Origin of the sequence: Neptuniibacter caesariensis, from assembly GCF_000153345.1 — a bacterium.
GTDB lineage: Bacteria > Pseudomonadota > Gammaproteobacteria > Pseudomonadales > Balneatricaceae > Neptuniibacter > Neptuniibacter caesariensis.
In genome coordinates this window covers 596,287-711,629 of the sequence record NZ_CH724127.1, presented here as the reverse complement: position 1 = coordinate 711,629, position 115,343 = coordinate 596,287, and the positions used below count along the sequence as shown (strand labels likewise).

Genomic DNA, 115,343 nt, shown 5'->3' with positions numbered 1-115,343 from the left:
CCTGATCTTTTACCAATTCTGCAATCTTATTTACCAGTACACTACCGACAATTACGCCCTCAGCAACTTTGGATACCGACGTTGCAGATTCTGCATCTTTGATACCAAAACCAACGCCAAGTGGCAGGTCAGTGTACTTTCGCACCACTTCAAGTTTGTTAGCAACCGACTGAACATCCAGCGATGCTGAGCCAGTTACACCTTTTACCGATACATAATACAGGTAACCACTGCCATTTTCGCACACATATTTAACGCGTGACTCTTCAGTAGTTGGCGCCAACAGATAGATGGTATCGATATCATGCTCACGCATGATCTGATTAAACTCCTGAGACTCTTCCGGTGGAAGATCCACAGTCAGCACACCATCAACACCCGCCTTCTGAGCTTCTTGAGCGAAACGCTCATAACCTAGAATCTCAATCGGATTTAGATAGCCCATCAATACGATCGGTGTAACATCATCTTTCTGACGAAATTCAGCGACCATTTCCAGCACATCAGTCAGACGCGTGTTATGCATAAGCGCACGCTCACAAGCCAACTGGATAACCGGACCATCGGCCATTGGATCTGAGAATGGTACTCCCAGTTCAATAACGTCTGCACCGGCCTCTACCATGGCGTGTAACAGACCAACTGTTACACCTGGTGCCGGGTCACCTGCTGTTACATAGGGAATAAGCGCTTTACGCCCTTCCGTTTTAAGCTTTGTAAAGCTTGAAGAAATTCGACTCATTTTCCTTATCTCCGCACAAATCAGATATTGATGCCATCGATCTGTGCGACCGTATGAATATCTTTATCACCACGACCAGACAAGTTCACAACAATTGTCTGATCTTTATCCATCTCTTTTGCCAACTTCATCGCATAAGCCACTGCATGGCTCGATTCAATTGCAGGCATGATACCTTCAACACGGGTCAGCGCACGGAATGCATCCATCGCTTCCTCATCGGTTGCGTCAACGTAAGTTGCACGCCCTGTATCCTTGAGGTACGCATGCTCAGGACCAACACCAGGGTAATCAAGACCCGCAGATACAGAATGCGTACCCAGAATCTGACCACCTTCGTCGGACATCAGGTAAGTACGATTACCGTGAAGTACCCCAGGGCTACCGGCAGAAAGGGGCGCCGCGTGCTGACCTGTTTCGACGCCATAGCCGCCCGCTTCAACGCCATACATTTTCACATCAGCATCTTCAATAAACGGATGGAAAAGGCCGATCGCATTAGAGCCACCACCTACACAGGCGACCAACGCATCAGGTAAACGACCCGTTTGATCTAAACATTGCTGACGCGCTTCGCGGCCAATAACGCACTGGAAGTCACGCACCAGCTTTGGATACGGGTGTGGACCTGCCGCTGTACCGATAATGTAGAAGGTGTTATCAACGTTAGTTACCCAATCACGCATCGCTTCATTCATCGCATCTTTTAGCGTACGTGTACCTGACTCAACAGAGATAACCTCAGCGCCAAGCAGCTTCATACGATAAACATTCAATGCCTGACGCTGAACGTCTTCTGCACCCATGTATACCTGGCATTCCAGACCCAGACGAGCCGCAACAGTCGCCGAAGCTACACCATGCTGCCCTGCACCCGTTTCAGCAATTACACGGGGCTTACCTGTGTATTTTGCCAACAATGCCTGACCAATAGTGTTATTAACTTTATGGGCACCCGTGTGGTTCAGATCTTCACGCTTCAGAAAGATCTTCGCGCCACCGACTTTTTCAGTCAGATGCTTGGCGAAGTATAAGGGTGAAGGACGTCCAACATAGTGCGCCAGATCGCGGTCAAATTCTTCCTGGAACGCTGGATCTCGCCACAATTTCTCATAAGTTTCTTCTAACTGCTTCAGTGCAGCCATCAGAGTTTCAGATACGAAACGACCACCGTAAGGGCCAAAGTGGCCATTACTATCGGGCAACTGAGAAAGTGCTTTAAGATCTATGTTAGTTGGCACGGGTTACCTCATTTACAAACATATTAATTTTATTGGCATCTTTAATGCCTTTGCTTTGTTCAACACCACCACTGACATCGACAGCATAAGGGGTTACTGCAGCAACAGCCTGTGCCACGTTGCCGCTGTCGAGCCCTCCAGCCAAGATGATAGGTGCGGGATGTTGCTCAGGGATACGATCCCAATCAAAAATCTCACCGGTCCCCCCAGGCATACCTGGGCGATAGGCATCCAGTAAGATTGCCTGAGCTGAAGAGAAACTTGCCACTTCGGCGTTAAGATCCAACTCAGGTTTCATTCTTAGTGCTTTGATGTAAGGCCGGCTAAAACTGTTGCAGAACGCCTCATCTTCATCACCGTGGAATTGCAACAAATCGATACGTGCATCACGGATAACCAGATCAACGAATTCACGTTCGGCATTTACAAAAAGCGCAGTAGTGGTAACAAATGCAGGTAACTGAGCAATAATCTCAGCTGCCTGTTTAACCTCAACGGATCGTGGACTTGGCGCATAAAAAACGAAGCCAAGCGCATCTGCACCCGCCTCAATTGCTGTCAACGCATCCTCAAGACGGGTAATGCCACATATTTTTACGCGAGTTCTTGCCACAGAATTACATCACTTGAACAAAATCAGACTGCAGATTCTAGCAGATTCCAGACAGCTTCGTCAGTTAACTAAGCAAGGAAATAGGGGCCAATTTGTGATTTTGGCAGGTCAAATTCCTCAGGGTACTTGGCATCCACAAAATATAAGCCGAACGGCGGCGCTGTCACCCCTCCCTGACGTCGATCACGGGCATCCAAAACCTCTTTTGCCCAGATAGGTTCAGCTTCGCCACAGCCTATCGTCATCAGCACCCCTGCAAAGTTACGAATCATATGATGAAGAAAAGCATTTGCTCGAACATCCAGTATGACTAAACGCCCTTCTCGATAGACATTGAACTCTTTCACGGTTCTGACCGGGCTGTGTGCCTGACACCCTACCGCCCTATAGGAGGTAAAATCATGCTCGCCTACAAGATGCTTGACCGCTTCCTGCATACGCGCTACATCCATCTCCTTGTAGGTCCAAGTAATGCCTTTGGGCAAAATTGCCGGTTTCACTGGATTAGAATAGATAAGGTAACGATAGCGCCTTTCCAGGGCTGAGAATCGCGCATGAAAACTTTCAGGTACCTGTTTAGCCCACTGGATGGCAATATCATCCGGCAGATTGGTGTTAGTACCCATCACCCAGGCACGCTCGTCGCGCCTTACGGGGCTATCGAAATGGATAATCTGATAGGTTGCATTAACTCTCGCGTCAGTTCGGCCAGCGCAAATCACTGATACCGGTGCATTCGCAATTTTTGAAAGCGCTTTTTCTACTGTCGCCTGTATGCTGGGCACATCACCTTCGCGCTGGATCTGCCAACCACGATATTCTGCACCCGAATATTCAACACACAGAGCATAACGATAAGGGGCGATCGAAATCGCCCCTGTCTCAGAGCCTTGCGGCTCGATACTACTTTTTTCTGTCATTCTATTTTTCGTTTATGGACTTAATCAGCGCTTGCGCCTCTTGTTTCTGCTCATCGCTGCCTTCGGAAGCAATCTCTTCCAGGATATCTTTCGCACCTTCAAAGTCTTCCATGTCCATGTATGCACGAGCTAAATCCAGCTTAGTTTCGACCTCATCCGCTCCCTCAAGCAGATTCAAACCTGCCAGTTCATCAAAATCTTCATCCACTGACATGTCCTCGTCATCCACTACACTTTCTTCAAGATCTAAATCACCATCTGAACCGTTCAGTAATGCATCAAGTTCAGAATCAAGATCAGCTTCCAAATCCTCTGATGCTGAATCATCACCTTCAAGCTCGACCTCATCACTACCCGAAGTAGCTGCTACAGCGGCTGCCGCTGCTGCACCACCGGCCGCAGTTGCCGCAAGATCCATATCCAGATCATCCAGCATTGAGTCAAGATCATCAGTAGCACTATCCGATTCAGACTCAGCTTTTTCTGCGATTTCAGCTTCAAGTTCTTCGGCCATCTCCTGATCGGTTTGCTCATCAACCTGCGCCAGAAGATCATCAAGCGTACTATCAGATTCCAGCTCATCCAGATTAATTTCATCATCAGGCTCTAACTGACCAGTCAAAACTTCCTCATCGGGGTCAGGGTTTGCAGCAAGCATGGCCTCAAGGTCGGCATCAGTATCTTCGCCACTTTCGGCATCTCCCGAAAGATCAGACATATCCAGATCTTCGGCCAGCAACGCTTCTAGCTCATCTTCAGCACTTTCCGATACATCGGCCGAAGACCCAGGAGATTCAACCTCATCGATTTCAACATCTTCGAGTACTGAATCCAGATCACCCAAACCATCATCTTCACCCGCTTCAGCTGCAAGCGCCTGTATATCATCGTCTGAAACAGAGTCGAGTAACTCATCAAGCCCCGTTTCATCGAGCTGTTCTTCTGCCGTTTCTTCAAGCTCACTCAGATCGGCTAAATCTTCTACCTGATCAGTCGCATCAGACTCTTCAGGGATCTCGAGATCAGGCATTTCATCAACTACGAAATCAAGCTCCTCTTCTACATCATCAGATGCAGCCTCTTCCAGCTCAACGTCTTGCGTTTCTTCGACCAGCTCCTCTTCCGGTGCATCTACACTGAATTCAAGATCGGTATCATCTTCTTCCGCAGCCTCAACTTCCTCTGTAGTATCAGGAGCTTCAGGCTCAGGCTCAGCCACATCAAATTCAAGATCTGAATCATCCAAACCAAGGTCGATCTCATCTTCAGAATCATCAGCCTCAGAAAGAATATCATCGAGCGCATCATCAGCATCTTCGCCGAGAATATCGTCTAACTCATCGGGTTCTTCAGCCGCAGCTTCCTCAGTTTCAACCTCGCCCAGAATATCGTCTAAGGCATCAGTTTCCTCGGTGATCTCTTCTACAACGTCATCAGTTGCTGCCTCTTCAGTCTCTGAAGTCTCTTCAAGCAACGCATCGAGGCTGTCATCTACATCAGAATCTACAGGCTCATCGTCAAGATCATCATCCAGGCCTAAATCGAATTCATCGTCATCAAGCAGCTCTTCTGCATCTGACGCTTCATCTACAGTATCAAGGATATCGCTGGCCGTTGAATCTTCTTCAAGATCCAGGTCCATATCCATATCCAGATCCAGATCATCCAAATCTTCCAGATCACTGTCATCAGTCAGATCCAGCTCTGTGTCTTCAGAAAGGTCCAGATCAGAGTCATCTAATAGGTCTTCATCATCACCTATTTCAAGATCATCGGCATCTTCCAATGACTCCAGGTCATCTGCTGCTTCAGCATCAGCTGCTTCATCTGTTTCTGCAGACTCCTCAGCTTCAGCTTCAACTTCAGGCTCACTGGTATCCAGATCATCTGGAACCTGCACTAGCCCTTCATCTGCACCTTCATCCTCATCTTTTTTACCGCGACGCAGGAAGAAGAACAAACCACCGAGCAGCGCAATGAGCGCTGCACCAATTCCACCCAGAATGGTTGGCGACTGCAGAATAGAATCTATTAAACTTTTTTCTGGTGGAGGCGGAGGTGGTGGAGGCGGTGCAGCTTTAGCCTGCTCTGCCTGCTGCTGGAGCGCTGAAAGCTCTTTATCTTTAAGCTCCAGCATCTCGCGCAATTTTTCCAGTTCGTACTGGATAGAATCAAGGCGCTGATTCAGCTCTTCATTTTCACGAGAAATCTTATCAACATTTTCTAATGACTGACTCAGGCGATCTTCTAATTCCTGATTACGCTCAATCAGCGCAGCTTTTTCATCATCAGCTTCTGCACCCTCTTCAGATTTCATCTCTTCAGAAGCAGGCTTTTCAGCTTCTGCATCTTCAGATTCCGCATCAGACTGATCGGTTGCCATACCGTCTTCAGGCTCAATGCTATCTTTAGGGGTAACAATCTTCAGTTCTGCAGCTTTTTCATCCTCTGGAGCGGGCGCTGGCTCTTCAGGCACAACCTCAGTTACGGCCTTCTTTTTGGAAGCCTCCAAAGGTTCTTTTTTTTCAGTCCCTTGAGATTTCCATTCTGACGTCTGACGAACAACCTCCAGGGCTGCATCGTTCGCATTCATGCGATTAATCTCTTCCATTGTTGGAAGATCTAAAATCACACCTGCTTTAAGTTTGTTGATGTTGTTATCAACAAATGCATGCGGGTTCTTTTTCTGCAAAGCGATCATCATCTTCTTAGCAGAAACAGACGTGCTCGGCCTGTGCTTTACAGCAATAGACCAAAGCGTGTCTTTAGTATCTACGTATACCTGGTTCGAACCACCTGCCAGTGTTCGCGGTTGCGATTTAACCGATTTGGAACTGACTTGAGACGAACTAGACGCGGGATAAGTAGCTGGCTGAACAGTTTTCTGTACGGGGGTTGGGTCAAATACAGGCGGATCAAGTAGAAGCGTATATTCCCGAACCAAGCGTCCGTTAGGCCAGTTTACTTCAACGAGGAAGTTAAGGAATGGCTCTCTTACAGGGCGATCCGAGCGCAACAGAATGGTACCTGTACCATCTGGGTTGACCTTAACCTGGAAGCTAACATCGGTTAGAAAACGGGATTTATCCAACCCGGCGAGCGCGAACTCGTCGATATCAGCCATTCTTGGCTGGATTTGTAGCGGGCCGAGCTTCCTGACCTGAAGCAGATTAATCTCTGCATTAAGCGGCTCATTCAGCGCAGACTTAACTTTGATTTCACCCAGACCAAGCGCATTAGCGTTGGTGGCACTTATAATCCCTGCTACGGCAAGGCTGACGGCGAGTTTTCGCAACATCATCAGTTTCCCTTGTTCCCATACATCCCTAAATCACCAAGGACCTAAGGATTTCGAATCCGAAATCTTCTCACAGTATTGTTTATAAACTGCTTACGGGTCAAGGGAATACAAACAACTGTTTGCATTTCCCCTTACAAAACCGCCTTAAATATACTGCTGGGTCAATAATTCTGCTATTTGAACACTGTTAAGCGCGGCACCCTTGCGAACATTATCGGCTGCAACCCATAAATTTATAGCATTTTCACAGGAAATATCTTCCCGGATTCGACTAACGAATACCTCATCATTCTTTGCAGCTTCAGTCACAGGCGTTGCATAACCTCCCTCTTCAGAGCTATCTACCACTTCGACACCTGCAGAATGACCAAGCAACTCCCTAACCTCTTCCGCACTGATCGGATCCCAACATTCTATATGAACCGCTTCGCTATGGCCGAAGAAAACAGGCACCCTTACACAGGTCGGATTAACCATAATCGATTCATCTCCGAGAATTTTTTGTGTTTCCCAGACCATTTTCATCTCTTCGCGGCTATACCCGTTTTCCTGTAGCTCATCAATCAGCGGCAGAACATTGAAGGCGATCTGCTTAGGGTACACATTTGTTTCCGGTGTTTGCGCATTAAGTAGCTTTGCAGTCTGGCCTGCCAACTCTTCGACACCACTTTTACCAGATCCCGATACAGCCTGATAGGTCGCAACATTGATGCGTTTCACAGAGGCATGCCTGTGAATAGGCGCAACGGCAAGCAGCATCTGAATGGTTGAACAATTTGGATTAGCAATAATGCCACGATTTGGGTACTCAGCCACTGCCTCTGGATTCACCTCAGGCACAACCAGCGGAACATCGTACTCATACCGGAATGCGGATGTATTATCGATAACAATACAACCCTGATCCGCTGCGATCTGAGCGTACTCTTCAGATACCGCACCACCCGCAGTAAAGAATGCGATCTGCGCTTGCGAAAAATCAAAATCATCTATTGCAACAACCCGGTGGGACTTATCATTATATTGCAGGGTTTTACCCGCACTGTTCTCACTTGCCACCAAGAACAACTCAGCAACAGGAAACTCTCGCTGCTCAAGAATTTCCAGAATTGCTTCACCCACCATACCCGTTGCACCAACAACGGCGACATTGTAACCCTGACTCATTTCTCTTCTTCCAAAAACAAACCAGCCCGATCATTGTCGGGCTGGTTAAAAAACATCAATTCAAAAAGACGATTAATCTTCCAGCAATATTCTCAGCATACGACGAAGTGGTTCAGCCGCACCCCACAACAACTGATCACCTACGCTAAATGCATTCAGGTACTCATCACCCAGATTCATTTTACGCAGACGACCTACCGGTACACTCAAAGTGCCAGTGACTTTAGCAGGGGTTAATTCCTGAGCTGTAATATCTCGCTCATTAGGGATCACTTTAACCCAGTCATTTGCTTCTGCAAGCATGGACTCGACTTCATCCATAGGTACATTCTGCTTCAGCTTGATAGTGAACGCCTGGCTATGACAACGCATAGCACCGATACGTACACAAGTACCATCAATTGGAATTGGGCTATCACCCAGGCCCAGAATCTTGTTAGTTTCAGCGTATGCTTTCCACTCTTCACGGCTCTGGCCATTATCCAGCTTGGTATCGATCCAAGGGATCAAAGAACCCGCTAGTGGCACACCAAAGTTATCAACAGGCATTGCATCACTGCGGATCGTTTCAGCTACCTGACGATCAATATCAAGAATAGCAGAAGCCGGATTAGCAAGATCTGCCGCAACGGATTCTTTAATGATACCCATCTGTGAGATCAACTCGCGCATATGACGAGCACCACCACCAGAAGCTGCCTGATAAGTCATGGACGTCATCCACTCAACCAGGTCGTTTTTGAACAGGCCACCTAAGCCCATCAGCATCAGCGAAACTGTGCAGTTACCACCCACATAGGTTTTAACACCGTTAGCCAGGCCATCTTTGATTACATTCATGTTTACCGGATCCAGCACGATAATTGCGCTGTCATCCATACGCAGGGATGATGCTGCATCGATCCAGTAACCTTCCCAACCCGCACCACGCAGATCAGCATAAACCTGTTTCGTGTAGTCACCACCCTGACAGGAAATAATCGCATCCATCTGTTTCAATTCTTCAATGGATGTCGCATCTTTCAGCGCAGGAATCGTTTTACCAATATCCGGACCTGCCTGACCTACCTGGGATGTCGTGAAGAAGACCGGTTCTTCGATATGATCGAAATCACGTTCTTCCATCATGCGTTGCATAAGCACGGAACCTACCATTCCACGCCAGCCAACAAAACCTACACGTTTCATTAAATTCACCAAATGATCAAATATAAACAACAAAGCCGGTACCGCCATCGATACCAGCTTTCGTAACCTCTGAGTGACTCAGAGAGGGCATAATTATGCCTGAAATCTGTCGGGGAGACTATGGCAATCTACGTTACTAGATCGCCTTATCAGCAAATTACTGCAGCGCAGCAACTACCGCATCACCCATTTCAGATGTAGATACCTGCTGCATACCTTCAGACATAATGTCAGCAGTACGCAGATTCTGATCTAGCACTTTGCTCACTGCCGCTTCAATACGGTCAGCCGTTTCGCCAGCACCCAGAGAGTAACGCAGCATCATCGCCGCAGACAGAATAGTCGCCAGCGGGTTAGCCAGGCCCTGACCTGCGATATCAGGCGCAGAACCATGACAAGGCTCGTACATACCTTTACCGCTCTCATCCAGAGAAGCAGAAGGCAGCATACCGATGGAGCCGGTCAGCATGGCAGCAGCATCCGATAGAATGTCGCCAAACATGTTGCCCGTTACCATAACGTCAAACTGCTTAGGTGCACGCACCAACTGCATCGCTGCATTGTCGACGTACATATGACTTAGCTCTACTTCTGGGTATTCCTTGGCTAGGTCTTCCATAATTTCACGCCACAGAACTGTTACTTCCAGTACATTAGCCTTGTCTACAGAACACAAACGCTTATCGCGCGCCATAGCCGCCTCAAACGCAACACGACCGATACGACGGATCTCATTCTCATCGTAAACATAAGTGTTGTAACCTTCGCGGATACCACCCTCTTTCTCACGGACACCACGTGGCTGACCGAAGTAAATACCCCCCGTCAGTTCACGTACAATCAGAATATCCAGGCCAGATACCACTTCAGGCTTCAAGGTAGACGCGTGTGCCAGCTGCGGGTAAAGAATAGCTGGGCGCAGGTTACCGAAAAGCTCCAGTTGGGAACGAATACCCAGCAGACCTTTTTCAGGACGGATCTGGAAATCAGGATTGGTATCCCACTTAGGACCACCCACAGCACCCAGCAGAATCGCATCAGAAGCTTTAGCCGCCTCAAGCGTTGCATCTGGCAGAGGTACGCCTTCAGCATCAATCGCAGCACCACCCAGCAGCGCTTCAGTCAGTTCCAGACCCAGGTTATCCTGCTCATTTACTAGTTCCAGAACACGACGTGCCTCTGTAACAATTTCTGGACCGATGCCATCACCCGGCAGAATCAATACGTTTTTAGACATTTTTTATAACCTTTCCACTTACCTCGAAACGAGGCTTTATATTCTTTTCTAATTGCCGACGCTATTATTTAATAGCGTCGAACAACCATGGCGCACTCTGACGACGCTTCTCTTCGTAAGCCTTAATATCATCTGCATGCTGCAATGTAAGGCCAATATCATCTAAACCATTTAACAAGCAGTGCTTACGGAAATCATCAATCTCAAAAGCCATCTCTTCACCAGAAGGCGTTTTAACAACCTGATTTTCCAGATCAACGGTTAGCTCGTAACCCTCAGTTGTGGCTACTTCATTAAACAACTGATCAACTTGCTCTTCGCTCAAAATGATCGGCAACAAACCATTTTTGAAGCAGTTGTTATAGAAAATTTCGGCAAAGCTTGGCGCAATCACAGAGCGGATACCAAAATCATCCAAAGCCCAAGGCGCGTGCTCACGGCTTGAACCGCAACCGAAGTTTTCACGCGCAAGTAGAACGCTTGTGCCTTTATAACGCGGCAAGTTCAAAACGAACTCTTCGTTCAACGGGCGGCCAGCGCAATCCTGATCCGGCTGACCTTCATCCAGATAACGCAGTTCATCAAACAGGTTTTTACCAAAACCTGAACGTTTGATAGATTTCAAAAACTGCTTTGGAATAATCATATCGGTATCAACATTGGCACGATCCAATGGAGCTGCGATACCTGTGTGCAAAGTAAACTTGTTCATGTCGCTCTCCTGATACCTTACTTAATCAACTCACGTACATCGATGAAGTGACCTGTCACTGCTGCAGCTGCTGCCATAGCAGGACTAACCAGATGAGTACGTCCACCGAAGCCCTGACGGCCTTCGAAGTTACGGTTAGAAGTAGATGCACAGTGTTCACCATTACCCAATTTATCCGGGTTCATTGCCAAACACATTGAACAACCAGGCTCACGCCACTCCAGACCTGCTGCAGTAAAGACCTTATCCAAACCTTCTTTCTCTGCCTGCTCTTTTACCAAGCCAGAACCCGGTACAACCAAAGCCTGAATGATGTTGCCAGCCACTTTACGACCCTCAACTACTTTTGCAGCGTCACGCAGGTCTTCAATACGAGAGTTTGTGCAAGAGCCGATGAATACACGATCAAGCTTGATATCAGTAATATTCTGATCAGCATTCAAACCCATGTATTCAAGGGCACGATTGATACCATCAATCTTAACCTGATCCGTTTCGTTAGCTGGGTTAGGCACCTGCGCAGAAACACCAACCACCATCTCTGGAGATGTTCCCCAGGTAACCTGTGGCTCAATATCAGCGCCGTTGATTTCAACGACTTCATCAAACTCAGCATCATTGTCAGAAACAAGATCTTTCCACGCCGCGACAGCCATATCCCACTGCTCGCCTTTCGGGGCAAACGGTCGACCTTCAACATAATCCAGCGTGATCTGGTCAACAGAAACCAAACCAACACGCGCGCCCGCTTCAATCGCCATGTTACAGACGGTCATACGACCTTCCATAGACATGTTACGGAAGACATCACCGCCAAACTCAATCGCATAACCTGTACCACCCGCGGTACCGATCACGCCAATCACGTGCAACACAACATCTTTTGGTGTCACACCGATGCCTAGCTCACCATCAACACGAACCAGCATGTTCTTCATTTTTTTAGTGATCAGACACTGAGTTGCCAATACATGCTCAACTTCTGATGTACCTACACCATGAGCCAGCGCCCCTAAAGCACCTAGTGTTGCTGTGTGGGAATCACCACAAACAGCGGTGACGCCTGGAAGGATCGCACCTTGCTCTGGCGCCATAACGTGCACGATACCCTGACGCTGGTCGTTCATTTTAAATTCTAAGATGCCAAACTCATCACAGTTACTGTCCAGAGTTTTCACCTGAATTTTAGAAACAGGGTCAACAATCTCGTCAACACCACCAGAACGCTCAGTAGTGGGCACGTTATGATCAGGTGTCGCGATATTCGCATCGATACGCCATGGCTGACGACCCGCCATACGCAGACCCTCAAACGCTTGCGGGGAAGTTACTTCATGCAGAACCTGACGGTCGATATAAATTAAAGAACTGCCGTCATCATTGGTACGAACCAAATGCGATTCGAACAATTTATCGTATAACGTTTTACCAGCCATGGGCCCTCACCTCTTGTTTTTCTGATCAGCCTGGCATGCTCAACTTCGCCGGCTAATTAACTTATGCAGCTATCCTAGTGCAGCCCAAACTAGAACACAAATTCATAATTTTTATAGTTTGAATTCCAAACAGGAATAGATTAACTTTCCTATAAAACTACAGCTCCTAAAGCAGGCCGTACCTTATGGATACACACTCTTTACAAGCTTTCCTTGCTGTCGCCGAAACAGGCTCATTCTCCAAGGCCGCTGAAAACTTATTCCTGACACAATCAGCTGTCAGCAAACGGGTGGCACAGTTAGAAGATCAGATTAATAGCCGCCTTTTTGACCGCATAGGCCGAACGGTTTCCATGACAGAGGCTGGCAATGCTCTGCTACCAAGAGCACGGGATATCCTGCTCAGGCTTGACGATGCAAAGCGAGTTATAGGCAATCTAACAGCGGGCGAGATTCGCGGATCACTATCCCTCGCGGCCAGTCATCACATCAGTTTGCACCGCCTCCCCCCGCTGCTTAAGCAATTCAGTGAAGAATGCCCTAAAGTTGAATTGGATCTTCAGTTTGCAGAGTCCGAGGTCGCCTACGAAGGCGTACTGAAAGGCGATTTGGAGCTTGCTTTAATCACCCTTTCCCCTGAACCTGATCCTTCCATTCATTCTGAGATAGTCTGGGATGATCTTCTTCACTATGTAGTGGCCGAAGACCACCCGCTGGCAGAATTTAATGAAATTGATCTTAAACAGTTAACTGACTTCAACGCTATATTGCCCGGCAGCAATACATTTACCCGTTCCTTAGTAGAGCTACTTTTCCAACAACATCAGCTTGAACTTAATGTAACCATGTCGACAAATTACCTTGATACGATTCGCATGATGGTAAGCATCGGTCTCGGCTGGAGCCTCCTGCCTGAAAGCCTGGTCGACAAAGGACTGAAAGTGCTTAATGTTGTTGATTCAGAGCCGGTTCATCGTAATCTCGGCATTATTTTCCACCGCGACCGTACACTATCCAATGCCGCTACCCATCTGGTAGAGATGTTAAGAAGTGAGCGTTAAGCAGATGTAAGCACCCGCAACATGTAATAAGATGACCCTATAGAGAGAAGCGGAGATTCTGGCTAATGGAAAACAATAACGTATCGATGGAAGAACTACTGGATGCACAAAAGGCATACTGGCAGAAACTGATTTCCGGTACGGAAGCCCCCACCCCTGGTGACTGGGCTGACTTTTTAGCCAAAAACCAGAAAGAGGCCAGCCAGGAAGCCCCCAAGCAGTTTTCTCAGCTTTTAGATATTCTGGGCGCGCAATCCACTAACTTCACAGCTTATGGTGAAGAGCTACTTAAACAGTTTCGTTCTGGCAGCGAGCAACACCTCAATCAAGCGGTTGAGCAGTTCTCTCAATATATGCAATCGCAAACAGCGGATGCTTTGATGCAACAGTGGCAGCTACCTGAACAATTCGCCGCTTTGTTTAAGACCCACAGTTTCCGCGATGACCTGATGTTTGAAAATCCGTTTATCAGCGGAATGAAAAGCCTTCTTGAAACACCGGTTATTGGTGGTAACCGAGAGAATCAGGAACAAATTCGCGAAACGATCAAATTAACCATCGAGTATCAGGAAGCGCTAAAGGAATATATCGTCCACTACAACTCAATCAATCAGCATGCGACTTCACAGATGCTACAAACATTGAGCCAAGGTGAGGCAAAGGCAGGTAGCTTGCAGCAGCTCCATGATATCTGGGTAGATGCTTATGAATCAGCTTACTCAAAAACCGTTTTTACCGATGCTTATCAACGCTCCCATGGCCGCATCAGCAATGCTCTGATGCAATTACGGAAGTTTGCTCAGGATGTCAGGGACGTTCATTTTCAATCAGTCGGCCTGGCAACTCGTAAGGGACTGGATACAGCACTTAAACGTCAGCACCAGCTACGTAAAGAGATGCGGGTTCAGAAACGTGAAGTGCAATCCATCAGTGAGCAAATGAACCAGCTCCAGTCGGAAAACGCCGCCCATCTGATTATGGAAATGAAAAAAGAGATCGACGGCCTGCGCAAAGAAATTTCCGCGCTCAAGAAAGCTGCTAAAGAGGATTAAGCGATGAAGGCATTTGATCTGGATCCAGCCAAAGTAGCCCACGAACTGTTCGAGTTTAATCGCAAGCTGCTAAAGAGCTACAACACCCTGGCCCAGCTAAAAGAGGTAGATGTGGATTCCACCCCGTATGAGGTGATCTACACCGAAGATAAACTTCGCCTGCGCTTTTATCAGGCCCAAGGCGACAAACGCTGCAATACCCCTCTTCTTATCTGTTACGCGCTAGTCAACCGTCCATACATGATCGATCTGGAAAGTCAGCGTTCCATGCTACAGCGGTTATTAGAAGCTGGGCTCGATGTATACCTAATTGATTGGGGTTATCCAGATCCCGCAGATCGCTATCTGGATCTGGATGACTATATCAATGAATACGTTAATAACTGTGTTGAAAGTGTTCTCGCACATGCGGGTGTTGAAAAGACTAACCTCCTGGGGATCTGCCAGGGCGGCACATTCAGCTTGTGTTACACATCACTCAATCCGGAAAAGATCAAAAACCTGATCACTATGGTTACACCGGTTGATTTTCAAACCGAAGATAACCTGCTTTATCATTTGGCAAAATATGTTGATGCCGATCTTGCCGTTGAAACCTACGGCAATATTCCAGGCAGTATGCTAAACGATTCCTACAACTCTCTCATGCCGATGCGACTGGGAGTGCAGAAAAACTTGGGGATGCCAAACCAGCTGGAAAACCGGGAGAGCGCTCTCAGCTTTTTGCGAATGGAGAAGTGGATCTATGACAGCCCGGACCAGGCTGGGGAAGCCTTTCGAGAGTTTATCACTCAGTTTTTCCAGCAAAACAAGCTGATTCATGGCGAAGCAATGATCGGTGATAAACAGGTCGATCTGGGCAAAATCACTCAACCTGTACTTAATATCTTCGGTAGCTTCGACCACCTGGTTCCACCTAAAGCATCTACCGCTTTGGCTGACCACGTTAACTCGGCTGATTATCAAGAGATGGAAGTCAAAGCCGGTCATATTGGTGTATTTGTATCAGGGAAATCGCAAACCCAGGTTGCTCCAGCTATCGTCAACTGGTTAGCAGAAAGAGACTAAACAGGCCGCTGTAGTCACTTGCCACCCAATATCTCTCGACTAAGATCAGTTATGAGTGTTTTTCAGGCTGATTTGTCGCATTTTTTGCTTCCTACCAGCGAAATTGTCGACTAAAATCGCGCGTCTATTTTTTGTCGTACCGATTCGGAGAGTACCGCCTTGCCAAGTAACGGGAAAATCAAGCTTCAGGGCTTTAATAACCTGACTAAAAGCCTGAGCTTCTGTATTTATGATGTCTGCTATGCAAAAACGCCTGAGCAGAAGGCAGAGTACATTGAATATATTGATGAACAATACAGCGCAGAACGTCTAACGGACATTCTCAGCGAATGCTGTGACATCATCGGTGCGAACATCCTCAACGTAGCCCGCCAGGACTATGATCCGCAAGGGGCCAGTGTCACCATCCTTGTGGCTGAAGAGCCAATCAAAGATGCTGATAACGTCGACACCACTGAGAAACCTGGCCCTATGCCAGATTCAGTAGTCGCACACCTGGATAAAAGCCATATCTGTGTTCATACCTATCCGGAAGCTCATCCAGATAATGGAATCTGTACTTTCCGTGCTGATATCGAAGTGTCTACTTGCGGTATTATTTCTCCGCTGAAAGCACTCAACTATCTGATCCATAGCCTGGAATCCGATATTGTTACCGTTGACTATCGAGTGCGCGGTTTTACTCGCGATATTCATGGTGTTAAGCACTACATTGATCACGATATCAATTCGATCCAAAACTTTTTCACTGATGACATCCACGACCAGTATCAAATGCTGGATGTAAATGTTTATCAGGAAAACATCTTCCATACGAAAATGATGCTAAAAGATGTAGATCTGAACACCTACTTGTTTGGCACAACCAAAGAGGAGCTTCTCGAAGAAGAAGTGCGGGAGATTACCGAACGCCTCTACAAAGAGATGAGCGAAATTTTCTATGGGCGAAATATGCCAGACATGAAATAATAAAGGCCGCTACAGCGGCCTTTTTATTACTTAGTTTTGTCTTCGGGCGTAGCTGTAGGCTCTGCCCCTGGAGGTTGCTCCCCCTCTCCGGGTTTGAACATCCCCCACATCTGCATATTCTGATCGGCAATGCGGTTCATCATCGTCAGCGGATTTGCTGCACCCATCATGGTCTGCATCTGATCCCGAATACGGTCCTGGTGCTCCAGAAACGATGCAATGCTTTGCTCAAGATACTGACTCATCATGCCCTGCATGCTATCACCGTAGAAACGGATCAATTGCTGCAGTACCTGATTAGTTAATAAGGTTCCGTGACCTTGCGCTTCCTGCTCGCTGATAATTTGTAACAGAATATTTCGGGTCAAATCATTACCCGTCTTTGAATCTTCTACCTTAAAGGCCTCACCATTCAGCACCAGCTGCTTCACATCATCCAGCGTCACATAGCAGCTTCTTGAAGTGTCGTACAAACGGCGATTTGTATATTTTCTTAGAATACGCAATTCACTATCTCTCTCGTAACATTCCCTTGGATATACCTGATCACTTCACCTTGATCAGTCTTTTTTATTATCTGAACTGCCGTATCCGGAAGTCATCATGCCAAGCATCAATTTTTGCAGCGCTTCCATAGAACCCAAGCCGCTGGTCAAATAAGGCTTAAACAGAGTAAGGGGATCATATCCTTCAACCCCAGCTTCCATCTGTTCCGTAATCTTATCCATCATATCTTGCTGAAATTTCTGCACATCTGGCAATCCCAGAACTTTGCGCAGCTCTTCCGGAGACATATCAATATCGATTTTGAACTTCACACCCTGACTCCTCTATCAGGCAGAACTATATACTAATCCTATATCAAAAATTCGGCGGTGCAAAATACTCAAATCAATTGTTTTGCTGCACTTTTTCCGGATAGATCCAGATCAAAGCTAGCAAAATCGCAACAAAGCTTGCTGCAGCAGATAATCCGAAGGTCACCAGAACACCAAAATCGTCCCATAACAAACCACTGACAAATGCACCAAGCGCACCGCCTAAACCGAAACCAAAGCTGGAAAAGAGAGCCTGCCCCTGACCATGAGTTTGCTCGGTAAAGTAATGATTTACCAGGGCAATACCCACCGCATGCAGCGCACCAAATGTTGCAGCATGGAGGGTTTGTGCAAGCAGCATTAGCGGGAGATTTTCCGGAACCAGGCCAATTAACAACCAACGCAAAACACAGAGCATCAGACTCACAATCATAATCGCCCTGATACCCCAGCGCTGCAGCATCCAGTGCATGTAGATAAAAACGATTACTTCAGCAATAACACCAATAGCCCACAACAAACCCACTTCAGCGCGGCTATAACCTACATCCACCATAAGGACACTGTAAAAGGTGTAGTAGGCGCCATGGCCAAACTGAATAAGGAGGCAGATGGAAAAAAAAGCGATGACCTGGGGACGTAGTAGTAACTCGATAAACCCTTTACCACGAATAACATTCTCGATCTGACCTGTGCTCTTTGCCACGCGTGGAATCAACAGTGTGTTTAACCAGATTAACAACATCATGGCTAACATGATCCAGGGAAGCCAGGTGATAGAAAGATAATCCAGAAGAGCACCAATACCGACAACCGCGATAATAAATCCGACAGATCCCCACAATCGGATTCTGCTGTAGCGGTTTTTCGCATCCCCTAACTGACGAAGTGTTATAACCTCAAACTGCGGTAAAACGGCGTTCCAAAAAAAACTAAATCCAAGCATCACCAGGCCAATACCCACAGCAGTATCCTGCCAAAAGATACCGATGAACATTATCCAGGTCATCAATGCGCCAAAACGCACAATTTGGACTCGCTTTCCACTTCGATCCGCCAGCCACCCCCATAAATTCGGCGCGACAATTCGGGACATCTGCAGCAATGCCATTAAGCTACCAATGGTTTGCGCATCGAAATTAAAAGATTTTAGATAGAGAGACCAATAAGGTACCAACGCACCCAGCAGCGCAAAATAGAAGAAGTAGAAACCAGAAAGCCGGATATAACTATCCAATACGTTTTACCTTATCAATCCAAAACAATCAGATTATCAATCAAAAAAGCCGGTTCACTCAACGTGCACCGGCTTTATCTAATACATCGATGTCTATTCAGGCTTTATCTAATGCGTCGAGCAGATATTGGGGCAAGCCAAAACAGCCCAGATGAGTTTGCGGGTTATAGTAACGAGTTGTGATACCACTGTCCGCAAAACGCTTTTGCAACTCGGAGAGATCAAGCTGCCGAAGCGATTCGTTATCTGAACCCCAGGCTAAAGTCATTACACCACCAATGTAGGTTGGAACCGCAACCGCATAAAAGCTCTGATCTTTAAAATATGGGCTCAGGCGACGACGGGTTGTGATGACTTCATCCTGCTGAAGGAATGGCACACCGTTCTGTGCGACAAATACGCCACCTTCATTAAGAAGGCTTTTACAACCTTCATAGAAACGACTGGAGAAAAGGACTTCGCCTGGTCCAACCGGATCAGTGCAATCTGAAATAATCACATCGAACTTTTCATCCGTAGAGTTTACGTACTCAACTCCATCTGCAATAACAATGTTTGCACGCGGATCATCAAATGCACCCGCCGAATGATTAGGCAGATACTCTTTACACATGTCGATTACAGCCTGGTCAATCTCGACCTGTGTAACATGTTCAACACTTTTATGGCGGCAAACTTCTCGCAAAATACCACCATCACCCCCACCAATAATCAGCACTCGCTTTGCCTTTCCATGCGCAAGGATAGGCACATGCGTTAACATTTCATGATATACAAACTCATCACGTTCGGTTGTCTGGATGATGCCATCTAGTGCCATCACAGTCCCGTAGACCGGATTACGAAAAATAATGAGATGCCAAGAATCAGTCTGTTGTTCAAACAAGACCTCTTCTACATCGAAAGCCTGCCCGTAACCTTTATGTAAAGTTTCTTTATAGTTTGTAGTCATGAAATTAACACCCATTTAAAGCGGTAATGCTCCAAATGTCATTGAAATAGTAAGAATGGGTTGAGTTCGCTGAAAGCTTCAACTGGAGCGCATTTATACCCCTAAAGAACGCAAAAACAAAGCTATATTTACTCATGTAAAACAACTACACACGAGTAACATTTTCATTCAATAATACTGACATATTCGCTCACCTCAATAAGTTAGAGAGCAGTTTTAGTGCGCACCTCACCATTTTGGAGCAATGTATCAAAATATTAGTTTTTGATTGAATAGGCTGTAGGCCTTATAACTAAAGGCTTACAGCCATGATTATACCAAAGTCTAATTTCGCCAGCAGGTTGGTATATATTCTGCTAGGTTTGCTAGTAAGCAAGTTTTATTAAATCTGTTCGCTATATTTAAGAACAATAACAACTAAAGCAATTACGGCATTATCGCCATCCTTACAAACGGAGAAACGTAATGAAACGACTTACCTCAGTGATCGCAACAGGTCTGGCACTTGGCCTTTCTTTCGGTGCTCAAGCAGGCACCCTTGAGGATGTACAGAAAAGAGGCAGTGTCTCTTGTGGTGTGAGTACTGGCCTGGCAGGTTTTTCTCAGAAAGATGAGAACGGCACCTGGAGCGGACTGGACGTAGATGTTTGTCGCTCGGTAGCCGCCGCTGTTCTGGGCGATGCGAGCAAAGTGCAATATAAACCGCTTACAGCAAAAGAACGTTTCACCGCCCTACAGTCAGGTGAAATCGACATTCTGTCTCGTAACACGACCTGGACACATACCCGTGATACGTCTCTGGGTCTGAACTTCGCAGGTGTTAACTATTACGACGGTCAGGGCTTCATGGTCTCTAAAGATCTGGGCGTAAGCAGCGCACTGGATCTGGACGGCGCAGCCGTATGTATCCAGGCAGGTACAACCACTGAGCTGAACCTGGCGGATTACTTCCGTGCTAATGGCATCACTTATAACGCAATCACGTTTGATACGTCTGACCAGACTCGTGCCGGCTTCGAAAGCGGTCGTTGTGACGTACTGACGTCTGACCAGTCTCAGCTGTACGCACTGCGTATCGGTCTGAAAGATCCATCTTCTGCGATGGTACTGCCTGAAGTTATCTCTAAAGAGCCTCTGGGTCCTGTAGTACGTCAGGGCGATGATCAGTGGTTTAACATTGTTAAGTGGTCTGTTTACGCGATGGTTGAAGCTGAGTTCATGGGCATCAACAGCGCCAATGCTGATCAGGCTAAATCACAGGGTAACCCAGGCCAGCAGCGTCTGATGGGTGTTGATACTGATTCCGGTGAGAAAATGGGCATCAGCAACGACTGGGCTTACAACATCGTTAAGCAGGTGGGTAACTACGGCGAAAGCTTTGAACGTAACGTGGGTCAGGGTTCTCCTCTGAAGATTTCCCGCGGTCTTAACGCCCAGTGGAACAAGGGCGGCATCATGTACTCTTCTCCAGTACGTTAAGAAGGACAAAACAGAGGGACATTTTATGTCCCTCTGCTATTTTTACTTATAACCTTCTGAAGATAAGTGCTTAATTATGTCTGAAAAGCCGCAGGTGAAATCCTCACCCTCTTTCTTCAATAACCCTAGAAATCGCTCGATTATCTATCAGCTGCTCCTGTTGTTTGGGCTTGGCTACTTCTTCTATAGCATCATCAGCAATACGCTGGCGAATATGGAAGCTCGAGGCATTCAAAGTGGTTATGACTTCCTGTTTAACACGGCAGGTTTTGACATCCTGATGTCACTCATTCCCTACGATGCGACCAATACTTATGGCCGTACCTTTATCGTAGGCTTACTCAATACCGTGTTGGTTTCAATTATCGGCATCATTCTGTCGACCATGGTCGGATTTATCATGGGGGTTGCACACTTCTCCCATAACCTGCTGATCCGTAAACTGGCAACCGCTTACGTTGAAACCTTCCGTAACATTCCTTTATTGCTGCAGATTTTCTTCTGGTACTTTGCAGTCTTGGCTGCGTTGCCAAGTGCACGCCAGAGTATGAGTCTGGGTGAGGTCATTTTCCTTAACGTGCGTGGCCTGTACTTCCCGGGGCTAACCCCTGAAGGCGGCGCATCCGTTGTTTATGCTGCGATTGCTGCGGCGATCATTGGCATCTTTGTGCTGAAACGCTGGGCGAAGAAACGCCAGGACGATACCGGGCAACAGTTCCCTGTACTCTGGGTAAGCCTGGGTATGCTATTTGGTCTTCCCCTGCTGGCATTGATTGTGATGGGTTTCCCTTTTGCCTGGGACATTCCTTACCTGAAAGGCTTTAACTTCCGTGGCGGTATCACCGTGATACCTGAGCTGATGGCACTGGCCTTAGCCCTGACCGTTTACACCGGTGCGTTTATTGCGGAAGCCGTGCGAGCGGGTATTCAGGCCGTTCCTCATGGTCAGACAGAAGCCGCGCGTAGCATTGGCCTGAAAGAGGGCAAGATCATGAAACTGATCATTGTGCCTCAGGCGATGCGTGTCATCGTGCCTCTGCTGAACAGCGAGTATCAGAGCCTTGTTAAAAACTCGACGCTGGCCACAGCGATCGGTTACCCCGACCTGTTTACTGTGTTCGTGGGCACCACCCTGAACCAGACCGGTCAGGCGATCGAAATCGTCTTCATGACCATGGCCGTATACTTCGTGGTTAACATGACGATCTCATTCCTGATGAACCGACTCAACAGCAGTGTTGCGTTGACGGAACGATAAGGGGAGCTGACTGATATGAAAGAATTTAAACCATTACCCGATCAGCCGGCGCCAAACGATACTGTTGGACCGATTCACTGGGTTAAAGACAACTTCTTCTCCTCTGCCGCAAACACGATTGCGACGTTGCTGATTCTGGCGTTGCTGGCAACGGTTATTCCGCCTCTGGTGGACTGGCTGCTGATCTCTGCGAACTGGTCTGGCACCACTCAGGATGCCTGCACCAAAGACGGCGCGTGCTGGGTGTTCGTGATTGCCTGGTCGAAACAGTTCTTCTATGGGAGTTACCCGACCGAAGAGCTATGGCGTATCAACCTGTGCGTCCTGATGCTGATTGGTGTGATCGCGTCTTCACAACTGCTCAACAAGGACTGGCGTAATAAGTTCTCTATTCCGGCGTTTCTTCTGCTGCCATTCGTCTGCATTCTGATTCTGGATGGAAGCTGGATCGGTCTGGAGTATGTCTCTACAGACTACTGGGGCGGTTTTGCGTTAAACGTACTACTGGCAGCCGCCAGTATCATCGTTGCGTTCCCGCTGAGCTTTGTCTGGGCTCTGGGACGTCGTTCAGAGATGCCGTTTATTAAAAGCGTCAGTATTCTTCTGATCGAGTTTTTCCGTGGCGTACCGGTACTGGCCCTGTTCTTTATGGGTTCGGTGATGCTGCCACTGTTCTTCCCGGAAGGTACCAACGTCGACAAGCTGGTGCGTGTGTGGATCGTACTGACGCTGTTTATGGCGGGCTACATGGCGGAAGTGTTCCGTGGTGGTTTCCAGGCGGTTCCGACCGGACAGTATGAAGCGGCGGACTCACTGGGTCTGAGCTATTGGCAGAAAACGCTTTTGATTATCCTGCCACAGGTGATCAAAGTATCGATGCCCAACATTCTGGCGACCTTTGTCATGCTGTTTAAGAACACCACGTTCTTGCTCATCATCGGTATTTTCGAAGTGCTGAGCACCACTCAGACAGCCCTGACAAACTCGAACTGGCTGGGCGGCCACTCCACTGAAGGCTACCTGTTTGTAGCTATCGTTTTCTGGATCTGCTGTTACAGCATGTCACGCATCAGTGCGTCGATTGAGCGCAAACTCGATACCAGCCATAAGAATTAAGAGGAACTCCTTGTGAGCGTAGAACAAGAAAAAACTAACGAAAATAACGATGACATCATCGTTATCAAGGATCTCAACAAGTGGTATGGCGAGTTCCATGTACTGAAAGACATTAACCTGCGGGTTAAAAAAGGCGAAAAGATCGTTATCTGTGGGCCTTCGGGCTCCGGTAAATCCACCATGACGCGTTGCATCAACCGCCTTGAGGAGTTCCAGCGCGGCTCCCTGACGGTGAATGGTGTGGAGATGATCGAAGACGTTAAGAATATCGAAGCGATCCGCCGTGAGGTGGGTATGGTATTCCAGCACTTCAACCTGTTCCCGCATCTGACAATTCTGGAGAATCTGACGCTGGGCCCGATCTGGGTGCAGAAGAAGCCGAAGAAAGAAGCTGAAGCGACGGCGATGAAGTACCTGGAGCGCGTTAAGATCCCTGATCAGGCGAACAAGTTCCCGGGACAGTTATCTGGTGGTCAGCAGCAGCGTGTGGCGATCGCTCGCTCCCTGTGTATGAACCCGGAGATAATGCTGTTTGACGAACCGACATCAGCCCTTGACCCGGAAATGATCAAGGAAGTACTGGATGTAATGATCGAACTGGCCAATGAAGGTATGACGATGCTATGCGTAACCCATGAGATGGGTTTTGCGAAGAAAGTAGCCGATCGGGTTATCTTCATGGATGCGGGTGAGATTGTTGAACAGAACACGCCTGAGGAGATCTTTAATAATCCTCAGACGGATCGACTACAGCTGTTCCTCAGCCAGATCCTGGATCACTAATCTTTCACTGACTTTCCAGCGAAAGCAAAGCCGCTTACTCTCAGGAGTGAGCGGCTTTTTTTATTAAGCTGGATCTATATCTACCCCAGCTTCATCTAGCTCAACAACGTCTTGCTCTTTCAGCGCCTCTTCTAGCCACTCCTGTAATGCAGGCAAGCCGAAAACCGTTTCCATATATTGCGCAGAATTTTCAGAAACATTGATCCCATAAGTTCCGAAGCGCAGCACAACCGACGCATAAAAAACATCCGCAATAGAGAACTTTCCAAATAACCATGGCCCCTCTCCAGCGAAGCTTTCCCGTAGATCAGCCCAGAGCGCATCTATTTTTTGTACGTCCTTTACTGCTTCATCACTCAGCGAAACTTTTCTTTTAGCCCTGCAATTCATTGGCATTTCGTTACGTAGGGCCATAAATCCAGAGTGCATTTCGGCAACGACAGCACGGGCTCTAGCGCGATCAGCAGCTGAAGCAGGCCAGCCTTTACCGTTTAGGTAAGTTTCATTGACGTATTCACAAATCGCCAGAGAATCCCAGACAGTGACATCACCGTCGATCAACGTGGGGACTTTCAATGCCGGGGTTTTGCCTTTCAAAGTTTCATAGAACTCTTCACTGAAGAGCTTTAAGAGCACTTCATCAAACTCGATGTCAAACGCCTTAAGAACCAACCAGCCACGCAAAGACCAGGATGAATAGTTTTTATTACCAATATAGAGTTCCATTTCTCTCCTCCTTTCATTGGAATCTATTCTTGCAACTTGCTTTCCCCGTGACTAACGAATAGTTTTGATAGCTTCTATTCGATCTGCTGATGGATACCTTATGGATATTGATGCTCTAAGAAGTTTTATTGCCTTCGTTGATACCGGAAGTTTTACTCGTGCGGCAAAACAAACCTTCAGAACTCAGAGCGCCATCAGCATGCAGATGAAAAAGCTGGAGGAAGAAACCGGACACACCCTGTTTGTAAAAGAGGGGAGAAATCTATCACTCTCTGAGCAAGGGCAACAACTGGTCAGCTATGCTCGCCGGATTATCGCATTGCACGACGAGGCGATTGGTAATTTCAGTCAAAGCCATAACCATCCGCCGCTCGTAATTGGTTGTCCAGATGATTATGCGGAATCTATTCTGCCCTTACTCAGTAACCTGATAAGGGAAGCCCTTCCTGAACAAAATCTACGCATATGCTGTGATAGTAGTAGCAAGCTACGACTTATGCTTGACGCAGGTGACGTTCACGCCGCTATTTTAACTCGCGCTCCAGAAGCCGAAGAGGGTTATCTCCTCAAACATGACACAGGAGTCTGGGTTCATGGGGGCTTTCCGGAACTCGCACACCTTAAACCCGTTCCACTGGTTTTATATGAACCTGACTGCAAATTTCACAGCACAGCCATAGACGGCATGGAGAAACAGGGATTGAATTATCGATTAGCCTGCAGCTCTTCAAGTGCTACGGCAATTAAGAGCTTAGTTAAACAGGGACTGGGAATAAGCGCTATGGCAACTTCAAGCGTAACAGAAGGGCTTGAGGTTATTGATGATGTCGAGCTCCCTGCTCTGCCTTCAGTCGACATTGTTTTAGCTACTGCTCCGGTACCCCATCCGATGTTTGGCAGCGCGCTTGCGGCCAGCCTTAGTAAACAGTTCTTCGACACGCAAAATAATTGAAATTAAAGCGCCTTTGCGTATCTATCCCGAAGAATAGCAACACGCTCAACATAAGCCTTAGTTTCAGCATAGGGCGGCACGCCGTTATAACGCCTTACCGCACCAGGGCCTGCGTTGTAGGCTGCCGTCGCCAGTGTGAGGTCCCCGGAATAGCTATCTAACAGTGCAGCCAGATATTTTGTGCCCCCATGGATATTCTGCGTCGCATTGAAACTATCCGAGACACCCAGATCTTTCGCCGTTGCCGGCATCAATTGCATCAAGCCTTGCGCTCCCGCCCGTGACACTGCTTTTTCACGAAAGGCCGACTCAGCATGGATAACGGCCCTAACAAGTGCCTCATCCACTCCAAACTGGTTGGCAGCTACTTTTACTACGTCCCTGTACGCTTTAAGGTTCAATGGAGTTGTCTGCCAGTTAACGGGAGAGGAAACACCACAAGCAAAGCAGTCAAATCGTAAAACCTCAAAAGCAAAATCAACTGGCCTCTGGTCAGTAAACGATAATACGCCTTGGTTATTACGATACCTGTAGACGCTTTGCGTGGAGGATTTGGAAGTATTGGTATAATGAACAGCCCGCTGCTTATCATTGAGATTGGTATATTCAACACGCCCATCCGGGTGCACGATCTTTCTGATCTCACCCGATGCCACCAGCGTTGAAGCCCCCAGACACATACAAAGCGCTGTAATGGATGATAGATGGCGTATCAAACTTAGCAATTTCCTTTTACCCATACTCGCAGTTTAGCAAGAAATTCAGCGATTCAAATCTCTTTTGGGGGCAAAATCAGCGATGAAAACAAGAGCCCGGTCACAAGCGCAATTGCTACAAAACTCATACTGAACGCAGTATCGATACCCTCTACTATGTTTTTCTCCACCAGCAACGATAAGCTCTGAAAACCGACACTCCCAGGTACCAGAAGGATAATTCCTGGCAATAACATCACCGCCTTGGTGATACCAGATAACCGCTCAAATAGATTCGATACTAAACCCGTAACAAACGCGCCGATAAATGCTCCCATCACCTGACCAAACAACTGGGATCCATACCAGGTCGCGGCAAAGGCGATCAACCCTCCCAGAACAGCCCAATGCATATCTTGTGGGCGACACTGAAACAAGAAACACAAACCGACCCCTGCTATAGCGATAGCTGGCCACAAAGCCCAATTGGGTAAATACCATTCCAGGCTAACCTCCTGAAAAGGAAACAACCCCATACCGATGGCATTACCTATAGCTACACCAAAGCCAATTTGGAGGAAAATCGTCCCTGCATAAACCAAACGAGCAGTACCGGCCACCATATTCTGTCTTGCTAACTCAGCAACGGCTGTTGTTAGAGGTAAGCCTGGAACCAGCACTATCACGCCCGCTACAGTTGCAATATAAGGCGAGGTTAGCCAACCCAAACTTGCAACAAAGTTAGCTAGAAGCGCTGAGATAATCGCTGATAGTGTCGGGAACAGATACTTTAGGGAATCCGTTTTAAGAAATTTAACCGCGATAAGCCCCGTTATCATTCCAATGATTAAAGCCACGACAATTTCGGGTACCGCACCACCTAGGAGATGGGCGATTCCTGCAGAAAGCAAACCAAACCCTGCCATCTGCCCTTTAAGACCAAATCTTACCCCTGAGTTAGAGATTGACTTAAGCTGATAAGCACCATCAGCTACGCTCATCTCATCTGACATTACACCGCGCACAACTTCATGCACTTGGATACGACGCTCCAGATTCACCTCCCCCTGCTCTACCCTAAACACATAGGTCTTGGGTTCCGGCTCATCGGGATGCGAGAAACTCATAATCAGATTGGTTGGCTGAGCAAGACATTGCACACCGAACCCCAGCTTCTGTCCGACATGCTTCATCGTGTTTTCCAACTCGTATGCCGTCATACCGTATGTATGCAAGGCTTTGGCAAGGCGAAGCATGAAACCCACCGGCAGCGTTCTGGGCGGGAAATTAGGTTGCTTGTCCAGCGACAAGTGATCAATCAGATCAAAAGACATCAGTTTATTTCCAGGGTATAAAAAGCAAAAAAGGATAAATTATCGCTAATTTATCCTTTCAGAAGTTTAGTTGGCGATATCAGGTTCAGGTAATCACCGGGACCTCAGATTTAACATCTGCATTCTGACCCCGATCCCTTAAGAAGTGATCCATCAGGACAATCGCCATCATGGCTTCAGCAATAGGTGTCGCTCTGATACCCACACATGGATCATGGCGACCTTTAGTCACCACCTCGATCTCCTCACCACGGCTATTGATACTTCGACCTGGAAGACGCAGGCTCGATGTAGGTTTTAGCGCCATATGTGCTACCAGATCTTGTCCCGTAGAAATACCACCTAGCACACCGCCGGCATGATTAGATAAGAATCCCTCTGGGGTCATTTCATCACGGTGCTCAGTACCCTTCTGTTCTACTGATGCAAAACCATCACCGATCTCTACACCCTTTACGGCATTGATACTCATTAGAGCATGAGCGAGATCAGCATCCAAACGATCAAAGATGGGTTCACCTAAACCGACGGGCATGCCAGAAGCGACAACGCTAATTTTAGCACCAATAGAATTGCCCTCTTTACGAAGCGCATCCATGTATTCCTCCATTTGAGGAACCGATGCAGCATCTGGAGAGAAGAAAGGGTTATTCGGCACTTCATTCCAGTCAAAGTTAGCTTCATCTATTTTGATTGGACCTAATTGTGAAAGGTAACCTTTAACTTCGATGCCTTTAGCTGCAAGGAACTTTTTAGCAATAGCGCCGGCAGCAACACGCATAGCGGTCTCACGAGCAGAAGAACGCCCACCGCCACGGTAGTCACGGAAACCATACTTATGCGTATACACATAATCTGCATGTGCTGGTCGAAAGGTCTCTTCAATATTCGAGTAATCTTTAGAGCGCTGATCCGTATTCTTGATCAAAAGGCCGATCGGAGTCCCTGTTGTTTTACCTTCAAACACACCAGAAAGGATCTCAACCTCATCAGCTTCTCTTCGCTGGGTTGTATGACGAGACGTACCAGGCTTGCGACGGTCCAGATCAATCTGCAGATCTTCCTCTGTCAGTTCGATGCCTGGAGGGCAACCATCAACTATGCAGCCAAGCGCTTTACCATGGCTCTCACCAAAGGTGGTGACCGTGAAAAGTTTACCGTACGTATTTCCTGACATCTCAGTCTTCCATCTAACACAATCTAAAATAGTGGCCGGGGATTATACCAGACTCTCCCGGTATTGGAGCAGTTCGTTAGCAGTAATCGCAAATACCCCATTACCCCCTCGTTGAAACTCTATCCAGACGATGGGTAGTTCCGGAAATTGCTCCATCATATGCACTTCGCTATTTCCTACCTCAACCACCAGCAAACCGTCATCGGTGAGATAATCATTAGCTTCAGCAAGAATACGACGCGTTATATCCAGCCCATCAGGCCCAGAACCCAGAGCTAGCTCAGGTTCATGGTCATACTCCTCAGGCATTGAAGCTAAATCATCAGCATCAACATACGGAGGATTGCTAACAATCAGATCATACTTTTTGCCCTTAAGATTGCAGAACAGATCGCTCTCAATTGCATGGACCCGCTCCGCCATCTCGTGCTTTTCAATATTCATATGTGCAACGTCGATGGCATCCTTGGAAATATCTGCCAGATCCACTTCAGCCTCAGCAAAAGCATACGCACAAGCAATACCGATACAACCACTACCCGTACAAAGATCGAGAACACGCTCAACAGGGCCTTCACGCAACCAGGGAACGAACTCTGCTTCAATTAATTCAGCAATTGGGGAACGAGGAATGAGTACCCGTTCGTCAACATAGAAAGGCAGCTGACAGAACCATGACTCCCCCGTAATATAAGGCAGTGGCTTGCGCTCGACTGCGCGTTGCTGAATGTAGCTCAATACCTTTGTTTTCTCATCCAGGGTCAATCGACCGTCTAAAACGGCGGGATTAACGTCCCAGGAAAGGTCTACAGCTGCGAGAACCAACTGAGCAGCTTCATCCCAGGCGTTATCTGTTCCATGACCAAAATAGACTTTATTTTTCCCAAACTGGCTCATCGCATACCTAATATAATCGCGAAGGCTATGCAATTGATCTGTAACCCTTTTTTCGTTTGAGTTATGTTCACTCATTCAGTCAGAACCGTTTTTTTGTTAAATTAAAGACGCCATCTTAATAAAACTTGTTCGGTAACACCATGAAAGACCCAAACGATACAGAAAACGAATTCTCATTCGCAGACGCGATGCAAGGCGTTACCCGACATAAACATGACAAAGCCGATCTATCTGTTGAAAAAACAACTCGAAAAAAGAAAGATCATAATTCAAGTTACCGCCGTCATGCAGCGACGCTAGCCGATGATAAAGTCATTGATGGCCTATCTGATGAAGCGGTAGAGCTGGTTGAATCCAGTGAAGAGTTACTGTTTGCCAACCCAGGGGTTCAACTTCGCGTTTTGAAGCGACTGAAACAGGGCCACATCCCCTGGGAAGGCGGGATAGACCTGCATGGCTATACCGTCGACCAGGCCCGCGACCAGTTGAGCAAGTTTATTTATGATTCCCGTAAAGCCGGAGCCCGATCAGTCATTGTTATCCACGGTAAAGCGTATTCTTCTGAAGGCCAGGAACCATTAATTAAATCTTATGTTAATGAATGGCTTAAACGCCTGGATGGGGTTCTGGCATTTTGTTCAGCCCAACCTAAGGATGGCGGAACCGGGGCTCTCTACGTACTCCTGAAAAAAAGTACTAATTAATAGGCTCTCCCTGCTCGAGGGCTTCTAGCTTATCACGTGTTGCCAGGCGGCCGTATTCAATGGTTTCAGCAGCGCGATGGAAGTCATAGAAGCTACAAAGGTCTTTGGGGATACGCACAATCAGATCTGGTGGATAACCAGCAATCTTATATTCGGCCAGGCTCGCCTGCATAACCTCAACCGAATTCAGCAAGATATCCATCCGCCCACCAATTGAATCACTTTTCTGCTCCACATTTGTACCCGAGGGCTTACGGTCGACTTCAGGCATATGCCATTCATCACTCATACCACTACGCTTCAGATACTTATTCGTTGGCAGCTTCAAATGACTATGTGATGAATCTCCGGTATTCAGGTCAATCGCAATAATAAGATCCGCCTGAGCCGCTACAGCCGGGATAATGGGTAAAGGGTTAAGAACACCACCATCAACCAGCACCCTTCCCTCTTTAATCACCGGCGTAAACAAGCCAGGTACAGCGACAGAAGCGCGAATCGCTTCGAGTAGAGAGCCTTTCTGGAACCAAACTTCTTTTTGGTGAGCAATATCGGCTGAAACCGCTGTAAAATCGATTGGCAGGCTCTCGATGTCAGGTGTACCCAGGATTTCAGCAAGTTTTACAAATACCTTGTCACCGCGGATAGCGCCTTTAGACAAGGTAAAATCCAGAAGTCTGACGACCCCCATCCAGTTCAGTGAAGAAACCCATTCTTTGTATGCATCCAGCTTACCTGCGGCATAAAGTCCTCCGACCAAAGCACCCATCGAGCTACCTGATACAGAAACAATCTCATAGCCACGTCGCTGAATCTCTTCAATTGCACCTATATGTGCATACCCTCTCGCGCCACCACTTCCTAACACTAGAGATACTGTTGCCATAAGATTGCTGCCTCCCTACATATCTTCAGTCACCACAGAGATACCTGAAATGCTTTCATTGCCAGCAGCGGAAAAACCACCAAGCGAATGAATCAAAACCCTCTCCTCTGACACGCCAGAAGCTATTAAACGTTTTCTAAACGCCTCTGCGGCTTCTATGGACCTATCAAGCTGCTCTTGCCTTCCACCTTCTTGGTTATCATGGGAAATAATCCAAATACGCTTAGAGACATTTTCTTTGAGGAAATCACTTATCTGAGAAAGCTCAGCTTCCTGCTCTAGCAATTCTGTTTGAACCCCGCTTATCAAAGCTTCGGATAAATCCATCAGTGCGGATTCAAGCAGGTCAAGGCGAAGATAAACACGCTTATTCCCCCTACGCACTGAATACAATGAGATGTATGTGTTTCGAAGCTTAGAAGCAGAAAATTGCTGGGTCTTATCAACCCCATAAAGGCGAGAATACTTAAGAATATTATTCGCCCATTGGTTACTGCTTCCACACTCCCTGCCTACACAGTGAAATAATCGCTCCGCACTAAGCGCTTGTAGTTGACGAGTGAAGCTTTCGAATGCCTCATCAGGCGTATGATTATCAGGAATTCTGTAAGTAATTCGAGTTAAATCACCATTAATTAGTTGCTGCTTTTCAGGTGCTAAAACGCCGTTTATCTTCTCCAAACCACCAAGAACTAAGCGGTAGTCATGATCTTTAATCTCCTCATATTGAACAATAAACGAACGGGGAAATCGCTCCAGTAGATTTGAATCAGCAGAACCCCGAATATCACTCGCAGCATAAAGCTGACCGGATAACGTCCATAGAACAATCAACAACCTTAACATCAGCTTTCCCTATTCAGTAACTCATACCCAAGCATTCAATCTTCCGGTAAGTATTTTGGCAACTTCAGGTACCAGATGGAGATGATGGTCTCCTTCGATCTCAACTAACTCAATTTTCTCAAGATCATCAATCCAACGATCTATTATTGTATCGGCTGCACCTTTTGTCGCTTTTATAACTATAGCTTCTGCTTTTACGGATTTTAGGAAAGAAGAGATCTGTTCAGGGCTAAAACGAACTAACGAGGGCATCAAAAGCTTTGGATCGTTACTCCAGATGTATCCTTTTGCTGTTCGTGTTAACCCCCTTTCCAAAAGAGCTTCGGCGGCTTCACGGGAAACGGGCCAACGGCCATTCATACGTGCATTAACAGCCGCTTCCCATGTCTTGTAAGGCCGGAGGCTTTTATCCGACATTCTGTTTCTTTTGACAATCGCGTCTGATAGCAGTTCCGGTAGTTTATCAACCTCATAAGCCAATGGTCCCAGACCTTCAATCAACATGAGACGATTAACTCTCTCGGGAAAAGTAGCCGCAAACAACATTGCGATGCTTGCCCCCATTGAGTGCCCAACTAAATCAACTTTATCTAACTCAAGCGCATCCAATACACCATGAATATCAGCGACATTATCCCAAATATGATACGGCATAGGCTTAGGCCTGTGCTCTGAACGGCCATGCCCAATCAAATCTAACGCTATCAGCTTTATCCCTTTTAGGTACTTGGCCATCTCAAAAAAAGTAGCCGCATTATCCAGCCAACCATGGAGTGCCAGCATAGGCTTACCATTCGGCTCGCCATATTCAACCGCTACCATCTGATATCCCGCAGCATTTAACACTATTTCGTGGCTCATCTTTACTCTTCTCGAAAACAATTAATCAGTTACACAAAAGCTTTAGAAATAAGATAACATACTGATGCATGGGCTATTTACTATTTTGTTAGGACAACTTCAATGAGCTTTGCTTTACAGTTGAAACAGGACAGTTCTTATAAAAAACCTCAAAAACTGTTTTTTGCTCTATTTGGAATTTTGTTTCTAATAGCCCCCTTCTATTACCAACCTAATTTAGGCGGCGAAGGGCTGTTTATACCGCACAATAGCACTATCTGGATTGTTGCAACCTGGATCATCGCAGCCGCCAGTTTCATGATCTACCGTACCAATGAAATCGTCCTTCCTAGATATTGGTTTGGGCTGGCTTTAATGCCCATTGGTGCTTGGATTACCGGCTTTGTTGCCGTGAATAATAATCCTACTGAATGGTTGGTCAGATTATCTGCTATCACGGGAGGCTATCTATTCTTTCTTAGCCTTTTCCAATTTCGCCTAACCAAGCAGCAAATTGTTAACGCACTGATTATTGTGGTGTTAATGGGATTTATAGCTGCTTTCTTTGGACTTGCCCAAGCCTTAGGCTGGTCAAAACACTTCAGTTTTATCCCATTCAGCCCTAGCCAAACCCCTGTCGGGATCTTTCAGCAGATTAATATCCAAACATCATTTATGGTTACGATGTTGGTTTTAATTCTCTATATTGCAAGTTCTTTCACTCAGTCGAAAATTAGCCCTGCTGTCACGCTGTTACTGATCATCACTGCCTTTTTTGCGAGCTACACCGTGTCCCTAAGTGGTTCACGAGTAGGTCTTCTTGGTATTGCCCTTTCACTCCCACTTATGCTGATAAGCCGCTGGAAAGAGCTATGCACGAAGAAAAGCATTCTCATAGGCCTTTTGCTAACAATGTGTATCGGCGGTTTTTTAGGCAAAGAAGGGGTTATCTCCACCTCAAATAAGATTGAGCGCAGCATTACAAACATAGGAGGAATGGAAGGCGATATTAGGTGGAAGATCTATATTCAATCATGGGAAATATTCAAAGAATCCCCTTTAATTGGACATGGTTTAGGCAGTTTTCAGAAAGTTTTTCAGGAAAGAAGAGCAGATATACAAACCCAAGGAATTACATCTTTTGGAGATGCCCCACGCTTTTCGCACCCACATAATGAGTTCATATTCTGGTTAGTAGAGGGTGGCGCGCTCTCTGTCATTGGTATCTTATGCGCCGTAGCAGCTACTCTAACTCTATTTTATAAATTAGGATGGCGTAAAGGGCTCTCGCTGACGGCATTACTAATTCCAATCACCCTTCACACACAGGTCGAATTACCCTTCTACATTTCCAACACGCCTTGGTTACTTTTCCTGTTCCTTTTATTTTTATGTCATAACTACGATAAAAAAATATTTTCAACTGAAGTCATTTCAACGGCAGCAAGAACAACCATCTCACTATCATTTTTTTTCATTAGCTTAGTTAGCTCTTTTGCGCTTGTTAATGCTCAAAGCGCTAATGCAGGAATAGTAAAATACCTTCAATTGAATCAGAGTTATCCTCAAAATCTCTTACCAGCCCTTAATAATGCCTACTTCCGCGAATATGCCACATACCTTGCATTACGAAGGCAGCTTTTTTTAGGGATTAAGGGAAAGAAGTTAGAGCCCGCTAAAACCTATATACAATGGGCAGAAAACAGCCTAAAAACAGTTCCTGCCCCTCAGACTTATCGAGATTTAGTTATCGCCTATCATTATTTAGGCGATGAAAATAATGCCAGAAGGACATTACAACATGCTCTTTCAATCTATTCTGAGGATATGGGGTTATTGGAACTAAGTGAAAAGATAAACAAAGAGTCAGCACAAAGCCCTAATAAAGATTCCGATAGCGTAGGGTTGGAACGCGATTAAAAACGAATTGCATTAAAGCCAAGCCCAATAGCCGGCCACTCTGCTTCAATTTGAACAATCTCAGCACAATTAAAACCGGCGGGGCTTACCATATTCCCATCACATAAGAGCGCCTCTACATAGGAAATGAGAGGCATGTGGGTAACAATAAGCGGGGTTCGATCTACAACCCCCTCAAGGGAAGAAATTGCATTGCGGGGATCAGAGTCTGGCGTCCAATGCTCCAGCTCTTCAACATCTTTAAGCTTCAACGTATCTGCCATGATCTCAGCAGTTTGCTTCGCTCGGGTATAAGAGCTGTGTAAAATGATATCAACCTCAGATAAAAGGCACAGAATAGACTTCGCTTTCGTTTCAACCTGCAACCGACCTCTCACTGTCAATTGACGTGACTTATCACTACTGGCGTGAAACTCGGCCTCTCCATGGCGCATAACGAAGATCTTCATATATCCCCACGAGGAAGCACGAACTCAACATCAGTGCTTTGCTCATTCATCATCAGCATTTTAACCACTTCAGCAACAGGCGCATGATTAAACACAACTTCATACAAACCCGTCACGAGAGGCATATATACCTGCATTTCCGATGCTTTCTCTTTAACTTGCTTAATGGTATTCACACCTTCAGCAACCTGCCCTAAGGCTTCAACGGCTTCCTCTAATGTTTTACCCTCTCCCAGAGCATGACCCACTCTGTAGTTGCGGCTCAAGGGGGACATACAGGTAACAATCAGATCTCCGACACCCGCTAACCCAATAAAGGTCATTGGATTAGCGCCCATGCAAACAGCAAAGCGGCTCATTTCTGCAAGGCTACGCGTCATTAACATCGCCCGAGTATTCTCGCCCATACCTAGTGCAGCACTGAGTCCAGCCGCAATAGCGTAGATGTTCTTAAGCGTTCCTCCCAACTCCACACCATAAGTGTCAGAACTGGCATAAACACGGAAGTATGATGAGTGAAGTATTGTCTGAACACTGGAACGAAGTAACTGTGACTCACTAGCTACAACGGTAGCAGTCAGCTGCTTGGCCACCACCTCCTTAGCCAGGTTTGGACCACTTAGAACACCCACTTGAGCGCCGGGTAATTCCTCACTGAGGATCTCGCTCATTAAGCTAAATGTTTTTGCCTCAATTCCCTTAGTCGTACTAACAAACATCTGCCCTTCGTTTATAAATGGCTTCGCCTGCTTGATAACATCTCTAAAAGATTGGCTGGGAATAGAAACAAATACTAGCTCAGCATCCTGTACAACTGATTGTAAATCAGATGTCGCTACCACTTTCTCAGAAAGTGAATAACCAGGCAGGTAACGCTTGTTTTCATGTTCGTAGTTAAGTTGATCCGCTCGCTGCTGATCGCGCATCCACAACTGAACATCATATCCATTTTCCGCGATCAGGTTCGCAATTACAGTACCGAAACTTCCACCACCAAGTACCGCAACCTTTTTCAAAACAGTCATAAAAAATACTCGCCACGTGCTGACTATTTAGCAGAGTCGTCCATCGTATCGAGGATTTTGTTAATTCCCTTGAAAAGAAATATAACAATGATATATCCCAATACTGCTAAGCCTAGAAATAAGATCAGTTGTAATGGATCATCAGTTCTCTGATAACCCGCTACACCTAGGGCTGCGATCACCGCACTAAACACTACCGCGATGATGTTAGCCAAACGTTTGGTCTTATGCTTATCCTCTTGAGACATCTTCGCTATCGCCTGACATTTCAGTTTTATCAGTTACATTCGCTTCTGAAGGCTCTTCAACTGCTTTTGGCTCTTGCTGATTGGCCTCTTCAAGAACCTCTGACTTAGGCACATCTGGAGCGCTCTCTTCAGGCTTTTCATCTGTATTAACCTTTGCTTTTGGTTCAAGCAAAAGCTCAGCTTCAGGATGGACACACTCCAGTTTCACACCTGTTTCAGCTTCAATTTCAGGAATAAGGAATGAGTCGTCTTCGCAAGCAAAGCAGATCGAAGCGCCGGTAGCGCCTGCACGCCCTGTACGACCGATACGATGTACATAATCATCAGGATCTTCAGGAAGTTGATAGTTAAAGACGTGAGTCACACCATCAATGTGAATGCCACGACCCGCGACATCAGTAGCAACGAGTACCTGAATTTTCCCACTTCTGAAATCTTCCAGGGTACGTACTCGTTTTTGTTGAGGAATTTCACCGGACATCAGTGCCGCACGAATACCGTCTTTACAGAGCCGATCAGCTAAACGGCGCGTCTCATCTCTGCGATTACCAAAGACAATGACTTTCTCTGCATGGTCTTTATCCATGTAGTTACGAAGCAAACGATACTTTTCTTCACCCGAGACGAGGTAAACCGTCTGTGTAACATTATCTGTGGTTTTAATTTCTGGTGCGATCTCAATCTTCACAGCATCAAGTGTCCACTGTTCCGCCAGATTGAGGATATCGTCGGTAAAGGTTGCGCTATACAATAATGTCTGGCGGTCAGCACCTTTACGCGGAGTATTACGTACAATCGTACGCACATCAGGGATAAAGCCCATGCTTAGCATACGATCCGCTTCATCGAGTACCAGTACCTCTACGTTCCAAAGATCAACATCCTTTCGGTTCACAAAATCGATCAAACGACCCGGCGTTGCGACCAGAATATCGACAGGCTTTTTCTTTAGCTTCTGACGCTGCTTTTCATAATCCATACCACCAACCAGGCTAACCACATGGAGATCAGTATATTTAGCCAGGCCTTTGGCATCTTCAGCTATTTGCAGGGCAAGTTCTCGGGTTGGCGCAACAACGAGTGCACGCGGCTCACCCAAGCGAGGCTTTTCTTCAAGTGGATAATCGATTAGATCCGTAATAATACCCAACAGGAAGGCAGCTGTTTTGCCTGTTCCCGTCTGCGCCTTACCGATAATGTCCTTTCCAGCAAGTGCTGCGGGAATAGTCTCTGCCTGAATACCAGTACAGTATTCAAATTTAAGATCCGAAATCGCGTGCAATACATCATCAGGAAGATTGAAATCATGAAAACGCATCTTCCCTTCTTGCTCAGGCACCACAAATTTCGATGGATCCCATTGAACTTTATTATTCCGATAGTTTGAGCGTCTTCTTCTTTGAGGCTTGCGCGTGGAATCGTTCTTTTTATTTTTTGAGCTCTCAGTTGGAGCTTCCACTTTGTTTTCAGTACTCAAGTCACTAATTCCTAAGAAAATTTACGTCGGTACGGCGGAAGAGCAGCCAGTAATTGTTTACCATAGCGCCGGGTTATAAACCGCCTGTCCAACAGAGTTATATCGCCTTTATCTTCTTCTGTTCGAAGAAGCCTTCCCGTTGCCTGTGTCAATCGCATCGATGCCATCGGTATGACCCATTCCTCAAATGGGTTGCGCCCCTGAGATTCAATCCACTCAGAGTAAGTAGCATCAACAGGGTCATCGGGAACCCCAAAAGGTAATTTTGTAATGATCACATGGGTAAGATACTTACCAGGCAGATCAACGCCTTCAGCAAAAGAAGCCAATCCAAAAATAATGCTCGCCTTCTGCTGGTCTATTTTTTCACGATGCTGGCGAAGAATTTCATGCTTAGCCAGATCACCCTGAACTAAAATACTATCAGCGACAATAGTAGCAGGCATCGCATCGAGAACATACCGCATCTGACGCCAAGAACTGAATAATACCAATGCTGAAGTTTCAGTGGGTAACAACTGGATTAAATAATCACTGATTTCCTGATTATGAAGATCAGGGTTCCCTGGATCTGTTTTCATTGCAGGCACTCGTAATTGTGCTGCATTTTGAAAATCGAAAGGGCTGTTAAAGACCGCACAAGGACTGTCAGAAGGTATCCCAAGGTCGGTATATAACCGATCAAACCGCCCCAACGCAGTTAATGTTGCTGAAGTTACAACTGCACCATAGCACTGACTCCAAAGGTGCTCTTCAAGGTTATCCGCTGCTGAAACCGGACTACTATGGCAGGCAAGATCAATACCCTCATTGCCATCAACCTTCTGTATCCACCTTGCTGTCGGTAACGCGCCTGTTTGATCAGATGCTGAATAGGAGCGTGCGAGACCATATATAGACTGAACTCTCGAATGAAAAGCGCCTATTTGCGGGAACCACTTTTCCCCCATCTCTCTTGGAAGATCAGCCAACTCACCATCCATACCCTCTTTAAGCAGATCAACTATTTGCTCAAATTTTAGAACTACCCTTTCAGCAGCCTGGGCTAGGTTTAATGCGCTCAACTGCAGGGATTCAGGAATAATTCCCTGCGCAAAACGGTATCGATCTGAGGGACCTGATAACTTATCTTCAAGCAGCATATTCAAGAGGGTTTGCATCTCTTGCAGACTCCTCTCCATATCGGAAAAAGGGGTCGCCAGCTTATCAATGTAACTAATCAGAACTACGTGCTCTGAAGCCTCATTTAAAAGCTTATTTAGCGTACGTGTAACCGTACTTAACCAACGGATGCTCGATTTTATTCTGAGACTATATGCAAAATGCCCGGTGGTTTTTGTCGATAGATGGTGACCTTCATCAAAGATATAAATCGTATCTTCAGGCGGAGATAAGATTGCACCTCCCCCTAAAGAGAGATCAGCGAGAACCAGGTCATGATTTGCAACAATCAGATCCCATTTGTCCAACTGCTGACGTGCCAGAAAGAAAGGACAGCTGGAGAAATTACTGCATCGCCTGTTAGTGCACCTGACATGATCACTGGTAGAGAGCTGCCAGATAGGATCAGGCACCGTATCAACCAGGCTATCTCTATCACCATCCCATTCCCCAGAAGCATATTGACTCAAGAGACCTTTAACTTCCAGGATAACTTCTTGATCAAGTTTCTGAGCGACTTCATCTTCATATAGGGCTATCTGCCCTAACTCATTTTGCTGCTCTAAAACCTTTTCTGCGTTAGAAATACAAAAATATCTCCCGCGCCCCTTTGCGAGCCCATAGGTCAGATTAATGCCCGCTTCAGTCACTAACTGAGGAAGATCTTTGAGAATAAGCTGCTCCTGGAGCGCAACAGTCGCTGTAGATACAACAACCTTTTTATTTCTAGCCTGAGCAATGGGCACAGACGCAAGCAGATAGGCCATGGTTTTACCTGTACCTGTGCCAGCTTCCGTGACACAAATATGGTTACCACCCTCACGGACACCCTCATGGTTACTATTAATTGAACCAAGCGTGCGGGCGACTTCGGCAATCATCATTTTTTGGCCGTAACGGGCTTTTAAACCACGATTATCAAGAAATGAAGAATAAGCCTGCTGGATTGTTTTCTGTATCTGCTTATCTAACAAAGGTGATATTCCAAGATGCAAAGAGCTATCAATTTTAACAGGTATAAAACCACAAAAACAAAAAACACTGTATAAAAAAACATTAGTTACTTTACAAATGAAAAACACTGTATAAAAATACAAGTACTGTATAAACAACCAGAACCGAGATCATGAAACTAACAAAACGACAAACGGAAGTTCTTGATTGCATTAAACGGCACATCGGAGAAACGGGTTACCCCCCTACACGTGCTGATATAGCTCGTGATCTTGGATTCAAATCTGCCAACGCTGCAGAAGAACACCTTAAAGCGCTCGCCAAAAAAGGTGCCATTGAAATTATCCCAGGGACATCTCGTGGTATTCGTGTGCCAGAACTGGAAGAAGAGACTGGACTGCCGATTGTTGGTCAAGTGGCAGCAGGATCACCGATTCTAGCCCAGGAACATGTTGAAGATCATTGCACCATTTCCTCTGACTTCTTTCACCCAAAAGCCGATTATCTTCTGAGAGTGAAGGGAACAAGCATGAAAGACATTGGCATTATGGATGGCGACCTTCTGGCCGTTCATCAGTGCCAGCAAGCCCGCGATGGTGAAATCGTTGTCGCCAGGCTTGACGATGAAGTCACTGTAAAGCGCTTTAAGCAGGAAGGTAATATCGTTTATCTGATCGCAGAAAACGAAGAATTCGAGCCGATTGTTGTCGACCTGTCCGAACAGGAGATCGCAATTGAAGGTTTAGGTGTTGGAGTTATTCGCAGAGGTAACTAAGCATGATGGCATTACAGGCAAACGCATCTTTATTCCCAAAGCATAAAGAGCATATCGTACAGCTGAAAACTGACCGTTCTCAAAGCAATTTAGCAGGAACAGTTACAGAAATTGTCGTTAAAGATGATAACTTTTCTAACATTCCTATGCTTATGCCTCTGCTAGCTCAATTAAGCAGAGATGATCGCTGGTTTGTCTGGATTGCCCCACCAGTACTACTTCCAAAGCACCTGTTGATCGAAGCAGGTATTGATCTAAGCAAAGTCATTTTGCTAAACCCGGATAATAAACACAGCACATACGAACTTGCCCAACAAGCACTTAGCACCGGAACCAGCCACGCGGTAATTTCCTGGCCGGGATATTTATCGGAAGAGGAGCTTTCGGGATTAGAATCAGCGGCGAAAGAGGGCCAAAGTCACGGCATTGTTATTCGCCGCCGCCAGCACAGCTAAACTATGCAAAAATTTAATGAATAGTGGGAGCAGGTTGTTCCTGCTCACTTTCATTATTAGACAAATCAACGCCCGACTCAGCCACCATCTGAATACCAGCAGTTAACATTACACGGGCCACTTCAAGACATTGATCATTTAACTTTTCTCGAATTTCTTCTGAGAAGTTAATTTTCATGATGGGTTCAGAACCACTATCCGCATCCCTGATAGCAAGCTCGCCATCTTCCAGTTCAACGATTTCCAATACTAGTTCCGGATTATTTCCTGACACCTTAAACTACCACTCCTGCATACCTTCTCTCAGGCGATTAATGAGTTCAGAAAGTGATTCAAACCATGTTTCATATTCATCGATGATTTCACCATCCTCTGCATGATCAGGGTTAACCTGCAATACATGTATCTCGGATACACTGGATGTTTCCGTAGGCTGGCTCTGCTTGTCCGAACCATGCCAGCAAGCTTCATATGCCGACATTAACTTATGTAACCAGCCTTTATTATCAGCTTCAAGTGAGCTTAGCTGCGTTAACTCGGGGCTTTCCACCCCTGTTTTATCAAGCTCAGCGGCGAGTGAGCGATATCCAGATAAAGTTTCTGTATCCACTTTATACAGTTCAGCTATCTCCCGCAAAAATGCATCATAAGCCGATGTAAGATGGAACAGCACAGACTCATTATATGACTCAATTAATGCGTGCTTATTCCAACTCGTATCACTCTGCGCCCGCTTCAACTGATCCAGATGTATACGTGCAAAACTCAGTTTCTGATTGGTTCGTGCCAGATAGATCCCGCTCATCCTTTCACCACCTATTTCTTAGCTTTTTTCCGGGTCTCTTCTTCAACCCAGCTTCCATCCCTGTAGAATGCACGCCATCCAGTCGCTTTGCCATTGACCTCGGTCATAACGTATTGCTCCTTTGTCTTTCGACTGTAACGAACAACACTTAAATTCCCTTCTGAATCCTGTTTAGGCGCACTGAATAGGAACTCATATTTCGGATCAATTTCAGATTGATGCGGCAGAAGCTCAACTATCTTCGGTGCACGTGTTTCCCTGTTACGCGGGAACTGGCTGGCAGCCAAAAACAGACCCGACGCGCCATCACGTAAGATATAGGTATCTTCCACTTTCTCACACTGAAGCTCAGGCATTGGCACCGGATCCATCTTAGGTGGAGCAGGCTCACCATTTTTCAAAAGCTTGCGGGTGTTCTTACACTCGGTGCAACCGAAATATTTACCAAAACGGCCGGTTTTCAGCTGCATTTCAGCTGAACACTTATCGCATTCAAGCGTTGGGCCATCATACCCTTTAATTCGGTACTCGCCCTTTTCAACTTCAAACCCTGAACAATCGGGGTTATTACCACAGACATGCAGCTTGCGACCTTCATCGATCAGGTAGGAATCCATCGCGGAGCCACAAAGCTTACAGCGATGCTTCTTACGTAAGATACGTGACTCTTCTTCATCATCACCATCAACGCTGACGACTTCATCACCCGATACCAGATTGATTGTACATTTACAGCGCTCTTTAGGAGGCAGGCTATAACCAGAGCAACCGAGGAATACACCCGTACTAGCGGTACGGATCATCATATCCCTGCCACAATCAGGGCAAGGAATATCGGTTTCAGTAGGCGTGTTAGGACGCATACCATTTTCAACCCCTTGCGCTTCCTCTAGCTTTTTAGAGAAACCCGCATAGAACTGATCAAGTAACTGCTTCCAATCGGCATTGCCTTCAGCGATATCATCCAGGCTTTCTTCCATTCTGGCGGTGAAGCCAAAATCCATAAGATCAGAAAAAGTCTCGTTCAACCTTTCGGTGACAATATCGCCCATTTTCTGAGCATAGAAACGTCGGTTCTGTACTTCTACATAACCGCGGTCCTGAATCGTAGATATAATCGCAGCATAAGTTGATGGGCGACCAATACCCTTCTTCTCAAGCTCTTTAACCAAACTCGCTTCAGTGTAACGAGGCGTTGGCTTGGTAAAATGCTGCTTAGGATTAAGCGCAACAAGCTCAAGTGTATCCCCCGCATCTACATCAGGCAGGATGATATCTTCTTCACCCTTACCCTTAGCAGGCATTACACGCGTATAGCCATCAAACTTAAGAATTCGTCCTTTTGTCACAAGCTCATAATCACCGGCTGAAACACTCACACGTGTACTCAGGAATTGAGCGGGTGTCATCTGACATGCAAGGAACTGTCTTCTGATCAGTTCGTATAAACGTTCAGCATCGCGGTCCATTCCTTTCAGAGCGGTTGCTTCAACGTTTACATCAGAAGGTCTGATCGCTTCATGGGCTTCCTGAGCACCCTCTTTACTACTGTAACTATTGGGTGTTTCCGGCAGATACTTACTGCCGAAGTTATCACCGATATATTCGCGGCAACTTGCCACAGCTTCGGCACTCAGGTTTGTAGAATCGGTACGCATATAGGTGATGTAACCCGCTTCATACAAACGCTGAGCCATCATCATGGTTTTCTTAACCCCAAACCCAAGGCGCGTACTCGCAGCCTGTTGAAGCGTGGAGGTAATAAATGGCGCTGAAGGCTTACTGGTTGTAGGTCTGTCTTTGCGACTGACTACGTTTAGCGCTGCCGAGCGTAAACGCTCAAGGTGTGCATTGGTCTCATCTTCAGAGCCCGGACGGAAAGTCTCACCCAAATAACGATGCACCTGAAGCGGTAACTCAGCCTTTGCAGACGTCAAAGAATCGGCCTGCACTTCCCAGAACTCTTCTGGAACGAAAGCCCTGATCTCTTTTTCCCGCTCTACAACCAACTTAACCGCAACAGACTGTACTCGACCAGCGGATAAACCACGTGCGACCTTTTCCCACAACAGTGGGGAAACCATATAGCCAACAACTCGGTCCAGGAAACGTCGCGCTTGCTGCGCATTAACCCGATCCATATCCAGTGCAGAAGGTTCATCAAACGCTTCGGTAATTGCTTTCTTGGTGATCTCATTGAAAACAACCCTGCGATAACGATCTTCATCACCACCAATCGCTTCGCGCAGATGCCAGGCAATCGCCTCTCCCTCTCTATCCAAATCGGTTGCGAGATAGATTTCATCGGCTGACTTTGCGAGTCGTTTCAGTTCATCTACGACCTTTTCTTTGCCTGGTAGCACTTCATAATGAGGATCCCATCCTTTATCAGGATCAATACCCATTCGCCCGATCAACTGCGCTCGAGCTTTTTTCTTCTTGTGCTCAATTTTCTGCTCAGGCGACATTTTACGTGTGATCGCTGCCTGACGAGCACGTTCTTTAGGATCACTCTTGGTCGTGCTACCACTGGTTGGCAAATCGCGAATATGACCCACACTGGACTTAACAACATACTGGCTTCCCAGATACTTATTAATAGTCTTTGCTTTCGCAGGTGATTCGACAATTACAAGGGATTTTCCCATAGGGTCCTTCTTTCTTAGGGCTGATTTCAGGTTAAAGCGCCGTGCCTATATAAACAAATACACAATAGAAGGCAGATGCACAACTAGTAGCTTGGAGGACTTTACCTGATAAAATTCATAATTGGGGTGCATATATAAGTGTTGCAATTGCTCCGGTCAAGCAACATTTACTATAAAAGTAGACCAATGGATCAACTTAATCTTTACCAAAGAGCCTATAAAGTCCAGAATATTCACTATATTTAACAGGCAGTTATTAACTATTTATCTTTATGCTGAATGACAACATCTTTTATGTCGCAATAATCGCAGTCGTCGGGCTCATTGCACTGACCGTTAACTTTGTGATTACGACCAGAGAACAACAGGAAGAAGCTAAAGATAAGCGCCTCACGTGGCTTAAAGGCCAAGCAGAACATATTCTGCAAGCTTTAGCCGTCCTCCGTGAAGCAGACTGTAAGCCTGAAATCATCCATAAGATCAACGAGCATGCGACGTCTTTACTCGAAGAAGTAGCACTACTTGCCCCCGATTCGGAACTCTTTCAAAACCTTTCACAACAAAAAGATACCGCAGACAAGGCCTATGCCGACCCTTCTGCCTTTGATAGTGATCGCTCCCTAAAACGTGCTCAGATATACATCAATTTTGCTGAAAAATTAGTTTTGCAGCTAGCCAGGGGCAACAAGATTACTTTAACACTCGCTCGTAGCTATCAACAGGAACTCTATTGGCTACGGATTACGGTAGTCGCCGATGCGCATGTCAGCCAGGGCGACCGTTTTAAACAGGCGGAAGATCTAATGACTGCGGTTTCTCACTACCGTCATGCTAAAGCTTTACTGGTTAGAGCCAACATTCCCCATCACAATAAAAAAGAGCGTCTGGATAAGGTTGAGGCGCTCATCGACAGCATCCAACCGCGCAGACCCAAATCTCAAGGCACCCTGGCAGACAGTATGGATCGTTTACTCTAGGTAAATAGCTAGTCAGATATACGCTCAAATCTAGGTACAGATTTACCATCAGCTAAGGTCACCTCTTCGCAGAACATATCTAAAGGTCTGACCCAAACAGACCTGTCACCATAACCGAGTTTATAGACCACCAGCCACTCTTCGGTTTCGGAATGTCTGGCTGTATATAAGACGTCATACTCAGGCCCCTTATAATGACGATAACGACCTGGTTTTAGCTGTTCAAGGGTTTCTTTTTCATTCATATTTTTAGCTCCGTGAACTTTTGCAGATCGCTATACATATCCTGCATAGTCTGCTCTCCTCCCTCTTCATCCCAATGAACCCCCATATAGACGGCATTAGATTCAATTGAGAAGACCCCATCAGGAAGCGTTGCGATTAACTCATTTAACTTATCAAGTTCAGCATCACTCAGAGAGCGCTCACCTGATGCCCAGCTCCACCCCTCCGGTAGCCCTATATTAGCAACGGCTGCTACTTTGAAGATCTGCCAATCATTAAAGGCGTTTTTTTCTTTCTGGCTCAATCCATGACGTAGAATTCTATAAGCAGTCATATCCCGAAGGTCTGCCTCCAGCTCCCCTTTCGCTCGAGGAGGCTTGACCTTCTCTAACTGAACGAGAAAACCCTGGCTTTTCGCTTTCAGTCGCAAGGCGGCCTGATACTTTTGGCGCTTAGTTGGCATGACCCACATCATCGAACCGATCAATGACATCATAATCAGTACGATTATCATCCACTTCATGAGTGAAACTCCGGCTAAAATATTGATAAAAATCAGGATTGTGAGTTTATCAGACTACGAAGTTATGCGCTCTATGCTAATCTGACAACAGAGGTAATTCGTGGCGTTATTAATCAACCACGTATCCAATCATTTCATTGATAGCAGAGGTCAAAAATGAGCACTTACAAAAAGATACTTCTAGCACTCGACCTTTCCAATGAGTCAGAGCAGCTTAGAGAAAAAGCCAGGACAATTGCTGAAGCGAATGGTGCTGCCCTTTATGCGATCCATGTAATTGAGCCGCTAAGTTTTGCTTATGGTGGTGATGTACCTATGGACCTCACTTCAATTCAGGAGCAACTCGACGACCACGCCAAGCAAAAGCTCCAGAAGTTTAGCGATTCTATAGGCTACCCAATTGAGGGACAGTTAGTCGTTACAGGTCATACAGAGACAGAGATCCACAGAATCGCGGATGAGTACAACATTGACCTGATCATTGTAGGAAGTCATGGGCGCCACGGAATTGCCTTACTACTTGGCTCCACTGCGAATGGGGTGTTACATGGCGCTAACTGTGATGTACTCGCTGTAAGAATTATCGATGATGAAGATTAAGGAAAGGGGATTACTCCCCTTCCTGCATCGCTTCCAATTCAACCCAGCGCTCCATTAACTCCTCTACAATACCTTCCTGTTTGTGAAGTTCCGCCAGTTTTTCATTCACGGACTCATGGTTTTGCTGGTAGAAATCTGCAGCGCTGGTTTCTTCCTGCAAGATTTCCAGCTTAGCTTCAGCGTCTTCAAGCTTACCCGGTAATTCATCCAATTCCCGTTGCAGCTTATAACTGAGCTTTTTCTTTTTGGGTGCCGCTTTACTGTCATTTCCTGAGGATTCACGCGCCTCATTCGCGGGCGGCACCTCGTTTTTCTCCCGCTTTGGCGCCGGTGCTGCAATTTTAGGCCGCTGGCGAAGCCAGTCATTATAGCCGCCCACATACTCACAGAGCCCGCCATTGCTTTCGAAAACCAGCGTACTGGTCACAACATTATCCAGGAATGAACGATCATGACTAACCAGCAAGATAGTCCCATCAAAATCCAGAATAATCTCTTCCAATAATTCTAATGTTTCTATGTCAAGGTCATTGGTGGGTTCGTCAAGAACCAGTAGATTCGCCGGCTGACTGAACAACTTCGCCAGGAGAACACGGTTAGTTTCCCCACCAGACAACGCTTTCACAGGCGTTCGGGCCCGCTCAGGCGCAAACATGAAGTCGTTAAGGTAGCTGATCAAATGGCGGGTACGCCCATTTACAGTAATGCTCTCACGCCCTTCGGCAATATTGTCCATCACTGTCTTTTCAGGGTCTATTTGCGCCCTAAGCTGATCGAAATAAGCTATCTTTAGATTCGTGCCAATTCTCACATTCCCGGAATCGGGCTCTTGCTTGCCCAGCAATACACTGAGCAAACTACTTTTACCCGCGCCATTAGGACCAATAAGTCCAACACGATCGCCGCGCTGTAATGTAAAATCAAAGTCTTTAAACAGGTAACGCTCACCATAAGCTAATGAGACGCTCTGTAATTCAGCAACCAATTTTCCGCTACGTGCAGCTTCTTCCAGTGCAAATTTAGCCTTACCAGAGCGCTCGCGACGGTCCGCACGCTCATTACGCATTTTCTTCAGCGCTCTGACCCGGCCTTCATTACGGGTTCTTCGCGCCTTAATCCCCTGACGGATCCAACGCTCTTCCTGAGCCAACTTTTTATCAAATTCCGCATTATGCTTCTCTTCCTCCTCAAGCAGCTTCTGTTTTAGCTCAAGGTAAGCGGAATAACTGCCGGGAAACGAGGTTAAAATGCCACGATCAAGCTCGACAATGCGGGTAGCCAATCGATCAACCAATGAGCGGTCATGAGAGATAATTAACAATCCCCCTTTAAACTCCATCAACTGTTGCTCAAGCCATTCGATCGTTTCAATATCGAGATGGTTAGTCGGTTCGTCCAGAAGAAGCAGATCCGGTTGCTGAACCAGTGCTGCGCCAAGCGCTGCGCGTCGTCTCCAGCCGCCAGAAAGCTCCGACATGAGCTTATCCCCTGGAAGCTCTAACTGTTCGATAACCCTTTGAACCCTTTGCTCAAGATGCCATCCATCAACCGCTTCGATCTCATGCTGGAGTTCTTCCAGTTTGCGCATATCTGTATTTTCGGCTGATGCTAACTGGTCATAAGCTTCACGTAGTGCTCGTATATCCTGCAACCCTTCGGTCACAACATCTCTGACTTTTCGTTCATCCGCAGCGGGCATGGCCTGTGGAAGCTCAGCAATCCGACAAGTAGGCGACACCCAGAATTCACCAGAGTCAGCTTTATGATGCCCTCCGATCAGCTTCAACAAAGTCGACTTACCCGCACCATTCAAGCCCACTAAAGCGACGCGCTCTCCGGGTTCTATCTGAAAGTTCACCTGATCCAGGAGAGGCTTTGCACCAAAAGCAATGGATATATTGTCTAGTCTAATCAGAGGCATTATAGATTCAGCTACTATTGTAAAAAGTCAGCTATTTTACTGTTTTTTTCATCCTTTGCATGAAATTGCTGCATTCAACGAAATTAACATTTAATAAAACGTCTAAACTGCCGTATAAAAGAGTAATGGATTTTTCATAGGATTTGGTAATGAGACACTCTGCATCCCGGGCTGTACTGTTTTTTTTATGCTCACTCTCTCTTTTCATTTCAACCTTCGCTTCCGCCTCGCTGGAGCAACAGCGAAATAAATTTATTCAGGCTGAGAAGCTGTATAAAGCGAATAAAATCAGCCAATACAAAAAGCTGAAAACCGAACTAAAGGATTACCCTTTACTTCCCTATTTGGATTATCAGGAGATCAACGGAAGGCTCACCTCATCCAACTCTGTAAGTGTTTCTAAATTTATTGAACAGTATCCTGATCTGCCCATTTCAGATCGTTTGAACCGCAGGTGGTTAAACCACCTAATCAAAACAAAGAAATGGGCTGCTTATCGAAAACATTACGCCAAGCACCCTGTTGCGCATATCCATTACGAATGCCAGAACCAAACAGCCTTACTCAATGGGACAACGAAGCAAAAAAAAGCCGCGCTCTATCAAGCTAAAACCCTTTGGATGGTCGGCAATTCGCAACCTAAGGCTTGTGATCCACTATTTAAAGCCTGGATGGCAACAGGCAGACCAACCTCAAAAGAAGCCATTGGCCGTTTCTGGCTTAGCATTGAGCAGGGAAACATTAAACTGGCTCAATATCTGACTAAAAAGATAAAAAACAAAAAGCTAAAAGCTCAAGCAGAATTGTTCTGGAGTATCTATAACAATCCGGAAAAAGTCGAAAGCACCTTGCTTAAAAAACTGCCAAAAGTTCACCAGTCTAAAACCGCACAACTTTCCTACAAACGCTGGTATAGACAAAAAGCGATTACAGCGACCAACAGCTGGATCAAACATCGAGACAGTTTAGTACCTAAAGAGGAACAGCTTAACGTTTCCGAATATATGGGTATAAGGCTGAACCGTAACTACCACTCTCAGGCCATTAAACTGAGCCAACGACTGGATCCTGACTACCAGTCGGCGGAACTCACTGAAACCCGCATTAGAAATGCCCTAGCCAAACAAGATTGGTTAGCCGTTAAGCAAGGGGTAAAGCACCTACCCGCAGAAGAAGCCAAAGACCCAAAATGGCAATACTGGGCGATAATCGCTGATAGACACCTGGACCCTCAAAACTCGCATAAAGAAGAGATCAAAGCCCTTGCCGAAGACAGAAGCTTTTATGGTTTCGTCGCCGCTGAGTTAAACAACACCCCGTTCAGAATGAACGCAAAAAGTGATGCAATTTCTGACCTTCAATTAGAAGAGCTTTCGCAACTCCCTGCCGCAGCTCGTGCAGGCGAGTTATTCAAACTGGGGAGGCTCACTGAAGCCAATCGTGAATGGCGTACTGCACTTGGCCAGATGAACGAAGAAGAGATTCAATTAGCAGGCTACCTTGCTCGCTCCTGGGGCTGGCATTTACAAGCGATTATCAACGCTGCCAAAACCGAGCGCTGGGATCATATTGACCTACGCTTCCCACATCCGCATGCGAAACTCTTTGAAATGCATGCCGAGAAGAACAACCTGGATTTGAGCTTTCCTGTTGCCATTGCACGCCAGGAAAGCGCGTTCCTATTTAACGCCCAGTCCAGAGTTGGGGCACGCGGCTTGATGCAGCTCATGCCTCGCACCGCCAAGCAAACGGCGAAAAAGCATAAAGTGCCTTATAAAAAGATCTCTGAACTCTACAACCCGGAAACAAATATTACTCTGGGCTCAGCTTACCTGGGAGATATGCTCAAACGTTTTGACAACAATCCCGCCTACGCTGCAGCTGCCTATAATGCTGGTCCACACCGCGTGAAGAAGTGGTTAAAACAACGTGGTCACCTACCTTTGGATGTATGGATAGAAACCATTCCATTTAAAGAGACTCGCAAATATGTCCAAAACGTACTGGCCTTTAGGGTTATCTACGACCGACTTGAAGGGCGTCAACCAAGCTTATTATCTGAGAAACAGGTACAGTTACTGGCCTTAAATCAAAGTAAGCGAACAGCCCTTTAAATCAAAGAACAGACATGACCAACAACTTCTGGATAGATATCGGTGTCAATCTTACCGATAGCAGTTTTGATAAAGATCGAGAACAAGTAATCGATCAAGCCTACGAGCACAATATAGAAAAGCTCATTATTACAGGAACAACGGTGGAGGAAAGCCATCAGGCGATAGAGTTATGTCAGCGCTACCCAAATCAGCTGTTTTGCACAGTCGGTATACACCCCCACTATGCTAAAGACCACTCCACACAGCAATTTGAAAGCCTGCGTAGCTTATATAAAGAAGACTGCGTCGTCGCCGTAGGCGAAACCGGGCTGGATTTTAACCGCAATTTTTCAACACCCGAACAGCAAGTTCTGTGTTTCGAAAAACAGCTGGAGATGGCCTCCGAGACCAAACTGCCGCTTTTCTTACACGAAAGAGATGCGCATAAAAAGCAGATTGAAATGCTACAGAGTCATAGAGATGACATTTCAGCAGCGGTGGCACACTGTTTTACCGGCACAAAGTCTGAACTCTATAATTACCTTGATCTGGATCTGCACATAGGGATCACTGGCTGGATCTGTGATGAACGCAGAGGGCAAGAGCTACAGATGCTGGCAAAAGATATTCCTGAAGATCGTTTAATGCTGGAAACCGATGCGCCCTATTTAATCCCACGAGATCTTAAACCGAAACCCAAGTCCAGGCGTAATTTGCCACTCTACCTACCCCATATAGCAGCCAAAGTTGCAGAGCTTCGAGGCACCACGATTGAAGAGTTGAAATACCAGGTCCAGATCAATACTCAGCACTTTTTTGGGTTGGGTGATACCCACTAAACCAACTGATTAAGAAAGCTCTCTAACTCAGGCTGGCCGAATGGCCAGTCAAGTTCAGCACCACTGTTAAGATCTACCAGCACTGGAATACGCACCGCGTATTTATCCATCAATGCATCCTCTTCTGCTATATCTACCTGATATACAGCATACTTTTGCATATCTACGTTTGCGACGATCAATGCCTCAGCAACTTCACAAAGATGGCAACCCAAAGTTCCCATCAATTCTAATTCTCGCATCGCCTATTTTATCCAAAATTTATTTTACAGACCGTTTACCCTGCGCCAGATCACGGAATGTACGTTCCAGAACATGCTAGACTTCCCTACACAAAGTACGCGCAGCTTGATGAAAGTCCCATAATGAAAAATAAAATCACTCCAAAGAACAATGAAGTTCGCTTGGCAGATGATGAGTTTATCGTCTCCAAAACCGACCGCAAGGGTGTCATTACATATACTAACCGCGTTTTTATGCATATCGCAGGTTACAGCGAAGCCGAACTCTTAGGCGTACAACATAATATCGTACGCCATCCGGATATGCCGCGAGGGGTTTTTAAGTTTCTATGGCAAACACTCCAACAGGAAAAAGAGTTCTTTGGCTATGTTAAAAACATGTGCAAAGACGGTTCGTTCTATTGGGTTTTCGCTAATGTCACCCCTGATTACGACGACAAAGGTAACCTGATGGGCTATTACTCCGTACGTCGTAAGCCTAGCCAGAAAGCAATCGATACTCTCTCTGCTGTCTACGCGGAGATGCTTGCAGAGGAACAGCGTGTTGGCACTAAGAATGCCGCAGATGCCTCTATTGCATTATTACAGTCCAAGCTTGAAGAACTAGGTGTCAGCTATTTTGACCTGGTAATGAGTTTGGATAAGGACTGAATTATGGGTAAGAAACACTATTCTAATTCCACCAGCCGCGGCATACCTTCTTTACGCTCGAGAACACGTATCATCGTGTGCAGCTGGCTTACGTTAATTATTGCTACGCTGATAACCACGTCCGTTCTTAACGGGCTTCAGTGGTGGGTCATTGGCCCTGCTATTTTCACCATCCTATTGGCGATATACACAGTTAAATCAAATGATTACGCCACTAATGCGCTTGAGCGAATAAACAGCACACTTAGCAAAGCCAATGATGGCGATTTCAGTTGCCGAATTACCTCTGTTGCAGGTTTAGGTGAAGTAGGCAAGGTCGCATGGGAACTTAATGACCTCCTCGACCGAGTCGAATCCTATTTCAAAGAAGTGGATGCCTGTTTTAGTTACGTTGCCGAAGGTCGGTACGATCGTAAAGCGCTTTACAAAGGTATGCCTGGAAGACTGCGTAAATCACTTTCGCAAATAAATACCTCTTTGGAGAAGATGGAGGAAGGGACGAAGTTTCTGGTATCAAACCAACTTAAATCAGAGCTTCACAACCTAAATACGACTCACCTGATTGAGAACCTGAAGCGAAACCAGGCCGACCTGGTGAAGATATCAGAAGAGATGGAGCAAGTAGAGACAATAGCATCCAAGAACGGCGAAGCGGCATCAAAAAGCCAAGTCACCGTTGAAGACATGAGTGTTTCGCTTGAAAGCATTACCAAAAATATTAACGGTGTTTCTGATGTCACTAAAGCGCTCGAGGCAGACAGTTCTAAAGTATCAGAATCGCTGTCTATCATTACCGATATCGCTGACCAAACCAGCCTTCTCGCGCTTAACGCAGCCATCGAAGCCGCGCGGGCTGGCGAACAGGGCCGAGGCTTTGCCGTTGTAGCCGATGAAGTCAAAGCCCTCTCCAATCGAACCAAGGAAGCAGCAATTGAAGTAACGGAAACCATCAACAGCTTCAGCGAACGTGTGGCTGAGATGGTTCGCCAATCCGATGTTTCTTCTCAGGCGGCTGAAGAGATTAGTGAGCGAGTGCAGCATTTCAGGGAGCAGTTTGCTGATATCTCCCGCTCCGCAGAGGACACACAACGCTATATCTCTTATGCAAAAGACAGAACCTTCGGATCTCTGGCCAAAGCCGACCATGTCATCTTTAAACAAAATGGTTATATCGCTTTGGATGATTCTAAATCCAGAAGTTCAGAAATTGATGCAGTATCTAAAACCCATACTGAGTGCCGCCTGGGCAAATGGTATTACGAGGGCTTTGGCGCAGAGTCATTCCAGTCAACTCGAGCTTACAGCAAGCTGGAAGCCCCCCATGAACTGGTACACCAGTCGGTTTTCAAGGCGGTTTCTATGCGCGATGATAATTGGCGTAAAGACGAAGCAATTCGTAACAACATTGTTGCCAACATGCGCACAGCTGAGGAAGAAAGTTACAAAATACTGCAATATATCGATGATATGATCGATGAACGACATGCGATGTAATGGGCAGCCTGTTAGCTGGAAAAACCAACAAAGTGGACTAAATCCAGTCCACTTTGTAGGAATTTTTAAGTAGTTTCCCTAACACCTTAGTGTGATCGACCAAGGGATACCTTGATACATTGCGCCGCACAAGAGAATATGCATAAACAACATTTCATGCTCTTGCAATCGAACGGAAGCAAGAATAATCTGAAATCCCTGTGAAAATTGTGTAATTCCCGCCTCAATATCTTACAAAGATGTGATGCTAAAGAAGATGGAAGGACGGATATGACAAAGAAAGGCGAATCAATGGACAACAATAGCAATCTACTCTCCAACCCTCAGGAGTTTATTGACTACCTGAACACGGAAACCCAAAAAGTTCTGGAGATGTTCTCTCAATCAGGTGGCGACGACATCTTTACTCAATTCACTCAGTCATGGACTGAGCTGGCTAATCGCTCCTGGGAAGACCCAACTGTCTGGATTCGCGCGATCACAGATTATCAACAGAGTCAGATTAACCTTTGGACCAACTTACTCACTGGAAAAACAGATAACGCTGTAGCTGAACCTGCCCGCGGCGACCGTCGTTTCCAGGCTGAAGAATGGTCAAAGAACCCCGTTTTCGACTACATCAAACAATCTTACCTTCTGAGCTCTAAACTGCTTCAGGAGATGGCCTCAAACGCCAACCTGTCCGATAAGGAACAGAAAAAGCTGGAGTTTTACACGCAACAGTATATCGATGCGATGTCTCCAACCAACTTCGCGGCAACTAACCCTGAAGTACTTCAGCAAGCACTTGAAACCAAGGGTCAGAGCCTTGTAGACGGCCTTAAGAATCTACTGACTGATTCCGAAAAGGGTCGCATCTCCATGACCGATGAGACCGCATTCAAACTCGGCGAAAACATCGCGACGACAGAAGGCACTGTTGTCTTTGAAAACGAGATGTTCCAGTTGATTCAGTACAAACCAACCACTGAAGAAACATTCTCTCGTCCGACGATGATCGTTCCGCCAATGATCAACAAGTTCTATATTCTTGATCTGCAGGAACATAACTCTTACGTTAAATACTGTGTCGATCAGGGTCAGACAACCTTCCTGGTTTCCTGGGCAAACCCAAGCGAAGAGCAGGGCCACATTTCGTGGGATGACTATGTCGAGAAGGGCATCCTGGAAGCAACTCGTGTTGTAAAAGAGATCTCCGGTGAAGATAAGATCAATGCTGTCGCATGGTGCGTTGGTGGTACTCTGCTAGCTACATCCCTGGCTGTGATGGCTGCCCGTAAGGATGCCTCCATTGCTTCCGCTACATTCTTCACGACATTAATGGATTTCACCGATCCAGGTGACATTGGTGTATTTATCGATGAACAGCAAGTTAAACAGTTAGAAGAGAAAGTTGAGAATCAGGGCTTCCTCAGCGGTCGCGAGCTGGCAACATCATTCAACATGCTCCGCGCCAATGACCTGATCTGGTCCTATGTAGTTAATAACTATCTGAAAGGCCAGACGCCTCCTCCGTTTGACATCCTTTACTGGAACAGCGATTCGACCAATCTTCCGGCGGATATGTACACGTTCTACATCAATAAAATGTACATGGAAAACGGCCTGACTCAGAAAGATCAGATTTCGCTTTGCGGTGAAAAGATCGATTTGAGCAAAATCAAAATCCCTTGCTACTTCCTGTCTACTATCGAAGACCATATCGCACCTTGGAAAGGCACTTTCTCAGGTACGGAGCTTCTTAAAGGTAAGAATGAATTTGTACTAGGTGCAAGTGGTCACGTTGCAGGCGTTATCAACCCTGCCTCAAAAAACCGTCGAAACTACTGGATCAACGGTGAGCTGGGCGAAGGTTCTGAGAAATGGTTTGAAACTGCAGAACGTCAGGAAGGTTCATGGTGGCCTCACTGGGCTGAGTGGCTGAAGCGACGCGCAGGCAAAAAAGTTCCGGCACCGAAAGCGCCAGGTAACGACACCTACAAAGCGATAGAAGACGCTCCAGGTCGTTATGTCGCTGTACGTATCGATTAATAGCTTGCCAAAATAAAAAAACGGAGCTGATAGCTCCGTTTTTTTATGTCTGTTTTGATCGATTAAAGCTGCTCTCGTAGCTCCACTATATCCTGCTTTAGCTCATCATCTTCGGTGAAGCTTGCAAACTTGCCGGCTTGTTCCACCGCTTCTAATGCTTCATTCTGCTTTTCCATCTCTTGAAAGCGGCATGCCATAGAGAACTTTATCGACGCTTTGTATTCATTCTCTTTTTGCGCATCCGCCAGCAGATAAGCTTTTTCGTAAAAGCGAATAGCCTCATCATTCTCTTCAGTGAAATCAGCAAGCGTTTCCCAAAGAACAGGGTGCTCAGATTTTTTTCCACTTGCAGCCTCACACAATTGCTTAAGATCCACATACAAAGCATAAAACTGCGTTTCAGCATCGGCTTCAGCAGCTTGTAACATAGCCTCAGCCAACTCTTCTACTTGGCGAAATAGTTTTGAACTCATTATTAGCTCTCCAGCCACACTTCTTTTGCCCAATTCCAGATCGATGGCCATTCATCAACAATCCCATCACCAAACTGCCAACGTAAAATCTCTGCCTCCTGAGTGATACAGTAGTATCCAGTAGCATGCTCACAGATGGGGATAAACTCTCTTGGCATTCCCCTATCCCACGCAGTCGCAGCCATTTCTGGTAAAAAGGTATGTGAAGAGCTATCAGTCACCGTAGCTGGTTCTATCGAACCGAACACTACATCACTCACCTCGAGTAGGAAAAACTTATATTCATCGGGCAACGAAATGAGAATCTGCTCTTCAATTTCAACCAGATCATCTTCATCAGGCAGATCGAGAGGTACAGGTACCTCAGCATTTTTTTCACGCAGTAATTCAATAATATCTTCCATTTAACACCCCACGCCCTTGAATTTTGACCGGCAGACTAGACCAGCTATTAATAGATGTAAATGACGAGAACAGAATAAATCCTTCAGAACCCTTTTATGAGAATTAGATATATACATATACCTATAAAAAATAAAAATTATTTAAATTCTGGTACTTAAGCCCTAATAAGTAATACTTTAGGTTAAATCTAAGCCAAATTGCTAACACCTTTAACCCAATTGCCCAAGACATTACAGACAGAATCCGTATAATTCGCGCCAACTGCACTGCAACATCTCAAAGCTGTCATAAAATTATGTTTGAGGTTGCAGATTGAAGTCGCGGTTGATGACAGTCGAATTGAATACAGCCAATCACTGTTCAGGCCACAAGCCTTATTATCCGCGTTACTTCAAAACCATTATTATTATTAAAAAATGGCGAAGTTCCTATGACCACAAAATCAGTAGACGTATTGCTAGTCGGCGCGGGAGCGATGAGTACTACACTTGGTGTAATGCTCAAGCAGCTGGACCCATCTCTGAAAATCAGCATGGTAGAGCGCCTCGATCATGTCGCACATGAAAGTACTGACGGTATGAATAATGCCGGTACTGGACACGCGGCTTATTGTGAATTGAACTACACGCCTCAGATGCAGGACGGAAGCATTAATGCAACTAAAGCTTTCGCTATCAACGCATCCTTTGAAGTGAGCCTACAATTCTGGTCCTACCTGGTTGAGCAGGGTGCCCTGCCGGAACCTACACAGTTCATCAATCCGGTTCCACATCAGAGTTTTGTCTGGGGTGAAAGTAATGTTGAGTTTTTGCGCAAGCGTTTCGAAACGCTGAGCGTTACTCCTCAGTTTGCTGATATGGAATACAGCGAGGACCACGACACATTAAAAGAGTGGATGCCTCTGGTTATGGAAAACCGGGATCCAAATGAGAAAGTTGCAGCAACCCGTGTCCGCTATGGGTCGGATGTCAACTTCGGCTCCCTAGCACGCAACATGGTTAACTTCCTGGACAGCCAGGATGATTTTGAACTACTGCTTAGCCGTACCGTTAAAGATCTGAAGAAGAACAGCGATAAGGGCTGGACTGTTACGTTGAAAAACGACCAGACCGGCGAAAAAGAAGTTTATAACTCTCGCTTTGTCTTCCTTGGCGCTGGCGGTGGCGCACTTCCCCTGCTGCAAAAGTCTGATATTCCCGAAGGCGAAGGCTATGGTGGATTCCCGGTAAGTGGTCAATGGCTGGTTTGTAAAAAACCAGAGATCGTTCAAAAGCATTTGGCGAAAGTATACGGCACTGCTCCGATAGGTGCGCCTCCAATGTCCGTCCCTCACCTTGACACGCGTGTGATCAATGGTGAGCAAGCGCTTCTGTTTGGCCCATTTGCAGGATTTACTACTAAATTCCTGAAAAAAGGCTCTATCTTTGACATGCCAAAAAGTATCAATTTGGGCAACCTGGCCCCAATGCTTTCTGTTGGCATGAACAATATGGACCTGACCAAATACCTGATCAGCGAAGTGATGCAATCCCATAGTGCGCGCGTAGATGCGCTTCGCAACTTCTTCCCTGATGCTAAGGATGAAGACTGGGAACTGTCATTTGCTGGGCAACGAGTCCAGATCATCAAAAAAGATGAGAATGGTAAAGGCAAATTGGAGTTTGGCACTGAAGTCATCTCTTCTGAAGATGGCTCGCTGGCTGCGCTACTTGGTGCATCACCGGGTGCTTCAACTGCGGTAGCAACGATGATTAGTATCGTTGAAAAATGCTTCGCGGAAGAACTGGCTTCACCTGAGTGGCAGGATAAGATCCATGCGATGATTCCATCATACGGACAAGATCTGACTCAGGATGCAGAACTTCTGAATAGAGTTCGTAGCCACAACTTGAAAGTACTGGGGCTTGATACCGTAAAAAAGATTCAAGCGCAGGCTGAAACCAACAGCCTGCAGGATCAAGACACTGATACTGCTGCGTAAATCAGATTCATCATGAATCGAAAAAGGCCGGTTACCAAACCGGCCTTTTTTATTGGGTGAACTCTTTCGTTATAATGAGACTTTATTAATTCGAATTACTTCCATGGACTGCAGAGAGAACTGCGGAGCTTGCTGTATAGCTCCTAGCATTAACGCCCTAAACAAACCCGCAGGCATTCGGTGCAAGCACCTGGATGAAGACTTTCGCTGTAAAATCTTTATTAAACCGGAGCGCCCCAAAGCTTGTGCGGCCTTTACCCCAGAACCTGACTTCTGTGGCAACAATAGAGAAGAAGCGATGCAGATTCTTTCTTTTCTCGAACAAAGTACATCGTAGAAGTAATCTGACGATGGAATGACCCAATCAAAACTATCAGGCATAAAAAAAGCAAACCATAGGTTTGCTTTTTTTAAGCTTCGCCAGGAATTACACCTTAACGATATTCTCTGCTTGTGGTCCTTTCTGACCCTGAGTAATGGTGAATTCTACCTTCTGGCCTTCAGCCAGACTCTTGAATCCATCACCCTGAATCGCAGAGAAATGCGCAAAAACGTCAGGACCATTTTCCTGCTCAATAAAACCAAAGCCTTTCTCGTCATTAAACCATTTAACTGTGCCAGTAGTCGCCATATTTGTATCATCCTAATTTGGACATTAGTAATTTGTCAGAACCAAGGTAACCGTCCTTGTTCATGACCTTTGGAGCTGAGAAAAAACGAATTACCCATGCTAAATAGGAGGACTGATGCAGTACCACCGTCAATCTTGCAAGCTGTATTCTTTTTCTAGCCATCTGATCATAGCCTAAAAAGATGTTAAAAAAATGACCAAATTCAAGCTTTCCCGTTTTTTCTGCTTATAATTTATCCAACATTGGTCGAATATCCATCCTTTATAAGCCAAATTGCTCTCAATTGACGACTAAATAAGGCTCGGCCTTGAAGTTAACCTACTAATACTCAAAAATAGCTTCTCATTATGAGATCCCGCTAACTGCAACAACCAACCTGCTGATAGCACTCACCTTTTTTCTGGAGCGACTGCCCTGAAACGCACTGCAGAAATCCAGCGCATATTTGCACTAGGCTTGCCAATAATCATTGCTCAGCTGGCCCAAACCTCAATGGGCTTTGTAGATACACTGATGTCCGGACGCTACAGCTCAACCGACCTGGCAGCGATCGCATTAGGCTCAGGTATATGGTTACCGCTTTTTCTGGCTAGCCAAGGCCTTCTGATGGCAACAACACCTATCGTTGCGCATCTGGTTGGTGGTGGTCGGGAAGAACAAACCAAAACATCCCTTCATCTGGGCATGCTGATAGCTGGTGTACTAAGCCTTATCTCAATCATATTGCTGCATAACAGTTTGCCATTACTGAACTTAATGGGTGTAACAGAGGAACTGGCTGACCTCACAGCACGATACCTGCAAGCTATATCCTGGGGGTTCCCTGCTGTTTTGCTCTACCAGCTGATACGTAGCTACATTGAAGGTTTTGGCAAAACCAGTCCCGCTATGAAGATAGCTATACTTGGCCTAGCCTGTAACATTCCACTGAATTATGTGCTGATTTATGGAAAATTTGGGCTACCCGAAATGGGAGGCGTAGGGTGCGGCTGGGCCACCGCCCTTGTCATGTGGATCATGTGCATTACCGGAATTCTCTATTTAACCAAATCACCCACCTTTCGAGGCATCAAACCGTTTTGTAACTGGAAGCTAGCACCCGCTGACGAATTTAAACAGTTCCTCAAACTGGGCACCCCCATCGGTATAGCGTTGCTGATTGAAGTGAGTATGTTTTCTGTGATCGCTCTGCTTTTAGCTGATCTGGGTGAAGTAATGATAGCCGCACATCAGATCACAATTAGCTTTACCGGGCTCATTTTTATGTTACCGCTCAGTATTTCACTCGCCCTGACTATTCATGTAGGCCATAGCCTGGGAGCACAAAACTTCACTGCAGCCAAGTATACAGCCTTTACCGGCCTGATGATCACGCTTACCCTTGCCCTGTTTAGCTCAGCTCTGATGGCATTGTTTGCAGTACCCATTGCCTCTCTCTATACAGAGAGCGAGCAGATCATTCAGATTGCTAGCACCCTGCTAATCGTTGCAGCACTGTTTCAGTTCTCAGATGCAATACAGATCACTTGTTCAGGCGTTCTGCGTGGTTACAAAGATACTGCCATCCCACTGCTATTGGTCTTTATTGCCTACTGGCTGGTAGGATTACCCGCAGGATATATTCTGGGCAAAACAGAGTTAATCACAGAGCCAATGGGACCATTAGGTTTTTGGGTAGGCTTACTCATAGGCCTGACTATCGGCGCTATACTGTTATTTACTCGATTATTGTGGAGAAGCAGAAACCCTGAGCCTAGCCACTAGATGACTCACTTTATAAAGCCCATTAAATTCCTGCTCATCTCATTGATCAGCTTATCTCTTTATGGCTGCTCTGATCATTCGCCTGAAGCAATGCTGGACAACTATCTCTATAGGTTGAGTAACGCTATAGATGTTGAACAAGGTGAAAAGATAGACATTCCTGTACGTCCCTTATTCCCCCACCGCCGGAATAGGAAAATTGAAATTCCTGATATGAGAGAGGGCTTACTTGATGTCCTAAAGCTTAAAGAGTGCCAGCTTACTTCTCTAATTGCCGAACGTAATAGCTCACTGGGAAAAGTTTATCGCCCCTCTTTAAAAATGCGCTACGAAATAGAATTTCTGAAACGCCTAAACCACTGCATCACCAGACTTGAAGCAATGAGCAACCCTGATCAGGAATTAATAACGCTAACCTCAGAGCTTTACTCCATCAAAACCCGACATATTTTCAAGGAAGTCTGGAACGGTATCTATACATCGGAAAGTATCGAAAAAAACTTTAGCCGGAAGTTTCAGCCCTTACCTCTGCAAGATGATGCTAGCACTTCAGCAAGCATCAATGCCTTGAAACAAATTTCTGACTTTCTACAGCAGGACTTCTTCAAACCTCAAAGCGATCAGGCCCAGCTTATTCAACTTGAAGAAGCATATAAGGTTCTCTTTGTTAACAACTCAGGTCCCAAACTGTTCAGCTCGCTGGAACTTCTGACCTCGAAGCTAAGCCAGGCGACTGATATGATCAACCTTCGCCTCAGTGGCAGACCGTTATGCTTTAATCAACGCCCTGGCAATCAGGCCCAAATCATGCGTAATGTGTTTTACAAGTACTACATTGGCGAAGTACAGCCCTACATTGCCCAAAGCCATCGCTATTCAGATAGATGGTTAAAGCTGCAGTTAAAAATATATGAACGTTTAGCTGGGCTAAATGTCCCTATTCATGGCAGCATGGAACAATACGTGACACAGGTCGTTTCTCAATCATCTCAGGGAAGTATTTGGATGGACTATATCAATGCAAGAGATAAACATACCCAGGCCTGGCAGAATCTGCTAAAACAATGTGGCATGATGCCGACAAAGACAAACTAGTACCTATTCGGCTACGGATCGAGACGTGAGCAACAGACTCCCATTTCAAAAGCGCAACAGGACAAACAAGTGCAGTAGCCCCTTGTTGGCGTTTCTGTTTTCGATCTCCTGCATCTTATTTATTCAAGTCGACGCTGATAGTATCCGCTTAAGTAAGGCGGATCTGGAAAGGCTAGGTAAAACATACGGTGCTAAGGCTCAAAGGCGACTTGAGAACTGGCAGAGTCTATTGACTGAACTTGCCAACGAAGATGAAGAATACAAGCTTGAACGGGTGAACGATTTTTTCAACCAGGTCAGGTTTATTGACGATATTAAACACTGGAAGAAGAAGGATTACTGGGCCACCCCCGTTGAATTTCTTATTACAAACGGCGGAGACTGTGAAGATTTTAGTATCGCTAAATACTACACACTTAAAGAACTGGGTGTGCCTGTAGCGAAAATGAATCTTGCCTATGTTAAAGCGCTGGAATACAACCAGGCCCACATGGTGCTCACCTATTATCCATCACCTCGGTCAGTACCAAAGGTATTGGATAATATAAATAAACGCATTCTCCCGGCATCTAAACGCCCAGACCTTCTCCATGTATACAGTTTTAATGGCGATAAGTTATGGCTATCCAAAATGGGCAGACGAACCACTCTGGTGGGAACATCTGATCGCGTAAAACCCTGGGTGAAACTGCAATCAAGAATCGAAAATAAGGACATTAACCTGCAATAGGTTCAATTATGAGGAGTAATTACTATGTCACTGGTTAACCAACTAATAGCAGCCATTTTTGCGGTGCTGATAGGACTGGTGTCTGGCACGTTATACATTATGTCCGAAAGTTCCCGCTCTGTTTTGCAGGATCAATTGGAATCTCACGCGCAGGATTCAGCAACACATCTGGGGTTATATCTTGCCCCCTATATGGCAGAGAATGATAGCGCTACTGTTGAAACAGCGGTTAACGCGATCTTTGATAGTGGTTTTTATCAGCGCATCCTTGTGACCAATGCCGATGGTGCAGCTATTTTCGAGAAAAATACACCACCTGAGATCAGCGATGAAGTTCCGCAATGGTTTCAGGAAATGGTGAAAATAACCCCGCCTTCCATGTTCAGAGATGTTACTTATGGCTGGCAGCCAGCAGGAAAAATCTATGTCCAAAGCCGTGCCGGCTACGCCTACGAGAAGCTTTGGAAAGGCGCTCAGGATAGCATCATACTATTCGTCTCATTATCGATTGTCTGCCTTTTAGCGATTAGCTCATTGATTCGATATCTGCTTCGCCCGCTTAACAAGGTTGAACAACAAGCGATCGCGCTCTCTGAAAAACGCTACATTGAGCAGGAAAAGCTACCTGGAACGCGTGAGCTTAAAAGTGTTGTGAATGCGATGAACCGTATGGTTCGCCAAGTAAAAAGCATGTTTGAGGAACAGACTCGAAACATCGAAGAGTTACGCCGCAGCGCCTATCAGGACAGCCTGACAGGGCTTTCAAATCAAAGAGCAACGGAAGCGCAGCTTGCAGAACGCCTGGATTATCGAAAAGATTTCGGACGCGGCACCCTGCTCAATATCCATTTAAACAATCTTCAACATATCAACCAACTTATAGGTGTTGATAAAACCAACAACCTGTTAAAGCATTTAGCCTCCCAACTGGAAGAGCTATCCAGAGAGGCTGATCAGGGAGTATTGGGCAGGATTACGGGTGCTGACTTTTTACTGTTAACCAACCAGACAGATACAGACCAGCTAAAACTGAAGCTTGAACAGATCGATAATGAAAGCCGCAAGCAACTGGCTCAATTTTCCGATACTAATGTTGAAGGCCCAATTATTTGCATCGGTAGCTGTGAATGTAACGACAGCACTAACAGCAGCCAGCTACTTTCAGAAGCGCGTATCGCAACTAATGAGGCATCGCAGGAACAAGTGCTCTGGAAGCACTTTAACAGTGCCGAGCAATCCGCAAGCCAACCAGATCAAACGGAATGGAAACAACATGTTGCTAATGCTATCAACAAAGGACGTGTTTTCCTTCAGGTACAGAGTGTTTTCAGTAAAAGCCCAAGCTCAATGCCAATTCAGGATGAGATCTTCGCCCGAATTCTCAACCAGCAAGATAAACCCGCTTCAGCAGGTGAATTCCTTAGCGTGGTAAAAGAACTTGGATTAATGGCTGATATGGACAAAGCCGTTATTGAAACAGCCCTTAAACACACCAGTGCATCAGCATGCCCTCTTACCATCAACCTTAGTCCAGAGGCGGTTTCCAATCTTAGCTTTATGGACTGGCTAACCCAGACCTTAAAATCTTCGAATTACTCTGGAAAGCTCCAGTTTGAGCTCGATGAGACCAGCGTTCTGAATAATGTGACCGAAACAGTTCAATTCAGAAAACTGCTTCAGTCGCATGGCATAGGCTTTGGTGTTGATCATGTAGGTGTACACCCAAGCGGCTTTGCCTATCTATACTCGGTACAGCCAGACTACGTAAAAATCGATGGTTCTCTCATTAGAGATATTGATGAAAATGCTGAGGACAAATTCTTTGTCAGCAGCCTCATTGGTGCCGCCCACAGCCTGGGCGTTAAGGCTTATGCGGAACATGTTGAACGTGAAAGCCAACTGCAAATTCTCAATGCACTGGAAGCCGATGGCTCACAGGGCTACCTTCATGGAGCACCTCGAGCAATTTAAAAGCTACGCAACTGGCATAAAAAAACGGCGCGATTAGCGCCGTTTTTTTTCAGTGCAGGATGATTACTTTCGTGTAACCAGCATCTCTAATTTCTTACTCAAACGCTCTTCACGTTCCTGCTCTTTACGCTTTTCCTGACGAGCCTTATTGATCTCTTTAAGCTTATCTTTCGCATGATCTGACTCTTCCTTTGTCACCTGACCTGCGGCTTCGCCATTGATATCAATACGCTCAGCACCTTCACGTAGTGAACGGTAATAGTTCAAAGAACGGACATAACTTGCAAGAGCACGCTTTATCTTATTCTTTGCAACCTTCTCATCAGCAATCAGGTCTTCCTGAATACCAATTTTAAGAGGCCTAACATTCTTTCGATCAAAGGTTTTCGGATAGGCTTCCATCAACTGCTGCAAAGCAGCCATATTTGCAGCTCGGTTTTTGGATTTCGCCTTTGGCGCTTTATTAACTACGTCATTCACCTTGTTTGCCTCTGACTGGATCTGTATCTGCTACCGAAAGCTAATCGGCGCATCCTATCCAGCTGATCAATAATTGCTTTAGTTAAAAAAAAAACGCTAACATCTTTCTGAGACGCTCGACATTACCCTTTTCGGATAAAGTACATAAAAATCTCAGCCTCTACGTGTTGCTCTACAAGCTCATGACCCAAAAAGGTACAAAACTTTGGAATATCACGTTGGGTGGATGGATCAGTGGCAACCACTTTCAGCACTTCACCTGCTTGCATATCCCTAACACGATTATGCAACATCATTACAGGCTCAGGGCAATACAGCCCCTGCGCGTCAAGAATATGGTCCACTTTGATGTCAGTCATTCTTTGTCTCTTGCAGAAAGTGGCGTATTGTCTCAAATTACCCATGACAGAAAAAGTAATTTAAGAGTTAATACGCTATGAAAATCGCTTTTAACTCTGAAATGAACCATTCTAATAGACAGGATCGAAGTTTTCAGATGGAGACAAGCCATGATTAGAGTATTAATTGAACGACACATAGCCGACGATCTGGGCCACCATTACGACAAAGCTGCCAGAGAAACAATGCAAATGGCAATGCAAGCACACGGCTATATTTCAGGTGAAGCACTACAAAATGCCTATGATCCTAACCACCGCTTAGTGGTTGCGACTTACCGCACACTTCAGGATTGGCAACGCTGGCACAGCTCATCTGAAAGGCTTGAGATGATGGCAACCATTAACCCTATGTTAGAAACAGAAGAGAAGATCACCGTCTTCGAACATTAAATGAATATACGTGCCATCGATCAGATAAGCCTTAGATGGCACGTTATCTCTTCCCTGTCATGATAAAGCTGCTTGGCTGACAGTTCATAAGCGATGCCTTCCTGCATAAAGCGCTCAGCAATAACATTCGTACAAGCTACAACTTCCTGGTAACGTTGTTTCATTGGCAGTTTCAGATTAAAGATTGCTTCCTGACACCAGCCCTGAATTACCCAGTCAGCGGCCATATTAGCGGTTTTAACCGGTTTATCCACAACATCACATACCATCAAATTCACAGGCGCATCAGGCACAAAACGATAAGCATCCTCTGTTGCATGGGTAACCTGACCCGACGCCATCAAATCTTCATTCATAGGCCCATTATCAACCGCTGTGACAAACATACTGCGCTTGACTAACTGCCAAGTCCATCCCCCTGGAGCGGCTCCCAAATCGACCGCTGTAGAGCCATGCGCTAGACGCGTATCCCATTCATCCTTGGGTATAAACCAGTGCCAGGCCTCTTCAAGCTTAAGTGTTGATCGACTTGGCGCTGATTTAGGAAACTTCAGACGAGGCACTCCCAGAGGCCAGGGCGCTGAGTTTTTCTGCTGCGTGTAACCCACATACATTTGACAGCCACTAAGAACAAACAGCATTAATCTGTTGCCAGAACGACGCGGTTTTTTGGGTAAAAAAGCAGATTGTTTCAATTTCTGGGACAGAGCAGAAGCAAACTTTCGAGAAAAGGTTGCCATCTCGCGCCCATCAGTTGTGTCCGGATATTCAGTCCATACCTCTTCACAAGGCGGAAAATCACCAAGGATATTTTGTATATCACTAATACGATCTTCTTTAGCAACCGTTTGGCAATCACCACAGACCAACCATTGGCGGATAAAAATAAGCTCAGAAAAGCTAATATCTCTAATCGCTCGTTCAGCATCACCCGACTGCTGAACATTAAAAATAAGGTACCCTTCACCTTCATTTAGTGTGCAGTAGCCATAGATACCAACGTTCGCACACTGGTCAGTTATTTCTGCTGCAGCCTCTTTCTCAAAACCTGAGCGGCACTGCAGAAGCAAGCGATTAAAATAGGTCACTCAATAAAGCCCTTTATTACATTTACAACAGTAGCCTTGTGCTCTTCATGGGAAAAGCCTGATGACTTCCGTGGTTTTAAATCATGGTCACCATCGTTGAGCCAATGGAGTTGCACAGAGTCCGGCAGATTGTACTCTTTAACCTCCAGAAGTGAACCCATAGGGTCACGCTCCCCCTGAAAAATCAGCAATGGCCTCTTATTATCAATTAAGTGCTCGGTACGCAGTTTTTCTGGCTTACCTCGTGGATGGAATGGAAATCCAAAAACAAAACCGGCCCTGATTGCGGGATGGTCAAGCAGCATCGACGCAGCCCTCCCCCCCATAGACTTACCTGCCAGATACAGAGGGATATCATCTTTTGCATAGGCATTGATAACCCTTTCAAAAGCCTCAATTATTTTTGGCATACGGTCAGGAGGGCGACGCTTTCCATCTTGTCGGTTTTTTTGCATATATGGAAATTCAAAACGAATGACCTCGAGCCCTAACTCAGCCATTGATTCAGCAAGATCCTGCATAAAGGGGCTTTCCATTCCAGCTCCGGCGCCATGGGCAAAAATAACCCTTCCAAAAATAGGTTTTCCATTAATTAACACGGGGTTAGCTCCGATTAGAGGTAAAAACAAAGGATCAGGGCGATTCCAAAGTTGACTTACATCAACTAAAAACAAAAAAACCGCCGGTTGAAAGTGCGCAAAACCTAGACATAGGTCAAGAAATAACAGCTTATTCTAAAATCATATAACCTTATGCAAGCAACAACAATCGACCTTAATTCTTACATATCAATAAGTTAGAAACCACTATCGATATAAAGTAGGACAACAATACGACCTAGGTCGATATTACGCACCTGCGACAAAATGCCTCATTTCCTGCCCTAAACACATTGAAAATACAGCACTATTCCAAGATAATTGCGAGCGAAACTCAAAATTTCCATAAATAGCTTGTTGATGAGAGCCTGACATGAGCACAGCAACTGAACACCCCACCTACAATTATAAAGTGGTGCGCCAGTTCGCCATTATGACAGTAATCTGGGGTATCGTCGGTATGACCGTCGGTGTCCTGATCGCTGCACAGTTGGTTTGGCCTGCACTGAACTTTGATACAGCGTGGCTGACCTATGGTCGTCTGCGTCCACTGCACACTAACGCAGTTATCTTTGCATTCGGCGGATGCGCCCTGTTTGCAACTTCATACTACGTTGTACAGCGTACGAGTCAGGTTCGCCTGTTCTCTGACGGGCTGGCGGCGTTCACTTTCTGGGGCTGGCAAGCAGTTATCCTGGCTGCAGCGATTACGCTGCCACTGGGTCTGACTTCCTCCAAAGAATACGCTGAGCTTGAGTGGCCAATCGACCTGCTAATCGCAGTTGTTTGGGTAGCTTACGCAATCAACTTCCTGGCGACAGTGAAGATTCGTAAGACATCTCATATCTACGTCGGTAACTGGTTCTATATGGCCTTCATTATTACGGTTGCTGTTCTGCACATCGTAAACAGTGCTGCCATTCCTGTTACCCTGTTCAAGTCTTACTCTGTATACCCTGGTACTGTTGATGCAATGGTTCAGTGGTGGTACGGCCACAACGCTGTAGGCTTCTTCCTGACAGCAGGCTTCCTGGGTATGATGTACTACTTCGTACCTAAACAGGCTGAACGTCCAATCTACTCTTACCGTCTGTCTGTAGTTCACTTCTGGGCACTGATCGCGACTTACATGTGGGCTGGTGGTCATCACCTGCACTACTCTGCGCTGCCTGACTGGACTCAGTCTGTTGGTATGGTTATGTCCCTGATCCTGCTGGCTCCATCTTGGGGTGGTATGATCAACGGTATGATGACTCTGTCTGGCGCATGGCACAAACTGCGTACTGACCCTGTTCTTCGCTTCCTGGTTGTTTCCCTGTCTTTCTACGGTATGTCTACGTTCGAAGGCCCAATGATGTCCATCAAGACAGTAAACGCTCTGTCTCACAACACTGACTGGACTGTTGGTCACGTACACGCAGGTGCACTTGGCTGGGTTGCTATGATCTCTATCGGTGCTGTATACCACATGCTGCCTCGCCTGTTCGGTAAGGCTCAGATGTACAGCGTTGGCCTAATTAACACACACTTCTGGCTGGCAACAGTTGGTACTGTACTTTACATCTGCGCGATGTGGGTAAACGGTATCCTGCAGGGCCTGATGTGGCGTGCAGTAAACGAAGACGGCACACTAACTTACAGCTTCGTAGAAGCTCTGGAAGCATCTCACCCAGGCTACTTCGTACGTTGGTTGGGCGGTGTATTCTTCCTGGCAGGTATGGTTCTGATGGCCTACAACACTTGGCAGACTGTTCGTAAAGGCAGCACTGCACCAGAAGCGGAAGCTTCTGCACAGGCAGCTTAAGGTCATAGGAGCAGATAGAAATGATCAAACACGAAACGATTGAAAAGAATATCGGCCTAATGATCCTGCTGATCATCATCGTGATCAGTGGTGGTGGTCTGGCTGAGATTGTACCTCTGTTCTTCTCGACTTCGACTACTAAGCCGATCGAAGGCCTGCGTACATACACTCCACTAGAGTTTGAAGGCCGTGATATCTACATCCGTGAAGGTTGTAACGTATGTCACACTCAGATGATCCGCCCATTCCGTGCGGAAACTGAGCGTTACGGTCACTTCTCTACCGCTAACGAGTTCGTATTTGAATATCCACACCTGTGGGGTTCTAAGCGTACAGGTCCAGACCTGGCTCGTGTAGGCGGACGTTACTCTGATGACTGGCACCGTGCTCACATGTACAACCCACGTGACGTTGTACCTGAGTCCAAGATGCCATCTTACCCTTGGCTGTTCGAGAACAAGCTAACAGGTAAGGACATCGTTAAGAAAATGGAAGCACAGCAGGCGCTGGGCGTACCGTTTACTAACGAACAGATCGCTGGTGCACAGGATGCCGTTCAGGGTAAATACGAGATCGATGCTCTCGTAGCGTACCTACAGGCTCTGGGCAAAATGCACTCTGAATATACTAACAAGCGGTAAGTAACGCGTGAGCTACGAAGTTTATGGTCCATATATTCCGGTCGTGATGCTGATCACGTTCTTGGCCCTGTTTGCCTGGGTGCTCAACCCTAAGAACAAGGCCAAGTACGATGACGCAGCAAACATGCCTCTTCAGGAACCTGATGACGAACCGGTCGTGAATAGTGAGATCAATAACGGGAGAAAAGATAAATGAGTGACATGAATACCTTCTGGAGTGTATGGGTAACTGTAATTACCCTGGCAGTCATTTTTGGTTGTACATGGTTGCTGTTCGCTACCCGTAAGAGCGAAACACACAAAGAAACAACAGAAGAAACCGTAGGTCATGCTTTCGATGGTATCGAAGAGTATGACAACCCTCTGCCACGCTGGTGGTTCCAGATGTTCATCGGTACAGTGATCTTCGGTATCGCTTACCTGGCTCTGTACCCAGGCCTGGGCAACTTCCAGGGTCTGCTAGGCTGGTCTTCTCACGGTCAGTGGGAAGAAGAGATGAAGCACGCGGAAGAAACTTACAAACCAATCTTCGCAAAATATGCAGCAATGCCTGTTGAAGAGCTGGTTAAACCAGAAAACGCAACGGGTCTGAAAATGGGTCAGCGCATGTTCGCTAACAACTGTTCCGTATGTCACGGTACAGCTGCAACTGGCGCACACGGCTTCCCTAACCTGACTGATGCTGACTGGTTGTACGGCGGTCAGGCTGATACGATCAAAGCCTCTATTGCTAACGGCCGTAACGGTGCAATGCCTCCTTGGGGTGCTGTACTGGGTGAAGAAGGCGTGCGTGATGTAACTAACTACGTTCTTTCACTAAGCGGTAACGAAGTTGATGCTGAAGGCGCTGAGCGTGGTAAAGCACAGTTCACAGCACTGTGTGCAGCTTGTCACGGTGCTGATGCCAAAGGTCTGGCGGCACTGGGTGCACCAAACCTGACTGACGATGTGTGGTTGTACGGCGGTTCTTTCGAGAAAGTTGCACACTCTATTCGTAACGGTCGTAACGGTGTGATGCCTGCTCACAAAGATCTGCTGAGCGATGACAAGATCCACCTGATCACTGCATACGTTTACAGCCTGTCCAATAAATAAGGACAAGATCTGAAAATAAAAAGGCGATATGATTTAGATCATGTCGCCTTTTTTTGTGCTCCTCTATTATAATATTCAATTCTTCTAATAGACCTTGCAGAGCATAGGGTTTAATAGAAACAAAGACTTAATTATCACTGGTGAGCAACAGTATGAGTCAGATTCCGGTTAAAGATGTCACCCCCAAGTCCAAAAAGGCTCAGGGAGAATCCTACGACCTATACGCTAAACGTGAGCATATCTACGTAAAGAACTATACAGGTATCTTTAAAAAATTCCGCCAGATCAGCAGCTTTATCATGCTGCTGATGTTCTTTGGCTTTTCCTGGATCACCTGGGATGGCCGACAAGCGGTACTATTCGATCTACCAAACCGACAGTTCCATGTCTTTGGTATGACGTTCTGGCCTCAGGATTTCATGCTGCTGTCCTGGCTACTCATTATTCTTGCCTTTGCCCTATTCTTCTTTACCGTGTTCGCGGGTCGCCTGTGGTGTGGCTATGCCTGCCCCCAGTTTGTTTGGACCTGGATCTATATCTGGATCGAAAACCACACTGAAGGTGATCGAAATGCCCGGATGAAACTCGATAAACAAAAGGGCTGGACCGCGGAAAAAATCCGCAAGAAAGGCTTAAAACACCTACTTTGGATTGTTTTCTCCGTAGCCTCCGCAATCGCTTTCGTCGGGTACTTTACTCCAATTAAAGAGCTGCTAAACAGCATCGCTACCTGGAACCTTGGCCCGTGGGAAACCTGGTGGCTTGGGTTCATTGCGGTTGCGACGTATGGTAACGCTGGCTGGTTACGTGAGCAGGTATGCATTTATATGTGCCCTTATGCGCGCTTCCAGTCAGTGATGTTTGATCAGGACACATTGATCATCTCCTATGATGAAAAACGTGGTGAGAATCGCGGTAAACGAAAAAAAGGCTCCGATTACAAAGCTAAGGGGCTAGGCGACTGCATAGACTGTAATGCTTGTGTTCATGTTTGCCCTGTGGGTATCGATATCCGTGATGGCCTTCAATACGAATGCGTAGCTTGCGGCGCCTGTGTCGATGCTTGCGACGATATGATGGAACGTGTTGGCTATCCCAAAGGGCTCGTCAGCTATACAACAGAACATCAACTTGACGGCAATAAAACCCATATCCTGCGTCCACGCCTGATCGGTTACTTTGCCGTACTCTGCGCGATGTTTATTGCGTTCAGCTATACCATTTTCAGTCGTATCCCACTAGAAGTGGATATCCTTAGGGATCGCGGTCAGCTCTACACTGAAACCTCTTCTGGTAAGATCGAAAACGTTTATACTCTTAAACTCGCCAATAAAGAACAGGTCGATCATCAGTATCGGATCTCGATTCTGGGTCTTGACGGTATAGAGTATTTTGGAGACGAGGTTGTTACGATCAAATCAGGTGAGCTGCTTGATATGGCTGTCCGTCTTAACATTGAACAGAAGTACCTCCCTTCTTCCAACAACAACATTCTATTTAAAGTAGAAGCGCTTGATGACCCAAGCATTGTTGTTGAAGAGGAAAACCGATTTATCGGCCCTGCCCCCAAACGATGAACTGATTGGGGTCAATAGAACAAGGTACGAAAACCCGTCCATCTATCTGATATTTAGGGTAGAATAGCTGCTTTGCTCAGACTAGTAATCACTGTCTGAGCTTAGCAGCTTTTTTGTAGGTACAGTTTCAATGAGTAATGACAGCAATACACCCGTAGCACCTTGGTATAAGCAACCGTGGCTTTGGTTCATTCTTGCGCCGCTGATTGCCGTGTTTTTTTATGGCACCTTTTTCCTTTATATGGCGATTACCACCCATGACGGTATCGTAAAAGACGACTACTACAAGGTAGCTCGTGGTTACTTTGTTGACCCTTCAAAAGCTCAAAAAGCCGAATCTTTAGGTATTGTTGGTACACTCAATATCGACAACCTGACTGGCGATCTGATGCTACATTACCGAAGCACTGCTTCAGATTTGCCTACCCAGCTAACCCTCAATATTGTTAGCCCTACCCATAAGAAATATGACCAGACACTCACACTTAAGCGAGTTGAAGGCAGCCAGGCGTACACTGGAAACTTACTAGCGGCACTTAAAGGTAAGCGTTACCTGATGCTAGAACCACAGGACAAAAGCTGGCAGCTTCGTGCAGAGATTGTACCTCCATACGATCAGAAAATAGTGCAGCTCGCTCCAAACGTAGAGTAACTTTTAGGGGTAGTAAGCAGTGCAAGATCCAGCTATAGAAACCCCTGCTACTGCGTCAGATTGTTATCATTGCGGCCTTTCAATTCCGCCTGGCGCAAAGTATCAGACCATCATTAACGGCCAACCCAAGGCAATGTGTTGCCCTGGGTGTCAGGCCGTTGCTCAAACCATTGTCGATAGTGGCCTCGATAACTACTACAAGCACCGCACTGAATCCGCAGCCGCCCCTGAAGTCAACGCAAAAGAACTACCTGAAAACCTTCTTCTTGAATTGGGGCTCTACGACGATGAAAACGTCCAAAGCAGTTTTGTTACCAGCAATGACGAAGAATCTGAAGCCATTCTTGTCATAGAAGGTATCACCTGCGCGGCGTGCGTATGGCTTCTTGAGAACCACATCAGAAACATCCCTGGTGTCACTAAAGTCAGTGTAAACCTGACCAATCACCGGGCTCGAATCACTTGGCTACGCGCGGAATGCAAACTTAGCCATCTGCTCGCCGAAATTTATCGGATTGGCTACCAGGCCCACCCTTACCATCCCGATAAAGAAGAACAGCTACTTGAGCAGGAAAAGAAACGCGCCACCCGCAGATTAGGTGTAGCCGGCATAGGCATGATGCAGACCATGATGCTAGCCGTTGCACTCTACGGTGGTGCCCTTCAAGGCATTGATGATCAGTATGTCACCTTTATTCGCTGGGCGAGCATGGTCATTGCTACCCCCGTTATCTTTTATTCTGCGCGGCCTTTTATCATCGCAGCGATTCGTGACATCAAGACACGCCATCTAACCATGGATGTTCCGGTATCGATTGCTATTTATGGCGCTTATCTGGCCAGTGTATGGGCCACGATCACCGATAGCGGCGAAGTCTATTTCGATTCCGTAACGATGTTTACCTTCTTCCTTCTGATTGGCCGCTTTCTTGAAATGCAGGCCCGCCACAGAACCGGGCGCGCAGGAAATGCGTTACTTAACCTAATTCCAGCCAGTGCGACAAAACTCATCGATGGAGAAGAGCAGCTCGTACCGGCGGGAGATCTGAAGGTCGGTGATGTGGTGCTGATTAAGCCAGGCCATACGATTCCTGCAGATGGCATTATTGTCTCCGGAAGTAGTTCGGTTGACGAATCAGCACTAACTGGCGAGTACCTTCCTATCCGTAAGGAAACTGAAGCACAAGTAGTGGGCGGCACCATCAACGTGGAAAACCCGATTACCGTTGAGATCACACAAGTAGGGCAGGAAACTCAGCTTTCAGCGATCGTTCGTCTACTTGAGCGCGCTCAGGAAGATAAGCCTAAAGCGGCCCAGATCGCTGACAAGGTTGCCAGCTATTTCGTAGCCGCGGTCCTTCTCACTGCAACAGGCGTAGGGCTTGGATGGTGGGTCGTAGACCCTGCTAATGCCTTCTGGATAACCCTTTCTGTGCTCGTTGTTACCTGCCCTTGCGCGCTTTCATTAGCAACACCAACTGCACTGACCGCTGCCACTGGCACATTGCGCCAAAACGGCCTTCTGATTACGCGCGGGCATGTTCTGGAAAGCCTGGCCACAGCAAGCCATGTCGTATTTGATAAAACAGGCACATTGACAGAAGGCAACCTGAGCCTTCAGGAAGTTGTCCCGCTGACCGATATTGAAGCTGAACAATGCATCAAGATCGCCGCAGCACTGGAACAGCATAGCGAGCATCCCATCGCGAGAGCATTTACCGAGCTATCCCAGGAACTGTTGGCTACCGACATCAATAACAAGGTTGGCCAGGGTATTTCCGGGTTAATTGACGGCGCGGCTTTCCGCATCGGGAAACCTGAATTCGCTGCCGAGATATGCGGCAACACGGCGCCTGCACTTCCAGCCACGAGCGGTCAATGGTTACTTCTGTGTAGTGATACAAAACCAATTGCCTGGTTCCGTCTCAATGATCAGATTCGCCGAGAGGCCAAGGAAGCGATCGGTTACCTAAAGCAACTGGGGCTCAAGTGTGAAATGCTGACCGGTGATAACTCTTCCGCAGTAACCGAAGTGGCAAATGCCTTAGGTATCGATACCACTATTTCAGGTGTATCCCCCTCTGAAAAGCTTGAGCATGTAAGGCAGCTTCAGGAGCAGGGAGCGCAGGTTATCATGGTCGGTGACGGTATTAATGACATCCCGGTCCTCGCCGGAGCGCAAACTTCTATTGCCATGGGCAGCGCTACTGACCTTGCTAAAACCAATGCTGACGGCGTACTTATCAGCCATGACTTACTACGCTTGGTCGACGGTATCACCCTGGCGAGAAAGACACGAATCATTATTCGCGAGAACCTTGGGTGGTCGCTTTGCTACAACCTACTTGCACTACCTCTGGCGGCTCTTGGCTTTATCGCACCTTATATGGCCGCGCTTGGCATGTCTGCCAGTTCGCTCGTTGTAGTAGGTAATGCCATGCGACTTAACGGAAAACCCAAACGACCTAAAAGCATAAGCCCTAAAGAAACAGCCAATGGTCAGAAAACCATCGAGGTTATGGAACCTGCGAACAAGTCTTGAACGACTCAGGCTTTCAGAGCGGTTCAAGATCAAGGCAACGATTACAGACATACTGGTTGTACGTCGAAGATCGTTAGCGCAGAGATTGAATCGCTCTTAAAGCCCCTTTGGGTGGGCACTAAAGCGACTTCCTGCTTTGTCAGGCAGTTTGGAAAGGACCAGTCATTACACTGCTCTGCCTTTCGCGCACTAAGTCGCTTTATTGCCCACTGAGAAAGTCCGAGACTTATTCGCAGGTTCCCTAACCCTATCTCTTAATTTCAGGTAGAATGTAAGGGCAATTTTGACCAACTGATGTAGATACAATGGATATCATTTTCCTACTTATTCCAATCGCTATTGTCCTTGCCGGATTTGCCATCTGGGCATTCTTTTGGAGCGTAAACAACGGCCAGTATGATGATCTGGAAAGCCCGGCTCACAGCATACTGTATGACGATGATGAAGATCTCATTCCAGAAGATGCCAGGGTAAAACCGGACAACAAACAGGATGACTGAAGCCGTAAGCCTGACCACCGCTTTTCTTCTAGGACTCTTAGGTGGAACCCATTGCCTGGGTATGTGCGGTGGTATCGCTGCAACCGTCTCGATGGGCGCACCATCCGGCGGTAAAGGCGTTGCACTGCTTTTAGGTTATAACAGCGGAAGAATCATTAGTTATGCTATTGCCGGAGCTATCTTTGGCAGCCTTAGCTGGTTAATAGAAAATATTACGATTCAGCTCATACTACGCAGCTTTGCAGGATTAATGCTGGTATTAATGGGCTTATACATCGCTCAATGGTGGCAAGTACTAACCCAGCTGGAGCAAGCTGGCGGGCACATTTGGAAAAGAATCAGCCCAGCCGCTAGTCGGTTATTACCAGTTAAGAATTTATATCAAGCCGGCCTGCTTGGGCTATTATGGGGCTGGCTGCCCTGCGGTTTAGTCTACAGCACTCTAATCTGGGCCTCCGCGGCTTCAGACTGGCAATTAAGCGCCCTTTTAATGATTATGTTTGGCTTGGGTACACTTCCCAGCATGTTATTGACAGGGTTATTGGCCAAGCAGGCCAAAGAGATACTCCAGATGAAGCTGACTAAGCATATTGCCGGCATCATCATCATATTAATGGGATTATTCACCATCCCATGGGCCGGCTTAGCTGGGTTGTAAAAGTTTTAATAGTTTTCGAGGAACGCTTTCGTGGATAATAATTTGATTAAATGGGATCTGGACCTGATCAAACGCTATGATCTTTCCGGCCCGCGTTACACTTCTTATCCTACAGCCGTTCAGTTTGATCCTGAGCTGTCTCAACAGGACTTGGTAGAAACAGGCCAGACTACTGCTGATCTGGAAGCACCTCTTTCTTTGTATGTGCATATTCCATTCTGTGAACACGTTTGTTACTACTGCGCATGCAACAAAGTCATCACCCGTAACCGTAAGAAAGCTCAACCCTATCTCGATACGGTTTATCGAGAAATGGAACAGTTATCAAAATGGTACAGCAACAACCGACCTGTTACTCAGCTCCATTGGGGAGGCGGCACGCCAACCTTTATCAGTCACGAGCAGATGATCGAGCTGATGGACCAGATGAGAAAGCATTTCAACCTGCTTGATGATGACAGTGGTGATTACTCTATCGAGATCGATCCTCGGGAAGCTTCACTGGAAACCATTAAAGTCCTGCGCGACATTGGCTTTAATCGCATCAGCCTGGGGCTTCAGGATATTGATCCTAAAGTGCAGGAAGCCGTTAACCGTGTTCAGTCGGTGGAACAAACCGCTGCAATTTTGGAAGAAGCACGTCGCTTAGGCTTCCGTTCTTTGAACCTGGATCTGATCTACGGCCTGCCTTATCAGACCCTAGAAGGGTTCAACGCGACGCTGGATACTGTGATCGAGATGAACCCCGATCGTCTGTCAGTGTTTAATTATGCCCACCTACCTGATCGTTTCAGGCCGCAACGTCATATTCAGGAAGACACACTTCCATCACCTGAAACCAAGCTGGCGATTCTGGAATCGACAATTAATAAGCTGCTTGAAGCGGGCTATGTTTATATCGGTATGGACCATTTTGCCAAACCAGATGATGAACTGGCTGTTGCCCAGCGCACCGGGAACCTGCACCGCAACTTCCAGGGGTATACCACCCATGCTGAGTGCGATTTGATTGCGATGGGTGTTTCTGCAATTAGCCAGGTAGGTTCTGTTTACTATCAAAACGAGCACGAAATGGCTGCTTACAGCGCTGCTGTTGAAGATAATCAAAATGCTATTAAGCGCGGCGTTTCTCTGACACAAGACGACATTATCCGTCGCCAGGTTATCACTCAACTGATCTGCCATTTCGAATTAGACAAGCGCACTATCGAAGAAGCCTATTCAATCAAATTTGATGATTACTTCGCCGATGCTCTGGCTGAGCTACAGGCATTCACAACTGACGGGCTGATCGCACTAGAAGAAAACCTGATACAAGTGACGCCTGCTGGTCGATTGCTTATCCGTCGTATTTGTATGGCGTTTGATGCTTATATCCCTAAGGATCAGTCAACACAGCGTTTTTCGCGGATTATTTAACTTCCCGAATCTGTGCAAATATTACATAATCAAGCTAAGTAGCCACTTGATATAACACGACAGGACACAACTATGGGTGATAATAAGGCAACAGAAGGGAAACTGCGGAGCTTGCAGCAGGTTAGCTGTAATACGTGTAGCCTCAGCTCGCTATGCCTGCCCGTTTCCCTGAACATGACTGAAATGGAACGACTGGATGACATCATTGAGAAAAGTCGTCCGTTAAAGAAAGGTGAACACCTGTTCCATCAGGGCGGCCCTTTTGCCAGCGTTTACGCCATCCGCGCAGGAACCGTTAAGACCTACACCATTACTAACGAAGGTGAAGAGCAGATCACCGGTTTCTATTTCCCTGGTGAATTGGTTGGCATGAGTGGATTTGATAGTAATCAATATCCTGTTTCTGCAAAGATTCTGGAAACCACCACGGTCTGCGAAATCCCCTTCGAAAGGTTGGATGAGCTTTCTGGGCAGCTGCCAGAATTACGCCGTCAGCTTCTTAGAACCATGAGTAAAGAGATTCGTGAAGAGCAGCAGATGATGCTGCTACTATCTAAGAAAAATGCAGAAGAACGAGTTGCTACTTTCCTGGTTAAGCTATCCCATCGTTTCAAAGTACGAGGCTATTCAGAAACCAGCTTCCGTCTTTCGATGTCTCGGAATGAGATCGGTAACTACCTTGGCCTTGCAGTTGAAACCGTTAGCCGTATCTTTACCCGCTTCCAGAAATCCAACCTTCTTCAGGTTGAAGGCAAGGAAGTTCATATCGAAGATCTGGACAAGCTGTATGAACTGTCTGGAGAGTGTCAGCAGGAAGAAGCTGTCGAGCAAAACCCTTTGATGTGTAACAAAGGAAATTGCTCCTGATCTAGAGCACTTCAGACATAAAAAAGCACCGGTAAGCATGCTTACCGGTGCTCGCTAGTTGCACAATTAAGTAGCCATCTCAATGTGTAACCCAACACCCCAATTAAAACGTTTGAGCCAAATTAAAACATTGAGCCACGTCAAATCGTAGCCGCTAAGGAGTTTTTCATGTCATATGACGAGTGTTATGTGAAGTCTGTCATCAGAACTATTCCAGACTGGCCTGAACCGGGCGTTCAGTTCAGAGACATCACTCCGCTGTTTAAAGACCCCAAAGCTCTACGCATGATCTCCGATGCGTTTATCCAGCGCTATATCGATAGTGAAATCACTCATATTGCCAGTATCGATGCTCGTGGTTTCCTGATCAGCTCTATCATGGCTTACCATCTGAATATTCCGTTAGTACTGGTACGTAAAAAAGGCAAACTGCCAGGTGAGACTATTCACCAGGAGTACAAACTTGAATACGGTACAGCTGCGGTTGAGATGCAACTAGATGCAGTAACTGAAGGCGATAAAGTGCTCGTCTTTGATGATCTGATCGCCACTGGCGGAACAATTCTGGCCGCATGCAGCCTGATTAAAGAGTTGGGAGCTGAGGTTTACGAAGCAGCAGCGCTGATTGATCTTCCTGACCTGCAAGGCTCCAGCAAGATTCAAGACGCAGGTGTACCTGTTCACAGCCTCCTAGCTTTTGAAGGCATCTAAACCGAATCTTTAGACCTTGATCTAAAAACCTCCTAAACGGCTTGCATATTTCTTTTGAGAATATCAATATAACTCAAAACAAAAACAAGCCGTTCTGGAGCCTCTATGCGCCGCTTTATTCCTACGTTACTTGTCGCTTGCACTCTTAGCCTCTCCCCAATACTTCATGCTGAAGAGGTTGCCCTTCCTTTTAATGGAATCACATTGAATGCTGATCTTGAAGGAGTAAACGAAGGTAACCTTGAGCGGGTGGTTTTAATTACCCACGGCACGCTGGCTCACAAAGACATGGAGATCATCCAAAGCTGGCAGGAACTTCTTGCTGATGAAGAGATCCCTAGTCTGGCAATCAATCTTAGCCTTGGGCTAGATAACCGAAAGGGGATGTATGATTGTGCGACCGCGCATACCCACAAGCATACTGACGCTATCGATGAAATTAACGCCTGGGTCGAGTGGCTAACTGAAAAAAAAGGTGCTGAATCGATTATACTCGCCGCCCACTCCAGAGGCGGAAACCAAACTGCCTGGTTTAGCAATCAAATAAATAATGACAACATCAAAGCGCAGATCCTTCTGGCCCCACAAACATGGTCTGAAGATGAGGAGATAAGCAGTTATGAAGAACGCTACAAACAACCTCTCGCGCCGATCCTAGCTAATGCGTTACAACAGAAAACAGATAAGAACCTAAATAAAACTGATTTTATCTATTGCGAAGATACTGAAGTTAAAGCATCCAGTTTCATCAGCTACTATCAGCCAGATAACAGATTCGATACTCCCACACTGTTAAAAAAAGCCACCATACCGACGCTGGTGATTGCAGGCAGTGAAGACACCACAGTCAAAGACCTACCCGGCGCCATGGAAAGTATTAATAACTCGCTGGTTACCACCCTTGAAATTGAAGGCGCTGATCATTTCTTCCGCGATTTGTACATGGATGAGGTGATAGAATATTCGCTGGAATTTATGGAGCAACTCTAACCAGATGCCTTTACTAAAAGCCCTCATAGCTCTCTTCTGCCTGCTACCCGGATTAAGCCTGGCTGCGGGCATGCCTATGACGAAAGATCTTCAAGCTGCCTATAACAAAAATGGTTTAAACAACCAGGGTCAGGGCAAGGTTGTTCTCCTGCTGGTCTCACAACCCAACTGTAGTTATTGTGTACAAATTACCGAAGAGATCCTCAAACCTATGCTGATCAGCGGTAATTACAAACAAACCACCGTATTCAGTGAGCTGGAGATCAACACAGGCGGGCAGATTGTCGACTTCAATGGAGAGAAGGTCGATGCAACACAATTTGCCCGACGCTATAACGCCTGGGCAACCCCAACACTTCTTTTCCTGGACGGACAAGGTCGTGAAGTGTCCAATAAGATGGTCGGGATCAATACGCTTGAACTCTATGGTTATTACGTAGATCGCTCCCTCGAAAAAGGATTTATAAAAATAAACCCCTGATCTTCTTTTCCCCTCTTCCATCGATGAAAAAACTTGCTAACATGCACTGCCGATTTATCTCATTGGAGTTGCTATGTGGTTTAAGAATGTCATTTTTTATCGTCTCAACGAAGCGTTTGAATATAGCCAGGAGCAACTCCAGGAAAAACTTAAAGAACAGGCTTTCACGCCATGTAAAAGCCAGGAATTAAGTCGTTACGGCTGGGTATCTCCATGCCAGCAACTTGATGAAATGTATGCTCATCAGGTCCACGGCATGTTTATGCTGGCAGCACGTAAAGAAGAGAAAATATTGCCAGGTGCGGTTATTAAAGAAGCAGTTGGCGATAAAGTCGCTCGTATCGAAAACGAACAAGCTCGAAAGGTCTATAAAAAAGAACGCGACCAGCTTAAAGACGAAGTCATTCTTGATCTACTTCCGAGAGCGTTCAGTAAATTTCAGCAGACTTACGCGCTAATCGCACCTGCTCAAGGCTGGATAGCGGTAGATGCATCCAGTCACAAACGCGCAGAGGAACTGCTTTCACATCTACGCGGCACCCTTGGCAGCCTTCCGATTGCATTACCGGATGTTCAACAGTCTCCTTCAGCTGTCATGTCAAACTGGCTTGAACATAACGATAGCCTGCCTCAGGGCTTCGAAGTACAAGACGAGTGCGAGCTACGTGATAACGTTCTGGAAGGCGGCGTCATTCGCATCAAAGGCCAGCAACTTGAAGATGAAGAGTTCATAGCCCACCTTGAAGCGGGTAAACGCGTGGTAAAACTTGCACTTGAGTGGGATGAGCAACTGCGCTTTATGCTCCAGGAAGATCTGGCTATCAAACGACTAAAACTTAGTGAGCAACTTCAGGAAAAAATGGCCGATGAAGCCGCCGAAGATGAAGTCGCGCAGTTTGATGTTGATATGGTTCAGATGGGCCTGGAATTTGCCAAACTTTATCCAGCACTGATTGCTGCATTTGGCGGTGAAGCTCAACGTCCATGAATTAATATAGCTCCCATCGAGTAATAATCTGGTCGATCTGAAAAGCTTACCTATGGTACTTTTGTGTAATAACGAATAATATATTAGATATATCTAATTTATAGCGGTATTTACATGAAAGCAGAGCACAATTCATACTCAAAACTGGCCCATTTTCCTGCTGCATTTTTTGCTATGGTTATGGGCCTTACTGGTTTGACGCTAGCCTGGGAAAAGGCCTCTCAGGTATTTTCCAGCTCAATCCTGATCCCTAAAACCCTGCTGATTATAAGTGCCTGCTCATTTTTGATCATTGTCTTGATCTATCTGTTCAAAATCGTTCGCCACCCTCAGGCGGTAACCGCAGAATTCAACCATCCAATTAAAATGAGTTTCTTTCCTGCCTTCAGCATCGGTTTGATTCTTCTCAGTGTTGCGACTTTGCAGATCTCGGCTTCGCTTTCAGAATATATCTGGATTCTAGGTGCATCTATCCATCTAATTTTCACCCTCTATGTACTGGGACAGTGGCTACATCACCCTAAGTTTCAGGTAAACCACAGCACTCCCGCCTGGTTTATTCCGGTAGTAGGAAACATATTGGTGCCTATTTCAGGCGTAGAACATGGTTATATCGAGGTAAGCTGGTTCTTCTTCTCTATCGGCCTGGTTTATTGGATCCTGCTCAAAACACTTATTTTCAACCGCATGTTTTTTCATGATCCACTTCCCGAGAAGCTACTCCCAACGCTGTTTATCTTGATTGCCCCACCCGCAGTTGGCTTTATCTCCTACACTAAATTAAACGGAGAACTAGATAACTTCGGCCGCATTCTTTTTTACGCCGCGATGTTTCTGGTTATGTTACTGTTATCACAATTACCCAAGTTCACCCGTATTAAGTTCTTTATGTCCTGGTGGGCTTATTCGTTCCCTCTTGCAGCGTCCTCTGTCGCTGCCATGCTCATGTACCAGTTAACGCCATCTGCTTTTCTGTACGGGCTTTCAATTGGATTACTCGCACTCTCGACTACGGTCATTACCATCCTGTTTGCCAGAACAATGTTGGCCATCTACCGTAATGAAATCTGTAAACCTGAGTAGAAGCAGCTCTTAAGCGCATAAAAAAACCGCCATTTAGGCGGTTTTTTTTATCTTCGGCAACTTAGGAAATTAGTTAGCATCACCGACCGTAGTCAGGCCCAGACTGGTCCACGCCTGCATGCCACCACGATAATATTTCATCTTGCTTGCTGGGTAACCTGCTTCAAGCATTGCCCGAATCAAAGTAGGTGTCTGACCGCACCAGTAACCATTACAGAACATCGCCAGTGTTTTGGCCCCAGAGAAGTCGTAAGATCCATCAGATTTCTGGGTAACCCCAAACTCGTCCATGGCATCCGCTGCTGATTCTGCCTCTTTCATTACTGTGTAAGGCACATTTACACTGCCCGGAATCGTTAAGCGGTAGTGCCAGCCTTCAGTACGCGTATCTACAATCAAGACATTCTCATCAGATTGTGCATCTTTCATATACTGAATGAACTCGGGTTCAGCAATCGTTTCAACATCGTGTGGCTCAAATGGGCGAATTGGCTGCGGAGTGCCACGGAAGGTCGTGCTATATAGCTCATGCACGGTATTTTTAGGATCCTGATTGCGCATAATTTCGACTTGCTCGCCATCATGCTCCACAGTAATCGAATACACACCCGGTGCAATCATAGCTTTTTTTCCGCCACCTTCAGCCATTGTAATGGGTGAAGTAATCAATGCAGCGGCAAGCGCCATACCTGTTACCGTTTGCTTAAACATCGCCAACCCTCTCATCTATTATTATATATTTATTCAGTAAAGTTATATGCGATTCTGTCACAAAAACAGGGGCTAAGTCATTAACTCCAGTATAAGACATTAGAATAAGCTCAATAAGCAATTGCTTATTTCAGACTTTTAGATCCTCAAGCAGATCAACGCTGAATTTATCGGCCTCCGAGTCCAACTGCTTCTCATTACACAAGGCGATAAATTTCTCTTCACGCTTAAGGCTATCAGCATGGCCAAAGTCATTCCCTTCAAGGCTCTGTAGTTGAAGCGTCGCTTTATGGTAGAAAGCCAATACAGTTGCAGCTGTTTGATCACCCTCTTCTAACTGCTTTTCCCAGCGATGACGATGGTTTTGTATCTTTAAAGCCTGTCGTTTCAAATTCCATGCATAACGCAGTTCATCAAAATAGGGACGACTCTTAACCTGAGTAAAACCAGCAATGGTTATCACCGCGCCTAACAATACCCCACTTAGATTAACCCAGGTATTTGAACCCTCAGGGTTGCCAAACTGTTGCCTGAACAACGCACTTAATGACAAACCAATAATAGCGAATATGATACATAGCACGACAGCAACCTTACGTTGCTTTTGTTTATAGATGGCTTTGTCGATCTCTTGTAACTGCACAACGATATCCCTGAAGTGGATGAAATAAATTTACTTGCAGTAAGGCACTGCAAGTGTAGACTTAGCGCCTTGTAAATTAACCCCCCTTTCTATCACAGACAGATGTATTCCGTAAAAGAGATTTTCTTCAGTTTGCAAGGTGAAGGTGCGCAAAGTGGACGCGCATCAATTTTTTGCCGTTTTGCCGGATGTAATTTATGGTCCGGTCGTGAGCAAGATCGAGAAAAAGCCGTTTGTGATTTCTGCGATACTGATTTTATTGGTACTGACGGACAGAACGGGGGGAAGTTTGAAACGGCCCAAGCACTTTGTAATTTTTTACAGGAATTCTGGCCAAACAACTCCTCAATACCACCTTACATTATCTTTACAGGTGGCGAGCCTGCCCTTCAGCTAGATCAGGATCTTATCGATTGCTGTCATGAGTATGGTTTTGAAGTAGCTGTTGAAACTAACGGCACCAAACCCCTACCTTCCGGTATTGACTGGGTTTGTGTCAGCCCTAAAGCTGATGCTGAGCTTGTCATCACTAAAGGTGACGAGTTAAAGCTAGTCTACCCACAAGCCTTAGCGATGCCGGAAAAGTTTGCTTCACTCAACTTCCGGCACTTTTACTTGCAACCGATGGACGGCCCAGCCCGCCAACTCTATACCAAAGAGGTCATCGATTATTGCTTGCAACATCCAAAATGGAAATTGAGCCTACAGAACCATAAAGTGCTTGGAATAGACTAGCGGTTAGTTTTTTTATTTCATTTTGGGTTATGCAGAGCGCCCCAGTCTCTCACGTAAGGGTAGGTTGCGATAAACAATCAGCGCAAAGACTGGCAGATTCATCAATACCCCATAAATAAGTGCACTCGCCGACATCTCCGCATTTTGCAATATTCCACCCGTAATTAACAACGCCGTGGCTGCATTCTGAATTCCAACCTCTACAGCCAGCGATACTTGCTGGGACTCATTAAGCTTGATTGCCCGTGCAACAGCAAAGCCTGCCAGCATTGCCAAAGCAACCAGACATAATACAGCTGGCCCTAATTGAACAAGTAATCCAGGTAACGAATGCCAATTAGATTTAACAATTCCGAAGACAATGAGGATCAGGAACAAGCACGCTAAGAACTTCACGCTTTTTTCAATTTTACGACAGAAAGCTGGCCAATGATGGTTAACAGCAATACCGAGAACAGCAGGAAGTACAGCAATAACAAAAAGCTTTATTGTCGCTTCTATCACAGGGAAATTAATCGCGGCGCTCTCACCTAACCAATAATTGAGCGCGAAAACAGTGAACAGCGGCATAGTGAAAGGGGTCAGCAGGCCCGAGAGAGCTGTCAAACTAACCGATAAAGCAGTATCCCCCCTGGAAAGGTAGGTAATCATATTAGACGTCGCACCACCTGGTGCAAATGTCAGAATCATTATGCCAACTGCGAGCGGAGCTGGCAGTTGAAACAAGGTTACGACAGCAACACCCAACACAGGCAATAGCAGCATCTGCAACATAACACCGGCGAAAACTGATCTCGGCTGCTGCCAGAGAGAAGTAAACTGGCTAACATGCAATGACAGACCAACACCCAACATGATAAAAAACAGCGCCAAAGGCAGTACGACCTGCGTGATTACTTCGCTCCCCATAATAACTCCCTCACCAAAATTAACCCGATACTAAGGTCTTAACCCAAAACACTCAATGAAGAACCTCCAAAAGAGTCAAATTCAGGTAATTCCCCATATTATCGGCTTTGCAGCCCCCTACCCACATTAGCTGTGGATAACTCTGTTAATTATTTCTTCAAAACGTCATCAAACCCGCATAGTTACAGAGCACCATACAAACTGTCTATTTTTTAACCAGATCGAGAAATGTTATTTATTATCAATACGTTATATATGTCAATATAAAAAAACAGTCAATTTCCACCTATAAACTTGAGCGAATATTCATAAAAAATCTAAGCGGTGTAAAACCTATTTTCAGATGAAACAGCCGAGGCACCAAAACGCCGTAATAACGCTACCTTTGAAGAAATATTCAAACAAGCTCCGCTGAACATAATTCAACAGCCCTAAAGCAAACAATACAGAAAGTTAAAATTACTCTATATTGGCCTGAACCTAACTCCATAAACTAAGATTCACTTACAAGCTGATAGTTTTCGATCGAGCTTATAAAAAATTCTAATAGCCAAATAAGACTTACATATGCAAAGGGACCAGCAGCAACAAGCTGCAGCGCAAAAAGTTACCTGGATTGGCGCAGCTCTTAATCTGATTTTAGGGATTATTAAAATCTTCGTTGGCCAAGTGGCTAATTCAACCGCGCTGATTGCAGATGGTGTTCATTCACTATCTGATCTTCTATCTGACATTTTGATTGTCGCTATTCTACGCATTTCCGGCAAAGGCCCTGACCGAGAACATCCCTGGGGACACGGGTATTTTGAAACCATTGGTACGGCAATACTCGGTTGCCTTCTGATAGCAGTGGCTGGGGCTATGGCATATGAAGGAGCCACTCAATTATTCAGTCATAGAGAGCTCCTATCTCCCGAATGGCCTGCTCTGCTCGTTGCAGGGATATCAATACTTGGAAAAGAGTGGATCTTTCGCTATACCCTGTCGATCGGCAAGAAATTAAAATCAGACCTACTGATTGCGAATGCTTGGCATAGCCGCACTGACGCACTGTCTTCTATCATCGTTTTTATCGGGGTTGCTGGTGCTATGTCTGGGTTTGAATGGCTAGATAGCCTGGCCACTGTTGCTGTGGCATTACTTATAGCCAAAATTGGCTGGGATCTTAGTTGGAGCAGCCTTAAGCAACTTGTAAACACAGCTCTCCCTCAAGATGAGATCGACAAATACTGTGAACAAATCCTGGCAGTCGATGGCGTTGTTAATGTTCATGATTTCAAAACGCGTATGATCGCGAACAAAAAGGTTTTAGAGCTTCATCTTCAAATTCATCCTGCTATGAGCGCATCAGAAGGCCACTACATTGGCCAACAGGTCTGTAAGGTGCTTATGGTAGATCCCGATATAGGTCACATTATTTACCATATAGATACAACCGATGATGCAGGGGAACAGATTGATCTTCCCGACGGCAACGCCCTCCCTTCCAGGCAATTACTTGAGCCTTTAGTAACCGATACGCTCAGCAGCCTTGATACTGATATTGAGCTCTACCGGTTAGCAATTTTCTATCAATCAACTTCGGTTGACCTTGACGTGCTCATTCGCTGCCCACAGCCCTCTACCCTTGAAAAACAAGGGCTGACACCCAATCAAATGGTTTCAGCGATTCGCAATAGGATCCAATCAGAGAACGACGGCGCACCTTGGCTAGGCAAAATTTTTATCGCGGTAGGAGATAAGGGTTGAATCAGTATTACCCATGTTCTGAAAACTTTCAGTATGAAACCGAAGTTAAACATAGTCGCTTTATCACTTACATTGAGCACACGCCTAGCCCTCAGGATGCACAAGCCTTCATAGTAGAGATAAATCAACTACACCCCAAAGCCAACCACAATTGCTGGGCCTATATAGCGGGTACCAGAGACAACCTTAGGTGCTGGAACTGCAGTGACGACGGAGAGCCTAAAGGCACCGCAGGTAAACCTATGCTCAATGTATTGGAACACAGTGAACTGTGTGAAATTACGGTCGTTGTTACTCGCTATTTTGGTGGTATAAAACTGGGGGCTGGAGGGCTTGTCCGCGCTTACAGCCAGGCGGTATCTCAAGCATTAAAAGAATTAGCTACCACGCAGAAAATTGAGCTGATCCCTTTTACACTCTCCCTTCCTCACCACCTCGTTGGAGATATCGAGCGAGCCCTTGCAATCCCAACTCTACAGATAGATCAAAGAGAGTGGACTGATAAATTGCTAATTACCGGGAAAGGCACCCTTCACGATTTACAGAGTCTGAAACAGTCGTTAACTAACGTTTGGCACCTTATTGAATATAAAGATGATCAGGAAAGCTGATCCGCCCTTTCACTCGTTATCAAGCATCCGAAGGAACCTGCGAACAAGTCCTGGACGACTTTTCTATGCCCACTGAGAAAGTCCGAGACTTATTCGCAGGTTCCATTATTCACAGAAATTCCGGCGAGCTTGAAAAAAAGTATTATACTGAGGAGCAAGGTGGAATTTATTGAAGTATTCAATAACCCCGCCGATACAATCCACTAAGTGTTTTTGGTGATGACAGGGATTTTTTCATCTGAAGCTGTTCCCATATTTAAACGCTTGTTTTAAAGTTATCAGGTTGCCGATCAATTAAGCGCGGCGCAGGTATACTTTGTGAGCGCTCTTATGATGTTAACGTTCGTTCAACCAGAATAGCGATAGAGGTAGTATGAAGTTCGCTGAGAATAACAATCAGGCTGCAGAGTATCTTCGTCGGGCCATTCCCCTGATGGTACAGCACAATATCCCACCCAACCCTCTGAACTATGCCTTGTGGTATACCTACGTCAGTGATCGCGTCCCGGAGCTAAATGTACAGCTCGATAAAACACTGAACACCTACGGCACTTGCCCGGCAATGCTGAGTGAACAGTTGTTCCGCGAGCATATGATCAAAGATGAGATTCAGGGTACTGATGATATTCAAGCGAGCCTGATTGGTCTTATCAATGACCTTCATGAACATGCAGGTGAGACCGCCAGTAAAACTGAAGAGTTTAATGACGTATTGGCTGAAAGCCTCGATAGCCTGCAATCTAAAGAAGATGGCGAAATTAGTCTTCCCTTGGAATCAATCATCCAATCGCTATCTACTCATACCCGATCTATCTCAGATACGGCGCGTATGTTTCAAGAGCGAATGGAACAAGCTCAGGCAGAGATAGAATCACTAAAAGAAGAACTCAATAAAACCCGTCAGGATGCCCGTGTCGACCCGCTGACAAATCTGTTCAACAGACGGGCATTCGATGCAGAATTAGCTCAGGTTGTTGGCTTAAATGGCAGTGAATTTACATCTTCACTTGTGCTGGTTGATATCGACCATTTTAAAAAGTTCAACGATACCTATGGGCATCTGATGGGTGATAAAGTCCTGCAATATGTTGGCAAGTTACTCAAAGATATCTGTTTAGAACCGATGCTACCCGTTAGATTCGGAGGCGAAGAATTTGCTGTACTTATGCCGGGAACAAGCAAAGAACAAGCCTTTGAAATTGCCGAAAAAGTTCGCTTAAAAATTCAGGCTATCCGAATCAAACAGAAGAAGTCCGGGGACATTATCAGCTCTATAACTGCATCATTTGGCGTGTCTCAGCTAACAGATGCTGAAACGGTTGAACAGCTGATCGAACGCACCGACCAGGCACTCTATCAAGCCAAAAATAACGGCCGTAATCAGGTTGTTATCTCTTCCTCTTCTTAAGAACAAAATTCAACGCTGGAATGGACAGTAGGAGCTACTTAGGTAGCTCCGAACTCTTTTATACAATTATTATTCACAGATCAAAATCCTCGAAAGCTCATCGAGCAATCAGGAAATTTCGTTATTAGCTTTCCACTGGTACTTTCCTGATTTTGTATTAATGAAACACGTTTACAAATAATCAATATTTAAAATTAACAATTCATTAGTTTTTCGACACTTAGTTATTAAGCATTCCCTTATATAACTATTTACACGCTGGACTGTTTAGCTGACACTAGGGCCATGCTATTTAGAACATCATTATTAATACTGCTGTTAATGTCCGCTTCTGCTCAGGCTGAAAGCCGTCTTCACGTATTTGCAGCCGCTTCTCTGTCCGCTCCGTTACAGTCCATCACTAACAACTTTATTAAAAAAGCGGGTATCGAGGTCGCTATTACCTTTGCTTCGTCTTCGGCACTTGCCAGGCAGATTAAACAAGGTGCTCCCGCATCAGTTTTTATAACTGCTAATCCTGATTGGCTGGACTACATTGAGAAAGATAACTTAATCCTTCAAAAGAGCCGGCGCACAATTTTAAGCAACCGGTTGGTAATAGCGGCACATAAGGAACAAGACATTGCTCCGTTTTCTTTTCCTGAGCACGCTTCAGTTGAACGACTGAAGCTTGACTCACAAAGGCGAATTGCGACAGGGAACCCTGAACACGTACCGTTGGGAATGTATGCCAAAGAAGCCTTAAGTAATTCAGGCTTATGGCAAAGCTGGCGCCCCCTGCTAGCACCCAGTAATAGCGCACGTTCAGCGTTAGCACTGACAGAACGACAAGAAACACCTATTGGAATACACTATGAATCGGATATTCAACAGTCCAATAAATTAAAGCGCCTGAGCATTATCCCAGAGAGCTATCACACACCTATAAGATATGAAGTCAGCCTTATAAGGGGTGATAAGCTTGACCCGGCAAGCCAATATTACGATTATCTATTTTCGAAGGAAGCAGGATCTGTTTTCCGTCATTATGGGTTTATTGTATTGGACTCCCACCAGTAATGTTTTTATCCGAGTATGAGTTATCAGCACTGATCTTAAGTCTCAAAGTATCTGTGACTTCTGTTGTCATCAGCATTCCCTTGGCTGTTATCATCGCCTGGTTATTAGCTAGAAAAAACTTCCCGGGTAAAACCCTTTTAGACGGTATCGTTCACCTTCCATTGGTACTTCCCCCTGTCGTTATAGGCTACCTGCTGCTGATTTCTTTTGGCCGTCAGGGCTGGATCGGTAAGCCTCTTTATGAATTAACCGGGCTTAGCTTCAGCTTTAGCTGGCAAGGCGCTGCGCTGGCTGCGGCGATCGTCTCTTTTCCATTGATGGTCAGAGCCATCAGGCTCGCAATTGAGGCGGTTGACATAAAACTGGAACAGGCCGCCCGAACACTTGGCGCCTCGCCTTGGCGCGTATTTATGACTATCACCCTCCCCTTAACGATGCCGGGTATCCTTACAGGGACTGTGTTAGGTTTTGCCCGCTCCTTAGGTGAATTTGGTGCGACTATCACTTTCGTATCGAACATCCCTGAAGTCACCCGCACGATTCCTCTGGCGATGTATTCATTTATTGAAACACCTGGCGCAGAAGCAGAGGCAGCCCGTTTATGTATTATTGCTGTTGTAATCGCCTTAAGCTCCCTTCTTCTTTCGGAGTGGTTAACCCGCGCTACACGCCATAAATTGGGGGCGCCACATGCTTAAAGTTTCGATTAATACATGTCTGGGCCAGTTCTGCCTTGATTGCGCATTTGATGTTCCTAAAACAGGCGTCACGGCTATTTTTGGCCGTTCGGGGTCTGGGAAAACCTCGTTAATCAACCATATTGCGGGCCTGCGAAGTGCTGAAGCGGGATTGATTCAGCTCCATGGAAGAGAGCTGTATAACTCTGAAACAGGCATATATCTTCCTCCCGAGAAACGAAATATTGGTTATGTATTTCAGGAACCACGATTATTTCCCCACTATTCTGTTCGGGAAAACCTGCTTTACGGAGTAAGAAATAAAAGTGATTCTGAGCTGTTCCAATTGATAATCCAGCTACTCGCGATTGAAACACTACTCGATCGAAGACCTACTACCCTATCAGGTGGAGAAAAACAGCGGGTTGCGATTGGCCGGGCGCTCCTTACTGAACCCGATCTTTTGCTGATGGACGAGCCACTCGCCTCTCTGGATCTTCCTCGAAAGAAAGAACTTCTTCCCTATTTATCCAGATTATCCAAAGAGTTTGAGATTCCAATCCTATACGTAACTCACAGCCTTGATGAGATTATTCAGTTAGCTGACCATATGATTTTGCTGGATCAAGGCAAGATTACTCAATCAGGGAAAGTAGAAAAAATCTGGGGCTGTGAAGAGATGCGTCCCTGGCTAGAAGGTGACAGCCGAAGTAGCCTTCTGACAGGCGAAGTTAAACAGCACCATAAAGAATACCCGATGACTTCCATTGTTCTTGATGCAAACACTTCACTGTGGATGCCTAAACTGGATTTATCTCCAGGGCAACAAGTCCGCCTCAGAATCAGGGCTAACGATGTTTCACTGACTCGAAAGATGCCAGAAAGCAGCAGTATCAGAAATATCCTGCCAGGAAGAATTAGTTCGATGAAGATTGATGCGAATCAGCAAATTGAAGTCAATCTAAAGCTTGGTGACAATCAACTGTGGTCACATATTACTGCCTGGGCTAAAGATGACTTAGCCTTGCAAGAAGATGATCAGGTTTTTGTTCAGATAAAAGGGATCAGTCTGACAAAAGACGATTGGATTGATCTTTAGAAACATACAGTTATTTGTTGATTAAACGATCAATAAATTAAACTTTTACTCAGACCTGCTGTCATAGATGAATCACAAAACCCGTGTTATTCTGCTATAACGAAACAATCTGAGAACCTGTTGAAATCATCATTTATGACCAGTATTTCAAAACGCACCGCTACCCATTATCTAATCGCGATGATTCTGTTTTCCGTATATGGGATTCAGGTTTGTCCGTTTCTTGATTCTCTGACACCGGCCCAGCTTTTAACGCCAATCCTGGTTGCGTTTATCGCCCAGGGTTCTATCAGAGCCGTACTGGAGAAATGGATTCAACAGCTCCCTTACAAGAGCCAGGTTAGAGCTCAATTCAAAGTCGATATAGGGCTTTTTCTAAGTTCAGGTATCTTGCTAGGCCTATACAATACTGTCCTGTATTCATTCCCTTTGGAGAGCGGCGGTAAAGTATTAGTCGGCATGTCAGTTCTTGGCTACCTCATCGCTTGTGAGCTTGCACTTTACCGTGAATATCAGCTGGCCGGTGAGCTAAGTGCCCGTAGCGAGCATATAGAACCCGATGCCGACCCATACCCTTTAACACATAAATTCAGCTGGTTCGCAGCAATCTGCGCAATATCCGTTATTGGCGTAGTTTTTCTCGTCATCAACAAAGACCTTGAGTGGCTGGTACATACCGGTGACAGCATTCCTCTGGCAACCTCGCAGCGTTATATCCTTGGAGAGATATTATTCGTCGTCGGGATCGTTATGGCTTACATCCTGGCCATTATTCTGGGCTACTCCCGTAACCTGAAGTTTTTCATTCTCGCCGAGAATCAGGCGTTAAAACAGGTTTCGCAGGGCGAATTGCAAGTAGAAGTACCTGTTACCAGTAATGACGAATTTGGCCTGATGGCGCTGCATACGAATCGTATGATTCAAGCCTTAGCCCAGCGTACCCAGGAACTAAGCGTAACAAGAGATGCAAGTATTCTTGGTCTGGCGAGTCTCGCAGAAACCCGGGATAACGAAACAGGTGGCCATATTCTACGAACTCAAAACTATGTGCGGGCGCTAGCAGAAGAGATGAGCAAGTTACCTGAGTTTTCTGACCAATTGGATCAGGAAACGATTGAACTACTCTACAAATCGGCACCGCTGCACGACGTTGGTAAAGTCGGAATACCCGATAATATATTGTTGAAACCGGGCAAGCTGACCGATGAAGAGTTCTCGATCATGAAGCAGCACCCACAGATTGGTGCGGATGCTTTAGAAGTAGCGGAAAAGCAGTTGGGCAGTAACTCTTTCCTGCGAATTGCCCGTGAAATAAGCCTGACACACCATGAGAAATGGGACGGTAATGGTTACCCTAACGGCCTTAAAGGCTCCGACATCCCGATCTCTGGTCGCTTAATGGCTGTTGCCGACGTCTACGATGCGCTGATTTCAAAGCGCGTTTACAAACCCGCGTTCAGCCATGAAAAGGCCAGAGATATTATTGTTGAGGGAAGAGGCAGCCACTTCGATCCGGCTGTAGTAGATGCCTTCCTCAGTATCGAAGAGCGCTTTACTCAAATTGCTGCTGAGTTTAGTGATGACAGTTTAGCTGCCTGAGCAGGCTGCTTGCAGACACAAAAAAGCCGCAGTGAATACTGCGGCTTTTAAAATTACAGCTTATGAGCTTACGCCAGGTGAATGGCTTCCATCTTACGTGCATGTGCAGCACCAACACGGCAGCCATACACGCCCACTTCACCTTTCCAACGCATCCAGGTAACGAACTGACCCACGGCTTCGATCATTTGACTAAAGATAGAAACCTTCTCTTCCTGGCCTTCAAACGCGCCCATTGCCTGCAGTTCAGCGGCAATCCGGCGATCATCATTTGCTACACCAGTAAACTTCATACCATTAAGATTCATGCTTAATACCTCAAAAACTTGCAGACTAGACTTAAGTATAAAGCATTCTTTTGCGCTGCACAATATTTGTTCAATTCTGCGTTTTTCTATCCGTCAACAAATAAAAGCAAACTGGGTATCTTGCTGATCCCACATCCATAGGTTTTCGTTAGTAATATGGATGCCACCACGCCATAGATCGATTTTGTTATCTAAATGCCACTGCCTTCTGCCTTGAAGCGCTTCAGCCCCCTCCGGAGTCAAACTGTAATGCGGATCATCACCACTCCCTGTGGTTTTAACGTAAGGAATCTCTGCATTTAATAAGCGCTCAAGCTCTAACTTTACTGACAAATCCCCCATAAAAGGATCAACTTCAAGTTGTTGCAGGTGATGAAAAATCCGTCTGAAAGAAGCAGGTCCAGTTAAGATTTCGTAATAACGTTGTTCAGCACTCTTCCCTTCGGGTAAGCCGTCATTTCGCTCAAGCCCCTTCAGTTGCTGTTCTAATGCCGGCAACTCATCAGGGGCTCTTAAGAGAGTTAACAGCAGATAGGTTTGGGTTAAGGTCAACCCGGTTTCCGTGGCGGGAAACTCACAGCAGAACCGCCGTAAAGCACGGCTCATAAATGGCCAACCAGGCACCTCTTCTGAAATAATATTTTCAAGCGACTGAGGTGTAGATTCTGTTAACTGTTTCCAGATATCACCTGCTATTTTCAGATCAGCTCTGGAAACAGGCACTCTTTGCGGATATAGCTCAGTAAGTATATCCGGCGTTAGGTTACCTAAACCATGAAATACCGGCACACTCGGATGGTCATCTATACAGATGATCGATATCTCAGGCAGCTGATGCGCAAAATCCAATAACACATGGCATATCTCAAGTAACTGCAACTGATCATAAAGGTCGTGTTCAAACCACAGCACTATTTCATCAAACTGATCCAGACTCGCTATCACCCGATCACGCGCTAGAAAATCCTGAGTTATTTGCGCAAGCGAACCCTCTTCCGCGCTGCCGGTCGTTTCCAGAAACCATTGGAGGTACTCAATTCGATTACAACGATGCGTTGCCTTATCTATTGCCAAAGGGCCATCATGTAAAAGGTCTCTCCAGCAAAGCACCTCACCTTCAACCCCTTTAGCATCCTTGATCATCTCACCGGCACAGTCACCATTTGTGATGTGTAATTTCACCTTCAACTCCTGGTATCAATCATCCTTTGCTCAAGAATACGCTTTTACCCCGGTCAGGTCATGCTTCAGGTATCACGGCCAATAGATCAGTAATCGCCAAATCCATTCCCTTTTGGCTCAGAAGCGTAGTCACCTGTCCGCGGTGATGAGTTTGATGGTTAAAAAAATGCTGGAGCAGATAACCAAAACGCTTCTCAAACTTGTAACCCTGCATATTGCAGTAAGCTAAGGGGAGATTCAGATCATAAACTTCTATCTGATCACAAAACTCTATTATCGTACGATCCAATAAGTAGCGAGCATTTCGCAGATCGTCAAAATCAGAATGCAGAGTAGCCCCGAGACCTTGGGGTTGAGGCATAGCCTTTACTGTGGTCAAAGCAGCATAGCCCGCAGGGTGCTCAGCAAAGCGCTTGAGCCAGATAATATCCCCCACCATCACATGATTCAGGGTGCCCGATATTGAACCAAAAAACGCGCCTTCATCTTTTTCCAAAGATGCTGCCGACAGTTCAGAAACTGCTTCATACAGACTCTCATTCATCCATTGATTGTATTGAGCCATAAGCTCGAAATGGTCTTTCAATGTCATATTGCCTCCTATGCAGAGAAACAATCTAAACAGACTAAGATGACAACTTGTAGAAAGCTGCCCCATAGTAGGTAAAATAGTCCGCTTTAATTGATCAGGTCCTTAATATGCTCTCTGTGCTGGTAATTGGTTATGTATGGCCGGAACCCAACTCCTCAGCTGCGGGCTACCATATGACCTCGCTACTCAGGCTTTTTCGTCAGCAAGGCTGGCGGGTCAATTTTGCCAGCCCGGCACAGAAAACCGAGCATATGATAGACCTTCAGGATGAAGGAATCAGCTATCATCCTATTGCGCTGAACTGCAGCAGTTTTGACCAGTATGTCACTGAACTACAGCCTGACATTGTCATGTTTGACCGTTTCATGATGGAGGAGCAGTTTGGCTGGCGAGTTGAAAAGTGCTGCCCTGAAGCGCTGAGGATCTTAGATACTGAAGATCTGCAATGCTTACGCAATGCCCGACATCATGCGATCAAGAAAGAGCGGAAAATGGAAGATGGCGACCTGCTCTCCGACCTTGCAAAACGAGAAATCGCGGCGATCTTTCGTTGCGACCTTTCCCTGATTATCTCTGATTTTGAATTTGATCTGTTACAACAAAAATTCAAAGTGCCGGCAGCGATCATTCATCATCAACCTTTTCTTCTCGATCTTGCAAAACTCCCGGAGCATTGCCCTGGCTATGCTGATCGCCAGCACTTTATGATGATCGGTAACTTCAGGCACGCCCCTAACTGGGATTCAGTCCTACAGATGCAAAAACTCTGGCCTGAGGTACGTAAACGTTTAAAAGAGCAAGGCCACCCTGAAGCAGAGCTTCACATCTGGGGCGCTTATCCTCCCCCAAAAGCAACGGCTTTGCATAACCCCAAAACCGGGTTTCTTATCAAAGGATGGGCGGACAGAGCCTATCAGGTTATAAGTTCAGCCAAAGTTTGTTTAGCGCCGCTGCGCTTCGGGGCTGGAATAAAAGGTAAGCTACTGGATGCAATGGTTTGCCAAACGCCAAGTGTCACAACCGCTATCGGCAGTGAGGGGATGCTCGACGATGAACAGCATTGGCCTGGCAAGGTTGCCGATACCGATGAAGCGTTTATTCAGGCAGCCGTTTCACTGTACAGTAACCAAACAGCCTGGGAAGAAGCTAACAGCTATAGCCGTACAGTTTTGTCAGCCCGCTATGATGGCTCGATGACAGGACCTATGCTGATTAACAGAATTGAGGCAATTAAAAATAATCTGCAGCAACACCGCTTAAACAATTTTATGGGGCAGATGCTTAACCACCATAGCCTTAAGAGCACACAGTATATGTCGCAATGGATTGAGGCAAAAAACAAGCTGGAATCTGATCAAACTGCGTAACCACCTTGTAACAGTTTTGTCTTAATCTGCGCTATTTTTAACGAAAACGGGTAGATAGAATGCAGCGAGCTTTTGAAGTTTTCTGGCGATTTCTGTTGCTGGGCTGTACCAGCTTTGGTGGACCTGCCGCACACCTTGGTTATTTTCAGAAGACCTTTGTTCAGGACTTAAAGTGGATTGAACAAGATGCCTACGCCCGCCTTATCTCACTCAGTCAGTTTCTACCCGGCCCGGGTTCAAGCCAGGTAGGGTTTGCACTTGGATTAAGACAGGCCGGTTTAGCTGGCGGTATAGCAGCCTTCGTTGGCTTTACCCTACCCTCCTTTCTGATCCTATATTTCCTGGCAACAAGCGATACTGAAAGCGGCTCCCCCCTGTCGGGAGCGGTCCATGGACTGAAACTATTGGCAGTAGTTGTCGTTGCCGATGCGACACTGAGTATGCAGCGCAGTTTTTGTCAGGATAACCGGACGCTCAGCATCGCGATACTAACTGCCTGCGCATTACTAATAGCACCATCGCTGTGGACGCAATTTTGGGTATTAATTATTGCCGCACTCTTGGGAATTTGGTTAAAGAAATCAGATTCAAGTACAGACACTAACAATACGACCAAACCAGCTAAAATCCCGCTGCTTATCTTTGTAGTGCTATTCATTGGTTTGCCGGTTGTTGCGCTTGTTTCAGATTGGGCCGCACTGTTCTCTGCTTTCTACCAGGCAGGGAGCCTGGTTTTTGGTGGCGGGCATGTTGTACTGCCACTACTCCAACAAACTCTGGGAGAAGCAGTTGATCCTAATCGTTTTCTATTAGGCTACGCCGCTGCTCAAGCGATTCCGGGGCCTATGTTTACATTAGCAACCTTCCTGGGGGCCGATCTGCAAAAAGATTTTGCCCTGTTAGGTGCGCTCGTTGCGACACTTGGCGTATTCCTGCCAGGCTTTCTATTGGTTCTCAGCCTGCAAGGCGCATGGGAATCTCTTGCAACCCGACCTAAAGTAGCCGGCGCGGTATGGGGAATCAACGCGGCCGTTGTGGGGCTATTGCTTTCAGCCCTTTACCAGCCAGTATTCGTCAGCGGGGTTTCATCCGGTCAAGATATGGCCCTGGTTGTGATAGGTTTCTTTATTCTGCAAAAATTTAAACCTCCCATTCTGCTGCTTGTATCAGCGTTCGCACTTGCAGGCTGGCTTTGCATCTGAGTCAGCCACTATGATAAAACCTCTAAAGCGGAGGATATTTAATCATGGAACAGATTCTCGTTTATTCAGACAGCTTAACCTGGGGCATTATTCCGGATACCCGAAAGCGCCTAACATTTGAGCAACGCTGGCCAGGGGTATGTGAAAATGGTCTCCGTGCTCTGGGTATGAATGTACGTATTCTTGAGAACTGCCTGAATGGTCGCCGAACCACCTGGAGTGATCCATTCAAACCGGGCCGCGATGGTTCAGAGCATCTCGCTCAGGTAATAGAGATGCACTCACCATTAAGGCTCGTTGTACTAATGCTAGGTACTAACGATTTCCAAAACACCCATAACAATGATGCTTGGTTATCAGCTCAAGGCATGGCAAAACTGATCAATATCGTTCGTCAGGCCCCCATCGAACCCGGCATGCCCATTCCGGAAATTATGGTTATCGCCCCACCTAAAATGGTCAAACCTAAAGGACCTATCGCACATAAATTCCAAAAGGCAGAACTCAGAGCTGAGGGGCATAGTGACCTATTGAAACAGATATGCCAGGAGCACAACTGCAACTTTTTCGATTCATCTTCGGTAACTGATGCAAGCGTTGTCGACGGTATCCATTTAGACCCTCCACAGCACCAAACACTGGGTGAAGCTATCGCCAAAGAGATAGCCCAGATAATCCAGGAATAAGCATTATTTGATCTATCTGTTGACCTGTCTAATGGTTCATAGTTTAAGTTAGTTATCGAACTTAACTATGGCCATTGTATGTTTACTGTTTTTCAGGTCTGTGAAACCCTCGATATTAGTCGATCGACACTTCTCTATTATGAACGTCGAGGGCTTATCACTGCGGTTAGAAACCCTGCGAATAATTATCGACTGTTCCCCCAATCTGAAATAGATAAGCTCCGCGCTATTAAACTGTTACAAGCGGGTGGTTTAAGCCTTTCTGAAAGCCTGTCATGCCTTCAAGGAAAGCTAACTCCTGGCCAAATGCATGAACGTTTATCCTCTTTAGCTGAGCAGATAAACAGACTAGAACAAGCCTATTCAATTCTACAGGCATTATCTGGTGTAAGCAGCAGCGAAAAGAGCCGTAACTGGCAGCAAAATTTCGAAAGGCAAACCCCCGAAACTTATTTTAATTGGCTTAAAACTCAGGGTTTCAGTGAACTACAAGCATTACAAATTCGATGGATATCCAAAGATATGACTGGCAATGACGACTATACCGAACGCTTTTACGAGCTATTTCTCAACATGAGGCGCCAGGGCCCAGGGGATAGCACCTTAAATCTGGAAATACTTTCACACATCGATAGCCACGAACAGATTAAGTCTATCCTGGACATGGGCTCTGGCACAGGTGCCGGCACCCAGTTCCTGGTTGAACATCTGAACGCGAATATCACTGCACTCGATAACGCTAAAACCTTTCTTGATCAGCTTAGCAAATGGGTTAAATCGGAAAGATTAGAAGATCGGGTATCTGTTATAGACGCCAGCATGCTCTCCCCACCCTTTAAAGAAAAGCAGTTTGATCTTATCTGGTCAGAAGGGAGTGCCTACATTATGGGCTTTACTAATGCGTTAAAAACCTGGAAGCCCTTACTCAGTGATGATGGCTATCTATTCATCACTGAGATGTGCTGGCTGACCGATAAACCGGATCCGGAACCGCAGCACTTCTGGCAAGACGCTTACCCCGAAATGAGTAATGTCGCAACCCGAGAACAACAAGCCCAACAAGCTGGCTTTGAGTTAATCGTTAGTAAAACGCTACCTCAGTCTGCATGGGACAGCTTTCATCAGGACATGCGCAACCAGCTTCAGATACTCAGGGGCAAACGTGGAGAACACCGGGCCTATGACGACAGCGATGCCGAAATCGATATGTTTGAGCAATACGCTGGGCAGTTTGGGTACCAATGTTTGTTATTACGAAAACAATAAAAAGGCCCGCTGCGCGGGCCCATTTTAAGCTTAATAAAACGGTGAGTTAATTTGAACTTGGCTCACGCATTGTAACGAACTCTTCAGCCGCCGTAGGGTGGATACCAATAGTTGAATCGAACACCTCTTTAGTGGCTCCGGCTTTCAAAGCGATACCGATACCCTGAATGATCTCTCCCGCATCAGGGCCTACCATATGTACGCCCAAGACTTTTCGGGAATCTGCATCCACCAGCATCTTCATAAAGGTACGTTCTTCACTACCACTGATCGTATGCTTCATTGCACGGAATTCAGATTTATAAACTTCGATATTCTCATACTGTTCACGAGCCTGTTCTTCGCTCAACCCTACAGTACCAATATTAGGCTGGCAGAAAACCGCCGTTGGAATCAGATCATAATCAACTTTCTGATTCATGCCCGCATACAGATTACGTACCAGAGCCATACCCTCAGCAAGCGCAACCGGTGTCAGCTGAACACGATCAATCACATCACCTACAGCATAAACAGAAGGGACATTGGTCTGGAAATCATCATTAACGACGATCGCACCATTCTTGCCCTGTTCGATACCTACCGCTTCAAGTCCCAGACCTTCCACTTTAGGATTCCGGCCCGTCGCATACATAATCAGATCAGTCTCGATCGTCGAGCCATCTGTCATCTTCGCCAGGTAGGAACCATCACTCTGCTTTTCAATAGACTCAATATTGTTATTGAACAGCAGATCCACACCCTTTTTAGCTACTTCCTGCGCTGTAAATTCACGAATCTCACGATCGAAACCACGCAAGAAGAGATCACCACGATATGCCAATTTCGTTTCAGCACCTAAACCTGCAAAGATACCGGCAAACTCTACAGCGATATAACCGCCCCCAACAACAAGCGCGCGCTTAGGGAATTCTTCAAGATAAAACACTTCGTTAGAGCTGATGATATGCTCTTTACCCGGGATGTCTGGAATATTTGGCCAGCCACCCACAGCAACAAGAATACGTTCCGCCGTGTACTGTTTGTCACCTACCGCAACCGTATGGGGATCAACCAGCACAGCTCGGCCGTTAATCAGTTCACAACCGGAATTAACCAACAGGTTCTGATAGATACCGTTTAGGCGCTCAATCTCTTTAGTTTTGTTGTCACGCAGCGTTGGCCAATCAAAATTCACTCCGTTATGCGTCAGGCCAAAACCTGCTGCTTCCTCAAAGCTCTCGGCATAATGAGAAGCATAGACAAACAGTTTCTTCGGTACACAACCAACATTCACACAAGTCCCACCCAGATGGCGATCTTCAGCAATAGCAACTTTAACGCCCATACCTGCCGCCATACGCGCTGCACGCACACCGCCAGAACCAGCACCAATTACAAACAGATCAAAATCATATTCCGCCACATCCGGCTCCTTATCTTGTGAAACTTGTTGATAGAGCAACTCTACTTAAACCTTATTATGGGTACCAATTAAGAAACTTAAATACCCCAATAGGTTTTACTAATCCATTATGAGTATGAAAGTGTAGCTTTGTTCACTAGAATGCGTTTTTTATTTTCACCAGGAATCCTTAGTCATGAAACTGATCTGCTTCAATGTAAATGGACTTCGCTCCCGCCTACACCAACTTCAGGCGGTAATCGATAAATATCAGCCGGACGTGATCGGTCTTCAGGAAACCAAGGTACACGACGAAGCATTTCCCCTGACAGATGTCGAAGCAATGGGCTATCACGTTGAGATACACGGCCAAAAAGGCCATTACGGTGTTTGCCTGATTTCGAAAAAGCCTCTCACTAACGTACAAAAAGGCTACCTGACAGACGAAGAAGATGCTCAACGCCGCATGATTATGGGTGATTACGAAACCGATTCAGGTAATACAGTACGTGTTATGAATGGTTACTTCCCACAGGGAGAAAGTGTTGACCATGAGGTTAAATTCCCTGCTAAGCGCAAATTCTATGCGGATCTTCAGGCACATCTTGAAGAGCACTGCAGCGCTGATCAAAACATCGTAGTCATGGGCGATCTGAATATCTCGCCTGAAGATAAAGATATTGGTATTGGTGAGCCGAACCGCAAACGCTGGCTAAAAACCGGCAAAGCCAGCTTCCAGCCAGAAGAGCGCGAGTGGTATGCAAAACTAACTGGCTGGGGATTAACCGATAGTTTCCGCCACCTTAACCCTGACGAAGACCAGGTATTTAGCTGGTTTGATTACCGTTCACGCGGGTTTGAAGCAGAGCCTAGACGAGGCCTGCGTATCGATGGGATTCTGCTGACAGCCCCTTTATTGGAAAAATGTGCTGATGCCGGCGTTGACTATGAACTTCGCGGTATGGAAAAACCTTCTGACCATGCGCCTATCTGGACAGAACTGGATATTTAAACCTATCGCTGACTGGAGCAGTTAGCCTACTCCAGTCAGCTTTGTACCTGATTACGCCCCATATTTTTCGCTTTATACATTTTCTCATCCGCTCTGGATAAAGCTTGCTCGAAAGGTTCGACTTCCGCCCACTCACTAACCCCGATACTCACAGTGACTTCCAGATCTTCATGTTCAATACCCTGAAGGGCAATTTTCATGACCTCCATTCGGATACGCTCAGCGACTTCAACCGCAGACTCAAGCCCGCTTCCTATGAGTAAGACCGCAAATTCTTCTCCGCCAATCCGGCCAAACTTATCTTCAACACGCAGGCAACTGTTCACCACTGAACTGAACTCTCGTAAGACATTGTCACCCACTTGGTGGCCGAATCGATCATTAATCCGCTTGAAATAGTCAAGGTCCATAAGGCACACACATAATTTAGAACCGCTTCGACTGGCCCTTCGCAGTTCCTCCCTGGCAGCTGAGAACAGCGCTCGACGGTTCAGGCAACCTGTAAGAGGATCATGACTAGCCATCTCAGTGAGCACTTTTTCTTTGGTCTCGACTGCTGCAGCCATACGGTCAAATGATTCAGCCAGTAATCCAATCTCATCTCCTCTCTGAGTCATGGCAGAGATTTTCTGTCGCTTTCCCTCAGCCAGCGCAGTAGCATGCTCTTTTAGACTTAGAATAGGTTCGACAATGTGCCGAGACAGTAAAGTTACTAATGCGGCAAAGATTGCGATCAGTAAAGCGCTCCAGAAAAGCACTTCCTGCATGAGTTGATCACAAAGTTTCTTTATCTCTTGGTCAGATATAAACACTAACAGACTGATGCCTTTTGAGCGTTCAGCCCAAACTTTTTCGGCCAAACTATGAAAGCGTTCAGTATCATTGTGAAGATGCGAGTTTTCCATCAAAGACTTAGAGAACTCAATGTTTCGCTTAACGACTATCCCCGAAAAAAAAGGGTTCATAACCGGGGAATCAATCAAAGATTGATGGCTTTTTCTAAACTTTTCCTGATCAATCAAACGAATATCCGTGATAAACCGCTGTTCGTTATTATCGATTAACGCAACTTCAGCCCGCTTCAAACCATTGTCAATCAAGCGGTTCTTGATCGTAAATATTTGATCTTCTAATTGAGTTCGATCCAGATAAGCCGTGTAATAGCCAAGCAACTGGTTCTCACAGTTTTGTAATGGTTTAGTAAACAGGAAAGTATCGCCCGAAAAAGGTAAACCCAAAGCATTGCTTAACTCATAACCTGACAGCGTAACAACCGCATGGGGAGACTTCAGTAATGCTCGCATATCGAAGAGCTGTCTCTGGATATCTCTATAACGAATTGAATTAACTTCGCCACGATTTTTTAGCTGCTGTACTTCAGATAACAGATCCCGCTTTTTCCTTCTTAGATCGGGTAGTTTTCGCTTCCACTCATCAAAGCGATGTTCCACCTCTAAAAAGTCCAAACGAGCGAAAGCCTCACGACCGATTATATTTTTACGAAGAACATATTGGTTACTTTGATTGGAAGATAACTCGGTATGAATAACTTCACCGTAAGCGTCCGAAACCACTATGGCTGAAAAGCCACTAGCGAAACGTAGCGCGTTCTGGCTGGCCTCTTCTAAACCAGCATGCGGCCTGAGGCAGAGGTCCATAGCCGATTCCATCAACTTGAACTCACTTTCCCGCAACGTCAGATAGTGACCTATTTCCCTCTCTCCAACCGCCGCACTCAGTTCTGTGATTTGTAAGATGTGCTCAACAATTACCGCTTCACGCGCTTTATAGTAGGCATAGGCGAACAGCAAAATAGATATCGCAAGCGGTAACAGCCAGATGAAGATCTTCTTTCTCAGCGTCAACATCTAATCAACCTTTCTCTGGTCATCAGGATAAATTGTGCCTAACGCTTTAGTGACATTTAATCTGTTTGACTGATACTCGGCTAAAAACATGGGCAGATTAAAATGGTTATCTCCGCGAAGCGTAACTTTTGATTCACCACTGTATAAAGTTAAACCCTCAAGCGCATCTAACATCCGCTCTCGATCCATCTCTCCCGCTTTTTCCAAAGCACCTTTAAAGAAAAAGATAAGGTCATAATGCGACTTACTGGCATAAGTTACAGATGCACTTTCTCCATAGCGTTCACGGTAGCGCTCCACAAACCGGCTAAAAACCGGGTTCTGACGCTCACTGACAAAATGCAAAGGGGAAATCACGCCTTCCAGTGCCGAAGGTTTCACTGTATTCAGATAGGTTTCATCGGCTGCAAACGCGACCGTTTTTAAAGGCTTAGAAAATTTGAATTCGGCCATCTGTTCCAGAAAACGGAACCCATCTGCACCCGGCAGTATAAGCATTAGGTTATCCGTTTCAGCCTGGTTAATTCTTTCAAAAACAGCGCTGTAATCCTTAATATTGAACGCGGTGAACTCTCTACCACTGATCTTTCCCCCCGCCCGATTAACCTCAGCAACAATTCTTTCCGACATTCGATGGGGCCAGATGTAATCGTAGCCAAAAATATAAAAGCGATCGCCAGAACGCTCTATAAGGTAAGGTATAACAGGATCAACGTAATGTTCAGGAACGGTGCTGTAGCAGACGAGGTAGCGATTATAGTGCCTCCCTTCATAATCGATGCCGTAAAACATAGGTATTTTGAACTGATTCGCTACATCAAACATCGCATATCTGGCCGCACTACTGACAGGGCCTAATAGCGCAAACACATCTTCAATCTGGATAAGCTCTCGGCTTAACCTAACAGATAAAGCTGGATCGGTTTGATTGTCTCTCACCACCAATTCAATCGGATGGCCGAGCACACCTCCTCGCTGATTGATATCTTCAACCGCGAGCAGTGCACCATTTAAACCTTGCTGGCCATAGATTTCAAAAGGGCCTGTAAGCGGTAATACAACGCCAATTTTGATCGGCTCTTTTTGCGCCGAACAACTCGCTATCAGCAGAAAAGTAAGCAAAACCAAACATGTTTTATACAAAGTACCCATTCCATTCCTCAAACTGACGGTGGAAACATCCTCTGTAAACTTACTTTCCTATCCAGCTCTACCTATATTATATCGTCTATTCAGCCACTTATACTGAGATAAAAGGTAGCAACAGAAATTATCTGCCTTGAAGATTAGCCCAAGGCCGCTATTTAATTCTGATAGAATAGAGTTTTTATATTCAGGCTCAGCTCTTTATATGTCATTCGTTTCTCTTGGTCTTTCCGATTTTTTCACCTCTACGCTTAGCTCCCTTGGGTATAAAGAACCCACCGCCATTCAGGACAAAGCGATCCCCGCTGTACTCAAAGGGCATGATTTAATCGCTGCCGCAGAAACTGGCTCAGGAAAAACCGCAGGGTTTGTCCTTCCCTTGCTTGAGAAACTGCATTCGATTCCAGCACCGGGTAACAATCTGACACATGCCCTGGTATTGGTCCCTACCCGTGAATTAGCCGTTCAAGTGAGTCAATCTGTTGATAGATACAGTGAAAACTGCCCCCGTAAAATCCGCAGTGTCGCGATCTACGGTGGGGCAGCGATCAATCCGCAGATGCAGTCATTGAGTAAAGGCTGCGATATTGTGGTCGCAACACCGGGGCGCCTTCTGGATCTGATGCGTAAAAATGCACTTGACCTTCGTGGTCTTAAAGCACTGGTTTTGGATGAAGCCGACAGGATGCTGGATCTTGGTTTTGCCGATGAGCTTGATGACATTCTGGATCAAACACCAGGAAACGTTCAAACCTTGTTGTTTTCTGCAACCTTCCCTGACAAAGTCAAAGAGCTGACGGAGGAGTTACTCCGCAACCCTGTTGAAATATCGGTTAAACAGGAAGCAACCCTACCCGATCAGCTGCATCAAAGGGCTATTGAGGTCGATCGAAATAACCGGACCATGCTATTGAAGCACCTGATCAAACAGGAAAAATGGCAGCAATTACTTATCTTTGTAGGTAGCAAACGAACGGCGAATAATATTGAACTTAAACTGTATCGATCTGGAATCCAGTCCTCGACCCTGCATGGTGATCTGACCCAAAAAGAGCGCCTTGGTGCTTTGGAAGATTTCAGCAAAGGCCGCTGTAAAATCCTTATTGCCACAGATCTGGCCGCACGAGGTATTGATATCCCGTCCCTGCCCTGCGTGCTCAACTATGACCTTCCCAGAGCAACATCCGACTATGTTCACCGGGCAGGCCGAACTGCCAGGGCGGGTGAAGCGGGTTTAGCCATCTCCTTTGTCGATCATGAGAGTGATGCACACTTTAAGCTGATCGAAAAACGTATCCGCATGAAAATTCCACGGGAACAGATCCCTGGATTTGAAAGGGCTCAAGAACCGCCTAAGGAAGTCACTCAGAAAAAAGGCCAGGCTCCTGTGAAAGGCAAACGTAAAAGCAAGAAAGATAAATTAAGAGAAGCCGCAGCGTTGGCGGCGAAGAATAGTTAAGGCCAGCTGACTCCGGCTGACTCCGGCTGACTCTATCCTGAACCTAAAACGCAACCCTAACTGCCAAGCCGATCATCACCAAACCACTGACGCGATCGATTTTCTTTGACTGTTTCTCCAACGCTTTAACGACACGCTCTTGAGAGAGTAAAAGCGCCACGCCACAGAACCAAAGAATATCGATCACAACCACGGTGATAAGCAGGATAAATTTCTCTAGCACGGTCTGATCCACAGCGACAAACTGTGAAAACAGTGCGATAAAGAAGATAGCAAGTTTGGGGTTCATAACCGAGATCATCGCCCCATCACGAGCAGCCTCTGAAAGAGGGCCTTTACTGCCCTTGGCGGCCAGACCTGAGTTACCGGCAGAACGAATCGCTTTAATCCCCAGCCAGGCCAGGTAAACCGCACCAGTATAGGTCAATACCTTATAGAGTAAGGGGTGCTGCTCTACGACAACACCAAGCCCCCATACCGTCAGCAATGCCCATAAGGCGACACCCGCAGAATGGCTGAGCGCAGTCACCACACCATGCTGACGTCCATTACTCAAGGTTTGTTTTAATACAACGGCAAGGCTAGGTCCTGGAGAAATAGTTCCAAGCACACAAACAATGACAAAAGAGATCCAGATAGCTAACGACATTTCACACCCCTATAGAAAACAGGGCTAGTGTAGTGCTTGATCAGACATTACAAAAATGCAAATTAAACATCATTACCATGATTTAGAATCATAACTAATAGTTAACCGTTATGACTCCAGATACATCTCCTTCCTCAGTACCTCAGCAATCAACTGGCGCAACCAACTATGGGCTGGATCCTGATCATGAACCTCGTGCCAACACATGTGATACTGATTCTTTGGTACTTCCGCTAACGGGAGCTGAGCTACCGCCAAAGGGAAGTGTTCCAGAGCATTCATAGCAATGTGATGAGGCAGAATCATCAGTAACGAGCTCCCTTCCAATGCCTGAAAAGCGGCAGAAAAGAAAGGCACTTCATATTGAATACGCCGTTGCAATCCCATCGACTCGAGCGCTTTATCAAAGAAAGAATCTTTATCTCCACCACTATTCAGGCGTAGGAAGGGATATTCCAGCATCTTTTCGATACTAAGCTCACACGCGGCTAAAGGGTGGTTTTCGGCCATCAGGCATACAGGGCTATCCTGACCGATATGAATACTCCGCACATTCTCTGGAAGATTCGCAGTAGTGGTTGAGGCAATATCCAGTGGCAGCTGACCTAAACGACCCAGCCATTCAGGGCGCCACATCTCAAAAGTAATATCAATTCCTGGCGCTTCATCACGTAAACGCCCTAAGATTTCAGGAAAAATAAACTGGGCAACATGATCAGTACAGGCAAAGCTGAACCGACGTCTGCACTGCAAAGGGTCAAAACTGTCGCCTTCGCTTAACTCATCTACCTCAGTGAGGATTGCCTGAATCTTGGGTAACAGTTGTTTCGCACGCGCACTGAGCAAGTATTCATTACCCTCCCTGATCAGAAGTGGATCGGAGAAATGCTCCCTTAACTGGCTCAATTGTCTGCTCAAGGCTGACTGGGTAAGGTGCAAACGTTCTGCTGCACGGGTCACATGCCGCTCTTCAAGCATAACTGCCAATGCACGCAGTAGATTTAGGTTTAATCGATTCAATGTTTACTCTACTTCTCAGTCGCAGGTTCCCTAGTTTACCCCTTTCCCTTAGGAAAGCATCCTAGCGGTTAAAGATAATCAACCTGACTTGTAAAAAGCGAAAATGCCTCAATTTATAAGTTTCAGCAGATACAGTGTTTACCGCCGTCTACCATATTTACAATCTGTACTGTTAATTACTGACGATAACTGTATTTATCAGAAATCTGTGCACCTCGTTTTTAGCATTTCTGAATCTGTACCCTATCCAGGTCAGACTGGATAATAAGCATCATCAACTTTTTTATCATCTGCACGGAGGCCACAATATGGAACTCTATATCGCCATTTTGGTGTTTGCGTTTTCATCTACCATAACGCCGGGACCGAATAACATTATGATTATGACTTCGGGATTGAATTATGGGATTAAACGTAGCGTTCCACACCTGGTAGGCATCTGTCTGGGATTCCCACTGATGGTGGCAGCTGTAGGCCTGGGTTTCAGCACCATCTTTGATAAGTTCCCTATTCTTCATGAGATCATTAAAGTTCTCGGGGTTGCCTATCTTCTTTATCTGGCCTGGCTGGTGGCATCTGCTGCACCATCTTCGCTAGAAAGCAAAGAACAAGAATCTAAACCCTTAACCTTTATGCAGGCAGCCCTGTTCCAATGGATCAACCCGAAAGCCTGGGTGATGGCAACGGGTGCTGTGGCTGCTTTTACCTCACAAAGCACTGAAATGCTTATACAGGTAATGGCGATCAGCCTGTCGTTCTTTGCTGTTAGCTTTCCCTGTGTTGGTAGCTGGCTACTGTTTGGCTCAGTTCTAAAACGCTTTCTAAATCAGCCCAACTATCAACGCATGTTTAACGTCTCAATGGCCCTACTTTTAGTGGTCTCCGTCCTACCGGTGCTCAACGAGCTACGTGAGACTTACCTGGCGTGAATATTTTCGGGAGCAGTCCTATGCTGCTCCCGACGCTTTACACAATCGACATCACGTCCTGAACTGACACCCGTGGTTTTTGTGGCCAGCTTGCTTGGTCAGGGTATCCCAAAGTGACCAGTAGAACAGGCAGGCGCTCTTTAGCTAGCCCAAACTCTTTTTGCAGGCCTTGCGCATCAAAACCACTCATCGCACCTGAAGCTATGCCTTTACCCGATGCTGCCAACATCAGCGTCATAGCTGCCAATGAAGCAGCCCTAACCGCCTCATCCCTTTGTGCTTGGGGGTTGTCGGCAAAACCGGAGTTAACCATCTCAGACCATCCCTTAACGATCTCATCATTCAGGATGCCCGCTTCCACACTCGGGGTTAAACGTTCTTCCAGGCGCTGATAACCATCCAGATCACCGCAGATAACAACCGTTGCAGAGGCATCGAGTATCTGTGGCTGATAGTAAGCGATCGGGTGTAACCGTTGCTTAGCCTCATCCGAGTTCACCACCAGGAAGTGCCAGTTCTGCATATTAAACGCCGACGGTGACAGCGTGGCCAGACGCAGAAGCTCCTGTATATCCTGCTGCGGGATCTGCTTACCTGTTTGGTACTTACCCACAGAAGCCCGTGACTGCAATATAGATTCCAACTGATTACTCATAGTTCAACTCCAATAGTTAGTTTTTAAGCAAGAGGACAAATTTACGAATTGAGATTTTGGGAATGGATACCGTTGCTAACTGCACGATCAAAACACTCAGCAACACAACGATCATGCCAAAGAGCGTTCCCCCTGAAAGAGCCTGATCAAGAAACACCCACCCGAGGATAACCGCACTGATCGGGCTTAACAGACCCAAGGAGGAAACCGCCACCGACGGCAATTTAGATAACCCTCTGAACCAGATCACATAAGCGAGCAACGCACCAAAGAGTGACAGATAGCTAAAGCTCAGCAGTTCTGAAATGCCCAGTTCCGGCATCGGCGGATCCAACAGCAGTGAAATGGGTAGTAACATCAACCCGCCCAGCAATAACTGCCAACCCGTAAAGCCCAGAAGTGGCATCGAATTCTGCCAACGTTGTGAAAGAAAAGTCCCCAATGCCATGAACATCGCACCGAAGAAAGCAGCCAGTATCCCAATCAGATCCCAGTGACCATTAGGGGATATCAGCATCACAGCCATACCTAAAACCCCAAAGATTGCGGCTATCAAACTAACAACGGCGGGGCGCTTCTGGTCACAAAGCCAGATAAACCCCATGACCATAATCGGTTGTAAAGCCCCCAGGACCGCAGCAATCCCGCCAGGCAACCGATAAGCCGCGACAAATAAAAGAGCCTGGAAAAATCCAATATTTAATCCAGCCAATACCAATAACTTGCCCAGCTCATTCGCCTTGGGAAGGTTTCGACTATAAAGCACCAACAATAAGCCTGCCGGTAGAACACGAATACAAGCAGCCGTAAAAGGCATGTCTGCAGGTAGCAATTCCGTCGTGACAATATAGGTTGATCCCCAAATCATCGGTGCCAGCGCAGTTAAAAGAATGACACCGCTCAGACCAATATTCATAAACCAAGCCTCTGCTAAAGTGAGAATAGAAATTTATCTTGAATTCAAGATATAATTAAACAATGACATCAATTTATCTTGAACTCAAGATAAAATAGGATTTTTATTATGGCCGATAAAAAAATGGATGCGGTTGATCTAATTGTTGATCAATGGAAAAACGAACGCCCTGAACTGAATTCTGAACTGATGGGGATCCCCGGAAGAATCAAACGCAGTTCTGCACTGGTTCAGCACAAGCTAGAAAAAACCTTTGCAGAATATGGGCTTAACTACTGGGAATTCGATGTACTGGCAACCCTGCGCCGCGCAGGCAGCCTCTACTCCCTGGCACCAACTGCGCTTTTCTCTACCTTGATGGTCACCTCAGGAACCATGACACATCGCTTGAAAGGACTTGAGAAAAGAGGACTGATTGCAAGAACGGCAAACCCGGAAGACGCTCGCAGTATGCTGGTGGAACTGACGGAAGAAGGTTTTCAGTTAATTGATAAAGCAGTGACCGCCCATACAGAAAACCTGGAAAGAATACTCTCGCCACTAACTGAAGATGAGCAACAGCAGCTTGATAATGCGCTACGTAAGATTTTAAGCCTTCTGGAAGATGCGTAAACGGCTAAAGGATCAACGTAACCATGCAAAGTAACGGAGCAATCACCGCTAAGCTAAATGTCTTAGCAATCACGGTGAGTATTGAAACCTGTGGATTTTTCCAGACATAAAGGCCGTTAATCAGCGCTGTCAGCGGTATCGCTATCATACCTAAAAGGAAAGCAGCTAAGCCTGCCCATGACCCGTTGCCCTGATTCATCGAGATGATGATCAGGACAACGAGTCCCTGAAACAATGCTGGTAGAAAAAGGCCGATTAGATAACGCACTATTCTGATACGGGGCAAACAAAGTCGGGATGTTTAACAATCAATACATCACAATCTACATGATCCACCACATATTCCATAGTGCTACCGACCAGTAAACGGTCAAACACGCTTCGGGCAACAGCCCCCATCACAACAACATCAATGTTGTTATGTTTAGCGTAGTTACTGATCGTTAGCTCAGATTCACCTTTGATGATATCGACAACATCAGAAGAGGTGCTTAAACCAAACTCTTCTAAAATGCCATTACACTCTTTGAAATGGCTCCTCTCCACCTTATCTTGCAGCGCTTCATAGTCGGTCACCATGTGTTCATCAAAAATCGCATCGTGCGGTAAAGTGTTATAGCAATGCAGCACGCGCATTTCATGATTACCATCCGCAAGGGCGAGCGTTTTGTTCAATAGGTTTTTATCTTGCTCTGCTCGTCGATCCCCTTCGTGCAAAGGGTCAATACAAGCCACTATCCTCATGCGTTCGGGCCAAGAGCGATCTTTTACAAACAGCACAGGTACCGGGCATTTTCGGGCGATCTGCCAATCAACCGGTGCAAACAGATAGTGACCTATCCGGGTATGTGGCTGTACGGCGTGCAGTACCATATCCGGCTGAAAGCGAAGGACTTTTCTGACAACCCCCTCCGCTGTATGGCGATCCCAGCAAGCATCAAATTCACAGG

Annotated in this window: 114 protein-coding genes (1 of these 114 running past the window's edge); 58 read left to right on the top strand and 56 right to left on the bottom strand. The window is 46.2% G+C overall.

Going from position 1 to position 115,343, the window contains the following annotated elements; all coding sequences use genetic code 11:
- The 10 genes from trpA to leuC form a co-directional block, all read right to left on the bottom strand.
- Positions 1 to 742, bottom strand: the 5' portion of a protein-coding gene (gene trpA, locus MED92_RS17120; RefSeq protein ID WP_007022848.1) for a tryptophan synthase subunit alpha. Its footprint begins 62 nt before the window's first position; the window shows 742 of its 804 coding nt (coding positions 1-742); the start codon lies at positions 740 to 742; its stop codon lies beyond the left edge, outside the window.
- Positions 743 to 762: 20 nt separating this feature from the next.
- On the bottom strand, positions 763 to 1,983 hold the full coding sequence (gene trpB / locus MED92_RS17115; RefSeq protein ID WP_007022847.1) for a tryptophan synthase subunit beta: 1,221 nt from the start codon (positions 1,981 to 1,983) through the stop codon (positions 763 to 765).
- Complete coding sequence (locus MED92_RS17110) at positions 1,973 to 2,596, bottom strand: phosphoribosylanthranilate isomerase (protein WP_007022846.1); 624 nt, start codon at positions 2,594 to 2,596, stop codon at positions 1,973 to 1,975. The genes trpB and MED92_RS17110 overlap by 11 nt, the downstream gene beginning before the upstream one ends.
- Positions 2,597 to 2,664: 68 nt before the next feature.
- On the bottom strand, positions 2,665 to 3,516 hold the full coding sequence (gene truA, locus MED92_RS17105; protein WP_007022845.1) for a tRNA pseudouridine(38-40) synthase TruA: 852 nt from the start codon (positions 3,514 to 3,516) through the stop codon (positions 2,665 to 2,667).
- Position 3,517: 1 nt separating this feature from the next.
- Positions 3,518 to 6,817 carry a FimV/HubP family polar landmark protein gene (locus MED92_RS17100; RefSeq protein WP_040663192.1) on the bottom strand — a complete coding sequence of 1,100 codons (3,300 nt, stop codon included), beginning with the start codon at positions 6,815 to 6,817 and terminating at the stop codon, positions 3,518 to 3,520.
- Between the two features lie 144 nt (positions 6,818 to 6,961).
- On the bottom strand, positions 6,962 to 7,984 hold the full coding sequence (locus MED92_RS17095; RefSeq protein WP_007022843.1) for an aspartate-semialdehyde dehydrogenase: 1,023 nt from the start codon (positions 7,982 to 7,984) through the stop codon (positions 6,962 to 6,964).
- 72 nt (positions 7,985 to 8,056) lie between these two features.
- Positions 8,057 to 9,172, bottom strand: coding sequence for an aspartate-semialdehyde dehydrogenase (asd, locus tag MED92_RS17090; RefSeq protein WP_007022842.1), 1,116 nt, complete (start codon positions 9,170 to 9,172; stop codon positions 8,057 to 8,059).
- A 157-nt stretch (positions 9,173 to 9,329) separates the two neighbouring features.
- Positions 9,330 to 10,409, bottom strand: coding sequence for a 3-isopropylmalate dehydrogenase (gene leuB / locus MED92_RS17085; RefSeq protein ID WP_007022841.1), 1,080 nt, complete (start codon positions 10,407 to 10,409; stop codon positions 9,330 to 9,332).
- A 64-nt stretch (positions 10,410 to 10,473) separates the two neighbouring features.
- Entirely contained in the window at positions 10,474 to 11,121 is a 648-nt protein-coding gene (gene leuD, locus MED92_RS17080; protein ID WP_007022840.1) for a 3-isopropylmalate dehydratase small subunit, read from the bottom strand.
- Positions 11,122 to 11,138: 17 nt separating this feature from the next.
- The gene (leuC, locus tag MED92_RS17075) at positions 11,139 to 12,557 is read right to left on the bottom strand and encodes a 3-isopropylmalate dehydratase large subunit (RefSeq protein ID WP_007022839.1); all 1,419 of its coding nucleotides are present in this window, start codon (positions 12,555 to 12,557) and stop codon (positions 11,139 to 11,141) included.
- A 185-nt stretch (positions 12,558 to 12,742) separates the two neighbouring features.
- Here leuC and MED92_RS17070 point away from each other — a divergent pair, with 185 nt between their 5' ends.
- The 4 genes from MED92_RS17070 to speD all read left to right on the top strand — a co-directional run bounded on the left by MED92_RS17070 (position 12,743) and on the right by speD (position 16,707).
- Complete coding sequence (locus tag MED92_RS17070; RefSeq protein ID WP_007022838.1) at positions 12,743 to 13,618, top strand: LysR family transcriptional regulator; 876 nt, start codon at positions 12,743 to 12,745, stop codon at positions 13,616 to 13,618.
- Between the two features lie 65 nt (positions 13,619 to 13,683).
- Entirely contained in the window at positions 13,684 to 14,670 is a 987-nt protein-coding gene (locus MED92_RS17065) for a poly(R)-hydroxyalkanoic acid synthase subunit PhaE (protein ID WP_007022837.1), read from the top strand.
- A gap of 3 nt (positions 14,671 to 14,673) precedes the next feature.
- A complete protein-coding gene (gene phaC, locus MED92_RS17060; RefSeq protein ID WP_007022836.1) occupies positions 14,674 to 15,738 on the top strand; it encodes a class III poly(R)-hydroxyalkanoic acid synthase subunit PhaC in 1,065 nt (354 codons plus the stop codon).
- 159 nt (positions 15,739 to 15,897) lie between these two features.
- Entirely contained in the window at positions 15,898 to 16,707 is an 810-nt protein-coding gene (speD, locus tag MED92_RS17055) for an adenosylmethionine decarboxylase (protein ID WP_007022835.1), read from the top strand.
- A gap of 26 nt (positions 16,708 to 16,733) precedes the next feature.
- On the opposite strand, the gene phaR is transcribed toward speD, so the two are convergent.
- The 4 genes from phaR to speE all read right to left on the bottom strand — a co-directional run bounded on the left by phaR (position 16,734) and on the right by speE (position 19,714).
- Positions 16,734 to 17,213, bottom strand: coding sequence for a polyhydroxyalkanoate synthesis repressor PhaR (gene phaR / locus MED92_RS17050; protein WP_040663189.1), 480 nt, complete (start codon positions 17,211 to 17,213; stop codon positions 16,734 to 16,736).
- 54 nt (positions 17,214 to 17,267) lie between these two features.
- A complete protein-coding gene (locus tag MED92_RS17045) occupies positions 17,268 to 17,525 on the bottom strand; it encodes a DUF6489 family protein (RefSeq protein ID WP_007022833.1) in 258 nt (85 codons plus the stop codon).
- A gap of 73 nt (positions 17,526 to 17,598) precedes the next feature.
- Positions 17,599 to 18,762 carry an MFS transporter gene (locus tag MED92_RS17040; protein WP_007022832.1) on the bottom strand — a complete coding sequence of 388 codons (1,164 nt, stop codon included), beginning with the start codon at positions 18,760 to 18,762 and terminating at the stop codon, positions 17,599 to 17,601.
- A gap of 97 nt (positions 18,763 to 18,859) precedes the next feature.
- Positions 18,860 to 19,714, bottom strand: coding sequence for a polyamine aminopropyltransferase (speE, locus tag MED92_RS17035; RefSeq protein WP_040663461.1), 855 nt, complete (start codon positions 19,712 to 19,714; stop codon positions 18,860 to 18,862).
- A 465-nt stretch (positions 19,715 to 20,179) separates the two neighbouring features.
- Between speE and MED92_RS17030 the strand changes: the two genes are divergently transcribed.
- The 4 genes from MED92_RS17030 (at position 20,180) to MED92_RS17015 (ending at position 24,350) form a co-directional block, all read left to right on the top strand.
- A complete protein-coding gene (locus tag MED92_RS17030; RefSeq protein WP_007022830.1) occupies positions 20,180 to 21,193 on the top strand; it encodes an amino acid ABC transporter substrate-binding protein in 1,014 nt (337 codons plus the stop codon).
- Positions 21,194 to 21,269: 76 nt separating this feature from the next.
- Positions 21,270 to 22,451, top strand: a complete 1,182-nt coding sequence (locus MED92_RS17025; RefSeq protein WP_007022829.1) for an amino acid ABC transporter permease — start codon at positions 21,270 to 21,272, stop codon at positions 22,449 to 22,451.
- Positions 22,452 to 22,466: 15 nt separating this feature from the next.
- Positions 22,467 to 23,567 carry an amino acid ABC transporter permease gene (locus MED92_RS17020; RefSeq protein WP_007022828.1) on the top strand — a complete coding sequence of 367 codons (1,101 nt, stop codon included), beginning with the start codon at positions 22,467 to 22,469 and terminating at the stop codon, positions 23,565 to 23,567.
- A 12-nt stretch (positions 23,568 to 23,579) separates the two neighbouring features.
- The gene (locus tag MED92_RS17015; protein ID WP_007021745.1) at positions 23,580 to 24,350 is read left to right on the top strand and encodes an amino acid ABC transporter ATP-binding protein; all 771 of its coding nucleotides are present in this window, start codon (positions 23,580 to 23,582) and stop codon (positions 24,348 to 24,350) included.
- Between the two features lie 63 nt (positions 24,351 to 24,413).
- On the opposite strand, the gene MED92_RS17010 is transcribed toward MED92_RS17015, so the two are convergent.
- Entirely contained in the window at positions 24,414 to 25,076 is a 663-nt protein-coding gene (locus tag MED92_RS17010; RefSeq protein ID WP_007022827.1) for a glutathione S-transferase family protein, read from the bottom strand.
- Between the two features lie 100 nt (positions 25,077 to 25,176).
- Between MED92_RS17010 and MED92_RS17005 the strand changes: the two genes are divergently transcribed.
- Positions 25,177 to 26,028, top strand: coding sequence for a LysR family transcriptional regulator (locus MED92_RS17005; RefSeq protein ID WP_007022826.1), 852 nt, complete (start codon positions 25,177 to 25,179; stop codon positions 26,026 to 26,028).
- 2 nt (positions 26,029 to 26,030) lie between these two features.
- On the opposite strand, the gene MED92_RS17000 is transcribed toward MED92_RS17005, so the two are convergent.
- From MED92_RS17000 to prmB, 4 genes are all read right to left on the bottom strand, one after another.
- Positions 26,031 to 26,744, bottom strand: a complete 714-nt coding sequence (locus MED92_RS17000; RefSeq protein WP_040663457.1) for a lytic transglycosylase domain-containing protein — start codon at positions 26,742 to 26,744, stop codon at positions 26,031 to 26,033.
- Positions 26,745 to 26,797: 53 nt separating this feature from the next.
- A complete protein-coding gene (locus MED92_RS16995) occupies positions 26,798 to 28,057 on the bottom strand; it encodes a threonine/serine exporter family protein (RefSeq protein ID WP_007022824.1) in 1,260 nt (419 codons plus the stop codon).
- 85 nt (positions 28,058 to 28,142) lie between these two features.
- Entirely contained in the window at positions 28,143 to 29,234 is a 1,092-nt protein-coding gene (gene aroC / locus MED92_RS16990; RefSeq protein WP_007022823.1) for a chorismate synthase, read from the bottom strand.
- A gap of 42 nt (positions 29,235 to 29,276) precedes the next feature.
- Positions 29,277 to 30,206: a 50S ribosomal protein L3 N(5)-glutamine methyltransferase gene (gene prmB / locus MED92_RS16985; RefSeq protein ID WP_007022822.1), complete on the bottom strand. Its 930-nt coding sequence runs from the start codon at positions 30,204 to 30,206 to the stop codon at positions 29,277 to 29,279.
- A 65-nt stretch (positions 30,207 to 30,271) separates the two neighbouring features.
- Here prmB and MED92_RS16980 point away from each other — a divergent pair, with 65 nt between their 5' ends.
- On the top strand, positions 30,272 to 30,835 hold the full coding sequence (locus MED92_RS16980; RefSeq protein ID WP_007022821.1) for a Smr/MutS family protein: 564 nt from the start codon (positions 30,272 to 30,274) through the stop codon (positions 30,833 to 30,835).
- Here MED92_RS16980 and MED92_RS16975 read toward each other — a convergent pair.
- Genes MED92_RS16975 through MED92_RS16965 form a run of 3 tightly spaced genes read right to left on the bottom strand, consistent with a single transcriptional unit; the run spans position 30,828 to position 33,428 of the window.
- A complete protein-coding gene (locus tag MED92_RS16975) occupies positions 30,828 to 31,721 on the bottom strand; it encodes a patatin-like phospholipase family protein (protein ID WP_007022820.1) in 894 nt (297 codons plus the stop codon). The two genes, MED92_RS16980 and MED92_RS16975, sit on opposite strands and share 8 nt — an antisense overlap.
- Positions 31,722 to 31,736: 15 nt before the next feature.
- A complete protein-coding gene (locus MED92_RS18735) occupies positions 31,737 to 32,567 on the bottom strand; it encodes a DUF4892 domain-containing protein (protein WP_007022819.1) in 831 nt (276 codons plus the stop codon).
- Between the two features lie 21 nt (positions 32,568 to 32,588).
- The gene (locus tag MED92_RS16965; RefSeq protein WP_007022818.1) at positions 32,589 to 33,428 is read right to left on the bottom strand and encodes an alpha/beta fold hydrolase; all 840 of its coding nucleotides are present in this window, start codon (positions 33,426 to 33,428) and stop codon (positions 32,589 to 32,591) included.
- 102 nt (positions 33,429 to 33,530) lie between these two features.
- Here MED92_RS16965 and MED92_RS16960 point away from each other — a divergent pair, with 102 nt between their 5' ends.
- Positions 33,531 to 35,327: a PglL family O-oligosaccharyltransferase gene (locus tag MED92_RS16960; RefSeq protein ID WP_007022817.1), complete on the top strand. Its 1,797-nt coding sequence runs from the start codon at positions 33,531 to 33,533 to the stop codon at positions 35,325 to 35,327.
- Here the strand turns inward: MED92_RS16960 and sixA are convergent.
- From sixA to dinG, 5 genes are read right to left on the bottom strand one after another with little or no spacing between them, the layout of a single operon-like run.
- Positions 35,324 to 35,776 carry a phosphohistidine phosphatase SixA gene (sixA, locus tag MED92_RS16955; RefSeq protein WP_007022816.1) on the bottom strand — a complete coding sequence of 151 codons (453 nt, stop codon included), beginning with the start codon at positions 35,774 to 35,776 and terminating at the stop codon, positions 35,324 to 35,326. The genes MED92_RS16960 and sixA overlap by 4 nt on opposite strands.
- Positions 35,773 to 36,801 carry an NAD(P)H-dependent glycerol-3-phosphate dehydrogenase gene (locus tag MED92_RS16950; protein WP_007022815.1) on the bottom strand — a complete coding sequence of 343 codons (1,029 nt, stop codon included), beginning with the start codon at positions 36,799 to 36,801 and terminating at the stop codon, positions 35,773 to 35,775. Before MED92_RS16950 ends, sixA begins: the two co-directional genes overlap by 4 nt.
- 23 nt (positions 36,802 to 36,824) lie before the next feature.
- Positions 36,825 to 37,049, bottom strand: coding sequence for a hypothetical protein (locus tag MED92_RS16945; protein ID WP_007022814.1), 225 nt, complete (start codon positions 37,047 to 37,049; stop codon positions 36,825 to 36,827).
- Positions 37,033 to 38,526, bottom strand: coding sequence for an ATP-dependent RNA helicase RhlB (gene rhlB / locus MED92_RS16940; RefSeq protein ID WP_007022813.1), 1,494 nt, complete (start codon positions 38,524 to 38,526; stop codon positions 37,033 to 37,035). The genes MED92_RS16945 and rhlB overlap by 17 nt, the downstream gene beginning before the upstream one ends.
- A gap of 11 nt (positions 38,527 to 38,537) precedes the next feature.
- Positions 38,538 to 40,661 (bottom strand): ATP-dependent DNA helicase DinG, encoded by a 2,124-nt coding sequence (dinG, locus tag MED92_RS16935; RefSeq protein WP_007022812.1) that lies wholly within the window; start codon positions 40,659 to 40,661, stop codon positions 38,538 to 38,540.
- 152 nt (positions 40,662 to 40,813) lie between these two features.
- On the opposite strand from dinG, the gene lexA reads away from it, so the two are divergent.
- Together lexA and MED92_RS16925 are read left to right on the top strand one after the other, a co-directional pair.
- Complete coding sequence (lexA, locus tag MED92_RS16930) at positions 40,814 to 41,416, top strand: transcriptional repressor LexA (RefSeq protein ID WP_007022811.1); 603 nt, start codon at positions 40,814 to 40,816, stop codon at positions 41,414 to 41,416.
- Between the two features lie 2 nt (positions 41,417 to 41,418).
- Entirely contained in the window at positions 41,419 to 41,871 is a 453-nt protein-coding gene (locus MED92_RS16925) for a cell division inhibitor SulA (protein ID WP_007022810.1), read from the top strand.
- 13 nt (positions 41,872 to 41,884) lie between these two features.
- On the opposite strand, the gene MED92_RS16920 is transcribed toward MED92_RS16925, so the two are convergent.
- The 3 genes from MED92_RS16920 to topA are packed head-to-tail and all read right to left on the bottom strand — an operon-like array spanning position 41,885 to position 45,324.
- A complete protein-coding gene (locus tag MED92_RS16920) occupies positions 41,885 to 42,145 on the bottom strand; it encodes a hypothetical protein (RefSeq protein ID WP_007022809.1) in 261 nt (86 codons plus the stop codon).
- A gap of 6 nt (positions 42,146 to 42,151) precedes the next feature.
- The gene (locus MED92_RS16915; RefSeq protein WP_007022808.1) at positions 42,152 to 42,676 is read right to left on the bottom strand and encodes a DUF6586 family protein; all 525 of its coding nucleotides are present in this window, start codon (positions 42,674 to 42,676) and stop codon (positions 42,152 to 42,154) included.
- 11 nt (positions 42,677 to 42,687) lie between these two features.
- Positions 42,688 to 45,324 (bottom strand): type I DNA topoisomerase, encoded by a 2,637-nt coding sequence (gene topA, locus MED92_RS16910; RefSeq protein WP_007022807.1) that lies wholly within the window; start codon positions 45,322 to 45,324, stop codon positions 42,688 to 42,690.
- 272 nt (positions 45,325 to 45,596) lie between these two features.
- Here topA and MED92_RS16905 point away from each other — a divergent pair, with 272 nt between their 5' ends.
- Entirely contained in the window at positions 45,597 to 46,301 is a 705-nt protein-coding gene (locus MED92_RS16905; protein WP_007022806.1) for a hypothetical protein, read from the top strand.
- A gap of 8 nt (positions 46,302 to 46,309) precedes the next feature.
- On the opposite strand, the gene MED92_RS16900 is transcribed toward MED92_RS16905, so the two are convergent.
- Positions 46,310 to 46,546 (bottom strand): DUF1653 domain-containing protein, encoded by a 237-nt coding sequence (locus tag MED92_RS16900; protein WP_007022805.1) that lies wholly within the window; start codon positions 46,544 to 46,546, stop codon positions 46,310 to 46,312.
- A complete protein-coding gene (locus MED92_RS16895; protein WP_007022804.1) occupies positions 46,543 to 47,049 on the bottom strand; it encodes a hypothetical protein in 507 nt (168 codons plus the stop codon). The genes MED92_RS16900 and MED92_RS16895 overlap by 4 nt, the downstream gene beginning before the upstream one ends.
- Before the next feature lie 156 nt (positions 47,050 to 47,205).
- Here MED92_RS16895 and MED92_RS16890 point away from each other — a divergent pair, with 156 nt between their 5' ends.
- Positions 47,206 to 47,649 (top strand): universal stress protein, encoded by a 444-nt coding sequence (locus MED92_RS16890; RefSeq protein ID WP_007022803.1) that lies wholly within the window; start codon positions 47,206 to 47,208, stop codon positions 47,647 to 47,649.
- Between the two features lie 10 nt (positions 47,650 to 47,659).
- Here MED92_RS16890 and MED92_RS16885 read toward each other — a convergent pair whose 3' ends face one another.
- Positions 47,660 to 49,570 carry an ATP-binding cassette domain-containing protein gene (locus tag MED92_RS16885; protein WP_007022802.1) on the bottom strand — a complete coding sequence of 637 codons (1,911 nt, stop codon included), beginning with the start codon at positions 49,568 to 49,570 and terminating at the stop codon, positions 47,660 to 47,662.
- A 149-nt stretch (positions 49,571 to 49,719) separates the two neighbouring features.
- Here MED92_RS16885 and MED92_RS16880 point away from each other — a divergent pair, with 149 nt between their 5' ends.
- The gene (locus MED92_RS16880) at positions 49,720 to 51,684 is read left to right on the top strand and encodes a transglycosylase SLT domain-containing protein (protein ID WP_007022801.1); all 1,965 of its coding nucleotides are present in this window, start codon (positions 49,720 to 49,722) and stop codon (positions 51,682 to 51,684) included.
- Positions 51,685 to 51,698: 14 nt separating this feature from the next.
- On the top strand, positions 51,699 to 52,505 hold the full coding sequence (locus tag MED92_RS16875; RefSeq protein ID WP_007022800.1) for a TatD family hydrolase: 807 nt from the start codon (positions 51,699 to 51,701) through the stop codon (positions 52,503 to 52,505).
- Here MED92_RS16875 and MED92_RS16870 read toward each other — a convergent pair.
- Positions 52,502 to 52,747 (bottom strand): glutaredoxin family protein, encoded by a 246-nt coding sequence (locus MED92_RS16870; RefSeq protein ID WP_040663185.1) that lies wholly within the window; start codon positions 52,745 to 52,747, stop codon positions 52,502 to 52,504. The genes MED92_RS16875 and MED92_RS16870 overlap by 4 nt on opposite strands.
- Before the next feature lie 123 nt (positions 52,748 to 52,870).
- On the opposite strand from MED92_RS16870, the gene MED92_RS16865 reads away from it, so the two are divergent.
- From MED92_RS16865 to MED92_RS16855, 3 genes are all read left to right on the top strand, one after another.
- Positions 52,871 to 53,398: a PAS domain-containing protein gene (locus MED92_RS16865; RefSeq protein WP_007022798.1), complete on the top strand. Its 528-nt coding sequence runs from the start codon at positions 52,871 to 52,873 to the stop codon at positions 53,396 to 53,398.
- Positions 53,399 to 53,401: 3 nt separating this feature from the next.
- Entirely contained in the window at positions 53,402 to 54,892 is a 1,491-nt protein-coding gene (locus MED92_RS16860) for a methyl-accepting chemotaxis protein (protein ID WP_007022797.1), read from the top strand.
- Positions 54,893 to 55,162: 270 nt separating this feature from the next.
- Entirely contained in the window at positions 55,163 to 56,923 is a 1,761-nt protein-coding gene (locus tag MED92_RS16855) for a PHA/PHB synthase family protein (protein WP_007022796.1), read from the top strand.
- A gap of 62 nt (positions 56,924 to 56,985) precedes the next feature.
- Here the strand turns inward: MED92_RS16855 and MED92_RS16850 are convergent, their stop codons facing one another.
- Positions 56,986 to 57,396 carry a hypothetical protein gene (locus tag MED92_RS16850; protein ID WP_007022795.1) on the bottom strand — a complete coding sequence of 137 codons (411 nt, stop codon included), beginning with the start codon at positions 57,394 to 57,396 and terminating at the stop codon, positions 56,986 to 56,988.
- A gap of 2 nt (positions 57,397 to 57,398) precedes the next feature.
- On the bottom strand, positions 57,399 to 57,800 hold the full coding sequence (locus tag MED92_RS16845; RefSeq protein WP_007022794.1) for an SMI1/KNR4 family protein: 402 nt from the start codon (positions 57,798 to 57,800) through the stop codon (positions 57,399 to 57,401).
- A gap of 431 nt (positions 57,801 to 58,231) precedes the next feature.
- Between MED92_RS16845 and mqo the strand changes: the two genes are divergently transcribed.
- The gene (mqo, locus tag MED92_RS16840) at positions 58,232 to 59,782 is read left to right on the top strand and encodes a malate dehydrogenase (quinone) (RefSeq protein WP_007022793.1); all 1,551 of its coding nucleotides are present in this window, start codon (positions 58,232 to 58,234) and stop codon (positions 59,780 to 59,782) included.
- 427 nt (positions 59,783 to 60,209) lie between these two features.
- On the opposite strand, the gene MED92_RS16835 is transcribed toward mqo, so the two are convergent.
- On the bottom strand, positions 60,210 to 60,413 hold the full coding sequence (locus MED92_RS16835) for a cold-shock protein (protein ID WP_007022791.1): 204 nt from the start codon (positions 60,411 to 60,413) through the stop codon (positions 60,210 to 60,212).
- 457 nt (positions 60,414 to 60,870) lie between these two features.
- Here MED92_RS16835 and MED92_RS16830 point away from each other — a divergent pair, with 457 nt between their 5' ends.
- The 4 genes from MED92_RS16830 to MED92_RS16815 all read left to right on the top strand — a co-directional run bounded on the left by MED92_RS16830 (position 60,871) and on the right by MED92_RS16815 (position 65,974).
- A complete protein-coding gene (locus MED92_RS16830; RefSeq protein ID WP_272941718.1) occupies positions 60,871 to 62,178 on the top strand; it encodes an MATE family efflux transporter in 1,308 nt (435 codons plus the stop codon).
- Positions 62,179 to 63,273, top strand: coding sequence for a DUF3080 family protein (locus tag MED92_RS16825; protein ID WP_007022789.1), 1,095 nt, complete (start codon positions 62,179 to 62,181; stop codon positions 63,271 to 63,273). It begins immediately after the preceding gene.
- A gap of 85 nt (positions 63,274 to 63,358) precedes the next feature.
- Complete coding sequence (locus MED92_RS16820; RefSeq protein ID WP_007022788.1) at positions 63,359 to 64,003, top strand: transglutaminase-like cysteine peptidase; 645 nt, start codon at positions 63,359 to 63,361, stop codon at positions 64,001 to 64,003.
- A 24-nt stretch (positions 64,004 to 64,027) separates the two neighbouring features.
- The gene (locus tag MED92_RS16815) at positions 64,028 to 65,974 is read left to right on the top strand and encodes a bifunctional diguanylate cyclase/phosphodiesterase (protein WP_007022787.1); all 1,947 of its coding nucleotides are present in this window, start codon (positions 64,028 to 64,030) and stop codon (positions 65,972 to 65,974) included.
- A gap of 63 nt (positions 65,975 to 66,037) precedes the next feature.
- Here MED92_RS16815 and MED92_RS16810 read toward each other — a convergent pair whose 3' ends face one another.
- Positions 66,038 to 66,454: a ProQ/FINO family protein gene (locus MED92_RS16810; protein ID WP_007022786.1), complete on the bottom strand. Its 417-nt coding sequence runs from the start codon at positions 66,452 to 66,454 to the stop codon at positions 66,038 to 66,040.
- A 122-nt stretch (positions 66,455 to 66,576) separates the two neighbouring features.
- Entirely contained in the window at positions 66,577 to 66,813 is a 237-nt protein-coding gene (gene tusA, locus MED92_RS16805; protein WP_007022785.1) for a sulfurtransferase TusA, read from the bottom strand.
- Between the two features lie 150 nt (positions 66,814 to 66,963).
- Here tusA and MED92_RS16800 point away from each other — a divergent pair, with 150 nt between their 5' ends.
- Positions 66,964 to 67,245, top strand: coding sequence for an antibiotic biosynthesis monooxygenase family protein (locus MED92_RS16800; protein WP_007022784.1), 282 nt, complete (start codon positions 66,964 to 66,966; stop codon positions 67,243 to 67,245).
- 20 nt (positions 67,246 to 67,265) lie between these two features.
- Here the strand turns inward: MED92_RS16800 and rlmM are convergent, their stop codons facing one another.
- Both rlmM and MED92_RS16790 read right to left on the bottom strand, forming a co-directional pair.
- On the bottom strand, positions 67,266 to 68,333 hold the full coding sequence (gene rlmM / locus MED92_RS16795) for a 23S rRNA (cytidine(2498)-2'-O)-methyltransferase RlmM (protein ID WP_007022783.1): 1,068 nt from the start codon (positions 68,331 to 68,333) through the stop codon (positions 67,266 to 67,268).
- Positions 68,330 to 68,932, bottom strand: coding sequence for an alpha/beta family hydrolase (locus tag MED92_RS16790; protein WP_040663438.1), 603 nt, complete (start codon positions 68,930 to 68,932; stop codon positions 68,330 to 68,332). Before MED92_RS16790 ends, rlmM begins: the two co-directional genes overlap by 4 nt.
- Positions 68,933 to 69,305: 373 nt before the next feature.
- Here MED92_RS16790 and ccoN point away from each other — a divergent pair, with 373 nt between their 5' ends.
- From ccoN to MED92_RS16710, 16 genes are all read left to right on the top strand, one after another.
- Positions 69,306 to 70,736: a cytochrome-c oxidase, cbb3-type subunit I gene (gene ccoN / locus MED92_RS16785; RefSeq protein ID WP_007022781.1), complete on the top strand. Its 1,431-nt coding sequence runs from the start codon at positions 69,306 to 69,308 to the stop codon at positions 70,734 to 70,736.
- A 20-nt stretch (positions 70,737 to 70,756) separates the two neighbouring features.
- Positions 70,757 to 71,377 carry a cytochrome-c oxidase, cbb3-type subunit II gene (gene ccoO / locus MED92_RS16780; protein WP_007022780.1) on the top strand — a complete coding sequence of 207 codons (621 nt, stop codon included), beginning with the start codon at positions 70,757 to 70,759 and terminating at the stop codon, positions 71,375 to 71,377.
- A 7-nt stretch (positions 71,378 to 71,384) separates the two neighbouring features.
- The gene (locus MED92_RS16775; RefSeq protein ID WP_007022779.1) at positions 71,385 to 71,573 is read left to right on the top strand and encodes a cbb3-type cytochrome oxidase subunit 3; all 189 of its coding nucleotides are present in this window, start codon (positions 71,385 to 71,387) and stop codon (positions 71,571 to 71,573) included.
- Between the two features lie 5 nt (positions 71,574 to 71,578).
- Complete coding sequence (gene ccoP / locus MED92_RS16770) at positions 71,579 to 72,472, top strand: cytochrome-c oxidase, cbb3-type subunit III (RefSeq protein ID WP_040663435.1); 894 nt, start codon at positions 71,579 to 71,581, stop codon at positions 72,470 to 72,472.
- Positions 72,473 to 72,624: 152 nt separating this feature from the next.
- Positions 72,625 to 74,049, top strand: a complete 1,425-nt coding sequence (ccoG, locus tag MED92_RS16765) for a cytochrome c oxidase accessory protein CcoG (protein WP_007022777.1) — start codon at positions 72,625 to 72,627, stop codon at positions 74,047 to 74,049.
- A 130-nt stretch (positions 74,050 to 74,179) separates the two neighbouring features.
- Entirely contained in the window at positions 74,180 to 74,701 is a 522-nt protein-coding gene (locus MED92_RS16760) for a FixH family protein (RefSeq protein ID WP_007022776.1), read from the top strand.
- A 19-nt stretch (positions 74,702 to 74,720) separates the two neighbouring features.
- Positions 74,721 to 77,243, top strand: a complete 2,523-nt coding sequence (locus MED92_RS16755) for a heavy metal translocating P-type ATPase (RefSeq protein WP_007022775.1) — start codon at positions 74,721 to 74,723, stop codon at positions 77,241 to 77,243.
- A gap of 305 nt (positions 77,244 to 77,548) precedes the next feature.
- Positions 77,549 to 77,743, top strand: a complete 195-nt coding sequence (ccoS, locus tag MED92_RS16750; protein WP_007022774.1) for a cbb3-type cytochrome oxidase assembly protein CcoS — start codon at positions 77,549 to 77,551, stop codon at positions 77,741 to 77,743.
- Positions 77,736 to 78,401, top strand: coding sequence for a sulfite exporter TauE/SafE family protein (locus MED92_RS16745; RefSeq protein ID WP_007022773.1), 666 nt, complete (start codon positions 77,736 to 77,738; stop codon positions 78,399 to 78,401). Before ccoS ends, MED92_RS16745 begins: the two co-directional genes overlap by 8 nt.
- Positions 78,402 to 78,431: 30 nt before the next feature.
- Positions 78,432 to 79,820, top strand: a complete 1,389-nt coding sequence (gene hemN, locus MED92_RS16740) for an oxygen-independent coproporphyrinogen III oxidase (protein ID WP_007022772.1) — start codon at positions 78,432 to 78,434, stop codon at positions 79,818 to 79,820.
- Positions 79,821 to 79,892: 72 nt separating this feature from the next.
- Entirely contained in the window at positions 79,893 to 80,687 is a 795-nt protein-coding gene (gene fnr, locus MED92_RS16735) for a fumarate/nitrate reduction transcriptional regulator Fnr (protein ID WP_007022771.1), read from the top strand.
- Between the two features lie 168 nt (positions 80,688 to 80,855).
- Positions 80,856 to 81,398 carry an adenine phosphoribosyltransferase gene (locus MED92_RS16730; RefSeq protein ID WP_007022770.1) on the top strand — a complete coding sequence of 181 codons (543 nt, stop codon included), beginning with the start codon at positions 80,856 to 80,858 and terminating at the stop codon, positions 81,396 to 81,398.
- A 105-nt stretch (positions 81,399 to 81,503) separates the two neighbouring features.
- Positions 81,504 to 82,388: an alpha/beta hydrolase gene (locus MED92_RS16725; RefSeq protein ID WP_007022769.1), complete on the top strand. Its 885-nt coding sequence runs from the start codon at positions 81,504 to 81,506 to the stop codon at positions 82,386 to 82,388.
- Between the two features lie 76 nt (positions 82,389 to 82,464).
- Positions 82,465 to 82,869 carry a thioredoxin family protein gene (locus tag MED92_RS16720; RefSeq protein ID WP_238321527.1) on the top strand — a complete coding sequence of 135 codons (405 nt, stop codon included), beginning with the start codon at positions 82,465 to 82,467 and terminating at the stop codon, positions 82,867 to 82,869.
- Between the two features lie 73 nt (positions 82,870 to 82,942).
- Entirely contained in the window at positions 82,943 to 83,857 is a 915-nt protein-coding gene (gene rdgC, locus MED92_RS16715) for a recombination-associated protein RdgC (RefSeq protein WP_007022767.1), read from the top strand.
- A 114-nt stretch (positions 83,858 to 83,971) separates the two neighbouring features.
- Positions 83,972 to 84,940, top strand: coding sequence for an SLAC1 anion channel family protein (locus tag MED92_RS16710; RefSeq protein WP_007022766.1), 969 nt, complete (start codon positions 83,972 to 83,974; stop codon positions 84,938 to 84,940).
- Positions 84,941 to 85,009: 69 nt separating this feature from the next.
- On the opposite strand, the gene MED92_RS16705 is transcribed toward MED92_RS16710, so the two are convergent.
- Both MED92_RS16705 and MED92_RS16700 read right to left on the bottom strand, forming a co-directional pair.
- On the bottom strand, positions 85,010 to 85,651 hold the full coding sequence (locus tag MED92_RS16705) for a rhodanese-like domain-containing protein (RefSeq protein WP_007022765.1): 642 nt from the start codon (positions 85,649 to 85,651) through the stop codon (positions 85,010 to 85,012).
- A 130-nt stretch (positions 85,652 to 85,781) separates the two neighbouring features.
- Entirely contained in the window at positions 85,782 to 86,294 is a 513-nt protein-coding gene (locus tag MED92_RS16700) for a DUF3087 family protein (protein WP_007022764.1), read from the bottom strand.
- Between the two features lie 102 nt (positions 86,295 to 86,396).
- Here MED92_RS16700 and queE point away from each other — a divergent pair, with 102 nt between their 5' ends.
- Complete coding sequence (queE, locus tag MED92_RS16695; RefSeq protein ID WP_007022763.1) at positions 86,397 to 87,029, top strand: 7-carboxy-7-deazaguanine synthase; 633 nt, start codon at positions 86,397 to 86,399, stop codon at positions 87,027 to 87,029.
- 27 nt (positions 87,030 to 87,056) lie between these two features.
- On the opposite strand, the gene MED92_RS16690 is transcribed toward queE, so the two are convergent.
- The gene (locus MED92_RS16690) at positions 87,057 to 87,938 is read right to left on the bottom strand and encodes a bile acid:sodium symporter family protein (protein WP_007022762.1); all 882 of its coding nucleotides are present in this window, start codon (positions 87,936 to 87,938) and stop codon (positions 87,057 to 87,059) included.
- 567 nt (positions 87,939 to 88,505) lie between these two features.
- Between MED92_RS16690 and MED92_RS16685 the strand changes: the two genes are divergently transcribed.
- From MED92_RS16685 to MED92_RS16655, 7 genes are all read left to right on the top strand, one after another.
- Positions 88,506 to 89,687 carry a cation diffusion facilitator family transporter gene (locus tag MED92_RS16685; protein WP_007022761.1) on the top strand — a complete coding sequence of 394 codons (1,182 nt, stop codon included), beginning with the start codon at positions 88,506 to 88,508 and terminating at the stop codon, positions 89,685 to 89,687.
- Positions 89,684 to 90,298, top strand: a complete 615-nt coding sequence (locus tag MED92_RS16680; RefSeq protein WP_007022760.1) for a YigZ family protein — start codon at positions 89,684 to 89,686, stop codon at positions 90,296 to 90,298. Before MED92_RS16685 ends, MED92_RS16680 begins: the two co-directional genes overlap by 4 nt.
- Positions 90,299 to 90,671: 373 nt before the next feature.
- Positions 90,672 to 91,706, top strand: coding sequence for a GGDEF domain-containing protein (locus MED92_RS16675; protein WP_007022759.1), 1,035 nt, complete (start codon positions 90,672 to 90,674; stop codon positions 91,704 to 91,706).
- A 321-nt stretch (positions 91,707 to 92,027) separates the two neighbouring features.
- A complete protein-coding gene (gene modA / locus MED92_RS16670; RefSeq protein WP_007022758.1) occupies positions 92,028 to 92,765 on the top strand; it encodes a molybdate ABC transporter substrate-binding protein in 738 nt (245 codons plus the stop codon).
- The gene (modB, locus tag MED92_RS16665; protein ID WP_007022757.1) at positions 92,765 to 93,463 is read left to right on the top strand and encodes a molybdate ABC transporter permease subunit; all 699 of its coding nucleotides are present in this window, start codon (positions 92,765 to 92,767) and stop codon (positions 93,461 to 93,463) included. The genes modA and modB overlap by 1 nt, the downstream gene beginning before the upstream one ends.
- A complete protein-coding gene (gene modC, locus MED92_RS16660) occupies positions 93,456 to 94,541 on the top strand; it encodes a molybdenum ABC transporter ATP-binding protein ModC (RefSeq protein ID WP_007022756.1) in 1,086 nt (361 codons plus the stop codon). The genes modB and modC overlap by 8 nt, the downstream gene beginning before the upstream one ends.
- A 120-nt stretch (positions 94,542 to 94,661) precedes the next feature.
- A complete protein-coding gene (locus MED92_RS16655) occupies positions 94,662 to 96,140 on the top strand; it encodes an HD domain-containing phosphohydrolase (RefSeq protein WP_238321526.1) in 1,479 nt (492 codons plus the stop codon).
- A gap of 68 nt (positions 96,141 to 96,208) precedes the next feature.
- Here the strand turns inward: MED92_RS16655 and MED92_RS16650 are convergent, their stop codons facing one another.
- The 3 genes from MED92_RS16650 to MED92_RS16640 form a co-directional block, all read right to left on the bottom strand.
- Positions 96,209 to 96,448, bottom strand: coding sequence for a hypothetical protein (locus tag MED92_RS16650; protein ID WP_007022754.1), 240 nt, complete (start codon positions 96,446 to 96,448; stop codon positions 96,209 to 96,211).
- Positions 96,449 to 96,541: 93 nt separating this feature from the next.
- Complete coding sequence (locus MED92_RS16645) at positions 96,542 to 97,630, bottom strand: DUF1835 domain-containing protein (RefSeq protein WP_007022753.1); 1,089 nt, start codon at positions 97,628 to 97,630, stop codon at positions 96,542 to 96,544.
- Between the two features lie 58 nt (positions 97,631 to 97,688).
- Positions 97,689 to 98,222: a DinB family protein gene (locus MED92_RS16640; protein ID WP_007022752.1), complete on the bottom strand. Its 534-nt coding sequence runs from the start codon at positions 98,220 to 98,222 to the stop codon at positions 97,689 to 97,691.
- Positions 98,223 to 98,329: 107 nt separating this feature from the next.
- Between MED92_RS16640 and MED92_RS16635 the strand changes: the two genes are divergently transcribed.
- The 4 genes from MED92_RS16635 to MED92_RS16620 all read left to right on the top strand — a co-directional run bounded on the left by MED92_RS16635 (position 98,330) and on the right by MED92_RS16620 (position 102,743).
- On the top strand, positions 98,330 to 99,589 hold the full coding sequence (locus tag MED92_RS16635) for a glycosyltransferase (protein WP_007022751.1): 1,260 nt from the start codon (positions 98,330 to 98,332) through the stop codon (positions 99,587 to 99,589).
- 59 nt (positions 99,590 to 99,648) lie between these two features.
- A complete protein-coding gene (gene chrA, locus MED92_RS16630; RefSeq protein ID WP_007022750.1) occupies positions 99,649 to 100,791 on the top strand; it encodes a chromate efflux transporter in 1,143 nt (380 codons plus the stop codon).
- 44 nt (positions 100,792 to 100,835) lie between these two features.
- Positions 100,836 to 101,477, top strand: a complete 642-nt coding sequence (locus MED92_RS16625; RefSeq protein ID WP_007022749.1) for an SGNH/GDSL hydrolase family protein — start codon at positions 100,836 to 100,838, stop codon at positions 101,475 to 101,477.
- Between the two features lie 78 nt (positions 101,478 to 101,555).
- Positions 101,556 to 102,743, top strand: a complete 1,188-nt coding sequence (locus MED92_RS16620) for a methyltransferase domain-containing protein (protein WP_007022748.1) — start codon at positions 101,556 to 101,558, stop codon at positions 102,741 to 102,743.
- Between the two features lie 46 nt (positions 102,744 to 102,789).
- Here MED92_RS16620 and gorA read toward each other — a convergent pair whose 3' ends face one another.
- Positions 102,790 to 104,148 (bottom strand): glutathione-disulfide reductase, encoded by a 1,359-nt coding sequence (gorA, locus tag MED92_RS16615; protein ID WP_007022747.1) that lies wholly within the window; start codon positions 104,146 to 104,148, stop codon positions 102,790 to 102,792.
- Between the two features lie 175 nt (positions 104,149 to 104,323).
- On the opposite strand from gorA, the gene xthA reads away from it, so the two are divergent.
- Entirely contained in the window at positions 104,324 to 105,139 is an 816-nt protein-coding gene (gene xthA, locus MED92_RS16610; RefSeq protein WP_007022746.1) for an exodeoxyribonuclease III, read from the top strand.
- Between the two features lie 35 nt (positions 105,140 to 105,174).
- On the opposite strand, the gene MED92_RS18730 is transcribed toward xthA, so the two are convergent.
- Both MED92_RS18730 and MED92_RS16600 read right to left on the bottom strand, forming a co-directional pair.
- Positions 105,175 to 107,007, bottom strand: a complete 1,833-nt coding sequence (locus MED92_RS18730) for a sensor domain-containing diguanylate cyclase (RefSeq protein ID WP_007022745.1) — start codon at positions 107,005 to 107,007, stop codon at positions 105,175 to 105,177.
- On the bottom strand, positions 107,008 to 108,159 hold the full coding sequence (locus MED92_RS16600) for a substrate-binding protein (protein WP_007022744.1): 1,152 nt from the start codon (positions 108,157 to 108,159) through the stop codon (positions 107,008 to 107,010).
- Between the two features lie 199 nt (positions 108,160 to 108,358).
- Between MED92_RS16600 and MED92_RS16595 the strand changes: the two genes are divergently transcribed.
- Positions 108,359 to 109,612, top strand: coding sequence for a DEAD/DEAH box helicase (locus MED92_RS16595; protein ID WP_007022743.1), 1,254 nt, complete (start codon positions 108,359 to 108,361; stop codon positions 109,610 to 109,612).
- A 43-nt stretch (positions 109,613 to 109,655) separates the two neighbouring features.
- Here MED92_RS16595 and MED92_RS16590 read toward each other — a convergent pair whose 3' ends face one another.
- Together MED92_RS16590 and MED92_RS16585 are read right to left on the bottom strand one after the other, a co-directional pair.
- Positions 109,656 to 110,261 (bottom strand): LysE family translocator, encoded by a 606-nt coding sequence (locus MED92_RS16590; RefSeq protein ID WP_007022742.1) that lies wholly within the window; start codon positions 110,259 to 110,261, stop codon positions 109,656 to 109,658.
- 108 nt (positions 110,262 to 110,369) lie between these two features.
- Positions 110,370 to 111,281 carry a LysR family transcriptional regulator gene (locus MED92_RS16585; protein ID WP_007022741.1) on the bottom strand — a complete coding sequence of 304 codons (912 nt, stop codon included), beginning with the start codon at positions 111,279 to 111,281 and terminating at the stop codon, positions 110,370 to 110,372.
- 308 nt (positions 111,282 to 111,589) lie between these two features.
- Here MED92_RS16585 and MED92_RS16580 point away from each other — a divergent pair, with 308 nt between their 5' ends.
- Positions 111,590 to 112,210, top strand: coding sequence for a LysE family translocator (locus MED92_RS16580; RefSeq protein ID WP_007022740.1), 621 nt, complete (start codon positions 111,590 to 111,592; stop codon positions 112,208 to 112,210).
- 37 nt (positions 112,211 to 112,247) lie between these two features.
- Here MED92_RS16580 and MED92_RS16575 read toward each other — a convergent pair whose 3' ends face one another.
- Complete coding sequence (locus MED92_RS16575; protein ID WP_007022739.1) at positions 112,248 to 112,865, bottom strand: nitroreductase family protein; 618 nt, start codon at positions 112,863 to 112,865, stop codon at positions 112,248 to 112,250.
- Positions 112,866 to 112,881: 16 nt separating this feature from the next.
- A complete protein-coding gene (locus MED92_RS16570; protein WP_007022738.1) occupies positions 112,882 to 113,781 on the bottom strand; it encodes an EamA family transporter in 900 nt (299 codons plus the stop codon).
- Positions 113,782 to 113,889: 108 nt separating this feature from the next.
- Between MED92_RS16570 and MED92_RS16565 the strand changes: the two genes are divergently transcribed.
- Positions 113,890 to 114,393: a MarR family winged helix-turn-helix transcriptional regulator gene (locus MED92_RS16565; protein ID WP_007022737.1), complete on the top strand. Its 504-nt coding sequence runs from the start codon at positions 113,890 to 113,892 to the stop codon at positions 114,391 to 114,393.
- A 4-nt stretch (positions 114,394 to 114,397) separates the two neighbouring features.
- Here the strand turns inward: MED92_RS16565 and MED92_RS16560 are convergent, their stop codons facing one another.
- Both MED92_RS16560 and MED92_RS16555 read right to left on the bottom strand, forming a co-directional pair.
- Complete coding sequence (locus MED92_RS16560) at positions 114,398 to 114,661, bottom strand: hypothetical protein (protein ID WP_007022736.1); 264 nt, start codon at positions 114,659 to 114,661, stop codon at positions 114,398 to 114,400.
- On the bottom strand, positions 114,661 to 115,343 hold a 683-nt coding region (locus tag MED92_RS16555; RefSeq protein ID WP_007022735.1), incomplete at its 5' end, for a universal stress protein. The genes MED92_RS16555 and MED92_RS16560, both read right to left, overlap by 1 nt.

What these genes read in the sequence shown, in the direction of transcription:
- truA (WP_007022845.1), bottom strand. Translation starts at nt 3,516, where the DNA reads ATGACAGAAAAAAGTAGTATCGAGCCGCAAGGCTCTGAGACAGGGGCG.
- MED92_RS17100 (WP_040663192.1), bottom strand. Translation starts at nt 6,817, where the DNA reads ATGATGTTGCGAAAACTCGCCGTCAGCCTTGCCGTAGCAGGGATTATA.
- MED92_RS17095 (WP_007022843.1), bottom strand. Translation starts at nt 7,984, where the DNA reads ATGAGTCAGGGTTACAATGTCGCCGTTGTTGGTGCAACGGGTATGGTG.
- asd (WP_007022842.1), bottom strand. Translation starts at nt 9,172, where the DNA reads ATGAAACGTGTAGGTTTTGTTGGCTGGCGTGGAATGGTAGGTTCCGTG.
- leuB (WP_007022841.1), bottom strand. Translation starts at nt 10,409, where the DNA reads ATGTCTAAAAACGTATTGATTCTGCCGGGTGATGGCATCGGTCCAGAA.
- leuD (WP_007022840.1), bottom strand. Translation starts at nt 11,121, where the DNA reads ATGAACAAGTTTACTTTGCACACAGGTATCGCAGCTCCATTGGATCGT.
- leuC (WP_007022839.1), bottom strand. Translation starts at nt 12,557, where the DNA reads ATGGCTGGTAAAACGTTATACGATAAATTGTTCGAATCGCATTTGGTT.
- MED92_RS17070 (WP_007022838.1), top strand. Translation starts at nt 12,743, where the DNA reads ATGGATACACACTCTTTACAAGCTTTCCTTGCTGTCGCCGAAACAGGC.
- MED92_RS17065 (WP_007022837.1), top strand. Translation starts at nt 13,684, where the DNA reads ATGGAAAACAATAACGTATCGATGGAAGAACTACTGGATGCACAAAAG.
- phaC (WP_007022836.1), top strand. Translation starts at nt 14,674, where the DNA reads ATGAAGGCATTTGATCTGGATCCAGCCAAAGTAGCCCACGAACTGTTC.
- speE (WP_040663461.1), bottom strand. Translation starts at nt 19,714, where the DNA reads ATGACTACAAACTATAAAGAAACTTTACATAAAGGTTACGGGCAGGCT.
- MED92_RS17030 (WP_007022830.1), top strand. Translation starts at nt 20,180, where the DNA reads ATGAAACGACTTACCTCAGTGATCGCAACAGGTCTGGCACTTGGCCTT.
- MED92_RS17025 (WP_007022829.1), top strand. Translation starts at nt 21,270, where the DNA reads ATGTCTGAAAAGCCGCAGGTGAAATCCTCACCCTCTTTCTTCAATAAC.
- MED92_RS17020 (WP_007022828.1), top strand. Translation starts at nt 22,467, where the DNA reads ATGAAAGAATTTAAACCATTACCCGATCAGCCGGCGCCAAACGATACT.
- MED92_RS17010 (WP_007022827.1), bottom strand. Translation starts at nt 25,076, where the DNA reads ATGGAACTCTATATTGGTAATAAAAACTATTCATCCTGGTCTTTGCGT.
- MED92_RS17005 (WP_007022826.1), top strand. Translation starts at nt 25,177, where the DNA reads ATGGATATTGATGCTCTAAGAAGTTTTATTGCCTTCGTTGATACCGGA.
- MED92_RS16995 (WP_007022824.1), bottom strand. Translation starts at nt 28,057, where the DNA reads ATGTCTTTTGATCTGATTGATCACTTGTCGCTGGACAAGCAACCTAAT.
- aroC (WP_007022823.1), bottom strand. Translation starts at nt 29,234, where the DNA reads ATGTCAGGAAATACGTACGGTAAACTTTTCACGGTCACCACCTTTGGT.
- prmB (WP_007022822.1), bottom strand. Translation starts at nt 30,206, where the DNA reads ATGAGTGAACATAACTCAAACGAAAAAAGGGTTACAGATCAATTGCAT.
- MED92_RS16980 (WP_007022821.1), top strand. Translation starts at nt 30,272, where the DNA reads ATGAAAGACCCAAACGATACAGAAAACGAATTCTCATTCGCAGACGCG.
- MED92_RS16975 (WP_007022820.1), bottom strand. Translation starts at nt 31,721, where the DNA reads ATGGCAACAGTATCTCTAGTGTTAGGAAGTGGTGGCGCGAGAGGGTAT.
- MED92_RS18735 (WP_007022819.1), bottom strand. Translation starts at nt 32,567, where the DNA reads ATGTTAAGGTTGTTGATTGTTCTATGGACGTTATCCGGTCAGCTTTAT.
- MED92_RS16965 (WP_007022818.1), bottom strand. Translation starts at nt 33,428, where the DNA reads ATGAGCCACGAAATAGTGTTAAATGCTGCGGGATATCAGATGGTAGCG.
- MED92_RS16960 (WP_007022817.1), top strand. Translation starts at nt 33,531, where the DNA reads ATGAGCTTTGCTTTACAGTTGAAACAGGACAGTTCTTATAAAAAACCT.
- sixA (WP_007022816.1), bottom strand. Translation starts at nt 35,776, where the DNA reads ATGAAGATCTTCGTTATGCGCCATGGAGAGGCCGAGTTTCACGCCAGT.
- MED92_RS16950 (WP_007022815.1), bottom strand. Translation starts at nt 36,801, where the DNA reads ATGACTGTTTTGAAAAAGGTTGCGGTACTTGGTGGTGGAAGTTTCGGT.
- MED92_RS16945 (WP_007022814.1), bottom strand. Translation starts at nt 37,049, where the DNA reads ATGTCTCAAGAGGATAAGCATAAGACCAAACGTTTGGCTAACATCATC.
- lexA (WP_007022811.1), top strand. Translation starts at nt 40,814, where the DNA reads ATGAAACTAACAAAACGACAAACGGAAGTTCTTGATTGCATTAAACGG.
- MED92_RS16925 (WP_007022810.1), top strand. Translation starts at nt 41,419, where the DNA reads ATGATGGCATTACAGGCAAACGCATCTTTATTCCCAAAGCATAAAGAG.
- MED92_RS16915 (WP_007022808.1), bottom strand. Translation starts at nt 42,676, where the DNA reads ATGAGCGGGATCTATCTGGCACGAACCAATCAGAAACTGAGTTTTGCA.
- topA (WP_007022807.1), bottom strand. Translation starts at nt 45,324, where the DNA reads ATGGGAAAATCCCTTGTAATTGTCGAATCACCTGCGAAAGCAAAGACT.
- MED92_RS16905 (WP_007022806.1), top strand. Translation starts at nt 45,597, where the DNA reads ATGCTGAATGACAACATCTTTTATGTCGCAATAATCGCAGTCGTCGGG.
- MED92_RS16900 (WP_007022805.1), bottom strand. Translation starts at nt 46,546, where the DNA reads ATGAATGAAAAAGAAACCCTTGAACAGCTAAAACCAGGTCGTTATCGT.
- MED92_RS16895 (WP_007022804.1), bottom strand. Translation starts at nt 47,049, where the DNA reads ATGAAGTGGATGATAATCGTACTGATTATGATGTCATTGATCGGTTCG.
- MED92_RS16890 (WP_007022803.1), top strand. Translation starts at nt 47,206, where the DNA reads ATGAGCACTTACAAAAAGATACTTCTAGCACTCGACCTTTCCAATGAG.
- MED92_RS16885 (WP_007022802.1), bottom strand. Translation starts at nt 49,570, where the DNA reads ATGCCTCTGATTAGACTAGACAATATATCCATTGCTTTTGGTGCAAAG.
- MED92_RS16880 (WP_007022801.1), top strand. Translation starts at nt 49,720, where the DNA reads ATGAGACACTCTGCATCCCGGGCTGTACTGTTTTTTTTATGCTCACTC.
- MED92_RS16875 (WP_007022800.1), top strand. Translation starts at nt 51,699, where the DNA reads ATGACCAACAACTTCTGGATAGATATCGGTGTCAATCTTACCGATAGC.
- MED92_RS16870 (WP_040663185.1), bottom strand. Translation starts at nt 52,747, where the DNA reads ATGCGAGAATTAGAATTGATGGGAACTTTGGGTTGCCATCTTTGTGAA.
- MED92_RS16865 (WP_007022798.1), top strand. Translation starts at nt 52,871, where the DNA reads ATGAAAAATAAAATCACTCCAAAGAACAATGAAGTTCGCTTGGCAGAT.
- MED92_RS16860 (WP_007022797.1), top strand. Translation starts at nt 53,402, where the DNA reads ATGGGTAAGAAACACTATTCTAATTCCACCAGCCGCGGCATACCTTCT.
- MED92_RS16855 (WP_007022796.1), top strand. Translation starts at nt 55,163, where the DNA reads ATGACAAAGAAAGGCGAATCAATGGACAACAATAGCAATCTACTCTCC.
- MED92_RS16850 (WP_007022795.1), bottom strand. Translation starts at nt 57,396, where the DNA reads ATGAGTTCAAAACTATTTCGCCAAGTAGAAGAGTTGGCTGAGGCTATG.
- MED92_RS16845 (WP_007022794.1), bottom strand. Translation starts at nt 57,800, where the DNA reads ATGGAAGATATTATTGAATTACTGCGTGAAAAAAATGCTGAGGTACCT.
- mqo (WP_007022793.1), top strand. Translation starts at nt 58,232, where the DNA reads ATGACCACAAAATCAGTAGACGTATTGCTAGTCGGCGCGGGAGCGATG.
- MED92_RS16835 (WP_007022791.1), bottom strand. Translation starts at nt 60,413, where the DNA reads ATGGCGACTACTGGCACAGTTAAATGGTTTAATGACGAGAAAGGCTTT.
- MED92_RS16825 (WP_007022789.1), top strand. Translation starts at nt 62,179, where the DNA reads ATGACTCACTTTATAAAGCCCATTAAATTCCTGCTCATCTCATTGATC.
- MED92_RS16815 (WP_007022787.1), top strand. Translation starts at nt 64,028, where the DNA reads ATGTCACTGGTTAACCAACTAATAGCAGCCATTTTTGCGGTGCTGATA.
- tusA (WP_007022785.1), bottom strand. Translation starts at nt 66,813, where the DNA reads ATGACTGACATCAAAGTGGACCATATTCTTGACGCGCAGGGGCTGTAT.
- MED92_RS16800 (WP_007022784.1), top strand. Translation starts at nt 66,964, where the DNA reads ATGATTAGAGTATTAATTGAACGACACATAGCCGACGATCTGGGCCAC.
- ccoN (WP_007022781.1), top strand. Translation starts at nt 69,306, where the DNA reads ATGAGCACAGCAACTGAACACCCCACCTACAATTATAAAGTGGTGCGC.
- ccoO (WP_007022780.1), top strand. Translation starts at nt 70,757, where the DNA reads ATGATCAAACACGAAACGATTGAAAAGAATATCGGCCTAATGATCCTG.
- ccoP (WP_040663435.1), top strand. Translation starts at nt 71,579, where the DNA reads ATGAATACCTTCTGGAGTGTATGGGTAACTGTAATTACCCTGGCAGTC.
- ccoG (WP_007022777.1), top strand. Translation starts at nt 72,625, where the DNA reads ATGAGTCAGATTCCGGTTAAAGATGTCACCCCCAAGTCCAAAAAGGCT.
- MED92_RS16760 (WP_007022776.1), top strand. Translation starts at nt 74,180, where the DNA reads ATGAGTAATGACAGCAATACACCCGTAGCACCTTGGTATAAGCAACCG.
- ccoS (WP_007022774.1), top strand. Translation starts at nt 77,549, where the DNA reads ATGGATATCATTTTCCTACTTATTCCAATCGCTATTGTCCTTGCCGGA.
- MED92_RS16745 (WP_007022773.1), top strand. Translation starts at nt 77,736, where the DNA reads ATGACTGAAGCCGTAAGCCTGACCACCGCTTTTCTTCTAGGACTCTTA.
- fnr (WP_007022771.1), top strand. Translation starts at nt 79,893, where the DNA reads ATGGGTGATAATAAGGCAACAGAAGGGAAACTGCGGAGCTTGCAGCAG.
- MED92_RS16730 (WP_007022770.1), top strand. Translation starts at nt 80,856, where the DNA reads ATGTCATATGACGAGTGTTATGTGAAGTCTGTCATCAGAACTATTCCA.
- MED92_RS16725 (WP_007022769.1), top strand. Translation starts at nt 81,504, where the DNA reads ATGCGCCGCTTTATTCCTACGTTACTTGTCGCTTGCACTCTTAGCCTC.
- MED92_RS16720 (WP_238321527.1), top strand. Translation starts at nt 82,465, where the DNA reads ATGACGAAAGATCTTCAAGCTGCCTATAACAAAAATGGTTTAAACAAC.
- rdgC (WP_007022767.1), top strand. Translation starts at nt 82,943, where the DNA reads ATGTGGTTTAAGAATGTCATTTTTTATCGTCTCAACGAAGCGTTTGAA.
- MED92_RS16710 (WP_007022766.1), top strand. Translation starts at nt 83,972, where the DNA reads ATGAAAGCAGAGCACAATTCATACTCAAAACTGGCCCATTTTCCTGCT.
- MED92_RS16705 (WP_007022765.1), bottom strand. Translation starts at nt 85,651, where the DNA reads ATGTTTAAGCAAACGGTAACAGGTATGGCGCTTGCCGCTGCATTGATT.
- queE (WP_007022763.1), top strand. Translation starts at nt 86,397, where the DNA reads ATGTATTCCGTAAAAGAGATTTTCTTCAGTTTGCAAGGTGAAGGTGCG.
- MED92_RS16690 (WP_007022762.1), bottom strand. Translation starts at nt 87,938, where the DNA reads ATGGGGAGCGAAGTAATCACGCAGGTCGTACTGCCTTTGGCGCTGTTT.
- MED92_RS16685 (WP_007022761.1), top strand. Translation starts at nt 88,506, where the DNA reads ATGCAAAGGGACCAGCAGCAACAAGCTGCAGCGCAAAAAGTTACCTGG.
- MED92_RS16675 (WP_007022759.1), top strand. Translation starts at nt 90,672, where the DNA reads ATGAAGTTCGCTGAGAATAACAATCAGGCTGCAGAGTATCTTCGTCGG.
- modA (WP_007022758.1), top strand. Translation starts at nt 92,028, where the DNA reads ATGTCCGCTTCTGCTCAGGCTGAAAGCCGTCTTCACGTATTTGCAGCC.
- modB (WP_007022757.1), top strand. Translation starts at nt 92,765, where the DNA reads ATGTTTTTATCCGAGTATGAGTTATCAGCACTGATCTTAAGTCTCAAA.
- modC (WP_007022756.1), top strand. Translation starts at nt 93,456, where the DNA reads ATGCTTAAAGTTTCGATTAATACATGTCTGGGCCAGTTCTGCCTTGAT.
- MED92_RS16650 (WP_007022754.1), bottom strand. Translation starts at nt 96,448, where the DNA reads ATGAATCTTAATGGTATGAAGTTTACTGGTGTAGCAAATGATGATCGC.
- MED92_RS16640 (WP_007022752.1), bottom strand. Translation starts at nt 98,222, where the DNA reads ATGACATTGAAAGACCATTTCGAGCTTATGGCTCAATACAATCAATGG.
- MED92_RS16635 (WP_007022751.1), top strand. Translation starts at nt 98,330, where the DNA reads ATGCTCTCTGTGCTGGTAATTGGTTATGTATGGCCGGAACCCAACTCC.
- chrA (WP_007022750.1), top strand. Translation starts at nt 99,649, where the DNA reads ATGCAGCGAGCTTTTGAAGTTTTCTGGCGATTTCTGTTGCTGGGCTGT.
- MED92_RS16625 (WP_007022749.1), top strand. Translation starts at nt 100,836, where the DNA reads ATGGAACAGATTCTCGTTTATTCAGACAGCTTAACCTGGGGCATTATT.
- MED92_RS16620 (WP_007022748.1), top strand. Translation starts at nt 101,556, where the DNA reads ATGTTTACTGTTTTTCAGGTCTGTGAAACCCTCGATATTAGTCGATCG.
- xthA (WP_007022746.1), top strand. Translation starts at nt 104,324, where the DNA reads ATGAAACTGATCTGCTTCAATGTAAATGGACTTCGCTCCCGCCTACAC.
- MED92_RS18730 (WP_007022745.1), bottom strand. Translation starts at nt 107,007, where the DNA reads ATGTTGACGCTGAGAAAGAAGATCTTCATCTGGCTGTTACCGCTTGCG.
- MED92_RS16600 (WP_007022744.1), bottom strand. Translation starts at nt 108,159, where the DNA reads ATGGGTACTTTGTATAAAACATGTTTGGTTTTGCTTACTTTTCTGCTG.
- MED92_RS16595 (WP_007022743.1), top strand. Translation starts at nt 108,359, where the DNA reads ATGTCATTCGTTTCTCTTGGTCTTTCCGATTTTTTCACCTCTACGCTT.
- MED92_RS16590 (WP_007022742.1), bottom strand. Translation starts at nt 110,261, where the DNA reads ATGTCGTTAGCTATCTGGATCTCTTTTGTCATTGTTTGTGTGCTTGGA.
- MED92_RS16580 (WP_007022740.1), top strand. Translation starts at nt 111,590, where the DNA reads ATGGAACTCTATATCGCCATTTTGGTGTTTGCGTTTTCATCTACCATA.
- MED92_RS16575 (WP_007022739.1), bottom strand. Translation starts at nt 112,865, where the DNA reads ATGAGTAATCAGTTGGAATCTATATTGCAGTCACGGGCTTCTGTGGGT.
- MED92_RS16570 (WP_007022738.1), bottom strand. Translation starts at nt 113,781, where the DNA reads ATGAATATTGGTCTGAGCGGTGTCATTCTTTTAACTGCGCTGGCACCG.
- MED92_RS16565 (WP_007022737.1), top strand. Translation starts at nt 113,890, where the DNA reads ATGGCCGATAAAAAAATGGATGCGGTTGATCTAATTGTTGATCAATGG.